Genomic DNA, 81,572 nt, shown 5'->3' on the forward strand with positions numbered 1-81,572 from the left:
GGCGATGCCCGAGGTCCGCAGCGGCCTCCTCGGCCAGATCCTGCGGTTCGGCATCATCGGGGCCGCCTCGACCCTCGCCTACATGGTGCTCTACTGGGCGCTGCGCATGGGCATGTCAGCCCAGGTGGCGAACTTCCTGGCGCTGCTCATCACGGCAGTGCTCAACACCGCCGCCAACCGCCGCTTCACGTTCGGCGTCAAGGGCGGCCAGGGCGCCCTCAAGCACCACCTGGGCGGGCTCGCGGCGTTCGGCCTGGGCCTGGCCCTCACGAGCGGCTCGCTCTTCCTTCTCAAGGCGCTCCACGCGGAGGCGCACAAGGGGCTCGAGCTCTTCGTCCTCGTCGTGGCCAATCTCGTGGCCACCCTCATCCGCTTCCTGACCCTCCGCCTGCTCATGAACCGGGACTCCCGGCATGTGGACGAGCACGTGGCCCATCCGGACGAGGACTCTGAGGACCGCCGCCTCGGCGCGAGCCTCGACCGCGAGGAGGCGGGCCAGGCCCGCTAGCCTCCCAGCGGCTCGCCTACGGCGAGTCCTTGCGCCCGGTCATGAGCTCGTCCAGGTACGGGCCCATGAGCCGGGCGTATTCGCGGTTGAGGTGGTCCTTGTTGTAATAGACGGCCACTCCGCCCGCAGCCGCATAGCAGCGCTCCTCGTCGCAGAAGGCCTTGGTCGTGTCGATGAGCCTGATCCGCGGGTCGTCCGCTGCCTTCACCGCCTCGCGCAGCGGGTCCGGTGCCAGCGCCTTGGACCGCGGCACGGCGCACTTCTCAGGCGACTCCGCGTTGGTCGGCAGACAGGTCTCCGAGCGCAGCGGCGCGTTGACGGGCGGGTCGGCCAGCACGTCCACGGGGATCCCCGCGTCTGCCCACTGCTTCCAGAAGACGGGGAGGCCGCGCTTCCAGACGCCCGCCTCCGTCTCGCCCGGGCCGGTCTCCACGTGCTCGGCGCGTGAGTAGAGCGAATACGCCACCCGATCGGGTTTGACCTGCAGGACCCGGTCCCGCATCGCCTTCGCGGTCTGGCGGCAGCTCTCTCCGCCGTCCGGGGCGGGAGAGGTGTACCCGGTGTAGGGAACGTCGGCCACAGCGCATCCGCCCACGAAGAGGGAGGTCAGCTTCCAGTGGTTGCGCCGTGCGACCTCCTCCAGGCCTCCCTGCCAGTGCTGCGCATGGGAGTCGCCGATGAGGTAGACGGTCTTCGCCTTCGGGTCTCCCCCGCTGAAGTCGCAGGAGAACTCGGAGATCTTGCCTGCGACCTTCACTCCCGTGCCCTTGCACTTCTCGTCGATGCGCCAGTACTTGTTGGCCTCCCCCATCGCCGTGAACTCCACCGGCTTGTTGAGCGTGGAGCACCCGGGGCTCACGAGGGAGTCCGGGCCGACGCAGCGGTCCGGCTTGACGCTGTCCTGGGCCTTGCCCGCCTGGGCGGCCACTGCCTCCGCATGCTGGGACTGGCCCCAGCCCACGGCGCCGATGAGGCACATCGCGGCCGCCGTCGTCGCGAAGACCCTCCAGAGAGGCGCGTCGACGCCGGCCCGCTTGCCCCACGGCTCGACCCAGCGGAAGGTGGCCTCCGCGAGAAGCCAGGTGGCCAGGAGGATGAAGACGCTCCGGAGGTGCCCGGCGTGCTCGCCGACGACGAACGGCGCGATGACCACGAGCGGCCAGTGCCACAGGTAGACGGAGTAGGAGATGTCCCCGAGCCGCTGGACGGGGTGGAACCCGTAGAGCGCGGCGGCCGGCTGCGGTACCCGCATGAACGTGCCGACGGCGATGATGAGCGCCGTCGAGGCCACAGGCAGAAGGGCCGCCACGCCCGGGAAGCGGGTCTGCTGAGTGTAGGTCAGGGCGGTGACGGCGATCCCCGCCCAGCCGGCCGCCGTGAGGACCAGTCCCGCGAGGCTGCTCCAGCGTCCCTCGAGGCGGACGCCCCGGCGGGAGGCGGCCATGCCGAGCCAGCCGACGAAGCCGCCGACGGCGAACTCCCACAGACGGCCCGGCGTGGCGAAGTACGCGGCCTGCTTGAACTCGGTGATCCACCACTCCGAGAGGGGCAGGGACACGAGGAGCACGAGAACGAGGGCGGCGAGGACGCCGCGGCTGCTCGGCACGAGCCAGGGGCGCTCGGGGTCGCGAGCGGCTGACCGGCGGACCCGTGCGGCGATCCACACGGCCGCGATGAGGAGAACGGGCCAGAGGGCGTAGAACTGCTCCTCGACGGAGAGCGACCAGTAGTGCTGCGCCGTCGAGGCGAGGTTCTGCGACGCCGAGTAGTCCACGGCGTCGGCCGCGAGGCGCCAGTTCTCCACGTAGAAGGCAGCCGCGATGATCTCCTGCGCGTTCTGAGGCCAGCGGCTGAACGGCAGGAGGGTCCAGACGAGCACCGCGGAGACGAGCAGGACGGTGAGGGCGGCGGGGAGCAGGCGGCGGATGCGCCGGGCGTAGAACCTCCCCAGCCTCACCCGGCCCGTCTCCTCGAGCTCCCGCATCAGGTGGGTGGTGATGAGGAAGCCTGAGATGACGAAGAAGACGTCGACGCCGACGTACCCTCCGTGCAGCCGGTGGGGCCACACATGGTGAGCCACCACCAGGAGAACGGCGAGCGCGCGCAGCGCCTGGATGTCGGTCCGAAAGCGTGGGTGGGCCATAAAGGGGAAAGCGCTCTTTCGTTCGGGCTCAGGGGCGGCTCCCTGGCGGGGTCGGGATCAGCGGTCGGCGCGCATGCGGCGGACGGCCTCCTCGATGGGGCCGTCGAAGAGGAGGTCTCCGTGTTCCAGCAGAACGCCTCGCTCGCAGACGGTCGAGACGAGGTCGAGATCGTGGCTGACGACCACGAGCGTCTTCCCCGCGGCGGAGAGCTCGCGGATCTTGGCGATGCACTTCCGCTGGAAGGGCTCGTCTCCGACGGCGAGGATCTCGTCCACGAGAAAGACATCGGGATCCGTGTGCACCGCGACGGAGAAGGCGAGGCGCAGGTACATGCCCGAGGAGTAGAACTTCACCTCGGTGTCGATGAACTGGCCGATCTCGGAGAACTCGACGATGTCGTCGAACCTCTCCTCGATCTGCTTCTCGGTCATGCCGAGGATGGCTCCGTTGAGATAGACGTTGTCGCGTCCCGTCAGGTCGCCGTGGAAGCCCGCTCCCACCTCGATGAGGCCGGCGACCCGTCCACGGGTGCGGATGCTCCCCGCATCGGGCTGCATGACTCCGGAGATGAGCTTGAGCAAGGTCGACTTGCCGGAGCCGTTGAGCCCGAGCAGGGCCACGGTCTCGCCTTGGGAGACCGTGAGGTCGGCCTTCTTCAAGGCGGAGAACTTCTCGGAGAGGTCGCCCTTGCGCCCCTTGATGAGCCAGACGAACGCCTCCTTCACGGATCGGGTGTGGCGGAGCACGAAGTCCTTGCGGACGTTCTCGACCTCGATCACCGTGGGGCGGTCCACGTCAGAGTTCCTGTGCAAAGTCACCCTCCAGCTTCCGGAACGCGAGATCGCCCAGAAGGATCGTGATCACCGAGATGAGGAGCCCGACGGGCAGGTACACGGTGTAGAGGTGCGGGGGCATGAGCGGCGCGGGCAGCGTCGGGTCGTAGAAGCCGTGGTGGAACAGCTCGACGGCGACCGTCAGCGGGTTCGACTCGTAGAGGTGGAAGAGCCACCCGGGCATCGCGTCCTTGGCCATCGGCCACATGTAGAGGACCGGCGACGCCCACGTCACCACCATGTTGAGCATGTCCACGAGGTTCTCCGAGTCCCGGAAGAAGACGTTCGCCGTCGCGAAGAGCAGCCCCATGCCGGTGGAGAAGAGCGCGACGATGACGAATCCCGCCACCACGGAGAACAGGCTGCCGAGAGTGGGGTGCCATCCCACGAGCAGACACGCGCCGAGCAGGATGAGGAGCTGCGGCAGGAAGTGGACGGTGGCCACCCAGACCGTGGAGATCGGGAAGAGCTGCCTCGGAAGGTAGATCTTCTTGATGAGACCGGAGTTCTGCACCATGGAGCGGGCGCCGTTGCCGAACGCCTCGGTGAAGAAGTTGATGATGACGATGCCGGAGAACAGGTAGATGGCGTAGTTCGACTGCCCGTGGTCCAGCTTCAGGAACTTGCCCATCGCGATGTAGAACACGAGGAACTGGATGCCCGGCTTGATGTAGGACCAGAAGATGCCGAGGACCGACCCGCGGTAGCGGACCTGGATCTCCTTGCGGACGAGCAGCTTGAGCAGGAAGCGGTGCGTGAAGACGTCCTTCACGCCCCGCCCCTGCCCCGGCTCGACGAGGGGCTGCGTCTGGGCGAGGCTCATGGTCAGGCCCCGTCCCGTCGGGCTGCCGGGTTGCCCTCGAAGGTCTGCGTCCAGGCGGGCACGCCCGTGACCTCCGGAAGCGCCTCGCGGTATTCACGGCTGAGACGGTCCCACTGGGCGTACAGGCGCGAGTAGAGCTCGGCGAACTCGCGGAGTCGCTTGCGCGTCTCCCTCGGGTCCCGCTTGTGCCACGAGATTCCCGTGCCCTCGGCGTTGGAGACCAGCGCCGAGTCCAGCGCCGCGAGCCGCCACCAGGTGGCGTCCTGCTTGGCCACGACCTCCTCGGGCCGCTCTCGGGCTTCCGGGACCGGCGGCACGAACATCTGCCGGACGCTCGTCTTCGCAAGCCAGAAGGGAAGCATCGCGTACGAGGGCGGCTTGGGGCTGCTGCGCTTGGCACGGCGGGCGCTGCGCCCCGACTGCGGGAAGTCGGCGGGCTTCGGCTTGAAGTCCGCATCGGAGAAGTCCGATTTCGCGGCGCGGAGCTCGGCCGCCTTGGAGCCGATGGTCGCGTGCATGTGTCCCGGGCCGCTGAGGACGTCCTTGAGGGCGTCCACACGGGCGGCGCTCGCGTACCACTGCATGCTGAAGACGTGCTTGACATCGGTGGCAAGGCACCGCGTCAGCACTCCGCCGCCGTGGTCGAACGGTGAATGCAGAAGCGCGGCGATGAGACGGTTGCGGAGGTGGAAGTACGCCTGCCAGTCGATCGAGTCGTCCTTGTCGATCCAGGCGACGTGCCACACCGCAGCGCCGGGCAGCGTCACAGTGGGGAAGCCCGCCTCGGCGGCACGGAGGCTGTACTCGGCGTCATCCCACTTGATGAAGACGGGGAGGGAGAGGCCGACCTTCTCGATGACAGCGCGCGGGATGAGGCTCATCCACCAGCCGTTGTACCCGGCGTCCCAGCGCTTGTGCAGCTTCGGGCTCGAGCGCAGGCCGTCCTGCTCGAAGTCGTGGCGGTGCTCGAGTCCCTCCGTGATGCCCCAGTCGAACCGGTAGCCTCCGGCCGACTCGCTCCAGGCGTGGAGAACGCTGCGAGCGTGGAGGTCGAACATGTGTCCGCCCACGATGGTCGGCACCAGGCAGTGGTCTGCGAAGGCCAGTGCCCGGAGGATGCCCTCGGTCTCCACGAGGATGTCGTCGTCGAGGAGCAGGAGGTAGTCCGCACCGGTCTCGAGCACTCGGGACATGCTGCGGGAGAACCCGCCGGAGCCTCCGAGGTTGCCCTGCTCGATGACCTTGAGCTGAGGACCCAGCTCAGACTGGAGGCCCTCGTACTCCTCGCGGTCCCGGACACGCTGGGTGCCCTGGTCCACCACGATGAACTCGTCGAGGGACTCGCGCAGCTCTTCATCCGCGGCGATCGCGGCGATGGTGCGGACGCAGTAGTCCGCGCGGTTGAAGGTGGTGGTGCCCAGGCTGAGGCGGCCGCGGGGGGCGGTGCTGTCCACGGAGTACTCAGCCGAGTCGAGGACAAGCCCCTCGTGGTCCGCGATGAGATCGAACCAGTACCAGCCGCCGTCGCCGAAGGCCGTCAGCGGGAGGGTCCAGGAGCTCTCCCGGCTGCCGGACACCCGCTCCGAGTGGACCCGCTGGCTGATGCCCCGGGCATTGGACTTGTAGACCACAACCATGCCCTCGCCGGAGGTCCTCACGGACAGGGCGACGGTCTCCACGTCCGTCCAGCGCCGCCAGTACGCGGCGGGGAAGGCGTTGAAGTAGGAGGCGAAGGAGAGCCGCTCGTTCGGCCGGACCTTGACGCTGCGGCGCGAGACGACATCGTCCGGATGCCACTCCGTCTGCCGGGCAACGGAGATCCGCTTGCGCTTGGAAGGCCGCCACCCCTCCTCGATGTCCGGCTGGGGCGGCAGGCCCTGGTCCACGTACAGCGGGAGGACGTCGACGTCCTTGTCGGCCGGGAAGACGACCCGATGGACGACGCGAGGCATCGGATGGCTCACGCGTCCACTCCTCCCGCCTCAAGCGGCTTGCCCGCTGCGAAATGGGGCTCGATCTTGTTGTCGAAGACGGAGAGGGCCGCGCCGATCGCCATGTGCATGTCGAGGTACTTGTACGTGCCGAGGCGGCCGCCGAAGACGACGTCCTTCTCCGCCTTGGCGAGGTCCCGGTACGCGAGGAGCTTGGTGCGGTCCTCCTCCGTGTTCACCGGGTAGTAGGGCTCGTCGCCCTTCTCCGCGAAGCGCGAGAACTCGCGCATGATGATCGTCTTGTCCTTCGCGTAGTCCCGCTCCGGGTGGAAGTGGCGGGGCTCGATGATGCGGGTGAAGGGGACGTCGTCGTCGTTGTAGTTGACCACCGAGGTGCCCTGGAAGTCGCCGGTGTTCAGCGTCTCCTGCTCGAAGTCGATGGTCCTCCACTTGAGGTCGCCCTCGGCGTAGTCGAAGTAGCGGTCCACCGCGCCCGTGTAGACCACCGGCACCTGGCCGACGACGTTCTTCTTGGAGAACTCGGAGGCCTCGTCGAAGAAGTCGGTCTCCAGATGCACCGAGATCTTGGGGTTGTCCGCCATCCGCTCGAGCCACGCGGTGTAGCCGTCAGTGGGGAGGCCCTCGTACTTGTCGTTGAAGTAGCGGTTGTCGTACGTGTAGCGGACCGGGAGGCGCGAGATGATGCCGGCGGGCAGGTCCTTGGGGTCCGTCTGCCACTGCTTGCCCGTGTAGTGCTTGATGAAGGCCTCGTAGAGGGGACGGCCGATGAGCGAGATGCCCTTGTCGTTGAGGTTCTGGGGATCCTGGCCGGCGAACTCTCCCGCCTGCTCGCGGATGCGCTCGCGCGCCTCGTCCGGCGTCAGGTTGGCCCGGAAGAACTGGTTGATGGTGCCGAGGTTGATCGGCAGCGGGTAGACCTCGCCCTTGTGGACGCCGTAGACGCGGTGGACGTAGTCCGTGAACGTGGTGAACCGGTTGACGTACTCCCACACGCGCTCGTTCGACGTGTGGAACAGGTGGGCCCCGTACTTGTGGATCTCGATGCCGGTCTCCGGGTCCCGCTCAGAGTAGGCGTTTCCGCCGATGTGATTGCGCCGGTCGATGATCGAGACGTTCAGTCCGAGCTGGTTCGCTGCTCGTTCGGCGATCGTCAGCCCGTAGAGGCCCGATCCGACGACGACGAGATCAGTATTCACGCAGAGCTCCTGTCAGGGTGCCGGAGGCGTTCCGGCTCGGCAATGGGTTCCTGGCGCCCGGAGGGGCCTTGGCTCCACCCTACCCAAGACCATTCCGCTTCTTCTGGAAACCGGCTTCCCACGGCGTCGTCGGGGCGAAGCGCGGCCCCGTCTTCCCGCGATCCTGCGCGGCTCTGGAAAGTTGTCCACATTCGCGGCCCTCCCCGGCAGCCCGGGACCGTCCGGCGCCTACCGTGAGGTGCATGATCCCGATTCGGCTGGTGAGCACCCCTGCGGCATCGCTGCGCTGGGGCGTTCCCGCGAGCGCGGAGCTCGTGCTCGACGACGGAGAGGGGACTCAGCGTGTCCCTCACTCCGAAGCGGCCCCATGGATCGCCCGGGCTCTGGGGCCGGGATTCGACGAAGCCGTGTCATGGATCCGCCTGCCGGATTCAGAGGGCCTCGGAGCAGGGCAGACCGTTCTCCTCGCCGATCCTGACGGTCCCCGGGCTGCGCCGCACACCCCCTCACCCGCGTCTGGGCGTCCCCCGGGCGGTGAGGCCACCGCCGACGTCGAGGGCTCTTGGGCCGGATGCGCCCCGCCCGGAGAGCCGCGCCTTGTCTGCACCGCGGGGCTGGACGTCGGCCTAGTCCTGCGGCTGGCACGAGGGACACAGACCCTCGGTCGCGCAGGGGATCTCCGTGTGTCGGACCCGTCCGTGGGACGGGAGCACGTGAAGCTCGCCCTGGATGACGCGGGCCTCTGGGCCGAGGGCATGAGGAATGCCATGCTGGTGATGCGAGCTGACCGCGTGCTGCCGGTCGGGTCGGACCCGGTGCGGCTGCGGGCCGCGGATGTGCTCGTTCTCGGCGCCGTTCATCTGCGCGTGGATGCCGGGCCCGGACACTCGGGAGGCCTGTCGGCTGCGCGTCCCCTCCCCGCCTCGTTCCACCTGCCGCCCGAAGGCACGGAAGGCCCCTCTTCAGCCACCTCGCCGCCGCATGCCTGGCGGTGGGCGATGGCCCTCTCTCCCCTGGCTGTCTCTGTGTGCCTTGCTCTGGTCCTGTCCTCGCCGATGCCGCTCGTGTTCGGTCTGACCGCCCTGCTCTCCGCTGTTCCCCTCCTCTCGGGCGCCCGACGCGGAGAACGCGAACGGCGGAGGCATGCCCGGGTCTCAGCCAAGGAAGCTGCGGAGCGGAGGTCCGCTGCCGCTCCCTCCCTTCCGGACGCGCTCGCGGGAGACTGTGCCGCGTTCCTGCCGGAGACAGTGTCCTTTCTGGACCGGGACGCTGGGGAAAGCGAATCCGAGTGGGTTCTCGACGCCCTCGCCCCGTCCGAGGGCAAGCCACACATCCAACGGCGGAGCGAGGGCGCCGAGGTGCTCATCCGGTGCGGAACCGTGCTCGTGCTCCCCCGCTCGCCCGGAGGAACGCCGGATCCGGGACAACGCGATGTGGACTCCTCGAGCATTCCTGCCCCTGCGCTTCCCATCGCCCTGCGGCTCTGGCCTCGACGTCCCGGGGCTCAACCTCTTCCGGCGGGTTCTCGGCACTGCCCGGATCCCGGCATCTCGTACGAGGTGCGCTTCGGCTCGCGGGATCCTGCGGCCACTGTCCGGCTCCTTCTGCTCTCCCGCGCAGCTCGTCCGGGCCTCGGACCGGTGCTGTCCGTCCACGAGTCCTCTGTGCCGGTCGAGGCGGCGGGCCTGCCCGGCGTCGTCTTCTCCCCCGGTCCGGACGCCGTACACGTCTGCGAGCGGAGCACCTGCCGCTGGGCCTGTCTCTCGCGCATCAGGGTGGAGCGCGCCGGGCCGGCGAACTCCCTCAACGGGCGGCTGTGGTGCGCAGACGGGATCTCTGTGAACGGCTTCCGGAAGACCGCCGCCGGACTCGCCTCCATGCGGACCGGCGAAGCCGAGGCTTCCGTGGTGCCCGAGCGACCGCCCGGCCCGGCCTCGCCCGTGTTGGCCCTCGACTCCCTCGGCTCGCCGTGGCGGCCAGAGTCGCACGGAGAGAGCGGGCTGCAGGCGCTGGGCCCGCACGTCTTCGCGGTCGGGACCACGGGCAGCGGGAAGACGGAGCTGATCAGAACGCTCATCGTCTCGGCCCTGCTCGAACGCCCGCGTGTCCCGTGGCGTCTGTTCCTCATCGACTTCAAGGGCGGCTCCGGTCTGAGCGCCTTCGCCGGGCTTCCCGGGGTGGAAGACGTGGTCAGCGATCTCGACGGCGGATCGGTCCACCGGGTCCTCGTCTCTCTCGCAGCCGAGGTGCGCCGCCGGGAGGCCTGGCTCGCCGAGCACGGCTGGCCTGACCTGGAGAGCGCGTGGGCGGCCCGCTCGCCCACCGCGGAGGCGGCGCCTCCGCAACTGCTCATCGTCGTCGACGAGCTCCAGGCCTTCACGGAGTCCGTGGAGGGCGCCCCGGAGGCGCTTGCGCGCATCGCCGCTCTCGGCCGGTCTCTGGGGATCCGCCTCCTCCTTGCCTCTCAGCGCGCCTCAGGCGCCCTCTCCCCTGCGCTTCGGGCGAATGTGGCCTCAGTCCTGGTTCTCCGTCCGGCTGCCCCGCTGGAAGCGGGCGAGTTCCTCGACGGCCCCCTCCGCAGCGACTCACTCGCCTGGAGCGCTGGGAGCTTCGCGGTGGTCTCCCACGGCTCGGTCTCCGGCCCGTATCACGCACGGACATGGCACCAGCTCGCCGCCCCGGAACCCTCCTGCCGCCCGTGGGGAGGGGACGAGACGGAGAGACCGGCGGCAGCGCGGCCGGGCCCAGACCACCGCACCGAGGTCCAGGCAGGCGCTGCCCTGGCAAGCCTCCGAGAGGCGCTGCGGCGGAAGCACCGGGAGGTCCGCGAGCACTCCGCCTCGCTCTGGCCCCGCTGCGTGGCCCCGGAGCTTCCCCGCTCCAACGACGACGCTCTCCCGCCGCCGCCAGATGCCGACCCCGTGGGGCTGGTGGACGATCCGCTGAACCAGCGCGTCCTTCGCCTCGAGGGCCCAGACGCCCACGCGCTCCTCGCCGGCCAGCCCGGGCATGGGATGGAAGACGCGCTTCTCGCTCTCGCGCGCGGCAGGACCGCCCCGGGCCGCGAGGGTGACGCTGGCATGCTTTGCCTGCTTTTCGGCGAGCGAAGCCCTCTGGCCGAGCTCACGGAACGCGCCCACGGCTGGTGCAGCACGAAGAATCCGGGTGACGTTCTCGAGTTCCTGGCCTGGGTCCCGGAACCGGAGCACGGAATGACCCTCGTCATCGAGAGCCTGGACCTCGTCGTGGACCTGGTGCGACGCTGGGGCCGGGACGACCTCGAACAGCGCCTCGCGGCCTGGACAGCCCGGGCGGCCTCGTGCGGCGCGCTGCTGCTCGCTTCCTGCCTCAGGGAGCCCGGCCGCCTGTCCTCGGCCCTCGCCTCGCGGGCGTGGTTCCCGGCTGCGGTTGCTTCAGAGACGCTCCGCTCCTGGCCGAGGCCGTGTCAGCGCGTTCAGCCCCTTCCCGGCCGGGCCCTCCTCACGGGACCGTGGCGCTGCACGCACGCGCACCGTCAGGCGGAGACCAGCGCCGCCGGGCGGTCCGGCCCCGAAGACTCTGCCCTCCTGGACGCCTCGCACGAAGCACAGTTCATGACGTCCTCCCCTGCCTCGCCTGCACCCGTCTCTGCGGTTCTCCCGAGGGGAGACGGTGCTCGCTCATCTCCGCAGCCGCGCTTCGCGCCCCTCCGGTCTTGGACGAAAAGGCCAGCAGACCAGAACCTCACGGCGGCCTCGCCGGGCGGCCCGCTGCACCTGGGGTTCACAGCCGAAGGGGCACCTGTGAGCCTCGAGCTCGGCACAGAAGCCGTCCTCGCGGTCCTGGCCGAGGACAAGGCGGTTCGGGCGGCGGCCGTGGAGGGCATCGCTGCACGTCATCCGACACTCAGGGCCGCCGCATGGTCTCCTGAGGACGGCCTCGAGGCCCTCGACGGACTCCTGCGCGACGGCGAAGGGCCCTGGGTGATCGGGCTGCCCTCAAGGGTTCCGCCAGCTCTCGGGGCTCGCCTCTGGCGCCGCTCCCAGGAGCCGCTCGGGCTCGTGCTCGGCCCGTGCCGTCCCTCTGACGGAGACCTCCTCGGAGCCAGGCTGCCTCTCTCCGCCGCCGCGGACCCGGACGCCAGCTGGCTCGTGCAGCACGGCAGGGCAACGCGATTCGCCCTCCTCGACGTCATGGAAGAGGACGGGCCGCAGGGGCAGGCCTCCTCGCTCAATGCACGGTCCAGAACGGCGTCAGAGGAGGCCGGAAGGCAGGGGCCCGGAAAGGGCGCCGTTCATGCCGCGGAGCCGGAGGAGGCGCCGTGACGCTCGAACCAGAGACGCGTGGCAGGCCAGAATCCGGCGATGAGGCACAGCGCCGAGACCGCGATCAGCGGGATTCCCGCGACGGGCAGCGCGGCCAGAAAGGAGAACCCGGCGATGAGGCACAAGGTCTGGAGGAACACCATGCCCTTGTGCGCCGCAAGACTCGCTCGGGACATGCCCCACGTGACGAGCGCCGCCACGGCGCCGAGGAGCAGAAGCAGAATGTCGGTTCCGGCACCGCCGCCCCCGTACCGGGCTACGGTGAAAACGCCTGCGCCGAGCAGGCCGAGAGCCTCCAGTCCGGTGAGCCCGAGCAGGGCGGCGACGCTGGGAGGGGCTTGTCGGAGCGGCTGGACTGGCATGGCACCCACTCTACGCGGGGGCGTCCGCCCTGACGGGGCTCTGAAGCGGGAGACGGCCACGTTCGGAGGGACCGGCCCAAGGGCGGGCTGCGGCAGAGCCTCCCGAAGCCACCGGCGTCATCCCGCCGGAAGCCCAGCGCGCGAAACCGGTTTGACCCGCACCTCCGCCAGACCATAGGCTGAGTGTTTGGCCAGTGTGTGACCAAGATGACACCCGCCGGGCCGCATTCAGCGGACGGTTGCCCTTGTTTGCTTTCCGTTCACGTGGAAACCTTGAATGCGGAACAACGAGGCCGGACCCCGCACCGAGCACCACAGAGCCCCTGCCCCACCAGAGAGCCCCTGCCCCACCAGGCGCGCACTCCCCCGCAGCGGAGGGCAGCGCGGGCCGCGGTGAAACGCCTCGTCTCCCCCTGACCTTTCTCGCATAGGAGCGTGTTCACGCACATGGATTGGCGTTCTAAGGCCGCGTGCCTCGACAAGGACCCCGAGCTGTTCTTCCCGGTCGGCAACACCGGCCCTGCCCTTCTCCAGATCGAAGAGGCCAAAGCGGTGTGCCGCACCTGCACTGTCATGGACACCTGCCTCCAGTGGGCCCTCGAGTCCGGCCAGGACTCGGGCGTCTGGGGCGGTCTCTCGGAGGACGAGCGCCGTGCGCTCAAGCGCCGAGCCGCTCGCGCCCGCCGCGCCTCCTGACCGGACCGCCTCAGGCAACCGCTCTTCTTCAGCCGGGTCCCTCTGCCTCTCAGGCAGACGGGCCCGGCTTCGCTGTGTCCACAAAGCCCAGTCCCGGTCTGCGCCCCGGTCTGCGTTCCGCGCACGGCGGGAACCGGCTGCGAGGCGCTCGCTACCGCGCCTTCTCCACCGTCATCTCCAGCGTGACCGCGGTTCCGCCTGCAGGCCTTCTCTTCCACTCGATCGAGCCTCCGAGCTCGCTGCGGACCAGGGTCTTGACGATCTGCGTTCCGAGGCCCGAGCCTTTGGCGGACTGTCCCGCCGCGGCGGCGTAGCCGGCGCCGTCGTCGGCCACGGTGACCGTGAGACGGTCCGGGGTTCCCTCCGGCGCGTCTGGACCGCGCGGAGTGCGCCGCGCCGTCAGCGTCACCTGCCCGTTCTTCCGCCCGGCGAAGCCGTGCTCCACCGCATTGGAGACGAGCTCGTTGACCACGAGCGCCAAGGGAGTCGCGGAGTCGGAGGGGATGTATCCGAAGCGACCCTCGAAGACGGTCTCGATCCGCTGGTCGTTGGACGCGATCTCGGCGGCGAGGCGGAGCTGCCGCTCGATGAGCTCGTCGAAGTCCACGGACTGGGAGAGCCCGTGAGACAGGGCCTCGTGGACGCGCGCGATCGTCTCCACACGCCGCATGGCCTGGGAGAGCCCCTCCCTCGCCTCGTCCGACTGCATGCGCCGCGACTGCATCCGCAGCAGCGCCGACACCGTCTGGAGGTTGTTCTTGACGCGGTGGTGGATCTCGCGGATGGTCGCGTCCTTGGAGACGAGCTCCTTCTCCCGCCGCCTCAGCTCCGAGACGTCACGGCAGAGCAGGATGGCGCCGGTGCGGCCGTCCCGGGCTCGGAGCGGGATCGAGCGCAGCGTGAGCGTGGTCCGCTGGGCCTCGATCTCGCTCCGCCACGGCATCCTGCCGCGCAGCACGAGCGGCAGAGACTCGTCCGCCAGGCGCGTGGTGAGCTCGAGATCGGAGGTGAGGGCCGTGAGGCTCCGCCCCACGAGCGGGCTGACGATGCCGAGACGGCGGAAGGCGGAGACCGCGTTGGGGCTCGCGTAGACCACCGTGCCGTCCACGGCGAGCCGCATGAAGCCGTCGCCCACGCGCGGAGCGCCGCGGCGGGAGCCGGTGGGCGTGGACGACTCCGGCCACAGCCCGAGCCGGCCCATCTCGAGGAGCTCGTCCGCCGCGTCATGGTAGGCGTGCTCGAGCTCGCCCGTCCCGCCGAGGCTCGCCGAGCGGTGCAGGGTCACGACGGCGACCGATCTGTCCCGGCGCCGCATCGGCACGGCGGCAATCCCCTCACCGCGCTGGGTCTCCCCCTCGGCGTAGGCCCGCCGGATGAGCGGGTCCTCCGAGACGCTGGGCAGATCGCCCACGAAGTCGATGGGGAACTTCGTGTGCGCCGTCGAGGGCCGGACGTGGGCGCGGGCTCGGAACTCCCCCGCCTCGTCCGGCAGCCAGAGGGCCAGGTCGGCGAACGCGAGGTCCGAGACGATCTGCCAGTCCCCCACGAGCAGGTGCAGCCATTCGAGGTCGCCCTCGAGCAGCCCCTGCGACTGGCCGGTCTCCGAGCTCAGGAATCCCACGCGTCCGCCTTCCCGCCGCGCCCGGCTAGTACCGGACGATCGAGCGCATCATGCGCAGCGCCACCGACATGGAGGCCATGTCGGAGCGGCCGTGCAGCTGCTCGATCGTGCTGACGGCGCGGCTGAGCGACTCGCGGTGCTCGTCCTCCCAGCGCTGCAGCAGCTCGCCGACGGGCGCCGAGGCCTCCGCCTCCGAGTCCTCCCCAAACCGCAGAACCGTCTGCGTCAGCTCGGCGACCACTGCGTAGAGGTCGTCGCGCAGCGCAGCCCGGGCCAGCGTCTGCCAGCGGTCCTGGCGCGGAAGCTCGGTGATGCGGGTCAGCATGCTGTCGATCTCGAAGCGGTCGTAGACGGCGAAGTACATCGAGGCGACGCGCTCGGCGGGCTGGCCCGTCGCCGTCGCGATCCGCGCGACGTCGAGCAGCGCGAACGTCTCGAACTGGGACGCCCACGTCCGCGCGAGCTCCTCCGGGACGTCGGCCGCTCGCGCCCTCTGGAAGGACTCCTCGAAGCGCTCGCGGTCCTCGCCGACGACGACCTTGGACATCCGGGCCCGCATCGGCTCGATGACCGGCTTGTACAGGCTGATGTCCTCGGTGATGGACGTGCCCCGCGGCGCGTTGGAGAGCAGCCAGCGCACGGCGCGGTCCAGCAGCCGCCGCAGGTCGCCGAAGAGCTCGTTCCACATGGTGACGTCGAAGTGCGCGGGCAGTGCGGAGAACTCCTCCATGTACGAGTCCACGTCGTAGATCTCGCAGGCGACGACGAACGCGCGGGCGATCGTCTCGAGGTTGAGCGTCGTCTCCTCGAGGACGCGGTACGCGAAGGTCACGCCGCCGATGTTGACCATCCGGTTCGCCACGAGCGTGGAGATGATCTGGTTCCGCAGCGGGTGGCGCTGGAGGTCCTCCTCGAACCGGTCCCGGATCTGCGCCGGGAAGTAGTCCCGGAGGACGCGCTCGAAGTACGGGTCCTCGGCGAAGTCGGTGCTCGCGAGCTGGCGGGCGATCGACATCTTCGAGTAGGCCGCGAGCACGGCGAGCTCCGGGGCGGTGAGGCCCGTTCCGCCCTCCATGCGGCGCTGCAGCTCGCCCGTGGCGGGCAGGCCCTCGAGGTCCCGGCTGAGGTCGGCGTGCTCCTCGAGCCACGTCATGTGGCGCTCGAAGCTCGGCCCCCACTCGAGCGAGCGGGCCCGGTCCGCCTGGAGCAGGATGTTCTGCGCCACGTTCGTCGCGAGCACGAGCTGGCCCACCTCGTCCGTCATGGAGTGGAGGAAGTCCGCCCGCTCGTCCTGGGCGAGCTTGCCGTGCGCCACGAGCTCGTCCACGAGGATCTTGATGTTGACCTCGTGGTCCGAGCAGTCCACGCCCGCCGAGTTGTCGATGGCGTCCGTGTTGACGAGCACGCCCTCGAGCGCGGCCTCGACGCGGCCCGCCTGGGTGAGGCCGAGGTTGCCGCCCTCGCCGATGATGCGGGCCCGCACGTCGCGGCCGTCCACGCGGAGGCTGTCGTTCGCGCGGTCTCCCACGGACGAGTTCGACTCCGTCGAGGCCTTGAAGTACGTTCCGATGCCGCCGTTGTAGACGAGGTCCACCGGGGCCTTGAGGATGGCGCTCATGAGCGCCGTCGGGGCCATCTTCTGGGCGCCGCCCTCGATGCCGAGCACCTCAGCGGCCTCCTCGGAGACGCTGATGGACTTCGAGGCGCGGGAGAACACGCCGCCGCCGGCGCTGATGAGCGAGGAGTCGTAGTCCGCCCAGCTCGAGCGCGGCAGCTCGAAGAGCCGCTGGCGCTCCGCGAAGGAGGCCTCGGGATCCGGGTTCGGATCCAGGAAGATGTCCCGGTGGTCGAACGCCGCCACGAGCTTCGTCGTGCGGCTGCGCAGGAGGCCGTTGCCGAAGACGTCTCCGGACATGTCGCCGATGCCGACGGCGGTGAACTCCTCCGCCTGGCAGTCCACGCCGAGCTCCGCGAAATGGCGCTTGACGGACTCCCACGCGCCGCGGGCCGTGATGCCCATGGCCTTGTGGTCGTAGCCCACGGAGCCGCCCGACGCGAACGCGTCGCCGAGCCAGAATCCGTACTCCGCCGAGATCGAGTTCGCGATGTCGGAGAAGGAGGCCGTGCCCTTGTCCGCGGCGACGACGAGGTACGGGTCGTCCGCGTCATGCCGGACGACGCCCTCGGGTGCGATGACCTCGCCCGCGCGCTCGCCCTGGCCGCGGTTGTCCGTGAGGTCGAGGAGGCCGCGGATGAAGGTCCGGTACGCCTCCTTGCCCTCGTCCATCCAGGCGCCGCGGTCGGCGGCGGGATCGGGGAGCTGCTTGGCGAAGAAGCCGCCCTTCGCTCCGTCCGGCACGATGACCGCGTTCTTCACGGCCTGGGCCTTGACGAGGCCGAGGATCTCCGTGCGGAAGTCCTCCTTGCGGTCGGACCAGCGCAGGCCGCCGCGGGCGATGTCGCCGAAGCGCAGGTGCACGCCCTCGACGCGCGGCGAGTAGACCCAGATCTCGTGGAGCGGCCGCGGCTGAGGAGCGAACTCCAGGTCCCGCGTCCGCAGCTTGAAGCTGAGGCGGGGCAGGCCCAGGTAGAAGTTCGTCCGGTCGGTCGCGTCGATGAGATCGCCGAACATCCGGAGCAGACGGTCCGCGTCGAGCGTGGACACGCTGTCCAGCTTCTCCTCGAACTCGGCCGACGCCGCCCCCACAAGGCGGTCGCGGTGGGCGTCGTCGTGCTCCGGGCTGAAGCGGGCGTCGAAGCGGGCCGCGAGGGCCGCCGTCAGCTCGGGGTAGTCCGCGAGGGTCGAAGACATGAACGTGTAGGAGTGGCTCACGCCGCACTGGCGCAGGTACTTCGCGTAGGCGCGGAAGACCGAGACCATGCGCCAGTCGAGGCCCTGGGCGAGGACGAGCCGGTCGAAGGCGTCCGACTCTGCCATCCCGCTGTACTGTCCGGCGATCGCCTCTTCGAGCCGCGTTCCCGCCCCCTCGGAGACGAAGTCCGCCGGCATGACGACGCGGAAGTTGTAGATGTGGAACGTGCGGCCCGCCAGGGTGTTGACCTCATAGGGGCGCTCCTCCTCCACGACGAGCCCGAACTGCTGGAGCACCGGGAGGATGTCGGAGAGCGCGAGCGAGCGGTTCACGAAGAAGCGCAGCGAATGCGTGCCGTCTCCGTTGTCCGCGAGCTTCAGGCGGGTGCTCGTGCCCTCGGCGGGGAGGGACTCGAGGACCGCGGCGTCCTCGATGGCGTCTTCGACTTGGAAGGCCACGCGGTAGGACGGCGGGAAGGCCTCCCGCCATTCGTCCACGAGCTCGAGGGCCTGGCTGCGGCCCGCGACGTCGGCGAAGCCCTCCGCCCACGAGCGCGCGGCGATGACGACCTTGCGCTCCAGGTCCGCCGGGTCCACCTGCTGCGGCGAGTCCGCGGTGAGGCGGAGGCGGAAGAACATGCGGGTCAGGACCGACTCCGACATGGAGACGTCATAGGTGACGTCGCTCGACTTGAACTCCTCCTGGAGCACCTTCTGGATCCGCAGGCGGACGCTCGTGGAGAAGCGGTCGCGCGGGAGGAAGACGAGGGCGGAGGCGAAGCGGCCGAACGCGTCCCGGCGGACGAAGAGGCGGGTGCGCCGGCGCTCCTCGAGCTGGAGGATCCCCTTGACGAACTCGACGAGCTCGTCCTTGTCGATCTGGAAGAGCTCGTCCCGGGGGTAGGACTGGAGGATGGCGCGGAGATTCGCGCCGGAGTGCGAGTTCGAGGCGAACCCGAAGTGCTGGTGGAGGTAGTCCTCCTTGGAGCGCAGGACCGGGATGGTGGAGACCGGCGCAGCGTAGGCGCGCTGGGCGAAGAGGCCGATGAAGCGGCGCTCGCGCATGAGGGCGCCGTCCACGCCGTAGGTCTTGAGGCTGACGTAGTCCAGGTACGCGGGACGGTGCACCGTGGAGCGGCGGTTCGCCTTGGTCACGGTGAGCACGTTGTCATTCGTCGCGAGCTCGTAGGCGCGGTCGGAGAGGGCCCGTCCCACGGGAGAGTCGTCATGACGGCTCATGATGCCGGCGCCGGTGCCGGGCACATTGACGAGCTGCTTCGAGCCGTCCTGCGGGAGGTCGTACTCGCGGTAGCCGAGGAACACGAAGTTGCCGTCCAGCATCCACTCGAACAGATCCCGCGCGTCACGGGCCGACTCCTGGTGCGGCCCGGGCTCGGCGGCCATCTCCATCGCGGCCCGGACGGTGTCCTGGGCCAGCTCGCGCATGCGGTCCTGGTCTCGGTGCGCGCTCGCCACGTCGCCGAGCACCCGGCGGATGCCCTCGAGGAGCTGCTCCCGAGCGTCCGCTTCCACGGGAACCGTGAGCACGAGGGAGGCCCAGGACTCGAGCTGCTTGCGGTTGCCGGACTCCGGCGCTTCGATGACGGGCAGGACGGAGGTGTCTCCCGTGGCCATGCCGACGTAGGAGGAGGTCGTGGAGAGGCTGACGAGCCGGCCGTCCTCCGTGCGCTCGGCCAGGAAGATCGGGTGGGAGATCATCTCGATGCCGCCCCCGAAGCGGGCGGCCTCGGCGACCACCGAGTCGACGAGGAACGGCATGTCGTCGGCGACGGCGAAGATCGTGGCGTGCGGCGTCGTGGTGTCGACGTCGAGGAGGATCTCGCCTTCGGCGCGCTGCGAGGCGAGCTCGCGATGCTGCCGAGCGCGCGCGATGAGGGACTCGTCCCCGTGAGCCCGCCTGTCCTCCTCGGAGAGGTGCTCAAAGTAATGCTGCAAAAACTGGTTTTCTGCCTCATCCCGTCCGACGAGCGGCTCTGGACGTACGTCCTGCATCAACATGCCTCCGGCTGATTCATTCACCTGTAGAGCGACAGCCTCGTTGCTGGCGCACGCATCCGAGCCTACTCCGTTTTCCTCCTCGCGTCCGCCCGTGTCAGAGCACTCGGCATGGAAACGCCGCGCGCCGCCCAGAAGGCTTCCATGGTCTGACCACAGGGGCTCCGCCCTCCGGTGCCCGAGGCCTCGCACCGCCGGCAGGCTCGACGCACAGATAGGAAGCAGAAATATCAATCTAGGAATTGAAAAATGTCATAGATCGTCATTTCTGATGGGCAAAGCAGTGGAACTCACGATCGTATTGATATCGTTTCCGACAATCGACGGAGCAGCTGACGGGCCGCTCCCCCGGCACGAGGAGGTCCGCCATGGCCGCAGACACGCAGCTGCTCGCCGTCGTCCGGCGTGCGGCCGGGCTGGCATGGGGACTCGCGGCGGCCTTCTGGGCGCTGGCCGCTCCCGGACTCTCGGAGCGAGGACCCGCAGGGGGCCTGGGCTCCTCGGCCGCCGCCTGCGTCTGTGCTCTCGGCGCCGTCTGCGCCGTCCGACGCGGCGCCCCGACGGCTGCCGCGCTGACGTCCCTGGGCCGGGCAGTCGGAGGCGCTGCGCTCGCGCGCTCAGGGCTGAAGAGCAGGCGCCCCGGAGACACCCCGTCCCGGAACCCGAAGATCGCGCTCGCCGCCGAGGGCGAATCCCTGTGGGACCTCGCCGAGCGCGTGCTGCGCGCTGAGGGCAGGCCCCTCCCCGCGGAGACCGCAGAGCTGTGGGAGGCGATGTGGGAGCAGAACCGCTGGGCCGTGGGAGACCGCCCGGACCGACTCCCCGCGGAGACGCGCATCGTGATTCCCGCCCCGAGACCCTGACGGCAGCGCAGCCGTCATGACCAGAAAGGAGAAGGCGCCGTGAGCGATTCCGAGACCTGGACCGCAGCGCCGGCCGACACCGAGGCGCTCGAGGACCGGCCGCTCGTCCAGGCCGGGCCCTTCGCACGCGCGGCCGTGGCCGGCGTGCTCGAGGTGCTCGCCGGGGCCCGCCCCGTTCGACAGCTCGAGCACATCGCGTCCCCGTCCGTCATCGCGAAGATCGGGGCCCGGGCGGCCCTGCTCCGCGCGGCGATGGGGGCGATGACCGTCCGCTCCGGGCTCGGCTTCCGGCCGGCCCGCCTCGGGGCGGCCCGCATCTGCTGGGTCTCGCCCTGGATCGCGGAAGCGTGCATCGTGTGCCACTCCGACCTCGGAGCCCGCGCCTGCGCGCTCCGGCTCGAGAGGCGGAGGGGCCAGTGGACGGTGACGGCGCTCGAGCTCGGCTGAGCCGAGGCCGTCACCCTCGGCGAGGGGTTGTCAGCGCTTGCCGCCGCGCCGCTCGCGTCCCTTGCCGCGGCGGGGCTGACGCCGCTCCTGGCGTGCGGCGTCGGGCTCTGCAGCCTTCTGCGAGGCCGCGCTGGAGCCGCCGGCGTGGTGCTCGATGTCCTCGCTCACCGCGGTGACCTCGCCCGACTCGTTGGAGCTGATGAGCTCCACGTGCTCCGTCTGCTCCGGGTCCTTGATGCCCGCCTTCCGCAGAGCCTCGGGCGAGAGCACGCCGCGGGCGTCCTCGACGCCGGGGAGGCTGGTCGGGGTCGGCCGGGCCTGCTCCTCGACCTCCACGCTGAAGATGAGCCCGATGCTCTCCTCGCGGATGGACTCCGCCATCCGCTGGAAGAGCTCGTAGCCCTCGCGCTGGTACTCGACGAGCGGATCGCGCTGAGCCATGGCCCGCAGGCCGATACCCTCCTTGAGATAGTCCATCTCATAGAGGTGCTCCTGCCACTTGCTCCCGAGCACGGTGAGAACGGCCCGGCGCTCGAGCTCGCGCATCTGCTCCGAGCCGATGCGCTCCTCGCGCTCCTTGTAGGCGATCTTCGCGTCCGAGAGGACCTCGCGCTGGATCATCTCCCGCGTGAGGCGGCGGCGGCTGCCCGCCTCCGTCTCGAGGTCCGCCACCGTGATGCTCACGGGATAGACCTCGCGGAGGTCCTTCCACAGCGCCTCCAGATCCCAGTTCTCCGCGGCGCCGTCCACGGTGGCGTCGGCCACCATCGTCGAGATGGAGTCCTCGAGGAACTCCTGCATCTTGTCCTCGAGGTCGTTGCCCTCGAGCACGCGCCGGCGGTCCGCGTAGATGGACTCGCGCTGGCGGTTGAGGACGTCGTCGTACTTGAGGACGTTCTTGCGCTGCTCGGCATTGCGGCTCTCGACCGAGCGCTGCGCGGTCTCGATGGCGCGGGAGACGAACTTGTTCTCGATCGCCTGGTCGTCCGGGAAGCTGTCCGAGGACATGAGGCGCTCCGCGGCGCCGGCGTTGAAGAGGCGCATGAGGTCGTCCGACATCGAGAGGTAGAAGCGGGACTCGCCCGGGTCTCCCTGACGGCCCGAGCGGCCGCGCAGCTGGTTGTCGATGCGGCGGGACTCGTGGCGCTCGGTGCCGAGGACGTAGAGGCCGCCTGCCTCGCGGACCTCCTCCCGCTCGGACTTCACGGCCGCCTCGGCCGCCTCGAGCACTCCCGGCCACGCGGCTTCGTAGGCCTCGGAGTCCCGCTCGGGGTCCAGCCCGCGGGCCTCCATGTCTGCGACCGCGTTGAACTCGGCGTTGCCGCCCAGCATGATGTCCGTGCCTCGGCCCGCCATGTTCGTGGCCACCGTGACGGCGCCCTTCCGGCCCGCCTGCGCCACGATCGCGGCCTCGCGGGCGTGGTTCTTCGCGTTGAGCACCTCGTGCCGGATGCCGCGCTTGGCCAGGAGCGTGGAGAGCGCCTCCGACTTCTCGACGCTCGTGGTGCCCACGAGGACCGGCTGGCCCTTCTCGTGCCGCTCCGCGATGTCCTCGACGACGGCGAGGAACTTGGCCTTCTGATTCTTGTAGATGAGGTCGTTCTTGTCCTGGCGGATGAGCGGCTTGTTCGTCTCGATCGCGACGACGCCGAGCTTGTACGTGTTCATGAACTCGCCGGCCTCCGTCTCCGCGGTGCCGGTCATGCCGGAGAGCTTCTCGTACATGCGGAAGTAGTTCTGGAGGGTGACGGTGGCGAGCGTCTGGTTCTCCGCCTGGATCTCCACGCCCTCCTTGGCCTCGATGGCCTGGTGCACGCCCTCGTTGTAGCGGCGCCCGGAGAGGATCCGGCCCGTGTGCTCGTCGACGATCTTCACCTCGCCGTCCGAGACCACGTAGTCCTTGTCCCGGTGGAAGAGCTCCTTGGCCTTGATCGCGTTGTTGAGGTAGCCGATGAGCGGGGTGTTGTTGGTCTCGTAGAGGTTCTCGATGCCGAGCCGGTCCTCCACCTTGTCGATGCCCGGCTCGAGCACGGAGACCGTGCGCTTCTTCTCGTCCCACTCGTAGTCGGTGCCGGACTTCAGGGTCGTCGCGATGCGGGCGAACTCCTGGTACCAGCGGTTCACGTTGCCCGTGGCCGGGCCCGAGATGATGAGCGGGGTGCGGGCCTCGTCGATGAGGATGGAGTCCACCTCGTCGACGATCGCGAAGCTGTGGCCGCGCTGGACCATGTCCTCGAAGGACCAGGCCATGTTGTCGCGGAGGTAGTCGAAGCCGAACTCGTTGTTCGTGCCGTAGGTGATGTCCTTCTCGTACTCCGCGCGGCGCTCGTCCGGGCTCATGTGGGCGAGGATGCAGCCGCTCGTCACGCCGAGGAAGCGGTACACGCGTCCCATGAGCTCCGACTGGTACTCCGCGAGGTAGTCGTTCGTGGTCACCACGTGGACGCCCTTGCCCGCGATCGCGTTGAGGTACGCGGGCGCCGTGGCCACCAGGGTCTTGCCCTCACCGGTCTTCATCTCCGCGATGTTGCCGAGGTGCAGGGCGGCGCCGCCCATGAGCTGGACGTCGAAGTGGCGGTGTCCGAGCGTGCGCTTGGCCGCCTCGCGGACCGTGGCGAAGGCCTCGATGAGGAGCTCGTCGAGCGACTCGCCGTCCTGGAAGCGCTTGCGGTAGTCGTCCGTGCACGCGCGCAGCTCCTCGTCCGTCATGGCCTCGAAGGTGGGCTCGACGGAGTTGATCGCGTCGACGTAGCTCCTCAGCCTCTTGAGGGTCCGGCCGTCGCCGACTCGCAGTACGCGTTCAAAGATCGATGCCACGATGAGTTGCTCCCTGATGACGGTGGTGGTCCGCGCGCGCCGCGTGCGCTCCCCGTCCGGGGCGCGGCGCACTCGGGCACAGCTTGTCCAGTCTACGTGTCCCGGCTCCAAGCTGCCGGAGGCTCTGCGGTCTGCATGCCGCCGTCCGGCCACCTGACCCTCTCCGCGCCGAGCCAGGCGGCGAGCCGTTCGCTCGCCGCGAGCGCCCTCTCCTCGGTCTCGGGCGACGACGACGGCTCCGCGTGAGCGGCCTCCACGCGCAGGGTCCCGGCGGCCCGATCGAGGCGGACGTCCAGTCTCGCTGTGAACTCGGTCCCCTCGAGGAACGGCATGACGTAGTAGCCGAATCGCCGGCGCTCCGGCGGAACGTAGAACTCGAGCCGGTAGTGCATGCCCCACAGGTCGCGCAGCCGCCTCCTGTCGAAGACGAGCGAGTCGAAAGGGCTGAGCAGCGCGTCCGGCCCGCTCCCTCTCAGAAGTCCCGCTCCGGGAGATCGGTACCAGTCCTGCCGCAGGCCCTCGACCCGCACTCGCTCGGCTTCGCCCTCGGCCGCCATCCGCTCGAGCGCCGTCTTGGTCTCGGCCACGGGGATGCGGAAGTAGTCGGCGACGCTCGAGGCGCTGGCGACTCCGAGCGCCCTCAGCGCCCGCCCCGCCAGAATCCGCACCGCGTCCGGGCGCGGCGGGACGTCGACGCTCTCGAGGAGTCGGCCCGCCGGCGCGTACTCCCGCTCGAACTGGGCGTTCCTGCGGGCTGCGAGCACCTCCCCCTGCTCGAAGAGCCCGCCGAGGGCGTGCTTGAGCGGCGCCCAGTTCCAGCCCCAGTGGCCCCGGTCCCGGCGTGCCTCGACGTCGAGCGCCGCGGCGATCTGCCTGCTGGTCATCGGGGTCCGGGAGCGGGCGAGGACGTCGAGGATGAGGGGCACGAGCTCCTCCTGCTCCTCGGGCGCATCGCTGACCGAGGCCCAGGCTCTGCTCTGCACAGCGCGCAGCGGCCCGTAGAGCTCTCGAGGCACGATCGAGGCCTCATGGGCCCAGTACTCGAGGAACGGCCGAGGGGCCCGTTCGTGGAGACGGTCGAGCGCACGCGTGTCGTAGGGGCCGAGCCGGGAGAAGAGCGGAAGGTAGTGCAATCGGGCGACCGCCGTGACCGAGTCGATCTGGAGCACGCCGAGAGCCTCCAGGACGGGACGGATCCTCCGGCGGGCGGCGGACTCGCTCGCTGGGGGCCTCGAGGAGAACCTCTGGGCGGCCAGCATGGTCCGGCGGGCCTCGTCGAGGGAGAGCACCGGCGTCCCGGAGGCGGCGGGGAGGGTGGGGCTCACGGGGGCTCTCCTTGCTGGAGCGGGAGGATTCTGACGGCAGGAGGGGGACGGCCCGGGCCGTCCCCCTCCCTCGGTTCCGGGGCTCAGCTGGCCCGGTACTCGAGCGTCTGGCTTGTGCTGCCGCCGGACTGGGACTCCTCGAGGCACAGCATGCCGTAGGTCATGCCCGCCCTGCGGTAGACGACGGCGTTCTGGCCGGACTCGGCATCCCGGAACACGTAGAAGTCGTGCCCCACGAGCTCCATCGCGTCCACGGCGTCGTCGACGCTCATGGGGGTGGCGGGGAACACCTTGCGCCGGATGAGAACCGGGGCCGATCCCTCGGCCGGCTCCTGCCGTTCCGTCTGGGCAACCTGCTCCGCGAGCGGGCGGCCCGAGTCCACCGGCGTCAGAGCCGCCGTCTTGTCGTGGACCGCGGCCGGCGTGTGGCGGCCGTGGTGCACCTTCCTCCGGTCGTGCGCCCGGCGCAGGCGCTCCAGAAGCTTCCCGTACGCCGCGTCGAAGGCGGCGAACTTGTCTCCGGCCTTGGCCTCGCTCCGGATGACCGGACCGCGTCCGACGACGGTGAGCTCGACCGTCATGGTGCCCTCAGACGTCTTCGAGTGGCCTTCCTGCGTCACCTTCGCCTCGATCTTCTGAGGCTTGTCGGCGAGCTTCTCGATCTTCTCCGTCTTCTCGTTCACGTAGTCGCGGAAGCGGTCCGAGACGGTGACGTTGCGACCGGAAATCTGGAATTCCATGGTGCCCTCCAGCTCTGAACGTGCTGCGGCAGGAGACCGGCTGATCGGCCTTCCGCCGATGAGCCTCTGTGACGAAGCCCATACTCAACTCTATGCCTCCCGGCCTGGGAATTCACCAGGTCTTCGCAGCCCGTTCACCCGGATCGGCGCAGGCCTTCTCGGACACGCATCCCGCCCGGACACGCGTCTTGACGGGGATCACCCGAGCCTGACGGCGTTGCCGCCTCGTGCTCTTCCTTCCCGTCCGGCGCCCCGCTCCCCCGGGCCGCCAGCGCCGTCACCACCTCGCACGGGGCATGCGAGGCCTCCGCGAGGGCCCGGCAGACCGCGGCGGCCGTGGCGCCGGTGGTGAGCACGTCGTCTGCCACGAGGATGCGCTCGGCTCCCGCGACGGCTCCTGCCCAGCGCGGATCCGTCTCGAAGGCGCTCCTCAGGCGGACGGCCCGGGCCCGGGCCCCCAGCCCTTTCTGCCCGGAGGCATGCCGCCCCGCCATCCCCGCGCCGCGCTGTCCCGTCAGCACTGTCTGCCAGCGTCTGCGGCGCCGTACCGCGGGGGCAATGGCGACGCCGGGGAACGCCTGAGCGGCTCGGTCCAGAAGGAGGTCGAGCGGGTCATAGCCCCGCTTGACGGCCGCTCGGAGGGTTCCCGGGACCGGGACGAGGACGTCTCCCGGCCCCGCTCCCGCCGCCCCGAGCGCGGCGGACAGGAACCCGCCCATGTCGTGGGCAAGGGATGTGACCCCGCGCGATTTGAAGGTGAGCATGAGAGCGGCTCGCTCATGCGAGTACTCCCCTCCGGCCCAGGCCCGCACAGGCTCCCCGTCCTCCGCGAGGGGAAGAGAGCCGGCGCCGTGCTCCGCTCGCCGTCCGAGTGGGCGCAGCTCCTCGGCCTTCCGCTCGCGGCACTCGGGGCAGAGCGGACCGTCCGCTCCTGCGCAGAGCAGGCACGGCGCCGGGACGAGCGCCTCGAAGACGGCCGCGAGGCAGCGGCCGAGCGGCGCGAAGGCCGCGCGGGCCGCGGCGGCAGTCCGGGCGGCGAGACCCTGGATCCGGCCGCGGGGACCGATCCAGAGCAGGTGCAGAGCGTCCATGCCTCCACCTTCGCCCGGACACCGATCCTGTGGGCCCAAGGGACGGCGAACGTGGACTTCTCGCCCGGAAAGCGCCCATTGTCCACAAGGACGGCCGGACTCAGGGCCGGGGCAGGGGGCAGGGGAACGCCTGCCGCGGGCTCAGCCCGTGAAGTTGAGGCCGGCCACGTACGCCTTCGACTCGTACCAGGCGTTGCTGAAACGGTAGTACGCCTGGCCGTTGGAGACGAGGTAGATGTCGTCCGACGTGGCGCCCACCGAGAGTCCGGTGACGCCCGCCTGAGCTCCGAGAACCTCTTCGGGTCCGCTCGGGCCCACGATCGTCGGCGTCGTCTCGCCCTTCGAGCTGACCCGGGCCACCACCAGACGGGAGTCGCTCAGCCACCTCACCGACGTGAAATCGCCAGAGCCCGCGTGCAGCTCCTCGCCCCGGGTCAGGGAGGAGGGGACTCCGTCGTCGGCACGGGTGACCGCGGCGAGGAACAGATGGCTCTTGCCGTCCTTCTGCGCCACGACGGCGGCCCGGACGCCGTCCCTGGCCATGCGCAGGCTCGTCACCGTGTAGCCCTTCAGCCAGTCGGCTTCGACGTCCACTCCCGTCTCTGCGGCGCCTCCGGGGGCGACCGCCCGAACCGTCTGGCCGTCGCCGGACGCGGGCGTCACCACGGTCCAGAGCCAGTTCGACGGGTCGAAGGAGGGCGGGGTCAGCTGCTTGCCCTGCTGGGCCAGGACCACTTCGCGCCCGGGCCCCGTGGAGAGCAGCTGGGTTCCCGAGCCGTTGAGGAACGCGAACTGCTTCTTCGTGTAGGAGACCGCAGGCGCCCGGGGCGCGTAGCCCGCCGTGTTCGGGACCTGCGAGATGGAGCGGACGCTGTTCTGCTCATACCAGACGAGCTGGTCCTTCGAGACGGCCACCTGCGGCCCCTCGACGCGCGGGTTCGGCGCGAGCTCGATGAAGCCCTCCGCGCCTCCCGCCTGCTCCGGCACGGGACGGGCGTCCGTCTTGAGCTGGACGCCCTCGATGCCGCGCATGCCGACGAGCGACATGGACAGCTGCTGTTTCAGCTGCAGCCGCTGAAGCGGCTTGAGGCCGTTCCAGTAGCTCGAGGACAGATCCACCTGGGCGGTCTTGTCCTCGACGGCGACGGCGGGGTTCGCGAGCTTGGCTCCCGAGCCGAGAGCCGTGGCCACGGCCCCCTTCAGGTGGGGAGCCGGCCCGGCGAGGATCGCGTTGACCACGCTCGTGGCCTTCGAGGGGGACTTGAGGAACCACCGCGAGTCCGCAACGGCGTGCGAGTAGTCCGGGGAGTAGAAGTAGATGTCCCTCTGCTCGATGAGGTTCTTGGCGTCCGAGGAGGAGATGAGGATTCCGCTCGGCAGCCCGCTGATCCGGTACTCCCCGTTCTCCTTCGCGAGCGTGAACGTCTCCGTGCGCGGCAAGCTGCTCTGGACGTCCTTTCGGAGGCCGTTCTCGTCGATCTCGGCGATGGGCTGGAACTGCACCGTGAACCGTTCCGGGTCCTCGGTCGGGTTGATCCGCGGGTAGGTGTCGTAGACCGTCGTCTTCTTCTCCGGCCGCCACGCGCCGCGCGCGGACGAGGTGAGGAACTCCTTCGCGTGGTCGAAGCTCTCCTGGGACCCCTTGTTGGCGTCGAGGAACCCCTCGAGCACCTTCTCCGGCGCCATGCCCTCGCTGGGGCCGGCGAGGCGGTACTGGTAGTCCGAGTCCTGCTCCCCCTTCCGCGTCTCGATCTCCCGGACCGAGGAGGACTGCGGGATGCGCGCGCAGCCGGACACCAGGGAGACGGCGAGCAGGGCCGCCAGCACGGCGCGCACACGGCGGCCGACGCGGGGCCGGCCCGCTCGAGCACGGCGCGCCGGGCGCTGCCCGGCCGCTGCCGGCCCGTCGAGGCCGTGGTTCCGGTTCATCGGGTGCTCCTCTCCTGCTCGGACTCTCCGCGCTGGAGCTCTGCGGGCGGCTCGATGGCGCGGGCGGTGATGGGCTGGGAGGTGATGCGATCCGAGCCCGGCGGCAGGGAGATCGGCGAGATCTCCACCGTCTTGCCTGCCTCGCGCGGCAGGACGAGGAGGAAGGCCGAGCCCTCCCCCGGCGAACCCCACGCGGCGAGCCAGCCGCCGTGCAGGCGGGCGTCCTCGGCGGCGATCGAGAGGCCGAGGCCCGAGCCGCCCGTCTTGCGGGCACGGGCCGGGTCCGCCCTCCAGAAGCGGTCGAAGACCCGCTCCGCCTGCTCCGGCGCCATGCCGATGCCGAAGTCCCGCACCGCCACCGCGATCGCGTCCTCGGAGTCCCCCACGTGGATCTCGATGGGGCGCCCCTCGCCGTGCTCGATCGCGTTGACCACGAAGTTGCGCACGATGCGCTCGATGCGCCGCGAGTCGACGTCGGCCACGGGGTCCGAGGAGACGTCGACGATCGCCACCTCGCTTCCCGCGTCCTCGGCGAGCGGCCGCGTCACGTCCACCACCTGCTGGGCGATCTTGACGAGGCTCGCGGGCTCCGGGTCCAGGACGGCCACGTTGGCGTCATACCTCGAGATCTCCAAGAGGTCCGCGAGCAGCACGTCGAACCGCTCCACCTGGTTGTAGAGCAGCTCGGCCGAGCGCTGGTTGACCGGGTCGAACTCCTCGCGGGCGTTGTGGAGCACCTCGGCGGCCATGCGGACCGTCGTCAGCGGCGTCCGCAGCTCGTGGGAGACGTCCGAGACGAAGCGCTGCTGCATCTGCGAGAGCGTGGCGAGCTCGTTGATCTGGGACTGCAGGGTCTCCGCCATGTGGTTGAACGAGGTGCCGAGGCGGGCGATCTCGTCGTCGCCCCGCACCCGGATGCGCTCCTGGAGGTTGCCGGCCGCGAGGCGCTCCGAGACGGTGGCGGCGTCCGAGACCGGGCCGACGACGGACTTCGTCACCGTCCAGGCGATGACGCCGACGACGCCCATCATGAGCAGGCCCGCGCCCCAGAGGACGCGGTGGATGACGTCGAGGGTCTGCTGGATGGACTCCATCGAGTAGACGAGATAGAGCGCGTAGTCGTTGTTCGGGGGCAGCTTGACCTTCTGGCCGAACGCGATGGCCGGCACCTGGCGGCCGTCCTGCATGATCGAGGTGGCTTCGTAGTACTGCCCGTTCCCCTCCTTGACCTTCTTCGCCAAGGTGTCCGGGATGACGCTCGGGGGGATGGTCCAGCGCGTCTGCACCCAGACGTTCGAGGCGGGGAAGGGCTCCAGGATGTACTTCCGGCCGTCCCCGTCCCCGGTGCCGTGGAGCGTCTGGAGGGAGTCGTCCGCCTGAGCCATGGTCGAGGTGCGGTCGCTCGCCTTCGACTGCTTGAACTGGCCTGACACCTGGGACAGGGCCGACGAGGCCTCGGACTCGTACTGGCTCACGCGCTCCGTGTAGAGGGCGTTGGCGATCTGGTGCGAGAGGTAGGCGCCGATCCCGATGAACGCGATGGCGCAGAGAAGCAGCGTGGAGACGACGGTCCGGAACTGCAGCGAGCGGTTCCACCACAGGCGGAACCTGCGGCGGTCCTCAGCTCCCCGCGCGCCCTCCGGATGCCTGCCGCGGGCAGGCGCAGCCTCGCTCACGGCGCCCCGAGAGCCCGTGGGCGGGTCCGCGGCGTTCTCCTGAGCCGTCCCGTCCGGGTCCGGCGATTCGCTCGTCCTCAGGGCGGCCGCCTACTGGGAGCGCCCGCCGGCCTTGTAGCCCACGCCGCGGACGGTGAGGACCACCTCCGGCTCCTCCGGGTCGATCTCGACCTTGGAGCGCAGGCGCTGGACGTGCACGTTGACGAGCCGGGTGTCCGCGGAGTGGCGGTAGCCCCACACCTGCTCCAGGAGGTTCTCCCGCGTGAACACCTGCCACGGCTTGCGGGCGAGGGCCACCAGGAGGTCGAACTCCAGAGGGGTGAGCGGGATCGCCTTGCCGTTCCGGGTGACGCTGTGGCCCGCGACGTCGATCTCCAGATCCGCGATCTGCAGGGTCTCGGCGGTGCGGTGGTCCGCCGGGCGCAGGCGGGCGCGCACGCGCGCCACGAGCTCGGCCGGCTTGAAGGGCTTCGGCACGTAGTCGTCCGCCCCGGACTCGAGGCCGCGGACGACGTCGGACGTGTCCGACTTGGCCGTGAGCATGACGATGGGGACGTCCGACTCCTGGCGGATCCGGCGGCACACCTCGATGCCGTCCAGGCCGGGGAGCATCAGGTCCAGGAGGATCACGTCCGGGCGATGCTCGCGGAACGCGGCCTCCGCGTCCGAGCCGTTGTTGCAGAAGACCGTCTCCAGACCGTCGTTCTGCAGGACGATCCCGATCATCTCCGCCAGCGCTTCGTCGTCATCGACGACGAGGACCTTGCCCCTCATCCAGACCTGCTCCCGTCTACCGCTCCGTTGAACTGATTGAGTCCATTCTAGGGGTTCGCTCCCGCGCGGAGCCCGGGAACGACTCCCCCAGAGATCTCAACATGGCAACGTTTTCCGCGGCGGCAGCCGCGCCCTGCGCTGCGCCGAGCCGCCGCAGCCCGGGCGGGCACCAGAGGCCGAGGCGCGCCCGGTCCTCCTCAGAGGCGCCCGCGGTCTCCACGGCCTGCGCCAGCTCGCGGCCGTCCGCCGGGCGGCCCGGGTCCACGGCGAGCAGGGCGCCGAGCCCCGCTTCCGCGAGGGCTTCGGTGCGCTCGACGTCGGACGGCGCCCAGCGGTCTCCGGCGCGGACGAGCTCCGCGGCGGACGCCCCCGCCGCCGTGCCCGCCGCCGCGGCCCTGGAGGGACGGCGCACGCCCGTGAGCACGCCTCCCAGCCCTGCCGCCTTCCACGGCGCGAAGACGGACCGGAGGACGTCCTCCCCGAGGGGCCGATGCCGGCGAAACCCGGAGGCGGTGGGGAGGCGGCCGTCGAGGGCGTCGTCGAGCGAGTCCTCCCGCAGGACCGGCTCGATCTCGAGACCGTGGGCCTGGCGCATGCGCTCCCGCCAGGAGCGGACGCCGTCGGCGAGCGCCTCGCCGAGGTGCCTCACGGCGCCCGGGTCCGCGACGAGCCGCTCCCCGAGGGGCGAGGAGAGGCGAGCCGCCAGAGTGACCGGCCCCCACAGCGTCACCGTGACGGCGGGAGGCGAGCCGGTCCCCGACTCCAGCCGTGCCGCGAGCACGAAGGCCTCGGCCTCCGCGTCGAGCTGCTCGGCCGCCGCGGCGCTGACCCGGGTGCTCCCGCTGAGCAGGCGGAAGCCGTACGGCTGGACGTCGAGGTGGGAGTCCGTGAGCAGCGCGCCGCTGCGCAGCATGAGCCACGGCTGGTCCTCGCGGGGGTCCGGAAGGGGCGAGCGGCCGGTCTCGGCCGTCTCCCCCACGGCCCAGCGGGCGGCCTCGAGGCGGGTGGCGCCGGGGACGTCTCCGGCCAGGGTCAGGCGGGGCACGCCGCTCGTCCCCTGCGCGGTCATCGGGCGTCCGGGTCCATGCTGTCCGAGATGGCCTGGTGGTGCCGGATCACCTCGGAGACGATGAAGTTGAGGAACTTCTCCGCGAAGACCGGATCGAGCTGGGCGTCCCGCGCGAGCCCCTTGAGGCGGCTGATCTGGGCGGCCTCGCGGCCCGGGTCCGCCGGCGGCAGGCTGTGGCGGGCCTTGAGCACCCCTACGCGCTGCGTGGCCTTGAACCGCTCCGCCAGAAGGTGGATGAGGGCCGCGTCGATGTTGTCGATGCTCGAGCGGACGCGGTACAGCTCCTCCATGACCTCGCGGCTGACGTCCTCCGGGAGGGAGGAGGCACGGGGGTCGTAGTCCTGAGGGCGCTCGTCCATGCCCTCCATCCTAGTGAGTGCGGCGCTCGGAGGTCAGCGCGCGTCCGGCGAGCGGTCCGCGGAGGCGGCGAGCTCGGCGCTGCGGGCCGAGTCGATCGTGGCCTGGCCCAGCACGCGCGTGCCCTGGTAGACCACCATCGTCTGGCCCGGGGCCACGCCGCGCATCGGCTCGTCGAGGTCGACGACGAGCCGGCGCTCGCCGTCGTCGCCCTCCGTCACGCGAGCCGTGCCCGGCTCCGGGTCTCCGTGCGCGCGGACCTGCACCAGGACGGGGAACGGCTCGCCGCGCTCGGCCTCGTCGAGGGGCCGCCCGGCCCAGGAGACGCGGATGCCGGTCAGCTGGACGACGTCGAGCATCCGCTCCGGGCCCACGACGACCTCGTTGGACTTCGGGCGGATCTCGAGGACGAACCTCGGCTTCCCGTCGGGGGCCGGACGGCCGATCCCGAGTCCCCGCCGCTGGCCGACCGTGTACGCGTGGGCGCCCGGGTGCTCGCCGAGCTTCTCGCCCTCCGCGCTCACGATGTCGCCGGGCTCCATCTCGATCCGCTCGGCCAGCCAGCCGCGGGTGTCGCCGTCGGGGATGAAGCAGATGTCGTGGGAGTCCGGCTTCGAGGCGACGGCCAGACCCCGCCGCTCCGCCTCGGCCCGGACGTCCGCCTTGGAGGCCGCGTCCGCGAGCGGGAAGAGGCAGTGCTCGAGCTGCTGCTCCGTGAGGACGCCGAGGACGTAGGACTGGTCCTTGGCCCAGTCGCTCGCCCGGTGCAGCTCGGGCCGCCCGTCCGCGTCCCGGACCACCTTGGCGTAGTGTCCCGTGGCCACCGCGTCGAACCCGAGCGCGAGCGCCTTCTCCAGGAGCGCGGCGAACTTGATCCGCTCGTTGCAGCGCATGCACGGGTTGGGGGTGCGGCCGGCGGCGTACTCCGCGATGAAGTCGTCCACCACGTCTTCCTTGAAGCGCTCCGAGAAGTCCCAGACGTAGTACGGGATGCCGAGCCGCTCGCAGGCCCTCCAGGCGTCCTGGCTGTCCTCGATGGTGCAGCATCCGCGGCTGCCCGTGCGCAGGGTCCCCGGCATCCGGGACAGGGCCAGGTGGACGCCGACGACGTCGTGCCCCGCCTCCACCGCGCGCGCCGCCGCGACGGCGGAGTCCACGCCGCCGCTCATCGCCGCCAGCACTCTCATCCTCTGTCCTCGCTTCCGCGGGTGCTCCCCGATCCGGTCTCGGCCTGTGGGCCGGGGCGTCCGCCGCCCCTCGTGGACGCCGTCTCGATCCCCGAGGGGCGAGCGGCGAGCCCCGCCGCCCCCGCCTGCTCCGCGATCCGGGGAAGGACGTCCAGCAGTGCGTCAACGTCCTCGGCCCGCGTGTCTATTCCCAGGCTGAAGCGCTGGGTGCCACGAGCGCGCTCCTCGTCCCCGCTCATCGCGAGGACCACGTGCGAGGGCCGGGGCACGCCGGCGGTGCAGGCGGAGCCCGTCGACGTCTCGAACCCGGCCATGTCCAGGAGGAAGAGGAGGGAATCGCCCTCGGCGCCCGGGAAGGAGAGGTTCAGGGTGCCGGGCAGGCGCCGGTCGGGGTGCTCCACGGGGTCCGGCCCGTTGAGCACCGCACCGGGAACCGCCTGCTTGACGCCCTCCCAGAGGCGCGCCTGGAGGGCGCGCAGGCGGGCGGCCTCCTCCGGCCGACCCCCGGGCCCCTCAGGGACCACCGCGGCGAAGGCGGCCGCCGCCGCGACGTTGAGGGTCCCCGAGCGGATTCCCCGCTCCTGGCCGCCGCCGTGGGTGTGCGGCTCGAGGACGGCGTCCCGGCGCACGAAGAGCGCTCCGATGCCCACGGGCGCGCCCAGCTTGTGCCCGGAGACCGCCATGCTGGCGAGCCCCGTCTCGGCGAAGGGTGTCGGAAGGACTCCGTACGCCTGGACCGCGTCCGAGTGCACGGGAACCCCGTGGGGCGCGCAGGCCTCGACGAGCTCCCGGACCGGCTGAACGGTGCCCACCTCGTTGTTGGCCCACATGAGGGTCGCGAGGGCGAACTCTCCGGGATGGGCGTCCAGCTCCCGGCGGGCGGCCTCGACGTCCGCGGTCCCCTCCGCGTCCACGGGGAGGAGGTGGACGACGGCGCCCTCATGGGACTCGAGCCATTCGACCGTGTCGAGGACGGCGTGGTGCTCGATCCCGCTCACGAGAATCCGCCTCCGAGCCGGGTCAGCGGCCTGCCGGGCCCAGTAGAGGCCCTTGAGCGCGAGGTTGTCCGCCTCCGTGCCCGAAGCGGTGAAGACGAGCTCCGAGGGGTCTGCTCCCGCTGCGGCGGCGAGGCGTGCCCGGGAGGCGTCGAGGCTGAGGCGGGAGCGCCGTCCGCCGGAGTGGAGGGAGGAGGGGTTCGCACCGAGCCGGGAGGCCTCGAGGAAGGCGTCCCGAGCGGCGTCCCTCAGCGGGGCGGTCGCCGCGAAGTCGAGGTAGGTCCGCGCCGGGCGGCCCGCTGGCCGGGCGTCTGCGTCTCGGGGGCTCACATGCTCCAGGGTAGCCCTCCGCTCCCTCCGTGTTTGAATATGGGGGTGTTCAACCTACTCTTCGTCGAGCCTGAGATCCCCGGGAACACGGGCAATGCGATCCGCCTCGCGGCGGTGACCGGCGCCCGGCTCCACCTCGTGGAGCCGCTCGGGTTCGACTTCGGAGACGCCAAGCTGCGCCGTGCCGGACTGGACTACCACGACCTCGCCGTCGTGACCGTCCACCCCGACCTGGACGCGGCGCTCGACGCGCTCGCGGGCCGCCGGGTCTTCGCCTTCACCTCCGAGGCCGAGCGGCGCTACGACTCGGTCGGGTACGAGGAGGGCGACGTCCTCATGTTCGGCCGCGAGTCCGTGGGCCTCGCCGCGGAGCACAAGGCCCACCCGTGCGTCACGGACCGCCTCCGCCTGCCCATGCTGGAGTCGCGGCGCTCCATGAACCTCGCCAACACCGCCTCCGTGGCCGTCTTCGAGGCCTGGAGGCAGCACGGCTTCGCAGGGTCCGCGGACGCCGCCTCGCCCGGGACCGCTGCACCGTTCCATCCCTCATCGCAAGGACCAGCCTCATGAACACCGAACACAGCCTCGAGGCCCTCCCCCACTCCGAGGACGGGTCGCGGCACTACGAGAACCTCGCGCCGAGCATCTGGAACCCGGTGGGCAGCACGCTCGCCGCCGCCGCGGACCTGGTCCCGGGCGAGCGCGTCCTGGACCTCTGCTCCGGCACCGGGTCCTCGGCGCTGCCCGCCGCGCAGGAGGTGGGGCCCGAGGGCCGCGTCGTCGCCGTCGACCGATCCCCTCACCTGCTCGCCATCGCGCGGGAGAAGGCGCGGACGCTGGGGCTCGGGAACCTCGAGACCGTCGCGGCGGACATCCGGGGCTACGAGCCGGACGAGACGCCGGACGCGGCGCTGCTGGGCCTCGCCGTCTTCCTCTTCGAGGACCCGGTCCAGGCGCTCTCCGGCATCCGCGGGATGCTCGGGGACGAGAGCCGGCTCGTGCTCTCCACGTGGTCCAAGCCCGGCCTCGAGCCCGTGCTGGAGCCGTTCCTCAAGGCCGCCAAGCGCCACAACCCGGGGCTCTCCGAGCTGGACCGGCCTCGGGCCTTCCGGCGGATCGAGCACGCGAGCGACCCCGCCCAGATGCGCGAGGACCTCAACGCCGCAGGCTTCTCCCGCGTGGACTCGAGCGAGATCTCCTTCCGCTTCGGCCTGGACGGCGACCTCCTCTGGGACTTCGTCCTCGGCACCGACCTGCGCTCGATGCTCTCGCCGGCCGACTCCGCGGTGAACGCCCGCATCCGCTCGGACTACGCGGAGCAGATCCTCACGGACGACGTCGTGAACTTCACGGGGACGATCGACCTGCACGTGGCACGCCCCTAGGCGTGCCGACCGGCGCCGACGTCCGTTCGCACCGTTCACGCCTTCCTGCGGGCCGCGCCGTCTGCGTGCGTGCAGCGCGCGCCCAGCTCAGAAGCCTGCGAAGGTCCCCTCGCCGTTGACACACACGGCGTGGAACTCCTCGGCGAACTCCGCGGGCCGGTCCTCCGGGCCCTCGTCCCACCGGCCGCTTGCCGCCTGGGCCGCGAGGCCCGCCTTGACGCTCTCCCGCATGCCCTCGGGGTCCGGGTGCTGGCTGAGGTGCACGTCGAGGGCCTCGAGCTTCGCGTCGAGGGTCTCCGTGACGTCCACCCGGAGGTTGACGAGCGCGTCCGGCCCCGCGAAGAGGAGGAGCCAGGGCAGTCGGTAGGCCTCGAGTCCGCGCTCCCTCAGGGACGGGTAGGCGTAGGCGTTCTCCACCGCCGGGAACGCGGCCCGCGTGACGATCTCGCCGCAGGCGAGGTGATCCGGGTGGGACTTGTGCAGGGAGCTCCAGTTCCGCTCGGGGTGCAGGGAGAGCACGACGTCGGGGCGGATCTCCCGCATCGCGGCCACAACCCGCTCGATGACGCGGTGGGAGGGCTCGAGGAAGCCGTCTCGCTCGCCCGCGAACTCGACCCGGGAGACGCCCGCGAGCCCCGCGGCCCGGCGCTGCTCCTCCCGGCGCGTCTCGACGATGGACTCGCGCCCCTCGTCCTCGAACCCGCCCGCGTCGCCGTCCGTCAGGACGAGGTAGGAGACCTCGGCTCCTCTCCGGGTGAGCGCCGCGACCGTGCCGCCGGCGCCGAAGTCGACGTCGTCGGGATGAGCGAAGACCACGAGGACCCGCCGGGCCGAGCGGAGCGCCTCGGCCGCCGCAGACAGCCCCGTGCACCGGAGGGGACTCCGGTCTGCATCGTGCGCCACGGCGGCTTAGGAGTTCGGGATGGAGCCGAGAGTCACGGTGATCTCCTGCTCCTTGCCGTCGCGGTTCACCTTGAACTTGGCCTGCTGGCCGGACGCGAAGGTCCGCACGGCCGCCGTGAGGGACTTGGCGTCCTCGACCACCATCGAGTCGACGCTCGTGATGACGTCCCCCTTGCGGAGCCCGGCCTTCTCCGCAGGCGATCCGGACTCGATCTGGTTGATGACCGCGCCCGTGGAGAAGATCGACTCCCCGGAGACGCCCGACGGCGGCTGGGACTTCACCTGGACGCCGAGGAAGCCGTGGCTCGCCTTGCCGTCCTTCATGAGGGACTCGGCCACACGCTTGGCGGCGTTGATCGGGATGGCGAAGCCGAGGCCGCTGTTGCCGCTGTCCGAGCCGGAGGAGGACTGGCTGCCGGAGAGGATCGCGACGTTGACGCCGATGACCTCTCCCTTTCCGTCCACGAGCGCGCCGCCCGAGTTGCCGTGGTTGAGCGCCGCGTCCGTCTGGATGACGTTGACGTAGACCTTGTCGTTCGGGTTGGAGCTGTCCTCGGACGTGGACTGGGAGTTGGTCAGCCCGATGGTGCGGCTCTTCGTGGAGATGATGCCGTCCGTGACCGTTCCGCTCAGGCCGAGGGGCGAGCCGATGACGACGGCCATGTCGCCGACGTTGATGCTGCCCGAGTCGCCGAAGGTGGCCGGCGTGAGGTTCGGCGCGCCGTCCACCTTGATGACTGCAATGTCCGCGAGCGGATCGGCGCCCACGAGCTTGGCGTTGTAGACGCGGTTGTCCCAGAGGCGGACCTGGAGGTTGACGTTGTCCGTGTGCCCGTTGACCGTCACGACGTGCGCGTTGGTCATGATGTGGCCCTCTTTGTCCATGACGATGCCGGAGCCCGAGCCGCCGTCTTGGCCCCGGATGGCGCCCACGGTCACCACGGACGGAGAGGCCTTCGCAGCGACGGCGCTGGCTGCGCTCGCCTTCTGGCCGTTCTCGATGGTGATCTTCCCGCCTCCCTGCTGCTGGCCCGCCGAGGAGGAGCTCTCGCCGCTGTGCTTCGAGGCCGCGATGCCGCCGGCGACGCCGCCGCCGATGAGGCTCGCGATGAGCGCCGTCGCCGCGAGCGCGGGAAGGCCGAAGAGGCGCTTGCGCTCGCCCTGCTGCCCGGTTCCGCGCGCGCCACGGGGCCCCTGGGGCCCGTAGCCCTGTCCGCCGTAGCCGCCCGGACCGGCCGGGCCGCCCGGTCCGCCCGGGGCTCCGGGCATGCCGGGGCCGGAGTGGGCGGGGCCGTACTGGCTTCCCGCGGGATAGGAGTCCGGCTGGCCGTACGGCGAGTCCGGAGAGGCGCCCTGGCCGAAGGACTGGCCGGGGCCGTACGCCTGGGAGGTCCCGTACCCCTGCTCCTGTCCGTAGGCCGTGCCCTGCCCGTAGGCCCCGCCCTGTCCGTAGGGGTCGTGGCCGGAGAACCCCTCGTACCCGGACGCGGGCTGCCCATAGCCGGAGGCGGACTCGTAGCCGTTCCAGCCGGATTCCGGCTCGCCGCCGTGGGACGCGGCCTGCGGCATGGCGGCCGTCGGGTGCTCCACGCGGGGCACCTGGCCCGTGGCGCTCTCCTGCGCCTCGTCCCGGCCGTCCTGGCCCAGGCCTTCTCTCGGCTGATCGGTGCTCATCTCTCGCTCCTCATGTCCGGCTCACTGGCACGGGGATGCAGACACGGTCCTCGGCCCCGAACGCCTCCCCCAAGCATTCCATGTCCTGGGACCGCACCGGGGCAGCCCGGTCTCCCTGTGCGGCAATTCCCAGGAAATCCCTCCTATCCTGGGAGTCAGGACCCGTCACGAGGAGGCACTCCCGTATGCACCGCCCGTTGTCCGCTCGCTCCCCCCGCCGCCGTCGCGCCCGCGCAGCACTCGCCGGGGCGGCCATCGCCGCGGCGGCCTTCGCCGGGACGGCGGCCCCCGCCCTGGCGGATCCGCCCGTCTCCGTCTCCTCCTCCGCGCTCGTCAAAGACCAGAGCGGCGTCCTCGGATCGCGCAGAGCCGAGGTGGCCAAGGCCGTCAACGAGGCTGCGGCCAAAAGCGGCTACACCCTCCACGTCGTCTTCGTGAACGGCTTCCAGAACCCCTCTGACCCGGACGAGTGGGGCAAGCGCACCCTGCAGAAGAGCGGCTCCCTCGGGGCCAAGGACGTGGTGCTCATCGTGTCCACGGACCCCTCCCAGCGTCAGCTGCGCGTCCGTGTCCCCTCCTCCTCGACCCTGGACAAGCAGGACGGCCAGGCCATCTACCAGGCGGCGCGGGAGAAGCTCTCCGGCAAGCAGTCCCCAAGCGAGGAGGACTGGGCTTCGGCCGCCGTCGCAGCCGCGCAGGCCACGGGAGGCGTCTCGGGCCGGGGCTCGGGGTCCGGGTCCGGCTCGAGCGGCCTCGCTCTCGGCGGCGGGGCCGCGCTGCTCGGCGGCGCGGCCGTCGCAGGCGGTGCCGCCTATCTCTACAGCCGCCGGAAGAAGAACCGCGCAGGCGGCCGTCAGCAGATTCCCGCAGGCCCGGGCCAGCCCGCCGGCGGTCCGGGCACGCCGGGAGGGGGTCCCCGCAGCCCGCTCGAGGGCAAGAGCACTGAGGAGCTGAGGACGCTCGCGGGCCAGGAGATCCTCGTGGCGGACGACGCCGTCCACGCGGCGGAACAGGAGCTCGAGTTCGCCCGGCTCCAGTTCGGCGAGGGCCAGGTAGGCGCCATGAAGGAGTCCATCGAGGAGGCCAAGTCCGCGATGCAGGAGGCCTACTCCTGTCAGCAGCAGCTGGACGACGACATCCCGGACACCGAGCAGCAGACGCGCGGCTGGCTCATCCGCATCGTCGAGCTGTCCGGCCGCGTCAAGTCCTCCCTGGGCGAGCGGGCCGCGGAGTTCGAGCGCCTGCGCTCCATGGAGGGAGACATCGAGACCATCCTCTCCGGATTCGAGCAGCGCTCCGGCCGGGCGCGCTCCCAGCTCGAGGAGGCCCAGCGCCTCGTGGACACCACGGCGGCCAGCTACTCACGCCAGGCGGTCCTGCGCATCGCCGACAACGTCCAGCAGGCCCGCGAGCGCCTGGACTTCTCCGACGGCGCCCTCGCCGAGGCGCGGTCCCGGCTCTCCGCGGGTGACCGCTCGCAGGCCGTCGTCGTCAGCCGCCCCATCGACGGCGCGCTCTCGCAGGCGGAGGACCTGCTCGGCCAGATCTCCACGACGTCGCAGGAGCTGACGCAGCTCGACGCGAAACTGGACCGCGCTCTCGCCGACGCGAAGGCGGACGCCGCCCAGGCGGAGGCCATGGGCGCTCAGGCCTCGGCCGGCGCCTCGGACCTCGCCGCGGCGCATGCGGGCCTGACGGAGACGATCCGGCTCGTGGAGGCGGAGCGCGCGAAGGGCCACTACGATCCGATCGACCTCTCCGAGCGCCTCGACGTGGCGCGGGATCGCGTGGGCCACGCCCTCTCCGCCTCCAGCGAGGCCGGAGCCGCCCGTGAGCAGGCGGCGCGGGAGCTGGACCGGACGCTCGAGCGGGCACAGCGGCGGGTGGACTCCGCCCGGGACTTCATCGAGACGCGCCGCGGCGCGGTGGGCGCTCAGGCGCGCACGAGGCTCTCCGAGGCGATGCGCCTCTTCGACGAGTCGCTGCGGTTCCGCCAGTCTGATCCGGTGCAGGCCCTCGACCTCGCGAACCAGTCTCTGGGCATGGCCGACCAGGCCCTGGAGCTCGCCGACCGCGACGTCCAGGGCTTCCAGCCCGCGGGCTACCCGGGCGGGCTCGGCGGATTCGGGGGCTACGGCGGCTACGGCGGCCGCAGCTCCGGGATGGGAGGGGCCATCCTGGGCGGTGTCCTCCTCGGCGGTGTCCTGGACGACATCTTCGACCACCACGGGGGCGGATACAGCGGCGGCGCCTATGGAGGCTACGACGGCGGAGGCGGGCTCTTCGGCGGAGGCGGCGACGGCGGATTCGACATCGGCGGAGGCGGCTTCGACTTCGGAGGCGGGGACTTCGGCGGAGGAGACTTCGGAGGGAACTTCTGACGGGAACCGCCGCGAGGCGCTCCCCCGCGGCTCGCCCGCCCGGTCCTGACACAGACCGGCCCTGACATCCAGCACGATCATCGAGACCACCACTAGGAAGGGACACACCCATGGTGAAGCAGTCCATCTTCGGACGCATCGCACAGCTGACGCGAGCCAACCTCAATGCTCTCCTCGACCAGGCCGAGGACCCGCAGAAGATGCTCGACCAGATGGTGCGGGACTACCGGAACAACATCGCCGAGGCCGAGCAGGCCGTCGCTCAGACCATCGGCAACCTGCGGATGCTCGAGCAGGACCACAAGGAAGACCTGCAGACGGCGCAGTCCTGGGGCAGCAAGGCCCTGGCGGCGAGCCAGCAGGCAGACCGGATGCGCTCCGAGGGCAACGCCTCCGAGGCCGAGCGGTTCGACAACCTTGCGAAGATCGCCATCCAGCGCCAGATCCAGGCCGAGGGCGAGGCGAAGGCCGTGGAGCCGACCATCCAGTCCCAGAACGAGGTGGTCGCCCGCCTCAAGTCGGGACTGGAGGGCATGCGCGGCAAGATGAGCGAGCTCGAGGCGAAGCGCAACCAGCTCGTGGCCCGCTCGAAGATGGCGGACGCCCAGTCCAAGGTGAACGACGCCGTGCGCGGCATCGACATGATGGACCCCACGAGCGAGATCTCCCGCTTCGAGGAGAAGGTGCGCCGCGAGGAGGCCCGGGTCATCGGCCAGCAGGAGCTCGCCTCGTCCTCCCTCGACGCCCAGTTCAACGAGCTCGAGGACCTCGGCGAGGTCTCGGAGGTCGAGGCTCGCCTCGCCGCCCTCAAGGCGGGCGGCTCCTCGGGCCGCCAGGCCATCGAGGGCCAGGCCTCCGGCGGTCGGGCCGACGGCGGGATGAGCCAGGGCGAATCCTCGAGCGAGCTCAGCATCGACTACGACAAGCACTGACCGGTCACAAGCAGCGCTGACCGGTCCGGATGAGCGCTGACCCATCACGCTCCCCCGCCTCGCGCGGCCAGCCTCGGACCAGAGGAGCCCGCCGGAATCCGTTCCGGCGGGCTCCTTCTCTCTCCTGGCTCGACCTCTACCGGGCCGGTCCCGTCTCCAGGTCTGCCGTCCAGGGAGCCTCGAAGAACTCCCGCTCCTTCTCCATGGAGCGCTGGAAGGCCCAGGCCATGCGCTCCCGCTCGGCGGGGGAGACCGCCTGCGCGGCCCCTTCTGTGATCTCGATGGCCCGCAAGGTCAGCTCCCGGAACTCGTCCGCCCCGTAGGCGGAGAGCCAGTCCTCATACGGATGCCCCGGGCTCGCGGCCCGGCCGAGCCGCTCCCCCACGTCCTGGTAGAGCCAGAAGCACGGCAGGACGGCCGCCACCACAACGGCGTAGCTGCCCGAGGCGGTGCACGCCTCAAGGTGCTGCGTGTAGGCGAGCGTGGTCTCGGCGGCCCGGACTCCCTCGGCGCTCACCGAGGCCTCGTGGAGCTGCGCCTCCTCCTCGAGGCACCCGGCGGAGGCGCGGGCCCAGAAGACCTGCTCTTCGGACGTCGGGGCCAGCTGTGCCGCCCGGGCCAGCACCCGGGCGTAGTCCCGCAGGTAGAGGAGGTCCTGCTCCAGGTACCAGTCGAACCGCGCGCGCTCCAGGGTCCCCTCGGCCAGAGCCGCGACGAACGGGCTCTGCTCCGCCACGCGGCGGACGTCCGCGGAGGCCTCCCACTGCCGCACCGTCCAGGCGCGGGCCAGGCCGAGCTGCTCCACGACGGCGTCCCGCACATGGTGCCCGTGGTCCACCGGGCCGTGGCCGTGGCCCACGCGGAGCGCGTCCGCGGCCGCGATGGCGCCGCCCAGCCAGTCCTTGGCGCTGTCGAGGGCCTCCTCCCAGGTCAGGCCCCAGGCGGCCGCCGTCGCCATGGCGCTGGAGAGCGAGCATCCCGTCCCGTGCGTGTTCCGGGTGCGGATGCGATCGCTCTCCCGCTCCGCGATGCCGTCCCGGGTGACGACGGCGTCCGGGGCCGTCTCGCCGTCGAGGTGGCCTCCCTTGAGCAGAACGGCCACGTCCCACTCGACCGCGAGCCGCTCGGCCTGGCGTCGCGCCGTGGCCCACGCCTCGGCCGGCTCCTCCTCGAGGAGGACGGCGAGCTCCGGGATGTTGGGCGTGACGAGGTCGGCGAGGCGGACGAGCTCCCGCACGGACGCCTCGGCGTCGGCGTCGAGGAGGCGGTCCCCGCTCGAGGCGACCATGACGGGGTCCAGCACCACGTTCGGCGGCCGCACCTCCTCGAGCCACGCGCGGACCGTCTCGACGACGCCCGAGCCGCCGAGCATGCCGATCTTGACGGCGTCGATCTGAACATCGTCGCTGACGCTCTCCAGCTGGGCCCGCACGGTCTCGAGCGGCAGCGGATGCACGGACTGGACGCCCGTGGTGTTCTGGGCGACGACGGCCGTCACCGCGCCCATCCCGTACCCGCCGAAGGCCGCGATGGACTTGAGGTCCGCGTGGAGTCCCGCCCCGCCGGTGGGATCGGTGCCCGCGATGCTGAGGACCCGAGGGACCTGCCGATCGGTGTTCGCGCTCATCGCCGGCCCTCCTCGGCGACGCGGCCGGAGAGGTCCTCCGGCCGGAGGGCGGCGATCTCGTCCAGGAGGGCCACAGCGAACGAGCCAGGGCCCCTCGACTGCCGCTCGGCCCGCTCCGAGGCGACGGCATAGGCCGCGGACGCCGCTGCGGCCGCCTCCAGGGCAGGCGCGACAGCCAGGCAGGCCGCCATGAGGGCGCCGAGCGAGCACCCGGCGCCCGTCACGCGGGTGAGCAGCTCAGAGCCTCCCTCGATCCGCAGCGTGCGCTCGCCGTCCGTCACGTAGTCGGTCTCCCCCGAGACGGCGACGACGGAGCCGGTCTCTCCCGCCAGCCGCCGCGCCGCGTCGAGGGCGGAGTCCGAGGAGTCCTGCGCGTCCACGCCGCGAGCACCGGACCCGGCACGGGCGAGGACGAGGATCTCGGAGGCGTTGCCCCGGATGACGCCCGGGCGGCGGCGCAGCAGCTCGAAGGCGAGCTCGGTGCGCAGAGTCAGGGCCCCCACGCCCACGGGGTCGAGGACCCACGGGACGTCGGCGCGGACGGCCTCGCGGGCGGCGTCCCGCTGCTCGGACGTCGGCGTGCCCAAGTTGACGAGGAGCGCGTCCGCGATCTCCGCGAACGGCCCGGCCTCGCCCGGCACGTCTGACATAGCGGGAGAGGCCCCGGCGGAGAGGAGGACGTTCGCGGTGAAGTTCGTCACCACGCTGTTGGTGATGCACTGGACGAGCGGGCGCTGCTCGCGCAGCCCGCGGAGGACATGGTCCATGGAGATCGACATCCCTTCGCTAGCGTGACCTAGATCAGGTTCGACGGGTCTGCTCTCAGCCCTGCGTCAGGGCACCCCGTGTCACGGAACGAGACTCTAGCACCGGTCTGACGAGGAGGCGGCGGTCATTCCACGGGCATGCGAAAGGCCCCCAGGCGAATGCCTGGGGGCCTTTCTCTCGTGGCGGGGGCGAGATTTGAACTCGCGACCTCCGGGTTATGAGCCCGGCGAGCTACCGAACTGCTCCACCCCGCGTCAACAGATTCAACGTTACCAGCGGCTGAACTGTTGCGCAAACTGGAGGGCTCTGCAGGCTCGCCCGCTCAGACGGTCACTTCTTCCCGGAGTCCGCTCCTCCCGACCCCTGGCCCGACTGGGCCTGCCGGTCTTCCGCGTCGAGAGCCTGCTGGAGAGCCTTCTTCAGCTCGTCCTGCGCCTGGCCGTATCCGGCGAAGTCCCCCTTGGCGAGGGCCTCCTGACCCTTCTTCATGGCGTCCGACGCCCGCTTGAGCGCCTGCCGCACCTCCGTGGACTGGGCCGGCTTCGAGGAGGACTTCTCCCCGCCCGGCTTCGTGTCCTCCGCAGGCTGCGACTGCTTCGCGGCGTACCCCTCGAAGACCTGGTCCAGTGCTTCGTCCAGGGTGTTCGCGAAACCCACCTGGTCGCCGAAGTTCACGAGCACCCTGCGCAGCGTGGGCATCTTGATGCCGCTCTTGGCCTGCACGTAGACCGGCTGGACGTAGAGGATGCCGTCGCCGGCCGGCAGCGAGAGGAGGTTTCCGCTGATGACCTCCGAGGCGCCGGAGCGCAGGAGGTTGAGCTCCTTGCCCACCGTGGGGTCCGAGGTGAACTTGGTCTGCGCCTGGCCCGGGCCGGGGACCACCGTGTCCCTCGGCAGCTCGAGCAGGGTCAGCTTGCCGTAGCCGTCCGCCACGCGGCCCTTCTGCGAGCCGGCGTCGCCGTTGGCGGAGAGGAAGCCGTACATGACGTCCCTCTGCTGGCCGTTCTTCACGTTGTTGGAGATGAAGGGGCTCGTCAGCGAGAAGGCCGCCTTGTCCTCCCCCGGCAGGCGCAGGCTCATGTAGTACGGCGGCTGCTGCTGCCGGGTCGAGGACGTGGGGTCGTTCGGCACCACCCAGGCGTCGTCGCTCGTGAAGAGCCGCGCGGCGTCCGTGACGTGGTAGCGGCCGAGCATCTCCCGCTGGACCTTGAACTGGTCCTGCGGGTACCGCACGTGCGAGAGCAGCTCCCCGCTCATCTCCGAGCGGGGCTTGACGGTGCCCGGGTAGAGCTTCTCCCAGGCCTTGAGCACCGGGTCCTCGTCCCACGCGTAGAGCGAGACCGAGCCGTCATAGGCGTCCACCGTGGCCTTGACCGAGTTGCGCATGTAGTTGGCCCGCTTGACCGGCTGGGCGCTGCGGCTGCCCTCGGCCGTGGCCGCGTCGCTCGTGGCGCTGTTGAGCTCCGTGGGGGTCGAGTACGGGTACTTGTCCGAGACGGTGTACGCGTCCACGATCCACTTGATGCGTCCGTCCACGACAGCGGGGTACGCGTTGTCGTCCACCGTGAGGTAGGGCGCCGCCTCGGCGACGCGCTGGCGCGGGTCCCGGTTGTAGAGGATCTGCGACTCGGGGTGCACCCCGTTGGAGAGCAGGATGTTCGCCGAGCCGAACTTCAGCGCGTAGGCGAGGCGCGCCACGGGGTTGTCGAGCCGCGGACCGCCGTTGCCCTTGAAGGACGTCTTGGACTCCTCCGAGGAGGTGTCCGTGTTCTGCGGCCGGTCGATCTCCTGCGGGGCCTGCCCCTCCGGCGCGCCCACGATCGAGTAGTCCGGGGACTTCTGCCCGAAGTACACGCGCGGCTCGTAGTCCCCGTCCTTGCCGAGCTGGCCGCTCGTGGGGATGCCGGACTGCATGAAGTCCGGCTTCCCGTCCGAGGCCACCTTGGAGCCGTAGGCGGCGACGACGCCGTAGCCGTGCGTGTACACGAGGTGCCGGTTGAACCACGAGTCCGGGGAGCCGTCCACGTTGAGCTCGCGCACCGCGATGACCGTGTCCTGGACCTTCCCGTCCAGGGTGTAGCGGTCCACGTTGAGCTGCTCCGGGAACTGGTAGTACGGGCGGTACTGCTGCAGCTGCGCGAACGCGTTGGAGACGACGCTCGGATCCAGCAGCCGGACGTTGTCCAGCGAGGCGGCGTCCTGGCTGAGGGCGGACGCGCTGGCCTTCGTGGTGGCGTCATACTGCTTGACCTGGATCTTGTCCAGGCCGTAGGCGGCCCGCGTTCCCTCGATGTTGTGCTTGATGAACTCGCTCTCCTTGGACTGCGCGCTCGGCGTGACGACGAACCGCTGCACGCCCCACGGGAACGCGATGCCCGCGAGGAGCCCCGTGACGAGGAGGCTCGCGATGCCGACGACGGGCAGCTTCCAGCGGTTGGTCCGCACGGCGACGACGAAGAGCGCCGCGACGACGAGGCACGCCGCCGCCAGGATCCCCATCGTGGGGATCCTCGCGTTGACGTCTGTGTAGAGCGCACCCGCCCAGGAGCCGTTGGGCTCCGTCATCATCCGGTAGCGGGCAAGCCAGAACCGCACCGCCGCCATGGCCAGGACGGCCGCGGCTGCGACCGTCACCTGGATCTTGGCCCGCCGGGCCACGAACATGCGCTGCGGGCGGAACGCGATGAAGCCGTACAGGTAGTTGAAGACGAGGACGGCCGCGAGCGCCGTCGTCGTCACCGAGAGGAGCAGGCCCGCGACGAAGGAGAGGGCGGGGAGGACCATGACGTAGAAGGACGCGTCGTGCCCGAAGACCGGGTCTGCGGAGCCGAAGGGCTCCGCGGCGAACGCGAGCACCACGGTCTTCCACTGGGGCGCGCCGGCCACCGCGCTCATCACGCCGAGGAGCGCCGGGAGGCCCCACACGATGAGCGGCTTGAGGGCCGTGATCCTCTGCTGGTACAGCCGCAGCACGTCCGTCGAGTACTCGGAGGAGCCGCTGCAGAACAGGCGCCGCAGGACGAAGTGGAGCGGCACCGAGACGAGGAGGAAGACGCCGAGCCACGTGAGCGCCGCGTAGAGGAGGTTCCGGCCGAAGACGGAGCCGAAGCCGAGCTCCTGGAACCACAGCAGGTCCGTGTACTTCTCCAGCAGGATCCTGAGGAGCAGGACGGCGACGACGAGGGCCGCTCCCCACCTCAGATAGCGCGGCGTGCGCTGGCTGCGGGGCGGCTTGGACGGACGGGAGGCTCTGGCGCTCATGCTTTCCTTGCGTCAGCGGGGTGGACCGGCCGCAGCCGGCGGTCCGACCACGTGCTTCCCTCTATTCTCCCCGAAGTCGGCGCGGAAGGGGAGTCCGCGTCAGCCGCAGGTCGGGAAGGCGTCCGGCTTCTGGGACGGCGTCTGGCCGCGTCCGATCGCCTCGACCGCCGTGTAGGCCTGGCTGAGCGACTGCACGCGCACCACGGTGAGGCCGTCCGGGACGTGCCCCGTGACGTCGCCGCAGTTGGAGGCGGGGGCGAGGAAGTACTCGGCGCCGTCCCGCCGGGCCGCCGCCATCTTCTGCTGGATGCCGCCGATGGGGCCCACCCGGCCCTCGGCGTCGATGGTGCCGGTGCCCGCGATCGAGCGGCCGCCCGTGAGGTCCCCCGGCTCGATCTCGTCCAGGATGCCGAGCGCGAACATCATCCCCGCGCTCGGGCCGCCGACGTTCTGGAGGTTGAAGGTCGGGGTGAACGGGAAGTCGAAGTCGTTCTTGAGGAGGACTCCCAGCACGTACGCGCCGTCCTTCTTGACGGGCTTGAGGGTCAGCTCCTTCGTGGCGCCCGCGCGGCGGACGGTGACCGCCAGGGGCGCTCCGCCGCTCTTGGCCACGCTCTTGCGCAGCGAGGCGACGTCCGCGGCGGGGGCCCCGCCGACCTTCTCGATGACGTCCCCCTTCTTCAGGACGCCCTGGGCGGGCGTGCCGAGGACGACGTCCTGGACCGAGAGTCGGCGCGTGAAGGCGATGTGCTGGTGCGAGAGGGCGGCGGCGACGGCGGAGGACTGCGAGTTGTCCATCTCGAGCCGGTTGCTCTCGGTGATCTGCTGGCGGGAGACGTTCGGCGGGTACACCTCATCCACCGGCAGGACGCGGCTCTGCCCGCCCAGCCACGCCTTGACGAGGTCCACGCCGTGGACGCTCTGGTCCGGGCCGCCCGTCACGTACACCGTGGTCATCCTCAGCTCGCCCTTGGCAGGGTGCTCGGGGCGGCCCTTGATCTCGATGACGTTCTTGCCCTCCTCCTGGCCGAGGACGTTGAACGTGGGGCCGGGCGACTCGATGACGTACGGGTACGGCACCGCGAACAGGCCGGCGACGACGGCGAAGGCGGCCGTCCACGCGGCCACGGGCGCGGCCCAGCGCTTGATCCGGCCGCGGCGCTCGGCCCGGTGAGAGCCGGAGCGGGACCCCTCGTCGTCGGGCTGGGCGTCCGCGGAGGAGGGGTCGATCTGCATGGCGCTAGATTATCGTGTTCGCTCTGCGGCGGAACGCACGCCGCTTCCGAGTGCATTCCCAGAGGGCTCTCGTAGCCTGAAGGGCAAGACAACCGGGCGACGAGAGGACCAGTCAGCCATGAACCAGAACCCGTTCGGAGAAGGCGGACTCGGAGACGGAGAGTCGTTCGAGGAGCTCGCGCGGCGCCTGCAGAGCCTGCTCGGCAACGGCGGAGCGGACCTCTCCCCCGAGGAGCGGCGAGAGCTTTCCGAGAAGCTCGGCCTCCCCGAGGACCCCGCGGCCCTGCAGCAGATGATGAGCCAGGCCCGGAACATGATGTTCTCGATGTCCAACCCAGAGTCCTCCTGGACGCAGGCCCGCGAGTCGGCCCGCCAGGCGGCGTCCGCCAAGCCGGTGGAGACGAGCGAGAAGGAGAAGGCCGAGGTGCGGGACGCCTTCCGCCTGGCCTCCCTCTGGCTGGACGAGTCCACGTCCTTCGAGGCCCCCGCCGTCGCGCCCCGCGCCTACTCGCCCCGCCAGTGGGCCGAGGCGTCCTTCGCCGCGTTCAAGGACATGACCGAGCCCGTGGCCGCGTCCCTCTCCCAGGCGATGAAAGACGCCGTGGCCTCGCAGATGCCGGAGGAGATGAAGGCCATGCTGGGGCAGTCCTCCGCCATGATGGACTCGATGGCCCAGTCGGTCTTCGCGCTCCAGCTCGGCCAGAGCGTGGGGACGCTCGCGCTCGAGGTGCTCTCCGCCTCGGACATCGGCGTCCCGCTCGTCAAGGACGGCCTCGCCCTGGTGCCCGCGAACATCGCCGGATTCGCGGAGGGGCTCGAGGTGGGCGAGGACGAGGTGCGCATCTACATCGCCCTGCGTGAGGAGGCCCATGCCCGCCTCTTCCACCGGGCGCCCTGGCTCCGCGCCCACGTCTTCTCCGCCATCCGGGACTTCGCCGAGGGCATCGAGATCGACACGGACAAGATCGGCGAGGCGGCCCGGGAGATCGACCCGTCCGACGCGGGCTCGCTCGAGCAGGTCCTGAGCGGCGGCGTCTTCCAGCCGGCCAACACGCCGGCGCAGGAGGCCGCCCTCGAGCGCCTCGAGACGCTGCTGGCCCTCATCGAGGGGTGGGTGGACGTCGTCGCCAACCAGGCGGCCGCGCGGCTGCCCGGAGCGTCCGCGCTCGCCGAGACCATCCGCCGGCGCCGCGCCACGCAGGGACCGGCAGAGCAGACCTTCGCCCGACTCGTGGGACTCGAGCTGCGCCCCCGCCGCCTCCGGGACGCCGCGAGCCTCTTCCGGATCATCGAGGAGGAGAAGGGACAGGAGGGCCGGGACTCCGTGTGGAGCCACCCGGACCTCATCCCCGGCTCGCAGGACCTCGACGACCCGGCCGGCTACAACCAGCGCCAGGAGGAGCAGGCCGCGGCCGAGGCCGACGTGGATGCCGAGCTCGCCAAGCTCCTGGCCGGCGGCTACGACTCGCCGGAGGAGGACCGGGGCTCCGAGGAGGGCTGACTGTCCGGCTCCCGGAGCCTCATGCCGTGCTCGACGCCGGCCAGGTAGGCCCTGGCCTCGTCCGTCCGCGGATACCGCCGGCAGAGCGCCCAGAAGCGCGGCGAGTGGCTGGGCTCGATGAGATGCGCGAGCTCGTGGACGATGACGGAGTCCACAACCCACTCCGGCATGCCCGCCAGCACGTGCGAGAGCCGGATGGTCCGGGCCCGGATCGAGGCCGAGCCCCAGCGGGTGCTCTGATTGGTGACCCACTCGATGGAGGCAGGCGGCTCGAGGCCCGGGAAGTGCTCGCCGATGAGCCGCTCCGCGCGGACCGCGAGCGCAGAGGCGCCGGCGGGCCCGAGATCGGGACTGCGGTCCCGTGCGTTGCGCTCACGGACGAGGACCCGTTCCACCACGCGGCGGATGAGCCCCTCCTCCTCGGCCGAGCGGCGGGCGGGAGCCAGGACGAGGACGCGGTCCCCCTCGCGCCGCGCCGAGATGGTCCGGGTCCTGCGCGTCGAGCGCCGGACGGCGATCCGCTGGGCGCCGAGCGCCGTCGTGATCTCCCGCAGCTCGTCCGGAGCGGCGGCCATCAGGAGCCCCGGTGGGTCGAGACGATCTCGAGGACCGTCTCCCCGTAGCGCTCGATCTTCGAGGCGCCGACGCCGGAGATGCGGGCCAGCTCCTGCGGCGAGGACGGCAGGGCCTCCGCGAGGAGCATGAGGGTGGCGTCGGTGAAGACGACGAAGGCGGGCTTGCCCGTGGACTCGGACTCGGAGGTGCGCCATGCCCGCAGCGCCTCGTAGACGGACTCGTTGAAGCTCAGCGGGCAGTCCGCGCAGTGGCGCAGCTTGCGCTCCTGCGGCGTGGCGAGCGCGCCCCCGCAGACCGAGCAGACGGCGGCCTTCGCGGGCTTGCGGCGGGCGGAGGCCCGCTCGCGGGAGGACACCTCGCCGTGCTTGGCCCGCACGTCCGGGGAGAGCGCGTGGAGGAACCGGGAGGGCTTGCGGCTCGCGGAGCCGCCCTGCGTGCGGGAGAGCGCCCAGGAGACGTGGAGCTGCCGGCGGGCGCGGGTGATGCCGACGTAGAGGAGGCGGCGCTCCTCGTCGATCTCGGCCTGGGTCTGCGCGTAGGAGATCGGCATGAGCCCCTCGCTCATCCCCGCGAGGTAGACCGCGTCCCACTCCAGGCCCTTGGCGGTGTGGATGGAGGCGAGCGTCACGCCGTCGAGCGTGGGGACGTGCGCGTTGGCCGCGCGGTCCGTCAGCTCGTCCACGACGTCCTGGAGCGAGGTCTCCTCGCCACGGCTCCGCCGGGCCTCCGCCACCTCGTCCGCCACGGCGACGAGGGCCGCGAGGGACTCCCAGCGCTCGCGCTGGGCGCCCGTCGTCGTCGGCGCTTCGGGACTGTAGCCGAGAGAGCTGAGGATGGTGCGCGCGAGCGCGGGGGCGTCCTCGCCGGGCTCGGCGGAGCGGGCGGCGGCGCGCAGCTGGAGGATGCCGTCCTTGACCTCCCGGCGCTCGTAGAAGCGCTCGGCGCCGCGGACCTTGTACGGGATGCCGGCCCGGGAGAGCGCCTCCTCGAAGGCCTGGGACTGTCCGTTGGTGCGGAAGAGGACGGCGATCTCGTGGGCCGGCGTGCCCTCCTTGACGGTGGCGGCGATGTGCTCGGCGAGGCCTGCCGCCTCCTCCGCGTCGTCGCGGAACTCGCCGAACATGACGGCCGGTCCGCTGGGGCGCTGGGCGCGCAGCTCGAGGGGCTCGGCCCAGCGGGCGTCCTCCCTCGGCGAGGCCTTGCGGGCCGCGAGGAGCTCGTTGGCCGCCTGGACCACCTGCGGGGTGGAGCGGTAGTCGCGGACGAGCTTGACCACGCGGGCGCCCTCGTAGCGGTGCGTGAACTCGAGCAGGTGCCGGCTCGAGGCGCCGGTGAAGCTGTAGATGGTCTGGCTCGCGTCGCCCACCACGCAGAGGTCGCTCCGCTCCCCCAGCCACAGGTCCAGGAGGCGCTGCTGCAGCGGGGAGACGTCCTGGTACTCGTCCACCACGAAGTGGCGGTACTGCTGGCGGACCTGGGCGGCCACGCGCTCGTCGTCCTCGAGGATGCCGACGGTGAGGAGCAGGACGTCCTCGAAGTCGATGACGAGGCGCTCCTCCTTGAGGTCCTCGTACGCCTGGTAGAGGCGCGAGACGCTCCGCTGGTCGAATCCGGACGGCGCCTCCCGGCCGGGCGCCTTCGCGTAGCCCTCCGGCGTGAGCATGGAGACCTTGGCCCACTCGATCTCGCCGGCGAGGTCCCGGATGGCGGCCCGGTCCGTGGAGATCCTCAGGCGGCGCGCCGCCTCGGCGATGAGCGCGGCCTTGTTCTCCACGAGCCGGTGGGGCGTCCCGCCGATGGCCTGGGGCCAGAAGTACTGCAGCTGGCGCAGAGCCGCCGAGTGGAAGGTGCGCGCCTGGACGCCGCTCGCGCCGAGGGCCCTCAGGCGGGCCCGCATCTCCGCCGCCGCCCGGGCCGTGAACGTCACGGCGAGGACCTGCTGCGGGGTGTAGACGCCGCTCGCGACGCCGTAGGCGATCCGGTGCGTGATGGCGCGGGTCTTGCCCGTGCCGGCGCCGGCGAGGACCACCATGGGGCCGGTCAGGTGGGAGGCGACGTCGCGCTGCTCCGGGTCGAGCTGGTCCAGGATGTCGTCGGGGTTCACTGGGCGGGTGCCTCCGCTTCCTTCCAGGCGGTGATGAGCGCGCGGGAGATGGACAGCGCGTTGGGGAGCTCGAGCTCGCCAGCGTCCACGGCGCGGTCCAGCTCAGCGCGGGTGAAGGCCTTGACGTGCGTGATCTCCACGCCGTCGGCCTGCGGGACGCTCGAGGTCGTTGCGATGTAGCCGAGCATGAGCGAGCGCGGGAACGGCCACGGCTGGGCTCCGAGGTAGCGGACGCGATCGACGACGACGCCCGCCTCCTCCCGCAGCTCCCTCACCACGGCGGCCTCGGGGGTCTCGCTCGGCTCCACGAAGCCGGCGAGCGTCGAGTACCGCGAGGTGGGCCACGCGGCGTTGTGTCCCAGGACGATCCGGTCCTGCTCGTCCACGAGCGCCACGATGACCGCAGGGTCCGTGCGCGGGAAGAACTCGGTTCCGTCCTCCGGGTCCTCGCGCACCCATCCGGAGGTCGTGGGGCGGGTGGGACGGCCGGTCTCCGGCGAGAACTCGTGCGTGGCATGCCACGCCATCACGGCCTGGGCCTGCGAGAGGGCGCTGAGGTAGGGGACGTCCTCCCCGGCCGAGGCGGCAGACATCTCCGTGCGGACCGTGGCCGCCTCGACCCCGGCTCGGCCGTCCTGGGTCTTCTTGCCCGTGCCCGGGCGCGCGCCGGTCCGTGCGAGCACGGCGACGACGGGCTCTCCGCCCTTCCCGAGGTCTCCGAGGGCCACGAGCGCCCGAGCCTCGTCAAGGTACGGATCCGCGTCGCGGCGGGCGAGCAGGGCCCGGCGTCGGCCCTCCCCGACGAGGATGTGGCTCGGCAGGCGAGAGTCGCCGATGAGGACGGCGAACAGCGTCTCGGGGCGTTCCAGGGCCTCGGTGAGAAGCGTGTCCCCGGGCCGGTCCTCGGTGCGGCGGTCCAGGCCGTCGGCGGTCATCGGGGTGTGGGGAAGGACCGCGTGATCGAAGGAGGACATGGACTTAACCGTATCCCGGGCGGGCCCCGCTTCCCCGACGGCGAACGGCCTGTGCGAGCCGTCTCGTTCCCAGGAACCTTGAACAATCTTCGGTAGCGTGAAGGCGTGACTTCCTCGAACCTGCTTCCCTCGTACCAGCTGGCCGCCATCGCTTCGGCCGCCATGGAGGGGCTGTCCGTCGTGGCAGTCTCGGCGCCGCAGCAGGAGGGGGACCGCCAGACGGCGGTGCTGAAGTCCTCGACGGGCCGGCGGGTGCTGGCGACGACGGCGACGACGCCGGAGGAGAGCACGTCGCTCATCATCGAGTCCCGGCTTCTCCAGCTTGTGGCCCCACACATGGGCGCAGATGTCTCGGTGTCCAACGTGGTTGGCCGTTTCAGCCAGGGGACGCTGTCCACGGTGTTCTTCGACGAGGTGAAGGGGCGTCCGCTCGCCGCGGACGAGCTCGAGCGCGATGCCGAGCTGCGCCGCCGCGTGGGGCGCGCCATCGCCCGCATCCACCTTGTCCCCGCTCACGAGCTGGAGGACGCGGGACTCCCCTTCTACGAGGCCTCAGAGGTGAGGTCCCGGAAGCTGAATCTGCTGGACGCCGCCGCGGGCACGGGCAAGGTCCCCTCCGTGCTGCTCAGCCGGTGGGAGGACGTCCTCGAAGAGGCCGGGCTCTGGCGGTTCACGCCGACGGCCGTGCACGGCGACCTGAACGACGACCGCTTCCTGGTGGACGGCGAGACCCTGGTGGTGACCGACTGGGCGGCGCTGACCGTGACCGATCCGGGCGAGGACTTCGCGTGGATCATGTCCCTGCCGGCCGAGGCGCGCAAGGACGTCTTCGAGGCCTACTTCGCCGAGCTCGCCGAGCACGACCACCCGAAGGACACGGGGCTCGAGCGGCGGGCCCTCTTCAACGCCGAGTTCGCCGTGGCGGAGTACCTCATGACGGCCGTCCGCCAGAAGGACGAAGAGCGGATCTCCACCGCCGCTGCTCTCCTCCTCAGCCTCGCCAAGCGGCTCGACCCGGAGGCGACTGCCCCGGGCAAGTCCCGACCCTCGACTGACGCTGGCGCCGTGCAGACGGAGAGCGCTGCGCCCGCTGACGACGCTGCACCCGCTGAGAAGGCCGCGACTGGTGGGACGTCTGCGTCAGGCTCAGACGCCGAGGGCTCCAAGGAGAGCGGGGCTGCCAAGGAGAGCGGGGCTGCCAAGGACGACGAGGCGGCGTCGCCGGAGTGCCGGTCTTCGGAGGAAGACACGCCCTCCGCAGTCCCGGCTGCGGCCAAGACGCCCGGCGGGGACAACGCTTCCGCGAGGGACCTCGCCTCTCAGAGAGACTTCGCCTCCGACAGGAACAAGGCTTCGGGGGACGCTGCGGACGGCGAACGTGCCGGGCGCACTCCGGAATCGCAAGATCGGGTCCGCACGGGTGCCGATCCCGCTGCCCCCGTGGGAGTGGGCATCTCGCGGGAAGAGCGCGCCAAGCAGCGCGAAGCGGCCCACGGCAGCCACGCCGCAGGCCTGGCGGACGGCCCCGCAACCACCGCTCAGCCGACCGTCTCTCCCGACGGTGCGGCGAAGACGAACCACTCCCCGTCTGGCTCTGGCAAAGAGGCTCCGACTGCACGCCATCAGGACGCGAGCGCTCAGCGCAGCTCGGACAACGCCCCAGCCGCCGCGCCGGGTTCCGAGGGCAGGAAGATCTCGCGCCACGACTCCGGCGAGAACCCTGCTGCGGACGAGACGGGAACCGACACGGAGAAGCGGGCCGTCCAGGCACGGGATCCGGAAGGCGGCAGCCCGGACCGCGCCTGAGCATCGCGTCCAGCGTTCAGCATCCAGCGTCCAAAGGCACCCCAGCCCGCGGACGACGGCACGATGGCACCTCGCCCAGCGGCGCGGCTGGGCCAGGATTCCGGTCAGGCGTCAGGCGCCCAGGACACCTTCTCGCTGAACATCCTGTCGAGCTCGTCGCGTTCCGGAAGCGTCTCAGGCCGAACCGTCACCTGGGAGTCCACGTAGTAGAAGGCCGCCCCGATCTCGTTTTCCGGAACGCCCGTCAGCTGCGACCATCCGAGACGGTACAGCGCAAGCTGCAGAGACTTCGTCTCCAAGTCCTTTCCGGTGGGGACGCGTCCGGTTTTCCAGTCGACGAGGTCCCATGTGCCGTCTTCATGCTTGAACACGGCGTCCACGCGGCCCTTGATCCGCTGTCCCCCGACCTTCGTCTCGATGAGGACCTCGACGGCGTGGGCCTGCCGCGCCGCCCACTCTGAAGAGCGGAACTTCTCAGCGAGGTCGGCGAGACCCAGCTCCTCGTCGGTGCCCGTGTCAGCCCACGGCTCGTCGAAGTCGAACGAGGCCTGCCGCTGATAGTGCTCCTCGAGGTAGGCGTGGAAGGTGGTGCCTTTGCGGGCCGCAAGGCTGGGCTTCCGCGGCATCGGACGGTTGAGCTGCTCGCCCGTGGCCTGCTCGTCGTCCACGATGTTGACGAAGTTCGAGACGGAGATGACCGGGGGAAGCTCGATGACCGAGGCCGCCCGTTGGCGCCTGGCCTCTGCCGCACGTGAGCGCTGGATGAGGTGACGCGCCTCGGCGAGCCAGGCTCGCCCCTGAGCCGTTTCGAGCTCGCCGACTGGGCCCTGTTCGATCTGGCTGACGACTCGGCTGCGAGCACGTTCAAAGCCTCGACGGCGGTCTCCGAGGCTCTCCAGAGGCCACATGACCTGGCTTTCCCGTGCCGTAAGGGGATTGGGCGTTTTCGGGATCTCTCCCTCGACCGCCGTGCTCCGTCCTAGCCTCGTCACCACCGCTCTGTTCTCCGATTCAGCGATTGAGGCGAACTCCTCCGCTTCATCGAGGTAGGGGCTGGCCGCCCGCGGTTTCTTCGCCGTCTCCGCATAGGCCGCGCATGACAGCCACAGCGTGTGCTTGGACCGGGTGAATCCGACGTAGGCGAGACGCCGCTCCTCCCGTTCCGCGTGCAGAGCCACCTCCGCCTTGAATTCCCTGTAGCTGTCAGCGAACGCCTTCCCCGATGACGAATCGGGATTCCACACGGGGAAGCTGGCGGCATCGCCGCGCACGTCGTACGGCAGCGACGAGCCGGTGCTCTTGGTCCAGTCCGGTGCCGTGCTGCTCGGGAACGTTCCCGCTGCGAGGGCGGGAATGATGACGACGTCCCATTCGAGGCCCTTGGACGCATGGACCGACATGAGCTGGACCACGTCATTCCGAGCCTCCACCTCTGCGGGCTTGAGCCCGTTCTCGTGCTCTTCCGCAGACTCCAGCCAGTCGAGGAAAGCCGGAACCGTGGCACGGTCCGTCGACTGCATGAACGTGGATGCCTCGTTCACGAACGCTTCGATGTGCCGCCGGGCGACGTGCGCGTGCGCTCCAGGCTTGGCCGCCAGCTCGACGTCGAGCCCGATCGCCTGCTCCACATCGTGGATCGCCTGAGCCACGTCGTCCGACAGACTCGCTCGGAGCTCTGCGACAAGCCGACTGGCCTCGCGGAGACGGGCCAGTCCCTCCTCGCTGAAGGAGCGCCCGGCCGGTGAGGTCCAGTCCGAACGCCGCGGGAGCTCGTCCAGAGCCAAGACCAGGGAGGGTGCTTCAGCGATGTCTTCCGCTTCCGGGATCACGACATCCTCTGGACGCGCCTCGCCTTCGGAGGGAAAGCTGCGAGCACGGCGCTCGACGCGGGCGAGGTGACGTGACCAGTCGCCGAACGCGGCGAGGTCTGCCGTGCCGATCTCGAAGCGGGGCGAGGACAGGATCCTGACCACGGCGTCGGAGCGCCCGGTGTCCGTCAGCGCGCGCAGGTACGAGACGATCTCGACCACCTCTGGCTCTTCGAGCAGCGCACCGAGCCCTGTCACCTCCACGGGCACGCCTCGCGCCTCCAGAGCGCGGTGGATCGGCGCCAGAGCGGCCTTGGTCCGCGCAAGCACTGCGATGCTGGGCATGGGCTCCCCCGCAGGGACCCGTCGGCGCTCCTGAACGAAGTCGGCGATGGCAGTGGCTTCTGAACGGGGCTCCGGGAACGAGCGCAGCAGCTCGGCGAACTCCTCGGCGCCCTCGGCCGACTGGACCGCGGGATCCTGTTCGAGGGCGCAGAGAGCCTCGTCTGCGTCCGTCTCCGCCAGGAGGAAGCGGCCGATGACGATCTCCCCTCGGCGGGCCGCAGGGGACGGCGCGAGCGGCTCGACGTCGACAGAGGGTCCACGCTCGAACGGCGACTTCTCCGCAAGAGGAGCGGCCACCCCGTTGGCGACGTCCAGGACGGAGAGGGGGTTGCGCCATGCCTGGCTCAGGTTGAGCTGGCGGGCTGGCACCCCGGCCACGCTGAACCGGGCGAGGAAGGCGGCGAGCTGGCCGGCCGAGGCGCCTCGGAATCCGTAGATGGACTGGTTCGGGTCTCCCACCGCGGTGACCCCGCGGGCGCCGACCAGCTCGCCGTTCACCATCCTCGGGGCGAACAGCTCAGCGAACAGCTCCATCTGCGCATGGGAGGTGTCCTGGAACTCGTCCAGCAGCACGTACTTGAACCGGGCCCGCTCTGACTCGCCGACATCGGGGAACTCCCGGGCCAGGCGGACGGCCAGCTCGATCAGGTCACCGAAGTCCAGGACGCCGGCCTGCCTCTTGTGCTCTTCGTACTGCTCGGCCAGCACTGTCAAGAGCTGCCGGTGTCTCAAAGCCTGGGAGAGGCCCTTCGCTGTGGCGTCGCTCTTGACGTTGAGGGCGCTGTCTGCGGCATCAGCGTATGTGCCGATCGATTCACGCACACGTGCCCATGAAGGCCCGTGCTCGGCACGCTCGCTCACCAGCTGCAGGATGCCCGAGGTGGCCGTGGAGACCGCACCCGAGGCGAGGTCTTCGACGTTTCCCTGAAAGGCGTCGAACACGGAGCGAACGCGGAGGAAGGCCTCTGCCTCGCCGATCAGCGGCGAACCGGGCTCGATGCCGAGCCGAAGGCCGTAGTCCGTGACGAGCCTCTTCGCGAAGGAGTGGTAGGTGGAGACTTCGACGTCGAGCTCTTCGAGCGAGGAGGTCGGCGCTTCTGAGGGGTTCAGGCGGCGGCGCCCCTCCTCCATGGCCCGCAGCCTCCCCCGGATGCGGTGCCCGAGCTCTGCCGCGGCCTTGTTGGTGAAGGTGACGCCGAGGATCTCGTCCGGGCGGGCCAGCCCCTGGCTGACGATCCAGGCGACCTTCTCCGCCATGGTGCGCGTCTTGCCTGAGCCTGCACCGGCGACGACGAGGAGAGGGCCGTCCACTGCGGTGATGACGGCGGACTGCGCCGCCGTGGGTGCAAGCACCTCCTCACCTGGCGCCGTCATGAGCCGTGTCAGCTCGAGAGGCGTGGCCGGAGGCCAGGACGCGCCTGGCCCGTCGGTCTGGGTCCTGGCGCCCGTCTCAGACAGCGATGCTGAATGCTCTGACATGTTCACGTTCCTCATGCTCCACGGCCGTGTTCACGGCCCTCGTCCTGGGCGAACTGCCTCTGCCTTGAGATGCCTTCCTCTTCTCCGCGGTTCTCCTGTCTCTCCGCTAGACCCGGATCGTCGACACGGGTGACGGGCCGCCCCCTCGAACGAGTTGGATCCATGTCCGGGAACGGACCGCTCCTGTAGGAGGTCGAGTCCACGGCGGCGAAGGTCGATCCCGTCATCACCTCCGCGGCCTCACCGAGCAGCTCCGAGGCCCGTTCGGCGACTCCTTCCGCGAGCTGGACGCGCTCCGGAACCGATTTCGAGTCCTCGTTCCCGACGTACACCAGCCGCGCCTCTCGAGACGAGGAGACTCCGTCCAGCGCGCCCCGCGCCGCCACATACTGGTAGACCGCCATCTGCGGATTCGCCAGGGCTTCCGCCTTGGTCACGGCGTTCTTCGAGGTCTTGAGGTCGACAACCGTCCATCCCCCGTTCTCATCCGCCTCGAGCCTGTCAATGCTTCCGCTGATGACGATCTCGCGCGGTTGGCCCCCGACCGTCCGTGGCTCTCGATGCTCGAAGGCGACCTCGACATGGTCGGCGTCTGCTCGGCGTCCTGATGCTCGGGCTTGCAGGACGTACAGGGAGAGCATGCGGATGATCCGGTCTCCCCTCATCCGCTCGAGCCGGCTGGAGGCGCTCTCCGGGAGGGCCGCCGTAGCCCATTCCTCCTCGAACGCGGCCTGCAGCTCCTGAAGCGTGCCCTCCGGATGGCGCTGTGCCACACGATGGACCATGGTGCCGAGCTGACGAGAGAAGTCCGTGGCGGGCTCAGCCCCGATGGACTGCAGGAACCAGACGAACGGGTTCTCCACGGCGGACTGCACCTTGGACGGAGAGACTCGGATCTCCGACCCCTCCGGCAGGATGGGAGCAGTGCTGGACAGGCCCCGGCCGCCCCACCAGGTCTCCGGCCGGGCAAGCTGGGCGTCTGGTTCCTCTCCTGAGGCAGCGATCTCCCCCAGGACCGCGGAGGCGTCTCGGGCAGCGGCGTCCGTCCCGGCCTCGGCGGCCTGGCGCAGCTCCCCGATGAGCGCTCTGAGGGTCATGGCGCGCGGCAGCACCACCGGGGTGAGGTCCGCCGCAGAGCGGCCGAGAGCAAGGGCCGTCAGGTCGAAGAACAGGCTCGGGGACTCTTCATCTCCTTGGACTGCGGTCACCACGACACGGCTGCGGGCCCGGGACAGGGCCACCAGGAAGAGCCGGAGCTCGTCCCGTTTGACCGCTGACACCCGCTCGGCCCGCGACGCGGGGGTGAAGGGGCGCCCGTCCCGGTCTGCCGCGAGCGCATCGATGAAGTCGCTCGTCCGGAACATCTCTCCGCGAATCCTGGGGTTGGGCCACTGGCCCTCCTGGACGCCGGCGATGAAGACCGCCTCGAACTCGCGTCCTGCGGCGGAGGCGGGCGTCAGCACAGACACCGCCGATGAGCCCCGACTCTGCTTGGCCACCGTGTCCACAGGGATCTCCTGCTCCAGCAGCTCGTCCAGGAACTCGTCCGCGGTGCCCCCGGGACGCTGGTCCATGAACCGCTCGGCCGCATAGAACAGCGACATGACCGCGTCGAGGTCCCGATTGGCTCGGTCGGCACTCCTGTCCTGTCCCGATGCCCGCGACTTCCAGACGGCGGCTTTGCGGGACTCAGACCAGACGGCCCAGAGGACGTGCTGAGGGTCTCCATGCGTCTGCTCATAGGCTCGGCGTCCTGCGGCGAGCATGGACGAGAGAACGCCGACACCGGGGACGCCCTGCGAGCGGACCGGGTCCTCCACGGCGGAGACCAGGAGCTCGTCGCTGAGCGGCAGCCGCGCCTCAGGCGCTGTGCCGCCGAGCTCGCCGGCGGCCTTCCGCAGCCGGGTTCTCTCCTCCGCGCGGAGCCTGCGACGCATGGCCCGGATGTCCACGGCGGTCATGCCGACAAGGGGTGACGAGAGCACCTCGGTCACCAGGACGGGCTCCACCGCCGCCGGGTCCACAACCATCTGAAGGACGCTGATGAGAGGCCGGGCGGCCGGCGTCTCCTTGAGCGTCAGGACAGCCGGAGGAATCTCCACGGGGACGCCCAGCGCGGTCAACTGACGCTCGATCTGCCGGGCTTGGGCCCCCGAGCGGACGATCACGGCGATGTCCCCGAAGTCCAGCTCTGACGCCGGAGGGACCACCAGCTCCAGAATGCGTGAGCCGATGAGGCGAGGCTCGTGGAACGTGTGCGAGACGAGGACGGTCTCCACGCGGGCGGTGTTTGCGGCTGCCCTGTCACCGGGAACGCTCCTGCCTGGCCTCTCCCCCAGGCGAGCGGACAGGTCCGCGTAGACCGCCGCGATCTCCCCTGACATCCGGTGACTGCTCCCGAGCTCTTCGACGCGCGCCGCTGTCTCCCTCAGCCGCGCACGCGTGGCTGCGGGGTCTGCTCCCCGGAACGTCTGCACCGCGGAGGCGCTGTCCACAGCAACGAGAACTCGAGCGGCGCTGTGGGCGGGGTCCGCCATCCACTCCAGAAGCGCGAGCTCCGGAGCGGACATGTTCTGTGCATCGTCCACTGCGATGAGCCCCCATTGGGAAAGCTCGTCCCGCGCGAAACCGGGATTCTCCTCCAGCACATGGCGAGCGAGGAGGCTCAGCTGCAGCGCGTCGAGCGCCTCCGTGCCTGCGAGGGCGTCCTGCTGGCGGTAGGCGCTCATGAGCTCGCCCGCCAGCTCCCATTCCGGGACGCCGTGCACCCCGGCCAGACGCACAATGTCAGCCTCGGGGTCTGCCTCGGCCTGAAGCGCCTGGTCCGCGAACTCCCTCAGCTGCTGCCGGAGTCCCCGCGTCTCCGCCGCGAGGGTGAGCGAGTCGGGGAGCGCGGCACGGTCCACTCGGTCCAGCAGCTCGCTGTAGCGGTGATCCTGCTCGGCACCCGTGCGCAGTCTCGGAGAGCGCCGCATCCACGGCAGGAGGCCCCGGGCCTCCGCCCGGCTCAGGAGATCGAACGCCACAGCCGGCCACGTCATGGAGCGGCTGGCGCCGAGGCCGTTCTCCAGACCCTCGCCGAGCTGCTCCGTCATCCGCGCCGCAGCCCGCCTCGATGAGGAGATGAACAGGAAGCTCTCCCCGTCCTCCCGCGCCCGCTGGGCCGCGACCGCCGCGAGCAGGCTGCTCTTGCCCGATCCCGGCTCCCCCTCGACGAGCGTCAGGCCTGGGGACAGCGGCGTGAGCTGCTCCGCCCGATCCGTCTGCACGGAACCGCTCTGAGCCTCACTGCTCCGAGCCTCACTGCTCCGAGCCGCACCGTTCCGAGCTCCACCGGACAGGCCGCCTTCGCGATCTGTCCGTGACGAGGCGGTGACGATGCGCGGGCGGGCACGCTCTGGGCTCTTGCTCATGCCCACAAGTCAAACACGAGGGGTGGACACTCTAAGCAGACGCGGCGGCGTCGGCCTCCTCGATGGCGGCGTCCACCGCGCGCAGCGCGGACTCCCCCGGCCGCCATGCGGCCTTCGGCATGTCCACACGGTCTTCCCTGACCCCCGCGAGCGGCGTCGCCTCAGCCTGCCATGCCGCGCGGGCGCGGGCCCGGAGCGGGCCCGTCATCCCGCCGTCGGCTCGGACGACCCGCCACCACGGAACGTCGTGAAGCAGTCCCGAGGCCATGGCGGCGGCACTCTGCCGAGGCCCTCCGAACCCGACGGCCTCGGCCACGGCCCCGTAGGACATCGCCCGCCCCTCGGGAATGAGCTGCACGAGCGCCCGGACCCCCTCGAGGAATCCGGCAGGGAAACGGCTCTCTCCGGTCATGCCGCCACACTATCGGCCGGTCCGATCCCCCAGCCGATAACCTGGAGGAATGCAGAGCACGGAGCCCACCTGGATCGACCTCCCGACCGTCGGATTCGACCTCGAGACCACCGGGAGGGACCCCCGGACCGCACGGATCGTCACGGCCGCCCTCATCATCGTCAACGGCCGCGGCGAAGAGCTGCAGCGTCGCGAGTGGCTCGTCGACCCGGGGGTCGAGATCCCCCAGCAGGCGGCCGACGTCCACGGGATCACCACGGAGAAGGCCCGCGCGGAGGGCCGGCCGGCCGCGGAGGCCGTCGCCGAGATCTCCGCGGCGCTGGCCGAGATCTCCGAGGCCGAGCTCCCGCTCGTCGCGTTCAACGGCGCCTATGACTTCACCGTCATGGCCTACGAGCGCGAGCGCCACGGCGTCCGCTCCCCCGAGCTCCGGCCGATCATCGACCCCTTCATCCTCCAGAAGCACGTGGACAAGTACCGCAAGGGGAAGAAGACCCTCACGGCGCTCTGCGAGTCCTACGGCATCTCCCTGGAGAACGCCCACACGGCGGCCGACGACGCCCTGGCGGCCGTCCACCTCGCCCGCGCCCTGGGGCATAAGTTCAGCCAGATCCAGATGCCTGCGGCGGAGCTCCATCCGCGGCAGGTGGCCTGGGCCCGCGAGCAGGCCGCGGACTTCCAGGCCTACAAGCGGCGCACCGACCCGAGCGCCACAGTCGAGGGCGGGTGGCCGACCTACGAGGGCTCCCCCTCCTAGCCCGCCGCTCACCGCGGCGGAGGGCCGGCTACGCCTCCTTCTGCGCCGCCGCCGCCTTGGCCGCCGCCGGGAGCGCGTCCACGATCCGGCTGAGCGCCTCGTCGTCGTGCGCGCCGGAGAGGAACCACGCCTCGAAGACGCTCGGGGGCAGGTACACGCCGGCGTCCAGCATCGAGTGGAAGAAGGGCTTGTAGCGCCAGGACTCCTGCGCTTGGGCCTGGGCGTAGTCGTGCACGCCGGTCCCGGAGGTGCCGAACGCCACCGAGAAGAGGTTCCCGGCGTGCTGCACGGAGTGGTCCACGCCCTCGGCGTCGAGCGCGGCCGTGACCTCCTTCTGGAGGCGGGCGCTCGCGGTGTCGATGTGCTCGTAGACCTCGCCCGTGGCGTTCCGGAGGGTGGCGACGCCGGCCGCCATCGCCACCGGGTTCCCCGAGAGCGTGCCGGCCTGGTACACGGGGCCGAGCGGAGCCAGGTGCTCCATGACGTCGCGGCGTCCGCCGAGGGCCGCCGTCGGGAGGCCTCCGCCGATCACCTTGCCGAACGTGAGGAGGTCCGGGGCCCACCCCTGCTCCGCGAGCGCCCAGTAGCCGCCCGGGCCCACGCGGAATCCGGTCAGGACCTCGTCCATGATGAAGAGCGCGCCGTGCTCGGCCGTGAGCCGGCGCAGGCCCTCGTTGAAGCCCTCGCCCGGAGCGACCACGCCCATGTTCGCCGGCGCAGCCTCCGTGATGACGGCGGCGATCCGGCCGGGATGGGCCTGGAAGGCCTGCTCCACGGCGGCGAGGTCGTTGTACGGCAGCACGAGCGTCTCCGCGGCCACCGCTTCCGTGACGCCTGCGGAACCGGGCATGGCGAAGGTGGCCAGCCCGGAGCCGGCCGCGGCCAGGAGGCCGTCCTGGTGGCCGTGGTAGCAGCCCGCGAACTTGATGACGAGGTTGCGGCCCGTGTACCCGCGGGCCAGGCGCACCGCGGTCATCGTGGCCTCGGTGCCCGTGGAGACCATGCGCAGGCGCTCGACGGCAGGGACGCGCTCCTCCACCATCTCGGCGAGGACGGACTCGTCCGGCGTGGAGGTGCCGAATCCGAGCCCCTTCGCCGCGGCCTGCTGGACCGCTTCCACGACCTCGGGGTGGGCGTGCCCCAGCAGCGCCGGCCCCCAGGAGCAGACGAGGTCCACGTATTCGCGGCCCTCGGCGTCGGTCAGGTAGGGGCCGCGGCCGGAGACCATGAAGCGGGGCGTTCCCCCGACGGAGCCGAAGGCCCGCACGGGCGAGTTGACGCCCCCGGGCATGAGGCGGGACGCGGTCTCGAACAGCTCGGCATTGGTGCTCATGGTCATGGCCTTTCGTGGAAGCGGCCCGCGCGGGCCGGGGCGGTCGGGTCGGGACGGCTCAGGCCTCAGGCCTCGCGGATCCAGCGGGCCGCGTCCACGGCCCAGTAGGTGAGAATGCTCGTGGCGCCGGCCCGCGTGATGGACGTGAGGGCCTCGAGGATGCTCGTCTTCCGGTCGATCCATCCGCGCTCCGCGGCGGCCTCGATCATCGCGTACTCGCCGGAGATCTGGTAGGCGCCGACGGGAACCGAGCTGAACTCGGCCACGTCCGCGAGGACGTCCAGGTTGGTCATGGCGGGCTTGACCATGACCATGTCCGCGCCCTCGGCGATGTCCGCCTCCACCTCGGAGAGGGCCTCGCGCCGGTTGCGGGGATCCATCTGATAGGTGCGGCGGTCGCCCTTGAGCTGGGAGTTCACGGCCTCCCGGAAGGGACCGTAGAAGGCGGAGGCGTACTTGGCGGAGTACGCGAAGAGCCCGGTCGCGGTGTGTCCGGTCTCCTCGAGGGCCTGGCGGATGACGGCGATCTCCCCGTCCATCTTGCCGCTCGGGCCGAGCATGTGGGCGCCGGCCTCGGCCTGCGCCACGGCCATCTGCGCGTAGATTTCGAGCGTCCTGTCGTTGTCCACGACGCCGTCGTCCGTGAGCACGCCGCAGTGCCCGTGGTCCGTGAACTCGTCGAGGCAGACGTCCGACATCACGACGAGCTCGTCGCCGACCTCGGCGCGGACGTCCGCGATGGCCACGTTGAGAATGCCCTCCGGGTCCACAGCGCCGGTGCCCTCGGCGTCATGCTTCTCCGGGACGCCGAACAGCATGATGCCGCCCACTCCGGCCTCGACGGCCTCGCGCGCGGCCCGCTTGAGCGAGTCCCGCGAGTGCTGCTGCACGCCGGGCATCGAGCCGATCGGCTTCGGCTCGGACAGTCCCTCCCGCACGAACGCGGGAAGGATGAGCGCTCCCGCGGAGAGCCTCGTCTCGGCGACGAGCGACCGCATCGCCGGGCTCTGGCGCAGACGGCGCAGGCGCTGGGCGGGGAATGTCATGGACGGTCCTTCCGTGTGTGGATCTCGGTCAGTCTCTCGGCCACGCCCTGCGGGCTCGGCTCGGCTGCCACCGCGGCGGCCCGTCTCCCGAGGCGCTCGAGCTCTGCGGCCGTGCTGGGGCCGATGGCGACGACGGGCGGCAGCCGGTCCCCGAAGAGGTCCGCAAGGCGCCGCGCCGTGGACGGGCTCATGGCGACGGCGGCCGCCCACTCCAGCCTACGCGCCTCGTCCGGGGCGAGGACCTCGGCGTCGGACTCCTCCCGCGGGCCGCGGAGAGCCGCCTCGAGCCGGCGCTCCGCAGGGGCGGGTGCCTCGACCGTGCGGTAGGCCTCGATGACCGTGACCTCCCATCCGAGCTCCGCGAGCCCGGACCGCAGCTCGTCCGAGGCGAGGTCCGCCTGGGCGAGCACGGCGAGACCGGGAACGCCTCCCCTCCTGCGGTCCTCGCGCAGCGCCTCGACGAGACCGGCCGCGTTCATGGCCCCGCTCGGAACGAGGTCGACGCGCACGCCCTCGGCCTCGAGCGCCCGTGCGCTCGCGCTTCCCACGGCGGCCACGGTGCAGGATTCCGGCGCCTCCGCGAGCTCCTCGAGGATGCCGGCCTGCGCGAACGCGCGCACCGTCGTCACCGAGGTCACCGTGAGCAGAGACCGCTCCGCGCTTCGGAGCATCCGAGGGATCCGCTCGAGCGCCTCGGGCTCGCGCGAGACCTCGAAGTCGATGAGGGGCACGAGCACCGGCTCCGCTCCAGCCTCTCTCAGGGTCCGCACCCAGCGGGCAGAGCGGTCCCGGGACCGCGGCAGGAGCACGCGGCCGAGGCGGCAGGAGGGCAGTGTCACGTCAGAGCAGGTCCCCGGCTCCGCGTTCGAGCAGGCTCTCGGCGACGACGGCGCCCAGCTCCCGCGCCGCCTCGACCGCGTCCTCCTCGGGGACGCTGAGCGTGGCGCCCGCGGCGAAAACCTCGGTGCCGTCCGGGCGTGCGGCCCGGGCGTTGAGCGTGAGCTGCCCGTCCTCGAGCTCGGCCAGGGCGCCGATCGGCGCGGAGCAGCCCGCCTCCAGGACCGCGAGCAGCGAGCGCTCCGCGGTGACGGCAAGCCGCGTCGGCTCGTCGTCGTACTCCGCGAGCGCGGGAAGCAGCGCCTCCGTCCTCGCGTCAGGGTGCTCCTGCGGATCGCGGATCTCGACGGCGAGCGCGCCCTGCCCCGGCGCGGGAAGCATGAGCTGCGGGTCGATGAGCTCGGTGATGTACTCCTCGCGGCCGAGTCGGCGGAGGCCGGCGGCGGCGAGGACGACGGCGTCGAGGTCGCCCGACTTGCCCGCGGACATGTGCGCGTTGCCTGCGTCGCGGACGGTGACGCCCTTGACGCGGGAGAGCCGGGTGTCCACGTTGCCGCGGATCGGCTCGACCCTGAGGTCCGGCCGCAGCGCGAGCAGCTGGGCCGCGCGCCGCGGGGATCCCGTGCCCACGGATGCGCCCTCGGGGAGCGACTCGAGGGTCAGTCCGTCCCTGGCGCACAGGGCGTCACGCACGTCCTCGCGGGCCGGAACGGCCGCAATCCGGAATCCCGGCTCCTGAACGGTCGGCAGGTCCTTGAGCGAGTGGACGGCCACCTCGGCCCGTCCGTCCGCGAGCGCCTGCCTCACCGCCGAGACGAAGACTCCCGTGCCGCCGATCTGCGCCAGCGGCGTGGTGACCACGTCCCCCTCGGTCTTGACGAGGGAGAGCTCGCCCGGCTGTCCGGAGATGCGGGAGAGCTCGTCCAGGACGAGACCGGACTGGGTCTTGGCGAGGGCGCTCCCCCGCGTGGCGACCCTGAACGGACGCGGAGACTGCGACGGATCCGCCGACTCCGACTGGGGCTCGGTGCTCATGCGGTCACGCTCCCTGCGCCGCGCCGACCTCGGAGTCCACGGCGGCCACCGTCGGGCGGCAGGTTCCGTCCCGCATCACCTTGACGCAGCAGCCTGCGGGGCAGACGTCCGGCCAGGGCCCGCCCTCGGCGGCGGAGGCGCGCTCGGGCTTGGAGCCCGGGTTCGCCTGGTGGCGCTCCTCGATGAGGTCCACGAGGCCCGAGACGAACGCAGGGTGTGTGCCCGGCGTGGGCGTCCGCCGCGAGACGATGCCGAGCTCGCGGCACGTGTCCGTCGCCTCGGTGTCGAGGTCCCACTTGACCTCCATGTGGTCGCTCACGAAGCCGAGCGGGATGAGGACGACTCCGTCCACCTCGCCCTTCAGCTCCTGGAGAGCGTCGTTGACGTCCGGCTCGAGCCACGGGATGTGCGGGGCGCCCGAGCGCGACTGGTAGACGAGCGAGTGCGGGATCCCCTCGGCCTCCGGCACCCGCTCGAGGACGGACCGGGCCACCGCGAGGTGCTGGGCCGTGTAGAGGTTCCCGCCCTCGTGCTCCTCCCCCTCCGGCAGGCGGGGCCCTGCGGCGTCCGCGTCCGTCATGGGGATCGAGTGCGTGCAGAAGAGCAGACGGAGGCGGGGCTCAGTCACGCCGCGCTCCGCGAGCTCTGCCTTCACCTCGGCGAGGCCCTCGCGGAGGCCCTCGGCGAACGCCTCGACGAAGCCGGGGTGGTCGAAGTACTGCCGGACCTTGTCCACGGTCAGCCGCCCCTCGAGCCCCCGGTCCCGCAGCGCCATGCCGTAGTCCTCGCGGTACTGGCGGCAGCTCGAGTAGCCGGAGTAGGCGCTCGTGGAGAACGCGAGCACGCGGCGGTGCCCGTCCTCGACGATCTGCTCCAGCGTGTCGGGCGTGTAGGGCTCCCAGTTGCGGTTGCCCCAGTAGAGCGGCAGGTCGATGCCCCGGCGCTCGAGCTCGGCCTCGACGGCAGCCTTGAGGGCCCGGTTCTGGGCGTTGATGGGGCTCACGCCGCCGTTCGCGCGGTAGTGCGTGGCCACCTCCTCGAGGCGCTCGTCCGGGATGCCCCGCCCGCGGGTCACGTTGCGCAGGAACGGGATGACGTCCTCCTGGCCCTCGGGGCCGCCGAAGGAGGCGAGCAGCAGCGCGTCATACCGCTTGGGCTCCATGACGCCGTCCTCGCCGACTCCCTCGAGCGCGCTCACGGTCTGAGCGGCCTCTCGGCTCATCGAAGCACCTCGGCGATCTCGGAGGAGGGGATGCGGCGGCCGGTGTAGAACGGGATCTCCTCGCGCACGTGCAGGCGGGCCTCGGTGGCGCGGAGGTGGCGCATGAGGTCAACGAGGTCGTGCAGCTCCGGCGCCTCGAGGCCGAGGATCCACTCCCAGTCCCCGAGGGCGAAGGACGCCACGGTGTTCGAGATGACCTGCGGGTACTCGCGGCCCTTGAGGCCGTGGTCCCGGAGCATGGCGCCGCGCTCCTTCTCGTCCAGGATGTACCACTCGTAGGAGCGGACGAACGGGTAGACGCAGACCCACGTGCTCGGCTCCACCCCGCGGGAGAAGGCCGGCGAGTGGGACTTGGCGAACTCGGCCTCGCGGTGGACGCCCATCGCGGAGAACACGATCTCGGTCTGGGCGAAGAGCTCGAGGCGGCGGAAGGACCGGATGGCGGCCTGCAGCTTCTCCGGCTGCGAGCCGTGGACCCACACCATGATGTCCGCGTCCGCCCGCATGGCGGAGACGTCGTACACCCCGCGCAGCGTCACGCCCTCGCCCGCCAGCCGCTCCACGAGCGAGTCGAACTCCTCGTGTCCGCCCGAGGGCGAGCCCGTGCGCTTGAACACCGTCCACAGGGTGTAGAACATGGTCTCTTTGCCTGACTCGTGCTGTTCGCTCATGGCGTCTGCGCGCTGCCTTTCCGGGTGGTGCCGATCTGCTTTTCTACGCCGCGTAGAAGTCCGACCAGCCTATCAAGGCCGGTCCTCGAGAGAGCGTCCGACGACGGCCGCAAGGCCCGTCCCCGCGAACCACGCGCCCGCGAGGGCCACCCCCTCGAGCCGGGGATCCGCCGTCCATCGTGCCACGCTTTCCTGGAATGATTCTCGGTGCCCGCTCTGGGCGAACGGCGCGGTGTTCCTGTGGGAGGCCAGGCCTGTGCCCTCGAGGTCCTCTGCGCTCAGCTCGACGCCGAGCAGCGCCGAGGCGTCGGCGAGGGCCCGCTCCGCCAAGCGCTCGCTCGGCGCGCCCACCGCACCCGGGCCGATTCCGGCCTCCGGAGCTCCGATCTGCGCCAGGTCCGCGGCGTTGAAGCTCAAGCGCACCGCCTCCCGTCCTCCGGCCTCGGCGCGGAGCCAGGGCCACTTGGAGGTCGAGTGGGTGAGAGCCTTCGCGAGGCTGCGGGGCGCGCCCTCCGACCCGATTCCGCGGGCCGCCGGCGAGACGAGCACGCCGTTTCCGCGCGGGCCCGAGGCCAGAGCCGAAGCCGAGGCCGTGCCCGCCGCGAAGCAGAGGGTGACGAGGACCACGACCCCGCCTTCCGCCGTGCCGCTTCCCGCCTCCTCGGTGATGCCCGGCGCGAGCGACTCCAGGAGCGGCTGCCCCGCGCCCGCCGGCACCGCGAGCACGAGCGAGCGGGCCCGCACGTCGCGCCGCTCGCGCCCCTCGGGACCCTGCACCTCGGCGGTGACCGTCAGCGAGCCGTCCCCGTTCCGCGCCAGCCCCGTGGCGCGCGCGCCCGTCACGAGGCTCGCCCCGGCCTCCCGGGCCTGCGCCTCGAGCTCGACGGCGATCGCCCCGACGCCTCCCCGCACCCCGGCCACGGCGGCGCCGGCCGGCGACGACGCGCGCAGCGCCGCCACCGCGCCTGCGAGGCTTCCGCGCCGCTCCAGCTCCGGGATGAGCCCCGGATGGACCACGGCTGCGTCGATCTCGTCCGGGTGGGTCGAGTACACCCCGGTCACCACAGGCGCCACGAGCCGCTCCAACACCGCGTCCCCCATGCGGTCCCGCACGAGCGCCCCCAGCGTCATGTCCCGGGCGGGCGTCCCGGCGGGCCGGGCGTCCCTCTCGGCCGCGCGCTCGGCCTCGACCTCCCCGAGGAAGGCCCGTACGTCCGGCGCAGCGAGGTCCCCGGGAATGCCGAGGAGGCTGAGCGCGGGCGAGGGCGCCGCGGAAAGCTGCTCCCCTTCAACCCCGACGATCCACGAGCCGGCATCGGAGACCGCCTCCACGCGATCCGCCATGCCGAGCTCCTCGAGCAGGCGCGGCACCGCGGGACTGCGCGTGGCGAAGGACTCCGCGCCCCGCTCGAGCAGGAGCCCCTCGAGCCGGCCGCCGTCGGGCGCCGCCAGGGGCATGAGGCCTACTGCGCCTCCGAAGCGCTCCGAGGCCTCGAGGAGCAGGACGCTCTCGCCGCGGAGGGCGGCGCGCCGCGCCGCGATGAGCCCGGCGACGCCTCCGCCGAGGACGACGACGTCCCACTCGCCGCCGAAGGGGTCAGCCGGCCGCCCCGGCCTCAGAGCCTCGGTGCTCACGGCTCGGCGGGGTACTCGATCGAGTGGACGAGCTCGACCACTCGGGTGAGCACGTCCGGGTCCGTGTCCGCCGGGACGCCGTGGCCCAGGTTGACCACGTGCCCGGGAGCCTCCGCGCCCTCGCGCACCACCTGGCGCACGTGGGCCTCGAGGACCTCCCGCGGGGCCTTGAGGAGGGCTGGGTCGATGTTGCCCTGGAGGGGCACCGCGCCGCCGAGGCGCCGGTTCGCCTCGGAGAGCGAGAGGCGGTAGTCCACGCCGACGGCGTCGGCGCCCGCCTCCTTCATGGCCCCGAGCAGCTCGCTCGTGCCCGTGCCGAAGTGGATGAGCGGCTTGCCGAGGCCGCTCACCGCGGAGAAGACGGCGGCGGACGCGGGCTGCACATGGCGGCGGTAGTCCTCGAGCCCGAGCGAGCCCGCCCAGGAGTCGAAGAGCTGCCCGGCGCTCGCCCCCGCCTCGAGCTGCGCCTTGAGGAAGCGGCCGCTGGCCCGGGCCGTCCACTCGCAGAGGGCCCGCCAGGCGCCGGGATCCGCGTGCATCATGGTGCGCGGGCCGAGGTGGTCCCGGCTCGGCCTGCCCTCCACCATGTAGGCGGCCAGGGTGAACGGCGCGCCCGCGAAGCCGATGAGGGGCTTCTCCCCGAGCTGCTCCACCGTCAGCCGGACCGCCTCGCGGATCGGCTCGAGCGCCCCGTCCTCGAGCTCCGGCAGCGCGTCGATGTCCGCCGCAGTGCGGATCGGAGCGCCCAGCACCGGGCCCACCCCCGGCTTGATGTCCACGTCCACGCCCGCGAGCTTGAGCGGAACCACGATGTCCGAGAAGAAGATGCCCGCGTCCACGTCATGCCGGCGCACGGGCTGCAGGGTGATCTCCGCCGCGAGCTCCGGCATGAGGCAGGACTCCAGCATCCCGGTCCCCTCGCGCGCTGCACGGTACTCCGGCAGGGAGCGTCCCGCCTGGCGCATGAACCAGACGGGGCGCCGCGATCCTCGCCGCCCGGTGAGCTCTCGGATGAGGGACGATTCGCTGGCCTCGCGCGCGTTCATGGGAATGCCGTGGCTCCTCTTCGGTGGTCTCAGGGCGGTGTTCACTGGGGCGTCTGCCCTGCGGGCCATCCTATCGAGGCGCCCCGGGAGTTCGCCGGGAGGCCGCCGGAGGGCGACGACGGTCGCCGAGCCGGCCCGGACAGGCCAGGCGAGCCTTCCTCGAGACGGGCCCCGACCGCGCGTAGACTGTCCACCGCTGTGGTTTACCTGTCACTTGTCGCAACGCACGCAGACCTCGACCTCGAGCGCATCGGCCGCATGAGCGCCGCCGCCTCGCAGGTCTCCTCGGCGACGGCGGATTCCCCGCTCGCCCGCGGCGTCGTCGTCCTTGCGACGTGCAACCGCTTCGAGATCTACACCGAGCTCGAGTCTGCGCAGGACGCGGAGGCCGTGCGCTCCGACCTCGTCACCGTCATCGCGGAGGCCTCCGGTCTCCCCGAGCGCGTGGTGGCCTCCTCACTCACCACACTTGTCGGCGACGACGTGCCGCGCCACCTCTTCGCCGTGGGCGCCGGGCTCCACTCCGCCGTCGTGGGCGAGCGCGAGATCGCGGGCCAGGTCCGGCGGTCCCTCGTCAGCGCGCAGACGGAGGGCACCGCCACGGGCGGGCTCAGCCGCCTCTTCCAGTCGGCCACGAAGACGGCCAAGCAGGTCGGCTCCCGCACGGACCTCGGGGCCCAGGGCAAGTCGATCGTCTCCGTGGGGCTGGACCTCGTGGAGAGCGTCATGGACCCGGATGCGCCGTTCTCCTCCTCGTCCGTCGTCGTCTTCGGCACGGGCGCCTACGCGGGCGCCACGATGGCCCTGCTCCGGGACCGGGGCGTGACGGACGTCAGCGTCTACTCCCAGTCCGGCCGCGCGCCGGAGTTCACCGCTCAGCGCGGCGGGCGGGCCCTCGACGCGGACTCGCTCCCCGAGGCCCTCGCGCACGCCGACCTCGTCATCGGCTGCTCGGGCGGAGACCGCCGCGTCAGCGCCGAAGAGCTGAGCGCCGCCCGCCCCGAGGGCAAGGACCTCTACGTCGTGGACCTCGCCCTGACGCACGACTTCGAGCCGAACGTCGCAGACCTCCCGGGCGTCGAGCTTCTCACGCTCGAGTCCATCCGCCAGGCGGCCCCCGCCGAGGCGGCCTCGGCGCTGGAGGCCGCACGGGAGATCGTGACCCGCGCCTCCGAGGACTTCATCGCGGATCGGACGGCGCGGCAGGTCGACTCGGCCGTCGTCGCCCTCCGCCGGCACACCCTCTCCGTGCTGGACCGCGAGCTGGAGAAGGTGAGGGCGCAGCACGGCTGCACCGCCGCCGCCGAGGAGGTGGAGTTCGCCCTGCGCCGCATGGTGCGCCAGCTCCTCCACGTGCCCACCGTGCGCGGCCGCGAGCTCGCCTCGCAGGGGCGCGCTGACGAGTACGTCGCGGGGCTCGACGCCCTCTACGGGCTGGCCCCGGAGGCCTCCCGGCGCGAGTCCGCTCCGGGCGAGGCCGGCACGGCGCCGCACGCCCAGCCCGGCGAGGGCCAGGACGACGGCGAGTGCCCCGTGAGCCGCTCCGCCTGACGCTCCTCACGCGGGAGCAAGGAGTCGGGTACGGTCGAAGGCGTGACTCAGATCCCCGAGAACCCCCAACGACCCCGCGCCAAGAGGGTCCCCCGCTCCGTCCGCCGGACGCAGCTCCTCGCCGCGGCGCACCGAGTCTTCGTGGAGCACGGCTACCACGGCTCCTCCATGGACCAGATCGCCGAGGAGGCCGAGGTCTCCAAGCCCGTGGTGTACCAGCACTTCCCGAGCAAGGACGAGCTGTACGAGGCGCTCCTCGAGCAGCACCTCGGCACGCTGTGGTCGATGATGCGCACGGCCCTCGACTCCACCGAGGACAACCGCGAGCGCATCCGCAACGCGATCCGCGCCTACTTCACCTTCACCGAGACCGAGCGCCGGGCGTACCGCCTCGTCTTCGAGTCGGACGTGCTGACCGTGCCGGCCATCGCCCAGCGGCTCGAGGACTTCAACCGCCGGCTCGCCCTCGCGATCGCCGACTGCATCGCGCGGGACGCGGACGTCAGCGCGCCGGAGGCCGAGCTGCTCGGCCGAGCCGTCGGGGGCTCCGCCCAGATCGCGGCGCGAGCCTGGGCCGCCCAGCCGGAGAGCGAGCGCCTCGGCGTCGAGGAGGCCGTGGAGCTGCTCGCCAACCTCCTGTGGCGGGGCATTTCGCGATTCCCTCCGCGAGCGCAATAGGATCGAGGGCATGGACATCAAGATCGGTATGGAGAACGTCAGCCGCGAGGTCTCGATCGACGCGGCCCTGGAGACCGAGCAGGTCCTCGAGCTCGTGAACAAGGCCATCGAGGAGGGGACCACGCTTCAGCTCAAGGACCGCAAGGGACAGCAGGTCCTCGTCCCGGGGTCCAAGATCGCCTACGTCGAGATCGGCCAGGACGCCTCGCGCCCGGTCGGGTTCGGCGCCCTCTAGCCAGCCAGTCGGCGGGCGCGGCCCGTCCGGCGCCGCAGACGGGAGCAGTCATGCCCTTTCCCCGCATCCGCCCGCTTCCCCGCCCCGAGGAGGGCGCGGGCTCCGTCGAGGAGCTCCGCGCCCTCCTCGCGGCGCTTCCAGCCGAGTTCGAGGTCCCGGAGGAGTTCCCGTCCGAGGCCCTCGATGAGGCGGCCCGGGCGATCGCCGAGCACGCGTCCGGCCGGGGCGCGCCCGACTGGGACGCCCGGGACCTTCCCTTCGTCACCGTGGATCCCGCCTCCTCCACGGACCTGGACCAGGCCGTGTGCCTCAACCGCTCGGAGACGGGCTACCGGGTCTTCTACGCCATCGCGGACGTCCCCTCCTTCGCAGAGCTCGGCGGAGCGCTGGACGCGGCCACGCGGGAGCGGGGCCAGACCGTCTACCTGCCGGACCGCCGCATCGGCCTCCACCCGGACGAGATCGCCGAGGACGCGGGCTCCCTCCTGCCGGAGCAGGACCGCTGGGCGTACGTCTTCGCCTTCGAGCTGGACGCCGAGGCGAGCGTGCTCACCACGGGCCTGCGCCGCGCCGTCGTCCGCTCTCGCGCGAAGCTCTCCTACACAGGCGTCCAGGAGGACCTGGACTCGGACCGGCCGTCCGAGTTCGCCTCGCTCCTCGCGGAGATCGGCGCCAAGCGCATCGAGCTGGAGCGCCGCCGCGGCGGGGCCAGCCTCAATCTGCCGGAGCAGGAGGTCTCGCTGGACGAGGACGGGCGTCTGAGGCTCGAGAGCCGCGCCCCGCTGCCGGTCGAGGACTACAACGCGCAGATCTCCCTCATGACGGGCATGGAGACGGCCCGGATCTTCCTCGAGCACAACACGGGCCTGCTGCGCGTCATGCCCGCCCCGGACGAGGAGGCGCTCGCCGAGTTCCGGCGCGCGGCCTCGGCACTCGGCACCCCGTGGCCCGAGGGGCAGCCGTATGGCGAGTTCCTCCGGAGCCTGGACACCGAGGACCCGCGGCAGCTGGCGATCATGCACGCTGCGGGGCGCCTGTTCCGGGGCGCCGGCTACGTGGCCCTCCCCTCGGAGGGCGCGTCAGACGAAGACCTCGTCCAGGCGGCTCTCGGCGCGAGCTACACGCACACCACCGCGCCGCTGCGCAGGCTCGTGGACCGCTTCGTCCTCATGACCGCGGAACTCCTCAGCGCGGGCCGGCCGCTGCCCCGCGAGCTCGCGGAGGCGCTGCCGCTGCTGCCGGAGCTCATGAAGGCCTCGGACCGCAAGGCCGGCTCCCTGGAGCGGGCGGCCGTGGACCTCGTCGAGGCGGCGACCCTCCAGTCCCGTGTCGGCGAGGAGTTCCGGGCCGCGGTGACGAGCACGGAGCACGGCAAGGCGCAGATCGCCCTCGAGGACCCGGCGGTGGTGGCGAGGGTGGCCACCCAGGCCGCGGCCGGGGACATCATCCGCGTCCGCCTCACCGGCGTGGACCTCGCCGCGAGGAGGCTGCAGTTCGAGGACACGGGGTCCTCCCCGGTATCAGGCGGCTCCGCTGTAGACTGACAAGGCACATGTACCGCGTGATGCCCGGTTGCACAGTCGTTGATCCGAACACCACCGTTCACTCCGCGGGCCGGCTCTCCGCCCGCCCGCGCGGCGGCCTCTCGGCCGCGATCTCTACAGTGCTCGAGGCGGCAGCGCCCGGAGGACTCCTCCGCCGGCCGGCCGCCCTGTTCCCCGCAATCGGCTTCACCGCCCGCGAGCCCGGCCGTGCCGGCTCGCCGACCAGGAAATGGTGACCCATGACTGACACCGCCCAGATCGCTCACAGCGAGAGCGTTCCCGAGGAGCTCGCCGGCGCCGCCGCCGAGACCGTCGCCGCCGAAGGCGTGAAGAAGGAGGTCAAGGAGACCTTCGCCGACTTCGGCGTCCGCCCGGACATCGTCGAGTCCCTCGCCGACGCGGGCATCCTCCACCCCTTCCCCATCCAGGCGATGACGCTGCAGGTCGCCATCAGCGGCAGCGACATCATCGGCCAGGCCAAGACCGGCACGGGCAAGACCCTCGGCTTCGGCATCCCCGTCCTCCAGCGCGTCATCGGCCGCGAGGACGAGGGGTATGACGCCCTCCCCTCGCCGGGCGCGCCGCAGGCGCTCGTCGTCGCGCCGACCCGCGAGCTCGCGGTCCAGGTGTCCGAGGACCTCTCGACCGCCTCGAAGAAGCGCAACGTCCGCATCGCCACCATCTACGGCGGCCGCGCCTACGAACCGCAGATCGAGCAGCTCGCCCAGGGCGTCGAGGTCGTCGTCGGCACCCCCGGCCGCATCATCGACCTCTACCGCCAGCGGCACCTCAACCTGAAGAGCGTCCGGATCGTGGTGCTCGACGAGGCGGACGAGATGCTGGACCTCGGCTTCCTCCCGGACGTCGAGACCCTGCTCGCGGCCGTGCCCGAGGTCCGCCAGACGATGCTCTTCTCCGCGACCATGCCCGGCCCGGTGGTCAGCATGGCCCGCCGCTACATGAGCCGCCCCACCCACATCCGGGCGACGGATCCCGACGACGACGGCTCCATCACCAAGAAGGACATCCGCCAGGTGGTCTACCGGGCGCACTCGCTCAACAAGGACGAGGTCGTGGCCCGCATCCTCCAGGCGAGGGGCCGGGGACGCGCCGTCATCTTCACCAAGACGAAGCGCTCCGCCGCGAAGCTCGCCGACGAGCTCATGGACCGCGGGTTCGCCGCGGCGCCCCTCCACGGCGATCTCGGCCAGGGCGCCCGCGAGCAGGCCCTGCGCGCGTTCCGCAACGGGAAGGTGGACGTCCTCGTCGCCACGGACGTCGCGGCCCGGGGCATCGACGTCGACGACGTCTCCCACGTCATCAACTTCCAGTGCCCGGAGGACGAGAAGACCTATCTGCACCGCATCGGCCGCACGGGCCGTGCGGGCAACAAGGGCACCGCGGTCACGCTCGTGGACTGGGAGGACCTGCACCGCTGGCAGATGATCAACCGCATGCTCGAGCTGGACTTCCACGAGCCCGCGGAGACCTATTCCAGCTCCAAGCACCTCTTCGAGGACCTCGACATCCCCGAGGGCACCAAGGGGCGCCTCCCCCGGCACAAGCGCACGCTCGAGGGGCTCGACGCCGAGCACCTCGAGGACCTCGGCGGCCCCGGCTCCCGCGAGGAGCGCGGCGGCCGCGGGGGCCGCGGGGGACGCTCCGGCGGCCGAGGAGGCCAGAGCGGCTCTCGGGAAGGCGGACGCGGCGAGTCCCGCGACGGCGGACGGGGCGGCTCCCGCGAGGGCGGACGCTCCCGTTCCCGGCGCGGAGGACGCTCCGGCGGCCGCGGCGGCGCCTCCCCCGAGTCGTCCCAGCAGGCCGAGTCCTCGCAGCAGGCGGGCTCTTCCCAGGCGGCCGGGGCGGGACAGTCCTCCACGGCCGCCGGCGAGTCGAAGCCGAAGCGCACCCGCCAGCGCCGTCGCCGCCGCACCGGCGGAGGCGGCCAGGGCGCCCAGGGCTCGAGCTCCGCGGAGTAGCGCCTGAGCCAGAGCATCAGCCCGGCTGAGGTTCTCGGCGCGGACGGCCCGGACTGGGTCGTCCACGCCGAGAACCTCGAGGTGCTGCCTCTGCTTCCCGACGGCGCCTTCACCGTCGTCTACGCCGATCCGCCGTTCAACACCGGCCGCTCCCAGACGCGCGCCGAGACGAGCATGCGGGCGCATCCCCTCGGCGAGGGGGACCGCATGGGCTTCCGGGGGCAGTCCTTCACGACGGTCGCGGGGCGCCTGCGCTCCTACGACGACGTCTTCGGCGACTACTGGGACTTCCTCTTCCCCCGCCTCGAGCACGCCTGGAGCCTCCTGGCCGACGACGGCACGCTCTACCTCCACCTCGACTACCGCGAGGTGCACTACGCCAAGGTGATGCTGGACATCGTCTTCGGCCGCGAGTGCTTCCTCAACGAGATCATCTGGTCCTACGACTACGGCGCCAAGACGAAGCGCCGCTGGCCCAGCAAGCACGACACGATCCTCGTCTACGTGAAGAACCCGGCCCGCTACCACTTCGACGCCTCCGAGGTGGACCGCGAGCCCTACATGGCCCCGGGCCTCGTCACGCCCGCGAAAATCAAGAAGGGCAAGCTGCCCACGGACGTCTGGTGGCACACCATCGTCTCCCCCACGGGCAAGGAGAAGACCGGGTATCCGACCCAGAAGCCGCGCGGCCTCATCCGGCGCATGGTGACGGCGTCCTCCCGGCCGGGCGACTGGGTCCTCGACTTCTTCGCCGGCTCCGGCACCACCGGGGACGTGGCTCGAGCCCTCGGCCGGCGGTTCATGCTCGTCGACTCCAACGAGCAGGCCGTCGAGGTCATGGCGGCCCGGCTCGGCGCCTCCCGAGAGCCGGGAAGCGCCGTCCGTCTCGTGGACGGGCCGGACCTGTTCGGACCGCCCTCGGAGGCCCCTCTGTAGAATGGTGTGAAGGTGAGCCGGGAAGTCTGGTCGGCATGTGAACTGTCCCCTGCCCATTTGTCCCCGCAGAAGCGATCCCATTCTGATCGAGGTTTTCCGCATGGCTCCTGAGAACACCCCGCCCGCTCACCCGTCCCCGTCTGAAGGCACCCCGTCTGAGGGTTTCCCGTCTGAAGGCTTCCCTGCCGAGTCCGCCCCCGCCGAGGCGTCGCAGAAGAAGCACCCCGTCGTCTTCGGGCCCGGCTCGCCCACAGAGACGCTCCGCATCGGAGACGTCCTGCGCGCCGAGACCACGTCCGGCATTCTGCTCATCATCGCGGCCGTCGTCGCGCTCGTCTGGTCCAACTCCCCCTGGGGAGACAAGTACACGGCGGTGAGGGACTTCCACTTCGGCCCCGAGGCGCTGCACCTGAACCTCAGCGTGGGCCACTGGACGGCAGACGGCCTGCTGGCGGTCTTCTTCTTCCTCGTCGGCCTCGAGCTGAAGCGCGAGATGGTGGCGGGCGATCTCCGCTCCCCGAGCAAGGCGCTCGTCCCGGTCGCGGCAGCCGTCGGCGGGGTCGTCGTGCCGGCCCTGATCTACCTGGCCATCAACGCCTCGGACCCCGAGGCGGTCCACGGCTGGGCCATTCCCACGGCCACGGACATCGCCTTCGCCGTGGCTGTGCTCGCGCTCGTGGGCAAGGGGCTCCCCAACGCCCTGCGGCTCTTCCTGCTCACGCTGGCCGTGGTGGACGACCTCATCGCGATCGTCATCATCGCCGTCGCCTACACCTCTGACCTGAACTTCGGGGCGCTTCTCCTGGCGCTCATCCCGATCGGCCTCTTCGCCTTCCTCGTGCACCGCCGGCCGGACCTCTTCGGGCACCGCCGCCGCTACGCCTGGATCTTCCTGTTGCCGCTGGCGGTCGCCGCGTGGGCGCTCGTGCACGCCTCGGGCATCCACGCGACGATCGCCGGTGTCGTCCTCGGCCTCATCGTGCCCGTCACGGGCCGGTTCGAGGTGGAGCTCGCCGAGATCCTCGAGCACCGCTTCCGGCCGCTCTCGGTGGGCCTCGCCGTCCCGCTCTTCGCGCTCTTCTCCGCCGGCGTGGACGTAGGCGGCTTCGACGGTCTCGCCTCCGCGGCCACAGACAAGGTGGCCCTCGGCGTGGCGCTCGCGCTCGTCCTCGGCAAGCCCATCGGCATCACGCTCACCACATGGCTCGTCACCAAGTTCACCTCGGCCACGGTGGACAAGGCCGTTCGCTGGGTGGACATCATCGGCATCGCGGGCCTCGCGGGCATCGGCTTCACGGTCTCGCTGCTCGTCACCGAGCTCTCGTTCCCGGCCACCGCCGCAGCGCACGACGACGCCAAGGTCGCCGTCCTCTCCGCCTCCACGTTCGCGGCCGTCGCCTTCGGGCTGTTCCTTCTCTGGCGCAGCCGCTGGCACATGCGCCATGACACCGCGCAGGCGAACTCGAGCGAGGCCTCAGGCACCGCCTGAACCGGCCTTCCGCCTGCCCCTGCGCCCTGTCCGATCGCCCGGTGCGAGCGGCTCCCCGGATCTCGGGCTGCCCGGCTGTCCGGCTGTCCGGCTGTCCGGCTGTCCGGCTGTCCGGCTGTCCGGCTG

Annotated in this window: 58 protein-coding genes, 1 tRNA gene and 1 riboswitch (1 of these 60 cut by a window edge); of the genes, 19 read left to right on the forward strand and 40 right to left on the reverse strand. The window is 71.2% G+C overall.

Features of this window, described 5'->3' with window-relative positions:
* Positions 1–508, forward strand: partial view of a glycosyltransferase gene (locus tag H9I38_RS03090; RefSeq protein WP_413463504.1) — the end only. It extends 698 nt beyond the left edge of the window; only the last 508 of its 1,206 coding nucleotides appear in the window; its start codon lies off the left edge, out of view; its stop codon occupies positions 506–508.
* Positions 509–524: 16 nt separating this feature from the next.
* Here H9I38_RS03090 and H9I38_RS03095 read toward each other — a convergent pair whose 3' ends face one another.
* From H9I38_RS03095 to glf, 5 genes are read right to left on the reverse strand one after another with little or no spacing between them, the layout of a single operon-like run.
* Positions 525–2,651 (reverse strand): acyltransferase family protein, encoded by a 2,127-nt coding sequence (locus H9I38_RS03095; protein WP_226337196.1) that lies wholly within the window; start codon positions 2,649–2,651, stop codon positions 525–527.
* 57 nt (positions 2,652–2,708) lie between these two features.
* Positions 2,709–3,446 carry an ABC transporter ATP-binding protein gene (locus H9I38_RS03100; RefSeq protein ID WP_226337198.1) on the reverse strand — a complete coding sequence of 246 codons (738 nt, stop codon included), beginning with the start codon at positions 3,444–3,446 and terminating at the stop codon, positions 2,709–2,711.
* 1 nt (position 3,447) lies between these two features.
* Complete coding sequence (locus tag H9I38_RS03105) at positions 3,448–4,308, reverse strand: ABC transporter permease (RefSeq protein WP_226337200.1); 861 nt, start codon at positions 4,306–4,308, stop codon at positions 3,448–3,450.
* Between the two features lie 2 nt (positions 4,309–4,310).
* Positions 4,311–6,272: a glycosyltransferase gene (locus H9I38_RS03110; protein WP_226337202.1), complete on the reverse strand. Its 1,962-nt coding sequence runs from the start codon at positions 6,270–6,272 to the stop codon at positions 4,311–4,313.
* The gene (gene glf, locus H9I38_RS03115; protein WP_226337203.1) at positions 6,269–7,456 is read right to left on the reverse strand and encodes a UDP-galactopyranose mutase; all 1,188 of its coding nucleotides are present in this window, start codon (positions 7,454–7,456) and stop codon (positions 6,269–6,271) included. Before glf ends, H9I38_RS03110 begins: the two co-directional genes overlap by 4 nt.
* A 683-nt stretch (positions 7,457–8,139) precedes the next feature.
* On the opposite strand from glf, the gene H9I38_RS03120 reads away from it, so the two are divergent.
* Positions 8,140–11,760 (forward strand): FtsK/SpoIIIE domain-containing protein, encoded by a 3,621-nt coding sequence (locus H9I38_RS03120; RefSeq protein WP_226337205.1) that lies wholly within the window; start codon positions 8,140–8,142, stop codon positions 11,758–11,760.
* Here H9I38_RS03120 and H9I38_RS03125 read toward each other — a convergent pair.
* On the reverse strand, positions 11,730–12,122 hold the full coding sequence (locus H9I38_RS03125) for a hypothetical protein (RefSeq protein WP_226337207.1): 393 nt from the start codon (positions 12,120–12,122) through the stop codon (positions 11,730–11,732). The genes H9I38_RS03120 and H9I38_RS03125 overlap by 31 nt on opposite strands.
* Positions 12,123–12,569: 447 nt before the next feature.
* On the opposite strand from H9I38_RS03125, the gene H9I38_RS03130 reads away from it, so the two are divergent.
* Complete coding sequence (locus H9I38_RS03130) at positions 12,570–12,818, forward strand: WhiB family transcriptional regulator (protein ID WP_226337209.1); 249 nt, start codon at positions 12,570–12,572, stop codon at positions 12,816–12,818.
* 151 nt (positions 12,819–12,969) lie between these two features.
* On the opposite strand, the gene H9I38_RS03135 is transcribed toward H9I38_RS03130, so the two are convergent.
* On the reverse strand, positions 12,970–14,439 hold the full coding sequence (locus H9I38_RS03135) for a sensor histidine kinase (protein WP_226337211.1): 1,470 nt from the start codon (positions 14,437–14,439) through the stop codon (positions 12,970–12,972).
* Between the two features lie 25 nt (positions 14,440–14,464).
* Positions 14,465–19,207 carry an NAD-glutamate dehydrogenase gene (locus tag H9I38_RS03140; RefSeq protein WP_226337213.1) on the reverse strand — a complete coding sequence of 1,581 codons (4,743 nt, stop codon included), beginning with the start codon at positions 19,205–19,207 and terminating at the stop codon, positions 14,465–14,467.
* 428 nt (positions 19,208–19,635) lie between these two features.
* Between H9I38_RS03140 and H9I38_RS03145 the strand changes: the two genes are divergently transcribed.
* Positions 19,636–20,130 (forward strand): hypothetical protein, encoded by a 495-nt coding sequence (locus H9I38_RS03145; protein ID WP_226337215.1) that lies wholly within the window; start codon positions 19,636–19,638, stop codon positions 20,128–20,130.
* A gap of 39 nt (positions 20,131–20,169) precedes the next feature.
* Complete coding sequence (locus H9I38_RS03150) at positions 20,170–20,577, forward strand: Rv3235 family protein (RefSeq protein WP_226337217.1); 408 nt, start codon at positions 20,170–20,172, stop codon at positions 20,575–20,577.
* Positions 20,578–20,607: 30 nt separating this feature from the next.
* Here H9I38_RS03150 and secA read toward each other — a convergent pair whose 3' ends face one another.
* The 11 genes from secA to H9I38_RS03205 form a co-directional block, all read right to left on the reverse strand.
* Positions 20,608–23,394, reverse strand: a complete 2,787-nt coding sequence (gene secA, locus H9I38_RS03155; RefSeq protein WP_226337219.1) for a preprotein translocase subunit SecA — start codon at positions 23,392–23,394, stop codon at positions 20,608–20,610.
* A gap of 92 nt (positions 23,395–23,486) precedes the next feature.
* Positions 23,487–24,719 carry a winged helix-turn-helix domain-containing protein gene (locus H9I38_RS03160; protein ID WP_226337226.1) on the reverse strand — a complete coding sequence of 411 codons (1,233 nt, stop codon included), beginning with the start codon at positions 24,717–24,719 and terminating at the stop codon, positions 23,487–23,489.
* Between the two features lie 83 nt (positions 24,720–24,802).
* Positions 24,803–25,459 carry a ribosome hibernation-promoting factor, HPF/YfiA family gene (gene hpf, locus H9I38_RS03165; protein WP_226337227.1) on the reverse strand — a complete coding sequence of 219 codons (657 nt, stop codon included), beginning with the start codon at positions 25,457–25,459 and terminating at the stop codon, positions 24,803–24,805.
* 134 nt (positions 25,460–25,593) lie between these two features.
* Positions 25,594–26,550: a ComF family protein gene (locus H9I38_RS03170; protein ID WP_226337228.1), complete on the reverse strand. Its 957-nt coding sequence runs from the start codon at positions 26,548–26,550 to the stop codon at positions 25,594–25,596.
* 141 nt (positions 26,551–26,691) lie between these two features.
* Positions 26,692–28,479 (reverse strand): LpqB family beta-propeller domain-containing protein, encoded by a 1,788-nt coding sequence (locus H9I38_RS03175; RefSeq protein ID WP_226337229.1) that lies wholly within the window; start codon positions 28,477–28,479, stop codon positions 26,692–26,694.
* On the reverse strand, positions 28,476–30,155 hold the full coding sequence (gene mtrB / locus H9I38_RS03180) for an MtrAB system histidine kinase MtrB (RefSeq protein WP_226337230.1): 1,680 nt from the start codon (positions 30,153–30,155) through the stop codon (positions 28,476–28,478). The genes H9I38_RS03175 and mtrB overlap by 4 nt, the downstream gene beginning before the upstream one ends.
* Before the next feature lie 90 nt (positions 30,156–30,245).
* Positions 30,246–30,929 (reverse strand): MtrAB system response regulator MtrA, encoded by a 684-nt coding sequence (gene mtrA, locus H9I38_RS03185; protein WP_226337232.1) that lies wholly within the window; start codon positions 30,927–30,929, stop codon positions 30,246–30,248.
* A 16-nt stretch (positions 30,930–30,945) separates the two neighbouring features.
* Positions 30,946–31,998 carry a hypothetical protein gene (locus tag H9I38_RS03190; protein ID WP_226337234.1) on the reverse strand — a complete coding sequence of 351 codons (1,053 nt, stop codon included), beginning with the start codon at positions 31,996–31,998 and terminating at the stop codon, positions 30,946–30,948.
* Entirely contained in the window at positions 31,995–32,357 is a 363-nt protein-coding gene (locus tag H9I38_RS03195; protein ID WP_226337235.1) for a chorismate mutase, read from the reverse strand. The genes H9I38_RS03190 and H9I38_RS03195 overlap by 4 nt, the downstream gene beginning before the upstream one ends.
* A 33-nt stretch (positions 32,358–32,390) precedes the next feature.
* Positions 32,391–33,542: a tRNA 2-thiouridine(34) synthase MnmA gene (mnmA, locus tag H9I38_RS03200; protein ID WP_226337238.1), complete on the reverse strand. Its 1,152-nt coding sequence runs from the start codon at positions 33,540–33,542 to the stop codon at positions 32,391–32,393.
* Complete coding sequence (locus H9I38_RS03205) at positions 33,539–34,867, reverse strand: cysteine desulfurase family protein (protein WP_226337239.1); 1,329 nt, start codon at positions 34,865–34,867, stop codon at positions 33,539–33,541. Before H9I38_RS03205 ends, mnmA begins: the two co-directional genes overlap by 4 nt.
* Positions 34,868–34,912: 45 nt before the next feature.
* Between H9I38_RS03205 and H9I38_RS03210 the strand changes: the two genes are divergently transcribed.
* Together H9I38_RS03210 and H9I38_RS03215 are read left to right on the forward strand one after the other, a co-directional pair.
* Positions 34,913–35,437 carry a tRNA (cytidine(34)-2'-O)-methyltransferase gene (locus tag H9I38_RS03210; RefSeq protein WP_226337240.1) on the forward strand — a complete coding sequence of 175 codons (525 nt, stop codon included), beginning with the start codon at positions 34,913–34,915 and terminating at the stop codon, positions 35,435–35,437.
* Positions 35,434–36,252 (forward strand): class I SAM-dependent methyltransferase, encoded by an 819-nt coding sequence (locus H9I38_RS03215; RefSeq protein WP_226337241.1) that lies wholly within the window; start codon positions 35,434–35,436, stop codon positions 36,250–36,252. Before H9I38_RS03210 ends, H9I38_RS03215 begins: the two co-directional genes overlap by 4 nt.
* A gap of 87 nt (positions 36,253–36,339) precedes the next feature.
* Here H9I38_RS03215 and H9I38_RS03220 read toward each other — a convergent pair whose 3' ends face one another.
* Both H9I38_RS03220 and H9I38_RS03225 read right to left on the reverse strand, forming a co-directional pair.
* Positions 36,340–37,113, reverse strand: a complete 774-nt coding sequence (locus tag H9I38_RS03220) for a PIG-L deacetylase family protein (protein ID WP_226337348.1) — start codon at positions 37,111–37,113, stop codon at positions 36,340–36,342.
* Between the two features lie 48 nt (positions 37,114–37,161).
* Positions 37,162–38,829, reverse strand: coding sequence for a S1C family serine protease (locus H9I38_RS03225; RefSeq protein WP_226337242.1), 1,668 nt, complete (start codon positions 38,827–38,829; stop codon positions 37,162–37,164).
* 185 nt (positions 38,830–39,014) lie between these two features.
* Here H9I38_RS03225 and H9I38_RS03230 point away from each other — a divergent pair, with 185 nt between their 5' ends.
* Together H9I38_RS03230 and H9I38_RS03235 are read left to right on the forward strand one after the other, a co-directional pair.
* Complete coding sequence (locus H9I38_RS03230) at positions 39,015–41,210, forward strand: TPM domain-containing protein (RefSeq protein WP_226337244.1); 2,196 nt, start codon at positions 39,015–39,017, stop codon at positions 41,208–41,210.
* Positions 41,211–41,320: 110 nt separating this feature from the next.
* A complete protein-coding gene (locus H9I38_RS03235) occupies positions 41,321–42,142 on the forward strand; it encodes a PspA/IM30 family protein (RefSeq protein ID WP_226337245.1) in 822 nt (273 codons plus the stop codon).
* Between the two features lie 136 nt (positions 42,143–42,278).
* On the opposite strand, the gene H9I38_RS03240 is transcribed toward H9I38_RS03235, so the two are convergent.
* From H9I38_RS03240 to H9I38_RS03260, 5 genes are all read right to left on the reverse strand, one after another.
* On the reverse strand, positions 42,279–43,769 hold the full coding sequence (locus H9I38_RS03240) for a bifunctional hydroxymethylpyrimidine kinase/phosphomethylpyrimidine kinase (protein WP_226337246.1): 1,491 nt from the start codon (positions 43,767–43,769) through the stop codon (positions 42,279–42,281).
* Complete coding sequence (thiM, locus tag H9I38_RS03245) at positions 43,766–44,536, reverse strand: hydroxyethylthiazole kinase (RefSeq protein ID WP_226337247.1); 771 nt, start codon at positions 44,534–44,536, stop codon at positions 43,766–43,768. Before thiM ends, H9I38_RS03240 begins: the two co-directional genes overlap by 4 nt.
* A riboswitch (TPP riboswitch) is annotated at positions 44,531–44,625 on the reverse strand. Its footprint overlaps the gene before it by 6 nt.
* 92 nt (positions 44,626–44,717) lie before the next feature.
* Positions 44,718–44,791, reverse strand: a tRNA-Met gene (locus H9I38_RS03250).
* A gap of 76 nt (positions 44,792–44,867) precedes the next feature.
* Positions 44,868–47,798, reverse strand: coding sequence for a UPF0182 family protein (locus H9I38_RS03255; protein WP_226337248.1), 2,931 nt, complete (start codon positions 47,796–47,798; stop codon positions 44,868–44,870).
* A 99-nt stretch (positions 47,799–47,897) separates the two neighbouring features.
* Positions 47,898–49,034 (reverse strand): PDZ domain-containing protein, encoded by a 1,137-nt coding sequence (locus tag H9I38_RS03260; protein ID WP_226337250.1) that lies wholly within the window; start codon positions 49,032–49,034, stop codon positions 47,898–47,900.
* 118 nt (positions 49,035–49,152) lie between these two features.
* Here H9I38_RS03260 and H9I38_RS03265 point away from each other — a divergent pair, with 118 nt between their 5' ends.
* Complete coding sequence (locus tag H9I38_RS03265; RefSeq protein WP_226337252.1) at positions 49,153–50,535, forward strand: zinc-dependent metalloprotease; 1,383 nt, start codon at positions 49,153–49,155, stop codon at positions 50,533–50,535.
* Here H9I38_RS03265 and H9I38_RS03270 read toward each other — a convergent pair.
* Genes H9I38_RS03270 through nudC form a run of 3 tightly spaced genes read right to left on the reverse strand, consistent with a single transcriptional unit; the run spans position 50,493 to position 54,189 of the window.
* Positions 50,493–51,110: a M48 family metallopeptidase gene (locus H9I38_RS03270; protein ID WP_226337254.1), complete on the reverse strand. Its 618-nt coding sequence runs from the start codon at positions 51,108–51,110 to the stop codon at positions 50,493–50,495. The genes H9I38_RS03265 and H9I38_RS03270 overlap by 43 nt on opposite strands.
* Positions 51,110–53,215: an ATP-dependent DNA helicase UvrD2 gene (locus H9I38_RS03275; RefSeq protein ID WP_226337256.1), complete on the reverse strand. Its 2,106-nt coding sequence runs from the start codon at positions 53,213–53,215 to the stop codon at positions 51,110–51,112. Before H9I38_RS03275 ends, H9I38_RS03270 begins: the two co-directional genes overlap by 1 nt.
* Positions 53,212–54,189: an NAD(+) diphosphatase gene (gene nudC, locus H9I38_RS03280; protein ID WP_226337258.1), complete on the reverse strand. Its 978-nt coding sequence runs from the start codon at positions 54,187–54,189 to the stop codon at positions 53,212–53,214. The genes H9I38_RS03275 and nudC overlap by 4 nt, the downstream gene beginning before the upstream one ends.
* A 105-nt stretch (positions 54,190–54,294) precedes the next feature.
* On the opposite strand from nudC, the gene H9I38_RS03285 reads away from it, so the two are divergent.
* A complete protein-coding gene (locus tag H9I38_RS03285; protein ID WP_226337260.1) occupies positions 54,295–55,995 on the forward strand; it encodes a phosphotransferase in 1,701 nt (566 codons plus the stop codon).
* A 104-nt stretch (positions 55,996–56,099) separates the two neighbouring features.
* On the opposite strand, the gene H9I38_RS03290 is transcribed toward H9I38_RS03285, so the two are convergent.
* The 3 genes from H9I38_RS03290 to H9I38_RS03300 all read right to left on the reverse strand — a co-directional run bounded on the left by H9I38_RS03290 (position 56,100) and on the right by H9I38_RS03300 (position 63,452).
* Positions 56,100–59,501, reverse strand: a complete 3,402-nt coding sequence (locus tag H9I38_RS03290) for an ATP-dependent DNA helicase (RefSeq protein ID WP_226337262.1) — start codon at positions 59,499–59,501, stop codon at positions 56,100–56,102.
* 137 nt (positions 59,502–59,638) lie between these two features.
* The gene (locus H9I38_RS03295) at positions 59,639–62,896 is read right to left on the reverse strand and encodes a PD-(D/E)XK nuclease family protein (RefSeq protein WP_226337264.1); all 3,258 of its coding nucleotides are present in this window, start codon (positions 62,894–62,896) and stop codon (positions 59,639–59,641) included.
* 175 nt (positions 62,897–63,071) lie between these two features.
* A complete protein-coding gene (locus H9I38_RS03300) occupies positions 63,072–63,452 on the reverse strand; it encodes an MGMT family protein (protein ID WP_226337266.1) in 381 nt (126 codons plus the stop codon).
* Between the two features lie 49 nt (positions 63,453–63,501).
* Between H9I38_RS03300 and H9I38_RS03305 the strand changes: the two genes are divergently transcribed.
* The gene (locus tag H9I38_RS03305) at positions 63,502–64,209 is read left to right on the forward strand and encodes a 3'-5' exonuclease (RefSeq protein ID WP_226337268.1); all 708 of its coding nucleotides are present in this window, start codon (positions 63,502–63,504) and stop codon (positions 64,207–64,209) included.
* A gap of 28 nt (positions 64,210–64,237) precedes the next feature.
* Here H9I38_RS03305 and hemL read toward each other — a convergent pair whose 3' ends face one another.
* The 8 genes from hemL to hemE all read right to left on the reverse strand — a co-directional run bounded on the left by hemL (position 64,238) and on the right by hemE (position 73,034).
* Positions 64,238–65,548, reverse strand: coding sequence for a glutamate-1-semialdehyde 2,1-aminomutase (hemL, locus tag H9I38_RS03310; RefSeq protein WP_226337271.1), 1,311 nt, complete (start codon positions 65,546–65,548; stop codon positions 64,238–64,240).
* Between the two features lie 59 nt (positions 65,549–65,607).
* Positions 65,608–66,588 (reverse strand): porphobilinogen synthase, encoded by a 981-nt coding sequence (gene hemB, locus H9I38_RS03315; protein WP_226337273.1) that lies wholly within the window; start codon positions 66,586–66,588, stop codon positions 65,608–65,610.
* The gene (locus H9I38_RS03320; protein WP_226337275.1) at positions 66,585–67,427 is read right to left on the reverse strand and encodes a uroporphyrinogen-III synthase; all 843 of its coding nucleotides are present in this window, start codon (positions 67,425–67,427) and stop codon (positions 66,585–66,587) included. Before H9I38_RS03320 ends, hemB begins: the two co-directional genes overlap by 4 nt.
* 1 nt (position 67,428) lies before the next feature.
* Positions 67,429–68,460, reverse strand: a complete 1,032-nt coding sequence (gene hemC, locus H9I38_RS03325; protein ID WP_226337277.1) for a hydroxymethylbilane synthase — start codon at positions 68,458–68,460, stop codon at positions 67,429–67,431.
* A 4-nt stretch (positions 68,461–68,464) separates the two neighbouring features.
* Positions 68,465–69,682: a ferrochelatase gene (locus H9I38_RS03330; RefSeq protein WP_226337278.1), complete on the reverse strand. Its 1,218-nt coding sequence runs from the start codon at positions 69,680–69,682 to the stop codon at positions 68,465–68,467.
* Entirely contained in the window at positions 69,679–70,353 is a 675-nt protein-coding gene (gene hemQ / locus H9I38_RS03335) for a hydrogen peroxide-dependent heme synthase (RefSeq protein ID WP_226337280.1), read from the reverse strand. The genes H9I38_RS03330 and hemQ overlap by 4 nt, the downstream gene beginning before the upstream one ends.
* Before the next feature lie 72 nt (positions 70,354–70,425).
* Positions 70,426–71,988, reverse strand: a complete 1,563-nt coding sequence (locus H9I38_RS03340; protein ID WP_226337281.1) for a protoporphyrinogen/coproporphyrinogen oxidase — start codon at positions 71,986–71,988, stop codon at positions 70,426–70,428.
* Positions 71,985–73,034 carry a uroporphyrinogen decarboxylase gene (gene hemE, locus H9I38_RS03345; RefSeq protein WP_226337282.1) on the reverse strand — a complete coding sequence of 350 codons (1,050 nt, stop codon included), beginning with the start codon at positions 73,032–73,034 and terminating at the stop codon, positions 71,985–71,987. The genes H9I38_RS03340 and hemE overlap by 4 nt, the downstream gene beginning before the upstream one ends.
* Positions 73,035–73,232: 198 nt before the next feature.
* Here hemE and H9I38_RS03350 point away from each other — a divergent pair, with 198 nt between their 5' ends.
* From H9I38_RS03350 to nhaA, 7 genes are all read left to right on the forward strand, one after another.
* A complete protein-coding gene (locus tag H9I38_RS03350) occupies positions 73,233–74,585 on the forward strand; it encodes a glutamyl-tRNA reductase (protein WP_226337283.1) in 1,353 nt (450 codons plus the stop codon).
* Between the two features lie 42 nt (positions 74,586–74,627).
* Positions 74,628–75,263 carry a TetR/AcrR family transcriptional regulator gene (locus tag H9I38_RS10920; RefSeq protein WP_226337284.1) on the forward strand — a complete coding sequence of 212 codons (636 nt, stop codon included), beginning with the start codon at positions 74,628–74,630 and terminating at the stop codon, positions 75,261–75,263.
* A 10-nt stretch (positions 75,264–75,273) separates the two neighbouring features.
* The gene (locus H9I38_RS03360) at positions 75,274–75,498 is read left to right on the forward strand and encodes a DUF3107 domain-containing protein (protein WP_226337285.1); all 225 of its coding nucleotides are present in this window, start codon (positions 75,274–75,276) and stop codon (positions 75,496–75,498) included.
* Between the two features lie 50 nt (positions 75,499–75,548).
* Positions 75,549–77,042: an RNB domain-containing ribonuclease gene (locus tag H9I38_RS03365; protein ID WP_226337286.1), complete on the forward strand. Its 1,494-nt coding sequence runs from the start codon at positions 75,549–75,551 to the stop codon at positions 77,040–77,042.
* A 239-nt stretch (positions 77,043–77,281) separates the two neighbouring features.
* The gene (locus H9I38_RS03370; protein ID WP_226337287.1) at positions 77,282–79,021 is read left to right on the forward strand and encodes a DEAD/DEAH box helicase; all 1,740 of its coding nucleotides are present in this window, start codon (positions 77,282–77,284) and stop codon (positions 79,019–79,021) included.
* A gap of 81 nt (positions 79,022–79,102) precedes the next feature.
* Positions 79,103–79,957 (forward strand): DNA-methyltransferase, encoded by an 855-nt coding sequence (locus H9I38_RS03375; RefSeq protein ID WP_226337288.1) that lies wholly within the window; start codon positions 79,103–79,105, stop codon positions 79,955–79,957.
* 100 nt (positions 79,958–80,057) lie between these two features.
* Complete coding sequence (gene nhaA, locus H9I38_RS03380) at positions 80,058–81,446, forward strand: Na+/H+ antiporter NhaA (RefSeq protein ID WP_226337296.1); 1,389 nt, start codon at positions 80,058–80,060, stop codon at positions 81,444–81,446.
* The last annotated feature ends 126 nt before the right edge of the window (positions 81,447–81,572 follow it).

This window comes from Arthrobacter sp. UM1 (assembly GCF_020483305.1).
Classification (GTDB): domain Bacteria; phylum Actinomycetota; class Actinomycetes; order Actinomycetales; family Micrococcaceae; genus Falsarthrobacter.

What these genes read in the sequence shown, in the direction of transcription:
- H9I38_RS03095 (WP_226337196.1), bottom strand. Translation starts at nt 2,651, where the DNA reads ATGGCCCACCCACGCTTTCGGACCGACATCCAGGCGCTGCGCGCGCTC.
- H9I38_RS03105 (WP_226337200.1), bottom strand. Translation starts at nt 4,308, where the DNA reads ATGAGCCTCGCCCAGACGCAGCCCCTCGTCGAGCCGGGGCAGGGGCGG.
- H9I38_RS03125 (WP_226337207.1), bottom strand. Translation starts at nt 12,122, where the DNA reads ATGCCAGTCCAGCCGCTCCGACAAGCCCCTCCCAGCGTCGCCGCCCTG.
- H9I38_RS03130 (WP_226337209.1), top strand. Translation starts at nt 12,570, where the DNA reads ATGGATTGGCGTTCTAAGGCCGCGTGCCTCGACAAGGACCCCGAGCTG.
- H9I38_RS03145 (WP_226337215.1), top strand. Translation starts at nt 19,636, where the DNA reads ATGGCCGCAGACACGCAGCTGCTCGCCGTCGTCCGGCGTGCGGCCGGG.
- hpf (WP_226337227.1), bottom strand. Translation starts at nt 25,459, where the DNA reads ATGGAATTCCAGATTTCCGGTCGCAACGTCACCGTCTCGGACCGCTTC.
- H9I38_RS03170 (WP_226337228.1), bottom strand. Translation starts at nt 26,550, where the DNA reads ATGGACGCTCTGCACCTGCTCTGGATCGGTCCCCGCGGCCGGATCCAG.
- H9I38_RS03175 (WP_226337229.1), bottom strand. Translation starts at nt 28,479, where the DNA reads ATGAACCGGAACCACGGCCTCGACGGGCCGGCAGCGGCCGGGCAGCGC.
- mtrA (WP_226337232.1), bottom strand. Translation starts at nt 30,929, where the DNA reads ATGAGGGGCAAGGTCCTCGTCGTCGATGACGACGAAGCGCTGGCGGAG.
- H9I38_RS03190 (WP_226337234.1), bottom strand. Translation starts at nt 31,998, where the DNA reads ATGACCGCGCAGGGGACGAGCGGCGTGCCCCGCCTGACCCTGGCCGGA.
- H9I38_RS03195 (WP_226337235.1), bottom strand. Translation starts at nt 32,357, where the DNA reads ATGGACGAGCGCCCTCAGGACTACGACCCCCGTGCCTCCTCCCTCCCG.
- mnmA (WP_226337238.1), bottom strand. Translation starts at nt 33,542, where the DNA reads ATGAGAGTGCTGGCGGCGATGAGCGGCGGCGTGGACTCCGCCGTCGCG.
- H9I38_RS03215 (WP_226337241.1), top strand. Translation starts at nt 35,434, where the DNA reads ATGAACACCGAACACAGCCTCGAGGCCCTCCCCCACTCCGAGGACGGG.
- H9I38_RS03225 (WP_226337242.1), bottom strand. Translation starts at nt 38,829, where the DNA reads ATGAGCACCGATCAGCCGAGAGAAGGCCTGGGCCAGGACGGCCGGGAC.
- H9I38_RS03230 (WP_226337244.1), top strand. Translation starts at nt 39,015, where the DNA reads ATGCACCGCCCGTTGTCCGCTCGCTCCCCCCGCCGCCGTCGCGCCCGC.
- H9I38_RS03235 (WP_226337245.1), top strand. Translation starts at nt 41,321, where the DNA reads ATGGTGAAGCAGTCCATCTTCGGACGCATCGCACAGCTGACGCGAGCC.
- H9I38_RS03240 (WP_226337246.1), bottom strand. Translation starts at nt 43,769, where the DNA reads ATGAGCGCGAACACCGATCGGCAGGTCCCTCGGGTCCTCAGCATCGCG.
- thiM (WP_226337247.1), bottom strand. Translation starts at nt 44,536, where the DNA reads ATGGACCATGTCCTCCGCGGGCTGCGCGAGCAGCGCCCGCTCGTCCAG.
- H9I38_RS03255 (WP_226337248.1), bottom strand. Translation starts at nt 47,798, where the DNA reads ATGAGCGCCAGAGCCTCCCGTCCGTCCAAGCCGCCCCGCAGCCAGCGC.
- H9I38_RS03260 (WP_226337250.1), bottom strand. Translation starts at nt 49,034, where the DNA reads ATGCAGATCGACCCCTCCTCCGCGGACGCCCAGCCCGACGACGAGGGG.
- H9I38_RS03265 (WP_226337252.1), top strand. Translation starts at nt 49,153, where the DNA reads ATGAACCAGAACCCGTTCGGAGAAGGCGGACTCGGAGACGGAGAGTCG.
- H9I38_RS03270 (WP_226337254.1), bottom strand. Translation starts at nt 51,110, where the DNA reads ATGGCCGCCGCTCCGGACGAGCTGCGGGAGATCACGACGGCGCTCGGC.
- nudC (WP_226337258.1), bottom strand. Translation starts at nt 54,189, where the DNA reads ATGTCCTCCTTCGATCACGCGGTCCTTCCCCACACCCCGATGACCGCC.
- H9I38_RS03300 (WP_226337266.1), bottom strand. Translation starts at nt 63,452, where the DNA reads ATGACCGGAGAGAGCCGTTTCCCTGCCGGATTCCTCGAGGGGGTCCGG.
- H9I38_RS03305 (WP_226337268.1), top strand. Translation starts at nt 63,502, where the DNA reads ATGCAGAGCACGGAGCCCACCTGGATCGACCTCCCGACCGTCGGATTC.
- hemL (WP_226337271.1), bottom strand. Translation starts at nt 65,548, where the DNA reads ATGACCATGAGCACCAATGCCGAGCTGTTCGAGACCGCGTCCCGCCTC.
- hemB (WP_226337273.1), bottom strand. Translation starts at nt 66,588, where the DNA reads ATGACATTCCCCGCCCAGCGCCTGCGCCGTCTGCGCCAGAGCCCGGCG.
- hemC (WP_226337277.1), bottom strand. Translation starts at nt 68,460, where the DNA reads ATGAGCACCGAGCCCCAGTCGGAGTCGGCGGATCCGTCGCAGTCTCCG.
- H9I38_RS03330 (WP_226337278.1), bottom strand. Translation starts at nt 69,682, where the DNA reads ATGAGCCGAGAGGCCGCTCAGACCGTGAGCGCGCTCGAGGGAGTCGGC.
- hemQ (WP_226337280.1), bottom strand. Translation starts at nt 70,353, where the DNA reads ATGAGCGAACAGCACGAGTCAGGCAAAGAGACCATGTTCTACACCCTG.
- hemE (WP_226337282.1), bottom strand. Translation starts at nt 73,034, where the DNA reads ATGAACGCGCGCGAGGCCAGCGAATCGTCCCTCATCCGAGAGCTCACC.
- H9I38_RS03360 (WP_226337285.1), top strand. Translation starts at nt 75,274, where the DNA reads ATGGACATCAAGATCGGTATGGAGAACGTCAGCCGCGAGGTCTCGATC.
- H9I38_RS03365 (WP_226337286.1), top strand. Translation starts at nt 75,549, where the DNA reads ATGCCCTTTCCCCGCATCCGCCCGCTTCCCCGCCCCGAGGAGGGCGCG.
- H9I38_RS03370 (WP_226337287.1), top strand. Translation starts at nt 77,282, where the DNA reads ATGACTGACACCGCCCAGATCGCTCACAGCGAGAGCGTTCCCGAGGAG.
- nhaA (WP_226337296.1), top strand. Translation starts at nt 80,058, where the DNA reads ATGGCTCCTGAGAACACCCCGCCCGCTCACCCGTCCCCGTCTGAAGGC.